Source organism: Stenotrophomonas sp. STEN009, from assembly GCF_056760395.1.
In genome coordinates this window covers 1-90,875 of sequence record NZ_JBRRES010000016.1, presented here as the reverse complement: position 1 = coordinate 90,875, position 90,875 = coordinate 1, and the positions used below count along the sequence as shown (strand labels likewise).

At 66.8% G+C, this 90,875-nt stretch carries 83 protein-coding genes and 1 tRNA gene; 46 read left to right on the top strand and 38 right to left on the bottom strand.

What is annotated here, in order from left to right; all coding sequences use genetic code 11:
- Positions 1–261: 261 nt before the first annotated feature.
- Genes kynU through ACVOMM_RS09680 form a run of 6 tightly spaced genes read left to right on the top strand, consistent with a single transcriptional unit; the run spans position 262 to position 6,630 of the window.
- Positions 262–1,536 carry a kynureninase gene (kynU, locus tag ACVOMM_RS09705; protein ID WP_053515435.1) on the top strand — a complete coding sequence of 425 codons (1,275 nt, stop codon included), beginning with the start codon at positions 262–264 and terminating at the stop codon, positions 1,534–1,536.
- Between the two features lie 31 nt (positions 1,537–1,567).
- Positions 1,568–2,935 carry an FAD-dependent oxidoreductase gene (locus tag ACVOMM_RS09700; RefSeq protein WP_481526166.1) on the top strand — a complete coding sequence of 456 codons (1,368 nt, stop codon included), beginning with the start codon at positions 1,568–1,570 and terminating at the stop codon, positions 2,933–2,935.
- The gene (gene sbcB / locus ACVOMM_RS09695; protein WP_065176050.1) at positions 2,935–4,374 is read left to right on the top strand and encodes an exodeoxyribonuclease I; all 1,440 of its coding nucleotides are present in this window, start codon (positions 2,935–2,937) and stop codon (positions 4,372–4,374) included. The genes ACVOMM_RS09700 and sbcB overlap by 1 nt, the downstream gene beginning before the upstream one ends.
- On the top strand, positions 4,371–5,057 hold the full coding sequence (locus tag ACVOMM_RS09690; protein WP_053515430.1) for a DUF2461 domain-containing protein: 687 nt from the start codon (positions 4,371–4,373) through the stop codon (positions 5,055–5,057). Before sbcB ends, ACVOMM_RS09690 begins: the two co-directional genes overlap by 4 nt.
- Positions 5,057–6,037: an aldo/keto reductase gene (locus ACVOMM_RS09685; protein WP_481526165.1), complete on the top strand. Its 981-nt coding sequence runs from the start codon at positions 5,057–5,059 to the stop codon at positions 6,035–6,037. The genes ACVOMM_RS09690 and ACVOMM_RS09685 overlap by 1 nt, the downstream gene beginning before the upstream one ends.
- 41 nt (positions 6,038–6,078) lie before the next feature.
- A complete protein-coding gene (locus tag ACVOMM_RS09680; RefSeq protein ID WP_263174999.1) occupies positions 6,079–6,630 on the top strand; it encodes a DUF2939 domain-containing protein in 552 nt (183 codons plus the stop codon).
- Between the two features lie 34 nt (positions 6,631–6,664).
- Here ACVOMM_RS09680 and ACVOMM_RS09675 read toward each other — a convergent pair whose 3' ends face one another.
- The 3 genes from ACVOMM_RS09675 to ACVOMM_RS09665 all read right to left on the bottom strand — a co-directional run bounded on the left by ACVOMM_RS09675 (position 6,665) and on the right by ACVOMM_RS09665 (position 13,720).
- Positions 6,665–7,609 (bottom strand): 5'-nucleotidase, encoded by a 945-nt coding sequence (locus ACVOMM_RS09675; RefSeq protein WP_053515425.1) that lies wholly within the window; start codon positions 7,607–7,609, stop codon positions 6,665–6,667.
- Between the two features lie 47 nt (positions 7,610–7,656).
- The gene (locus ACVOMM_RS09670) at positions 7,657–8,430 is read right to left on the bottom strand and encodes an NAD kinase (RefSeq protein ID WP_053515423.1); all 774 of its coding nucleotides are present in this window, start codon (positions 8,428–8,430) and stop codon (positions 7,657–7,659) included.
- A 313-nt stretch (positions 8,431–8,743) separates the two neighbouring features.
- Positions 8,744–13,720, bottom strand: coding sequence for an NAD-glutamate dehydrogenase (locus ACVOMM_RS09665; RefSeq protein WP_481526164.1), 4,977 nt, complete (start codon positions 13,718–13,720; stop codon positions 8,744–8,746).
- Positions 13,721–13,971: 251 nt separating this feature from the next.
- On the opposite strand from ACVOMM_RS09665, the gene ACVOMM_RS09660 reads away from it, so the two are divergent.
- The 4 genes from ACVOMM_RS09660 to ACVOMM_RS09645 all read left to right on the top strand — a co-directional run bounded on the left by ACVOMM_RS09660 (position 13,972) and on the right by ACVOMM_RS09645 (position 20,285).
- Positions 13,972–14,628 (top strand): TetR/AcrR family transcriptional regulator, encoded by a 657-nt coding sequence (locus tag ACVOMM_RS09660; RefSeq protein ID WP_053515419.1) that lies wholly within the window; start codon positions 13,972–13,974, stop codon positions 14,626–14,628.
- The gene (locus ACVOMM_RS09655; protein WP_053515418.1) at positions 14,628–15,887 is read left to right on the top strand and encodes an efflux RND transporter periplasmic adaptor subunit; all 1,260 of its coding nucleotides are present in this window, start codon (positions 14,628–14,630) and stop codon (positions 15,885–15,887) included. The genes ACVOMM_RS09660 and ACVOMM_RS09655 overlap by 1 nt, the downstream gene beginning before the upstream one ends.
- Positions 15,888–15,902: 15 nt before the next feature.
- A complete protein-coding gene (locus ACVOMM_RS09650; RefSeq protein ID WP_053515416.1) occupies positions 15,903–19,076 on the top strand; it encodes a multidrug efflux RND transporter permease subunit in 3,174 nt (1,057 codons plus the stop codon).
- 324 nt (positions 19,077–19,400) lie between these two features.
- Positions 19,401–20,285 carry a hypothetical protein gene (locus ACVOMM_RS09645; protein ID WP_481526163.1) on the top strand — a complete coding sequence of 295 codons (885 nt, stop codon included), beginning with the start codon at positions 19,401–19,403 and terminating at the stop codon, positions 20,283–20,285.
- A 149-nt stretch (positions 20,286–20,434) separates the two neighbouring features.
- Here ACVOMM_RS09645 and ACVOMM_RS09640 read toward each other — a convergent pair whose 3' ends face one another.
- On the bottom strand, positions 20,435–21,583 hold the full coding sequence (locus ACVOMM_RS09640; RefSeq protein WP_197601329.1) for an acyl-CoA dehydrogenase family protein: 1,149 nt from the start codon (positions 21,581–21,583) through the stop codon (positions 20,435–20,437).
- Positions 21,584–21,735: 152 nt separating this feature from the next.
- Here ACVOMM_RS09640 and ACVOMM_RS09635 point away from each other — a divergent pair, with 152 nt between their 5' ends.
- From ACVOMM_RS09635 to metH, 3 genes are read left to right on the top strand one after another with little or no spacing between them, the layout of a single operon-like run.
- The gene (locus tag ACVOMM_RS09635; RefSeq protein WP_053515410.1) at positions 21,736–22,665 is read left to right on the top strand and encodes an ArsR/SmtB family transcription factor; all 930 of its coding nucleotides are present in this window, start codon (positions 21,736–21,738) and stop codon (positions 22,663–22,665) included.
- Between the two features lie 13 nt (positions 22,666–22,678).
- Entirely contained in the window at positions 22,679–23,770 is a 1,092-nt protein-coding gene (locus ACVOMM_RS09630) for a homocysteine S-methyltransferase family protein (RefSeq protein WP_481526162.1), read from the top strand.
- A gap of 57 nt (positions 23,771–23,827) precedes the next feature.
- Entirely contained in the window at positions 23,828–26,512 is a 2,685-nt protein-coding gene (metH, locus tag ACVOMM_RS09625; protein ID WP_065182908.1) for a methionine synthase, read from the top strand.
- 60 nt (positions 26,513–26,572) lie between these two features.
- Here the strand turns inward: metH and ACVOMM_RS09620 are convergent, their stop codons facing one another.
- The 5 genes from ACVOMM_RS09620 to ACVOMM_RS09600 form a co-directional block, all read right to left on the bottom strand.
- Entirely contained in the window at positions 26,573–27,241 is a 669-nt protein-coding gene (locus tag ACVOMM_RS09620; protein ID WP_053515404.1) for a DUF2058 domain-containing protein, read from the bottom strand.
- A 15-nt stretch (positions 27,242–27,256) separates the two neighbouring features.
- Positions 27,257–27,496, bottom strand: coding sequence for a SlyX family protein (locus tag ACVOMM_RS09615; RefSeq protein WP_053515402.1), 240 nt, complete (start codon positions 27,494–27,496; stop codon positions 27,257–27,259).
- Positions 27,489–28,838: a UDP-glucose dehydrogenase family protein gene (locus tag ACVOMM_RS09610; RefSeq protein ID WP_065176056.1), complete on the bottom strand. Its 1,350-nt coding sequence runs from the start codon at positions 28,836–28,838 to the stop codon at positions 27,489–27,491. Before ACVOMM_RS09610 ends, ACVOMM_RS09615 begins: the two co-directional genes overlap by 8 nt.
- Positions 28,839–28,861: 23 nt before the next feature.
- Positions 28,862–29,839, bottom strand: a complete 978-nt coding sequence (locus tag ACVOMM_RS09605) for an FKBP-type peptidyl-prolyl cis-trans isomerase N-terminal domain-containing protein (RefSeq protein ID WP_065182910.1) — start codon at positions 29,837–29,839, stop codon at positions 28,862–28,864.
- 96 nt (positions 29,840–29,935) lie between these two features.
- Complete coding sequence (locus ACVOMM_RS09600) at positions 29,936–30,523, bottom strand: glutathione peroxidase (protein ID WP_481526161.1); 588 nt, start codon at positions 30,521–30,523, stop codon at positions 29,936–29,938.
- A gap of 365 nt (positions 30,524–30,888) precedes the next feature.
- Here ACVOMM_RS09600 and ACVOMM_RS09595 point away from each other — a divergent pair, with 365 nt between their 5' ends.
- From ACVOMM_RS09595 to ACVOMM_RS09565, 7 genes are all read left to right on the top strand, one after another.
- The gene (locus tag ACVOMM_RS09595; protein WP_065176058.1) at positions 30,889–31,134 is read left to right on the top strand and encodes a hypothetical protein; all 246 of its coding nucleotides are present in this window, start codon (positions 30,889–30,891) and stop codon (positions 31,132–31,134) included.
- Positions 31,135–31,136: 2 nt separating this feature from the next.
- On the top strand, positions 31,137–31,496 hold the full coding sequence (locus tag ACVOMM_RS09590) for a GntR family transcriptional regulator (RefSeq protein ID WP_053515392.1): 360 nt from the start codon (positions 31,137–31,139) through the stop codon (positions 31,494–31,496).
- Positions 31,496–32,386 carry an ABC transporter ATP-binding protein gene (locus ACVOMM_RS09585; RefSeq protein WP_065176059.1) on the top strand — a complete coding sequence of 297 codons (891 nt, stop codon included), beginning with the start codon at positions 31,496–31,498 and terminating at the stop codon, positions 32,384–32,386. Before ACVOMM_RS09590 ends, ACVOMM_RS09585 begins: the two co-directional genes overlap by 1 nt.
- Complete coding sequence (locus ACVOMM_RS09580; RefSeq protein WP_193396648.1) at positions 32,383–33,408, top strand: hypothetical protein; 1,026 nt, start codon at positions 32,383–32,385, stop codon at positions 33,406–33,408. The genes ACVOMM_RS09585 and ACVOMM_RS09580 overlap by 4 nt, the downstream gene beginning before the upstream one ends.
- A 22-nt stretch (positions 33,409–33,430) precedes the next feature.
- Positions 33,431–34,315: a DUF4097 family beta strand repeat-containing protein gene (locus ACVOMM_RS09575; protein ID WP_193396647.1), complete on the top strand. Its 885-nt coding sequence runs from the start codon at positions 33,431–33,433 to the stop codon at positions 34,313–34,315.
- Positions 34,316–34,345: 30 nt separating this feature from the next.
- A complete protein-coding gene (locus ACVOMM_RS09570; RefSeq protein WP_053515384.1) occupies positions 34,346–34,957 on the top strand; it encodes a YggN family protein in 612 nt (203 codons plus the stop codon).
- An 89-nt stretch (positions 34,958–35,046) separates the two neighbouring features.
- Positions 35,047–35,472 (top strand): hypothetical protein, encoded by a 426-nt coding sequence (locus ACVOMM_RS09565; RefSeq protein ID WP_053515382.1) that lies wholly within the window; start codon positions 35,047–35,049, stop codon positions 35,470–35,472.
- 58 nt (positions 35,473–35,530) lie between these two features.
- On the opposite strand, the gene ACVOMM_RS09560 is transcribed toward ACVOMM_RS09565, so the two are convergent.
- A complete protein-coding gene (locus tag ACVOMM_RS09560; protein ID WP_065182914.1) occupies positions 35,531–36,967 on the bottom strand; it encodes a class II fumarate hydratase in 1,437 nt (478 codons plus the stop codon).
- Between the two features lie 290 nt (positions 36,968–37,257).
- On the opposite strand from ACVOMM_RS09560, the gene purB reads away from it, so the two are divergent.
- From purB to lpdA, 6 genes are all read left to right on the top strand, one after another.
- Positions 37,258–38,625, top strand: a complete 1,368-nt coding sequence (gene purB / locus ACVOMM_RS09555; protein ID WP_128987758.1) for an adenylosuccinate lyase — start codon at positions 37,258–37,260, stop codon at positions 38,623–38,625.
- 820 nt (positions 38,626–39,445) lie between these two features.
- The gene (locus tag ACVOMM_RS09550; protein ID WP_481526160.1) at positions 39,446–40,855 is read left to right on the top strand and encodes a ribosomal protein uL16 3-hydroxylase; all 1,410 of its coding nucleotides are present in this window, start codon (positions 39,446–39,448) and stop codon (positions 40,853–40,855) included.
- 3 nt (positions 40,856–40,858) lie between these two features.
- On the top strand, positions 40,859–41,761 hold the full coding sequence (locus ACVOMM_RS09545) for a GNAT family N-acetyltransferase (protein ID WP_481526159.1): 903 nt from the start codon (positions 40,859–40,861) through the stop codon (positions 41,759–41,761).
- 186 nt (positions 41,762–41,947) lie between these two features.
- Positions 41,948–44,779 (top strand): 2-oxoglutarate dehydrogenase E1 component, encoded by a 2,832-nt coding sequence (locus tag ACVOMM_RS09540; protein WP_481526158.1) that lies wholly within the window; start codon positions 41,948–41,950, stop codon positions 44,777–44,779.
- A 43-nt stretch (positions 44,780–44,822) separates the two neighbouring features.
- Positions 44,823–46,028 carry a dihydrolipoyllysine-residue succinyltransferase gene (sucB, locus tag ACVOMM_RS09535; RefSeq protein WP_065175459.1) on the top strand — a complete coding sequence of 402 codons (1,206 nt, stop codon included), beginning with the start codon at positions 44,823–44,825 and terminating at the stop codon, positions 46,026–46,028.
- Positions 46,029–46,093: 65 nt separating this feature from the next.
- Positions 46,094–47,530 (top strand): dihydrolipoyl dehydrogenase, encoded by a 1,437-nt coding sequence (lpdA, locus tag ACVOMM_RS09530; protein ID WP_053515369.1) that lies wholly within the window; start codon positions 46,094–46,096, stop codon positions 47,528–47,530.
- Between the two features lie 87 nt (positions 47,531–47,617).
- Here lpdA and ACVOMM_RS09525 read toward each other — a convergent pair whose 3' ends face one another.
- The 11 genes from ACVOMM_RS09525 to ACVOMM_RS09475 all read right to left on the bottom strand — a co-directional run bounded on the left by ACVOMM_RS09525 (position 47,618) and on the right by ACVOMM_RS09475 (position 61,253).
- Entirely contained in the window at positions 47,618–47,875 is a 258-nt protein-coding gene (locus tag ACVOMM_RS09525; RefSeq protein WP_481526157.1) for a hypothetical protein, read from the bottom strand.
- Positions 47,875–48,093 carry a hypothetical protein gene (locus tag ACVOMM_RS09520; RefSeq protein WP_053515365.1) on the bottom strand — a complete coding sequence of 73 codons (219 nt, stop codon included), beginning with the start codon at positions 48,091–48,093 and terminating at the stop codon, positions 47,875–47,877. Before ACVOMM_RS09520 ends, ACVOMM_RS09525 begins: the two co-directional genes overlap by 1 nt.
- Before the next feature lie 118 nt (positions 48,094–48,211).
- Positions 48,212–49,801 (bottom strand): alkaline phosphatase D family protein, encoded by a 1,590-nt coding sequence (locus ACVOMM_RS09515; RefSeq protein WP_481526156.1) that lies wholly within the window; start codon positions 49,799–49,801, stop codon positions 48,212–48,214.
- Positions 49,801–52,044: a TonB-dependent receptor family protein gene (locus ACVOMM_RS09510; RefSeq protein ID WP_368865689.1), complete on the bottom strand. Its 2,244-nt coding sequence runs from the start codon at positions 52,042–52,044 to the stop codon at positions 49,801–49,803. Before ACVOMM_RS09510 ends, ACVOMM_RS09515 begins: the two co-directional genes overlap by 1 nt.
- A gap of 216 nt (positions 52,045–52,260) precedes the next feature.
- Complete coding sequence (locus ACVOMM_RS09505; RefSeq protein WP_053515359.1) at positions 52,261–53,685, bottom strand: replicative DNA helicase; 1,425 nt, start codon at positions 53,683–53,685, stop codon at positions 52,261–52,263.
- Between the two features lie 348 nt (positions 53,686–54,033).
- Positions 54,034–54,594: an NADPH-dependent FMN reductase gene (locus ACVOMM_RS09500; RefSeq protein ID WP_065175465.1), complete on the bottom strand. Its 561-nt coding sequence runs from the start codon at positions 54,592–54,594 to the stop codon at positions 54,034–54,036.
- A 65-nt stretch (positions 54,595–54,659) separates the two neighbouring features.
- Complete coding sequence (gene asnB, locus ACVOMM_RS09495) at positions 54,660–56,600, bottom strand: asparagine synthase (glutamine-hydrolyzing) (RefSeq protein WP_481526155.1); 1,941 nt, start codon at positions 56,598–56,600, stop codon at positions 54,660–54,662.
- Between the two features lie 3 nt (positions 56,601–56,603).
- A complete protein-coding gene (locus tag ACVOMM_RS09490; RefSeq protein WP_481526154.1) occupies positions 56,604–58,883 on the bottom strand; it encodes a thiamine pyrophosphate-dependent enzyme in 2,280 nt (759 codons plus the stop codon).
- 88 nt (positions 58,884–58,971) lie between these two features.
- Complete coding sequence (locus ACVOMM_RS09485; protein ID WP_053515351.1) at positions 58,972–59,631, bottom strand: glutathione S-transferase family protein; 660 nt, start codon at positions 59,629–59,631, stop codon at positions 58,972–58,974.
- Between the two features lie 127 nt (positions 59,632–59,758).
- Entirely contained in the window at positions 59,759–60,301 is a 543-nt protein-coding gene (locus ACVOMM_RS09480; RefSeq protein WP_053515349.1) for a GNAT family N-acetyltransferase, read from the bottom strand.
- Positions 60,302–60,410: 109 nt separating this feature from the next.
- Positions 60,411–61,253: a glycine zipper 2TM domain-containing protein gene (locus tag ACVOMM_RS09475; protein WP_053515348.1), complete on the bottom strand. Its 843-nt coding sequence runs from the start codon at positions 61,251–61,253 to the stop codon at positions 60,411–60,413.
- A 162-nt stretch (positions 61,254–61,415) separates the two neighbouring features.
- Between ACVOMM_RS09475 and ACVOMM_RS09470 the strand changes: the two genes are divergently transcribed.
- Positions 61,416–61,631 carry a DUF6116 family protein gene (locus ACVOMM_RS09470; RefSeq protein ID WP_053515346.1) on the top strand — a complete coding sequence of 72 codons (216 nt, stop codon included), beginning with the start codon at positions 61,416–61,418 and terminating at the stop codon, positions 61,629–61,631.
- Positions 61,628–62,401, top strand: coding sequence for a TatD family hydrolase (locus ACVOMM_RS09465; RefSeq protein WP_460256592.1), 774 nt, complete (start codon positions 61,628–61,630; stop codon positions 62,399–62,401). The genes ACVOMM_RS09470 and ACVOMM_RS09465 overlap by 4 nt, the downstream gene beginning before the upstream one ends.
- A gap of 35 nt (positions 62,402–62,436) precedes the next feature.
- On the opposite strand, the gene ACVOMM_RS09460 is transcribed toward ACVOMM_RS09465, so the two are convergent.
- Positions 62,437–63,252: a tRNA threonylcarbamoyladenosine dehydratase gene (locus tag ACVOMM_RS09460; RefSeq protein ID WP_193396159.1), complete on the bottom strand. Its 816-nt coding sequence runs from the start codon at positions 63,250–63,252 to the stop codon at positions 62,437–62,439.
- Positions 63,253–63,331: 79 nt separating this feature from the next.
- Here ACVOMM_RS09460 and ACVOMM_RS09455 point away from each other — a divergent pair, with 79 nt between their 5' ends.
- The gene (locus ACVOMM_RS09455) at positions 63,332–63,766 is read left to right on the top strand and encodes a hypothetical protein (protein WP_065175471.1); all 435 of its coding nucleotides are present in this window, start codon (positions 63,332–63,334) and stop codon (positions 63,764–63,766) included.
- Positions 63,767–63,902: 136 nt separating this feature from the next.
- The gene (locus ACVOMM_RS09450; RefSeq protein WP_053516924.1) at positions 63,903–64,397 is read left to right on the top strand and encodes a glycine zipper 2TM domain-containing protein; all 495 of its coding nucleotides are present in this window, start codon (positions 63,903–63,905) and stop codon (positions 64,395–64,397) included.
- Between the two features lie 72 nt (positions 64,398–64,469).
- Here the strand turns inward: ACVOMM_RS09450 and ACVOMM_RS09445 are convergent, their stop codons facing one another.
- Entirely contained in the window at positions 64,470–64,679 is a 210-nt protein-coding gene (locus tag ACVOMM_RS09445; protein ID WP_053516923.1) for a cold-shock protein, read from the bottom strand.
- Between the two features lie 236 nt (positions 64,680–64,915).
- Between ACVOMM_RS09445 and ACVOMM_RS09440 the strand changes: the two genes are divergently transcribed.
- The 3 genes from ACVOMM_RS09440 (at position 64,916) to arsC (ending at position 67,017) form a co-directional block, all read left to right on the top strand.
- The gene (locus ACVOMM_RS09440; RefSeq protein WP_065181965.1) at positions 64,916–65,401 is read left to right on the top strand and encodes a DUF456 domain-containing protein; all 486 of its coding nucleotides are present in this window, start codon (positions 64,916–64,918) and stop codon (positions 65,399–65,401) included.
- Between the two features lie 120 nt (positions 65,402–65,521).
- Complete coding sequence (locus ACVOMM_RS09435; protein ID WP_053516921.1) at positions 65,522–66,676, top strand: phospholipase A; 1,155 nt, start codon at positions 65,522–65,524, stop codon at positions 66,674–66,676.
- Positions 66,676–67,017: an arsenate reductase (glutaredoxin) gene (gene arsC, locus ACVOMM_RS09430; protein ID WP_053516920.1), complete on the top strand. Its 342-nt coding sequence runs from the start codon at positions 66,676–66,678 to the stop codon at positions 67,015–67,017. Before ACVOMM_RS09435 ends, arsC begins: the two co-directional genes overlap by 1 nt.
- A gap of 66 nt (positions 67,018–67,083) precedes the next feature.
- Here the strand turns inward: arsC and ACVOMM_RS09425 are convergent, their stop codons facing one another.
- The 3 genes from ACVOMM_RS09425 to ACVOMM_RS09415 form a co-directional block, all read right to left on the bottom strand.
- Positions 67,084–67,719, bottom strand: a complete 636-nt coding sequence (locus tag ACVOMM_RS09425) for a glutathione S-transferase family protein (RefSeq protein ID WP_065181963.1) — start codon at positions 67,717–67,719, stop codon at positions 67,084–67,086.
- A gap of 57 nt (positions 67,720–67,776) precedes the next feature.
- A complete protein-coding gene (locus tag ACVOMM_RS09420; RefSeq protein ID WP_065181994.1) occupies positions 67,777–68,118 on the bottom strand; it encodes a hypothetical protein in 342 nt (113 codons plus the stop codon).
- Positions 68,119–68,226: 108 nt separating this feature from the next.
- Positions 68,227–69,744 (bottom strand): fumarate hydratase, encoded by a 1,518-nt coding sequence (locus ACVOMM_RS09415; protein WP_065181962.1) that lies wholly within the window; start codon positions 69,742–69,744, stop codon positions 68,227–68,229.
- Positions 69,745–69,902: 158 nt separating this feature from the next.
- Here ACVOMM_RS09415 and ACVOMM_RS09410 point away from each other — a divergent pair, with 158 nt between their 5' ends.
- The 4 genes from ACVOMM_RS09410 (at position 69,903) to ACVOMM_RS09395 (ending at position 74,113) form a co-directional block, all read left to right on the top strand.
- Entirely contained in the window at positions 69,903–70,799 is an 897-nt protein-coding gene (locus ACVOMM_RS09410; protein ID WP_053516916.1) for an RNA polymerase sigma-70 factor, read from the top strand.
- 36 nt (positions 70,800–70,835) lie between these two features.
- The gene (locus ACVOMM_RS09405) at positions 70,836–71,285 is read left to right on the top strand and encodes a carboxymuconolactone decarboxylase family protein (protein ID WP_053516915.1); all 450 of its coding nucleotides are present in this window, start codon (positions 70,836–70,838) and stop codon (positions 71,283–71,285) included.
- Positions 71,286–71,403: 118 nt separating this feature from the next.
- A complete protein-coding gene (locus ACVOMM_RS09400) occupies positions 71,404–73,254 on the top strand; it encodes an ABC transporter ATP-binding protein (protein ID WP_481526153.1) in 1,851 nt (616 codons plus the stop codon).
- A 79-nt stretch (positions 73,255–73,333) separates the two neighbouring features.
- Positions 73,334–74,113, top strand: a complete 780-nt coding sequence (locus tag ACVOMM_RS09395) for a ferredoxin--NADP reductase (RefSeq protein ID WP_053516913.1) — start codon at positions 73,334–73,336, stop codon at positions 74,111–74,113.
- Between the two features lie 49 nt (positions 74,114–74,162).
- On the opposite strand, the gene ACVOMM_RS09390 is transcribed toward ACVOMM_RS09395, so the two are convergent.
- The gene (locus ACVOMM_RS09390) at positions 74,163–74,654 is read right to left on the bottom strand and encodes a glutathione peroxidase (protein WP_065181959.1); all 492 of its coding nucleotides are present in this window, start codon (positions 74,652–74,654) and stop codon (positions 74,163–74,165) included.
- A gap of 119 nt (positions 74,655–74,773) precedes the next feature.
- On the opposite strand from ACVOMM_RS09390, the gene ACVOMM_RS09385 reads away from it, so the two are divergent.
- The gene (locus tag ACVOMM_RS09385; protein WP_053516910.1) at positions 74,774–76,942 is read left to right on the top strand and encodes a M3 family metallopeptidase; all 2,169 of its coding nucleotides are present in this window, start codon (positions 74,774–74,776) and stop codon (positions 76,940–76,942) included.
- Between the two features lie 111 nt (positions 76,943–77,053).
- Here the strand turns inward: ACVOMM_RS09385 and cfa are convergent, their stop codons facing one another.
- From cfa to ACVOMM_RS09370, 3 genes are read right to left on the bottom strand one after another with little or no spacing between them, the layout of a single operon-like run.
- Positions 77,054–78,169, bottom strand: a complete 1,116-nt coding sequence (gene cfa / locus ACVOMM_RS09380; protein WP_065175474.1) for a cyclopropane fatty acyl phospholipid synthase — start codon at positions 78,167–78,169, stop codon at positions 77,054–77,056.
- A 19-nt stretch (positions 78,170–78,188) separates the two neighbouring features.
- A complete protein-coding gene (locus ACVOMM_RS09375) occupies positions 78,189–79,073 on the bottom strand; it encodes a DUF3298 and DUF4163 domain-containing protein (protein ID WP_053516935.1) in 885 nt (294 codons plus the stop codon).
- A gap of 36 nt (positions 79,074–79,109) precedes the next feature.
- A complete protein-coding gene (locus ACVOMM_RS09370; protein WP_053516908.1) occupies positions 79,110–79,412 on the bottom strand; it encodes a GNAT family N-acetyltransferase in 303 nt (100 codons plus the stop codon).
- A gap of 209 nt (positions 79,413–79,621) precedes the next feature.
- On the opposite strand from ACVOMM_RS09370, the gene ACVOMM_RS09365 reads away from it, so the two are divergent.
- From ACVOMM_RS09365 to queC, 4 genes are all read left to right on the top strand, one after another.
- Positions 79,622–79,783: a hypothetical protein gene (locus ACVOMM_RS09365; RefSeq protein WP_481526152.1), complete on the top strand. Its 162-nt coding sequence runs from the start codon at positions 79,622–79,624 to the stop codon at positions 79,781–79,783.
- 15 nt (positions 79,784–79,798) lie between these two features.
- The gene (ybgF, locus tag ACVOMM_RS09360; RefSeq protein WP_481526167.1) at positions 79,799–80,596 is read left to right on the top strand and encodes a tol-pal system protein YbgF; all 798 of its coding nucleotides are present in this window, start codon (positions 79,799–79,801) and stop codon (positions 80,594–80,596) included.
- A gap of 229 nt (positions 80,597–80,825) precedes the next feature.
- Positions 80,826–81,527 (top strand): 7-carboxy-7-deazaguanine synthase QueE, encoded by a 702-nt coding sequence (gene queE, locus ACVOMM_RS09355; protein WP_053520244.1) that lies wholly within the window; start codon positions 80,826–80,828, stop codon positions 81,525–81,527.
- Between the two features lie 76 nt (positions 81,528–81,603).
- On the top strand, positions 81,604–82,269 hold the full coding sequence (gene queC, locus ACVOMM_RS09350; RefSeq protein WP_180875523.1) for a 7-cyano-7-deazaguanine synthase QueC: 666 nt from the start codon (positions 81,604–81,606) through the stop codon (positions 82,267–82,269).
- Positions 82,270–82,587: 318 nt separating this feature from the next.
- Here queC and ACVOMM_RS09345 read toward each other — a convergent pair whose 3' ends face one another.
- Positions 82,588–83,544 (bottom strand): DUF2268 domain-containing putative Zn-dependent protease, encoded by a 957-nt coding sequence (locus tag ACVOMM_RS09345; RefSeq protein WP_180875524.1) that lies wholly within the window; start codon positions 83,542–83,544, stop codon positions 82,588–82,590.
- A 175-nt stretch (positions 83,545–83,719) separates the two neighbouring features.
- Here ACVOMM_RS09345 and ACVOMM_RS09340 point away from each other — a divergent pair.
- Positions 83,720–83,795: transfer RNA gene (locus tag ACVOMM_RS09340), tRNA-Lys, on the top strand.
- 178 nt (positions 83,796–83,973) lie between these two features.
- Here ACVOMM_RS09340 and ACVOMM_RS09335 read toward each other — a convergent pair.
- From ACVOMM_RS09335 to ACVOMM_RS09320, 4 genes are all read right to left on the bottom strand, one after another.
- Entirely contained in the window at positions 83,974–84,198 is a 225-nt protein-coding gene (locus tag ACVOMM_RS09335; protein ID WP_128990225.1) for a hypothetical protein, read from the bottom strand.
- Between the two features lie 363 nt (positions 84,199–84,561).
- A complete protein-coding gene (locus ACVOMM_RS09330; RefSeq protein ID WP_180875525.1) occupies positions 84,562–84,999 on the bottom strand; it encodes a hypothetical protein in 438 nt (145 codons plus the stop codon).
- A 57-nt stretch (positions 85,000–85,056) separates the two neighbouring features.
- Complete coding sequence (locus ACVOMM_RS09325; RefSeq protein ID WP_481526151.1) at positions 85,057–85,317, bottom strand: hypothetical protein; 261 nt, start codon at positions 85,315–85,317, stop codon at positions 85,057–85,059.
- 143 nt (positions 85,318–85,460) lie between these two features.
- A complete protein-coding gene (locus ACVOMM_RS09320) occupies positions 85,461–85,817 on the bottom strand; it encodes a hypothetical protein (protein ID WP_180875526.1) in 357 nt (118 codons plus the stop codon).
- Positions 85,818–86,531: 714 nt separating this feature from the next.
- On the opposite strand from ACVOMM_RS09320, the gene ACVOMM_RS09315 reads away from it, so the two are divergent.
- Together ACVOMM_RS09315 and ACVOMM_RS09310 are read left to right on the top strand one after the other, a co-directional pair.
- Positions 86,532–87,380 carry an alpha/beta hydrolase gene (locus ACVOMM_RS09315; protein WP_481526150.1) on the top strand — a complete coding sequence of 283 codons (849 nt, stop codon included), beginning with the start codon at positions 86,532–86,534 and terminating at the stop codon, positions 87,378–87,380.
- Positions 87,381–87,448: 68 nt separating this feature from the next.
- The gene (locus ACVOMM_RS09310) at positions 87,449–88,387 is read left to right on the top strand and encodes an alpha/beta hydrolase (RefSeq protein ID WP_481526149.1); all 939 of its coding nucleotides are present in this window, start codon (positions 87,449–87,451) and stop codon (positions 88,385–88,387) included.
- 37 nt (positions 88,388–88,424) lie between these two features.
- Here the strand turns inward: ACVOMM_RS09310 and ACVOMM_RS09305 are convergent, their stop codons facing one another.
- Both ACVOMM_RS09305 and ACVOMM_RS09300 read right to left on the bottom strand, forming a co-directional pair.
- Positions 88,425–88,847, bottom strand: coding sequence for a response regulator (locus tag ACVOMM_RS09305; protein WP_074899596.1), 423 nt, complete (start codon positions 88,845–88,847; stop codon positions 88,425–88,427).
- A gap of 92 nt (positions 88,848–88,939) precedes the next feature.
- On the bottom strand, positions 88,940–89,701 hold the full coding sequence (locus tag ACVOMM_RS09300; RefSeq protein ID WP_481526148.1) for a CPBP family glutamic-type intramembrane protease: 762 nt from the start codon (positions 89,699–89,701) through the stop codon (positions 88,940–88,942).
- 150 nt (positions 89,702–89,851) lie between these two features.
- Here ACVOMM_RS09300 and ACVOMM_RS09295 point away from each other — a divergent pair, with 150 nt between their 5' ends.
- Positions 89,852–90,169 (top strand): TFIIB-type zinc ribbon-containing protein, encoded by a 318-nt coding sequence (locus ACVOMM_RS09295; protein ID WP_053520162.1) that lies wholly within the window; start codon positions 89,852–89,854, stop codon positions 90,167–90,169.
- A gap of 33 nt (positions 90,170–90,202) precedes the next feature.
- Here ACVOMM_RS09295 and ACVOMM_RS09290 read toward each other — a convergent pair whose 3' ends face one another.
- Entirely contained in the window at positions 90,203–90,715 is a 513-nt protein-coding gene (locus tag ACVOMM_RS09290) for a GNAT family N-acetyltransferase (RefSeq protein ID WP_065174771.1), read from the bottom strand.
- Positions 90,716–90,875 lie beyond the last annotated feature (160 nt).

Sequence of the window (90,875 nt, the reverse complement as noted above, 5' to 3'; positions counted from 1 at the left end):
GTCCGTGGCCGGGTGGGTGGGCTGCGCCGGGGGGGGGGTGACGCCGGGGAGGGGGGGGGGGGGGGGGGCGGCGGCGCGGGGGGGCGGAGGGGGCGGGCGGGGAGGCCCGCCCCCCCCCCCCCCCCCCCGCCCCCGCCCGGGCCCGGCCGCCGCGGCCCCCCCGCGGGCCCGCCCCGCCCCCCGCCCGGCGAGCGTACTGCGCGGCATCACGCAGGCCCCAGGCGCTACACTGGCAGCCCCGTTGCAGCCTGTTGCCCGACCATGTCCGACCTGCTGAACCGCACCCATGCCATCGCTCTCGACGCCGCGGATCCGTTGCGGCCGCTGCGCAGTGAATTCCTGATTCCGCGCCACGGCGGCGGCGAGCAGACCTACTTCGTGGGCAACTCGCTGGGACTGCAGCCGCGCGGCGCACAGGCGGCGGTGCAGGAAGTGATGAAGCAATGGGCTGAACTGGCAGTGGAAGGCCACTTCACCGGCCCCACCCAATGGCTGTCCTACCACCGCCTGGTCAGCACGCAGCTGGCGCGGGTGGTCGGTGCGCTGCCCAGCGAAGTGGTGGCGATGAACACGCTGAGCGTGAACCTGCACCTGATGATGGTCAGCTTCTACCGGCCAACCCGGGAACGACCGGTGATCCTGATGGAAGCCGGCGCCTTCCCGACGGACCGTCACGCGGTGGAAGCGCAGATCCGTTTCCATGGCTTCGACCCGGCCGACTGCCTGGTGGAGGTGCAGCCGGACGAAGCCAGCGGCACGATCTCGATGACCGCGATCGAACGCGCGATCGCCACGCATGGCCCTCGCCTGGCTCTGGTGCTGTGGCCAGGCGTGCAGTACCGCACCGGCCAGGCCTTCGACCTCGATGCGATCACCCGCGCCGCACGCCTGCAGGGCGCGCGCATCGGCTTCGACCTGGCGCATTCGGTCGGCAACCTGCCCCTGCGCCTGCACGATGTGGCGCCGGACTTTGCCGTGTGGTGCCATTACAAGTACCTCAACAGCGGCCCGGGGGCCGTCGCCGGGGCGTTCGTGCACGAGCGTCACCACCGTGACAGCACCCTGCCACGCTTCGCCGGCTGGTGGGGCCATGACGAAGCCACCCGCTTCCAGATGTCCCCGCAGTTCACGCCCGCCACCGGCGCCGAAGGCTGGCAGCTGAGCAATCCGCCGATCCTCGGCCTGGCGCCGCTGCGCGCTTCACTGGACCTGTTCGAACGGGCCGGCATGGACGCCCTGCGCAGCAAGTCGCTGGCACTGACCGGCATGCTCGAAGCCCTGGTGCGCGCGCGCCTGGCCAACGTGCTCGACATCGTCACCCCGGCCGAGCCGGACCGGCGCGGCTGCCAGCTCTCGCTGCGGGTGATCGCCGGCCGCGAGCGTGGCCGCGCACTGTTCGAGCACCTGCGCTCGGTCGGCGTGCTCGGCGACTGGCGCGAGCCGGATGTGATCCGCATCTCCCCCACCCCGCTCTACAACCGCTACCTGGACGTCCACCATTTCGTCGAGGAAGTGGAAGCCTGGGCCGGCCTCTGAGCCGGCACCTCCCCTCCTGCTGGACAGTTCGTTGATCGCACATGCCTCCCGCTCGTTGAGCATCATTGGTGCCGGCCTGGCCGGATCCCTGCTCGCCATCCTGCTGTCGCGGCAGGGCTGGCGGATCACTCTGTACGAACGCCGTGGCGACCCACGCGTGGCCGACTACGAAAGCGGCCGCTCGATCAACCTGGCGCTGGCCGAGCGCGGGCGCAACGCGCTGCGGCAGGCCGGCGTGGAGGACGAGGTGATGGCCCGCGCGGTGATGATGCGTGGACGCATGGTGCATCCGCGCGAAGGCGCCGCGCAGCTGCAGCGCTATGGCCGCGACGACAGCGAAGTGATCTGGTCGATCCATCGCAGGGACCTGAACACCACGCTGCTGACACTGGCCGAGCAGGCAGGTGCCACCGTACATTTCCACCGCCGGCTGCATACCGTCGATTTCGATGCCGGCCATGCGCGCTTCATCGACGATCGCGACGACAGCCCGCACGACATCCACTTCGACAGCCTGATCGGCGCTGACGGCGCCGGCTCGGCGCTGCGCGCGGCGATGAACCGGCGCGCGCCGCTGGGCGAGGACATCGCCTTCCTCGATCACTCCTACAAGGAACTGGAGATTCCACCGGACCGTGATGGTGGCTTCCGCATCGAACGCAACGCATTGCACATCTGGCCACGGGGCCACTTCATGTGCATCGCCCTGCCCAATCACGAAGGCACGTTCACGGTCACCCTGTTCCTGCCCAACCAGGGCGAGCCCAGTTTCGCCACCGTCAATACCGGCGCCCAGGCCGAAGCCCTGTTCGCGCGCGAGTTCGCCGATGCGTTGCCGCTGATCCCCGACCTGCGCACGGACTGGGAGCAGCATCCGCCCGGCCTGCTCGGCACGCTGACGCTGGAGCGCTGGCACCAGCAGGGCCAGGCCGTGCTGATCGGTGATGCCGCGCATGCAATGGTGCCCTTCCACGGGCAGGGCATGAACTGCGCGTTCGAGGACTGCGTGGCACTGGCCCGCCAGCTGATGGAAGCCGACGACCTGCAGAGCGCGTTCGCCGCCTTCGAGAAAGAACGCAAGCCGAACGCGCATGCGATCCAGCAGATGGCCCTGGAGAACTACCTGGAGATGCGTGATCGCGTCGCCGACCCGGCCTTCCTGCTGCAGCGCGAGCTGGAGCAGGCGCTTCAGCATCGCTGGCCGACCCGCTTCGTACCGCACTACACCATGGTCACGTTCCTGCACACGCCCTACGCCGAGGCACTGCGCCGGACCGACATCCAGCGCGACATGCTGGTGGCCGCCACGATCGGCCATACGTCGCTGGAGAACATCGACTGGGCGGCTCTGGAGGCTCAGATCCATGCCCGGCTGCCGGTCCTGGAGGGCGCACACTGATGGCTGACAGCTTCCTGTTCTACGACCTGGAAACCTTCGGACAGGACCCACGGCGAACGCGCATCTCGCAGTTCGCGGCGATCCGCACCGATGCCGATCTGAACGAGATCGACACGCCGGTGAGTTTCTTCGTGCGCCCCGCCGACGATCTGCTGCCCTCGCCGATGGCCACCCTGGTCACCGGCATCACGCCGCAACGGGCACTGGCTGAAGGCATCAGCGAAGCCGAAGCGTTCGATCGCATCAACGAACAGCTGTCGCGCCCGGGTACCTGTGCCCTGGGCTACAACACCCTGCGCTTCGACGACGAATTCATCCGCTACGGTCTGTTCCGCAACTTCCATGACCCCTACGAGCGCGAGTGGCGCAACGGCAACTCGCGCTGGGACCTGCTGGACATGCTGCGGCTGATGCGCGCCCTGCGTCCCGAAGGCATCCACTGGCCACTGCGCGAGGACGGCGCCACGTCGTTCAAGCTCGAGCACCTGGCCGAAGCCAACAATGTGCGCGATGGCGATGCGCACGAGGCGCTGTCGGACGTGCGCGCCACGATCGGCATGGCCCGCCTGTTCAAGCAGTCGCAGCCGCGGTTGTGGGAGTACGCGTTGAAACTGCGCGATAAGCGTTTCGTCGGCAGCCTGCTGGACGTGGGCGCGCTGAAGCCGGTGCTGCACATTTCCATGCGATACCCGGCCAGCCGGCTGTGCGCGGCTCCGGTGCTGCCGCTGGCGGTGCACCCGACGATCAACAACCGGGTGATCGTGTTCGATCTGGAAGGTGACATCGACGACCTGCTGCAGCTGCCAGCCGAGACGATCGCCGAGCGGCTCTACCTGCGCGCCAGCGAACTGCCCGAAGGCGTCGCCCGGGTGCCGCTGAAGGAAGTACATCTGAACAAGGTCCCGGCGCTGGTCGCCTGGAACCACCTGCGGCCCGACGATCACGCCCGCCTGGGCCTGGATGTCGCCGCCATCGAAGCCAAGGTCGAGCGGCTGCGTGCATTCGCGCCGCAACTGGCCGAGAAGGCACGGCAGGTGTACAACCAACCACGGGACGCCGTCGTGGCCGACGTCGATGCTTCGCTGTACGACGGCTTCCTCGGCAATGGCGACAAGCCACTGCTGGCCCTGGCGCGGACCACGCCGCCCGCAGAGCTGGCTGCGCTGGAAGGCCGCTTCCGCGATCCGCGCCTGCCCGAACTGCTGTTCCGCTATCGCGCCCGCAACCATCCCGACACCCTGGCACCGGCCGAGCGCCAGCGCTGGCAGGACTACCGCCGCCAGCGCCTGCTCGGTGACGGCCGCCTGGGCGAACTCAACCTGCCCCAGTACCAGCAGCAGCTCGATGCACTGGCCGCCGAGGCGCCGGACGACGATCGCCGCCTGGCCCTGCTGCAATCGCTGCGCGACTGGGGCCAGCATCTGCAGGAGAGCTTGTGAGCACCTATTTCAGCGACGCCAGTTTCAGGTTCCTGCGCAGCCTTGCGCGGCACAATGAAAAGGCCTGGTTCAACGACCATCGCCAGCAGTACGAAGACCATGTACGGCAGCCGTTCCTGCGCCTGCTGGGCGACCTGCAGCCCGCGCTGGCCGAGGTCAGCGCGCATTTCCGTGCCGATACCCGTGGCGTCGGTGGTTCGCTGTTCCGCATCCATCGCGATGCGCGCTTTTCAAACGACAAATCGCCGTACAAGACCTGGCAGGGCGCACGCCTGTTCCATGAACGCCGCCGCGAAGTGGCCGCTCCGTCGTTCTACGTGCATCTGCAGCCGGGCGAGAGCTTCGTCGGTGCCGGCCTGTGGCACCCCGAACCGGACACCCAGCGCCGCGTGCGCCATTTCATCCTGGACAACCCCGGCAGCTGGAAGGCCGCAGCGCATGCACCCGCCCTGCGCCGGCGTTTCGATTTCGAGCAGAGCGAGAAGCTGGTCAGGCCGCCGCGTGGCTTCCCCGCCGATTTCGAGTTCATCGACGATCTCAAGCATCGCAACTGGGTGATGTGGCGCTCGCTGGACGATGAGACGATGACCGGGCCGCGCCTGCTGTCCACGCTCGGCAAGGACCTGGCCGCGCTCGGCCCCTTCGTCGACTATCTGTGCGCAGCACTGGATCTGGAGTTCTGATGCCACTGGCCCGGCAACGCCGCCCGCTCGGCCGCACCGGCCTGTCCGTATCGCCGGTCGGGCTGGGCTGCTCGGGCTTCTGGGGCCATCGCCGCTTTGCCGAGCATGCCGCCGCAGCGATCGTCGAGCACGCGCTGGCCCAGGGCGTGAACCTGTTCGACACCGGCCACAACTACTCCGGCTTCCACGCCGAACCGCGCCTGGGCCGCATCCTGCGACCGCTGCTGGCCCGCTACCCGCGTGAGTCACTGGTCATCTCCAGCAAGGGCGGCACACTGACCGGACAGGCCGGCATCAGTGGCGCAGAACAGCGCGATTTCTCGCCTGCGGCCATCACCGCCAGCTGCGAAGCCTCACTGCGCAACCTTGACCTGGATTACCTGGACATCTACCAGCTGCATGGCGCCACCGCGCACGACATCAACGACGATCTGCTCGATGCGCTGCAGCGCCTGCGCGAACGTGGCCTGATCCGCGCCACCGGCATCAACACCCACTCAGCCTCGACGCTGTATTGGATGCTTGCGCATCCACAGGCATTCGACGTGGTCCTGCTGGACTACAACGCGCTGCAGCAGGATCGTGCGCCGCTGATCGACCAGCTGCATGCGGCCGGAATCGGCGTACTGGCAGGCACCGTGCTCGCACAGGGCCACCTGCTGCCCAGCCAGCCTCGCCGGCCGAGATTGGCCGATGCCTGGTACCTGGCGCGCGCCTGGCTCAAGCCCAGCAGCCGCCGTCTGATGCGCAGCGCACGTGCGATGCGCCGGGCCATTGCGGCGATCGACAGCCAGCGTCCGGCCCAGACTGCGTTTGCCTACGTTCTGGGCCACCCCGGCGTGGCCGCCGGCATCCTGGGCACTACCCGCGTCGGCAGTCTGGAGGAGGTGCTGGCCACGCGACCCGAAGCACTGCGCCCCGCCGACCGGCAACGCCTGGTCGCGGCCTATGGCGACGGCAGCGGTTCGCCCAGTCATTGAGTCTTCACCCCGCCCGGCCGCACTTGCGGCAGTCTGGCGGCATGAAGAAGCTCACTGCGATCGTGGTCCTGTTGGTGATTGCACTGGCCGGCGTGTGGTTCGGCGGCCCCTACCTGACCATACAGGGTCTGTCCAAGGCCATCGAACAGCGCGATACCGCCGCACTGGAACGCTACGTCGACTTTCCGCGCGTGCGCGTCAGCCTGCGTGCGCAACTCAATGATTACCTCGTGCGCCAGGCCGGCCCCGATGTGGCCAGCAGTCCGTTCGGCGCCCTGCTCTATGGCCTGGGCGACCAGCTTGGCGGCGCAGCGGTGGACACCCTGATGACCCCGACCGGTATCGGTGCGATGCTGCAGGGCCATGTGCTGTGGAAGCGTGGGCGCAACGAGCTGCAGGGCGGAAATGCCTTCGCGGCGACCGAACCGGCACGGCCTTTGAAGAACGCCCGCCACCGTTTCGAAGCGTTCGACCGCTTCGTCGTCGACGTTGATCGCGGCCCGGGCCAACCACCGTTGAAGGTCGTGCTGGAACCGCAGGGGCTGCGCTGGAAAGTGGTTGACCTGCAGTTGGGAATGGCCGGCACCCCATGATGCAGAACGCCGGGCGTGGCCCGGCGCTACCGCGTCATCCCTCGTTGGCGACACCGTGCGGCACATGGCCCGCGGCAACGTGTTCGCGGGCGCTGTCGATGTTGTGCTGCGAATCATCGAAGAAGATGTCGGCACCGAAGGCCTGCAGGAACGGCCCCTTGTGGCGGCCGCCCAGGAACAGCGCCTCGTCCAGGCGCACGCCCCATTCGCGCAGCGTGCGGATCACCCGCTCGTGCGCGGGCGCAGAACGGGCGGTGACCAGCGCCGTGCGGATCGGCGCACTGTCACCGGCCGGGAACACCTCCTGCAGCGTGTGCAGCGCGGACAGGAAGCCGCGGAACGGGCCACCGCTGAGCGGTTCGCGCGCACGTTCGCGCTCGTGGCGGCCGAATGCCTCGACCCCCTGTTCACGCGAGATGCGCTCGCTTTCATCACCGAAGATCACCGCATCACCGTCAAAGGCAATGCGCAGCTGGCCGGACGGTCGGCCGGTGTCGATCTGGTCCGCGGCGGCCGCAGCGGTCTCGCCGGGTGGCTTGGGCAGGATCGTCGCAGCGGCGATTCCGTGGCGCAGCGCACTGCGGACCGACTCCGGATTGGCCGACAGGAACAGATCGGTGCCGAACGGTTTCACGTAGGGCCAGGTCGGCTCACCGGCGGTGAAGGTGGCACGGATGATGCCCAGGCCGTAGTGCTGGATCGAATTGAAGATGCGCAGGCCGGTATCGGCCGAATTGCGCGACAGCAGGATCACCTCGACGCGCGGGTTCTCCGGGCTGGCGCCCTGGTTCAGCGCCAACAGTTTGCGCACCACCGGGAAGGCCACGCCGGGACCGAGGATGTCGTCCTCGTGCTGGCGCTGGTACTCCGCATAGGCCGCCACGCCATCGGTCTCGAACAGCGCGTGGCTTTCCTCGAGATCGAACAGGGCGCGCGAGGTCACCGCGACGGTCAGCAAACGGGGGGAGTTGTCACCCATCGGTGGGGGTCCTTCTGGCGGTCGACGCGACCGGCAACCTATTGTCCTCAAAAAACGAACTGTTCGCTCAGGATCCGGTCTTCCAGATTGTGTTCCGGGTCGAACAGCAATGTCACCCGGCGGTCGCGCGACTCGCGGATGGTCACCTCGACCACGTCGCGCGTCTCGTGCGAATCGGCGGTCACGCTGACCGGTCGCTTGTAGGGGTCCAGCACGCGGAAGCGCACCTCCGTATCCGCCTTGAGAATGGCACCACGCCAACGTCGCGGGCGATACGGTGCCAATGGCGTCAGCGCGATGGTGTGCGAGCCCAAGGGCAGCACGGGTCCGTGGGCCGAGTAGTTGTAGGCGGTGCTGCCTGCGGGTGTGGCAACCAGCACGCCGTCGCCAATCAGTTCGGCCACCCGCTCCTGCCCATTGAGGTCGATGCCGATGTGCGCAGCCTGGCGGGTCTGCCGCAGCAGGGACACGTCGTTGTACGCCAGCGAACCGGTGCTGGTGCCCGATTCGGTCAGCGCCACCATCTCCAGCGGACGCAGGTTGGCCGGTTCCGCGCGGGCGATGCGTGCATTGACGTCGTCGTCGCCCCGGTACTGGTTCATCAGGAAACCTACGGTGCCCAGCTTCATGCCGAACACCGGTTTTCCCAGGTGGCCGTGACGATGCAGCGTCTGCAGCATGAAGCCATCACCGCCCAGCGGGCAGAGCACGTCGGCCTGCTCGGGGGCATGGTCGCCAAAGCGCGCGACCATGGCCGCGCGGGCCATCTGCGCAGCTTCGGTGGTGCTTGCCAGGAAAGCGATGCGGGGGGTGTCGCTCATCGGTGGATCCGGGGGGAAGGCGTGAGGGAGAGCATAACCGAGCGCCGCTACGCTCGCGGGGGGGGGGGGGGCGGGCGCCGCCCCGGAGACCCCCCCCCCGGCGCGCGGGGGGGGGGGCGGGGGGGGGGGGGGCCCCACACCGACCCCCCCCGCCCCCCGCCCGCCGCCCCCCCCCCCCCCCCCCCCCCCCGCCCGCCCCCGGCCCCCCGCGCCCGCGCCCCCGCGAATCCTCCGTGGCCAGAAACAGAACGGCCCCGCTTTCGCGGGGCCGCTCCGTTTCACGCAGGCCGGGCGTGGCCCGGCACTACATCAGTCACGCACCGTGTGCGGCCAGCTGGCCCAGGCGCTGGACCGCGACCGAGACGGTCGGGTAGTCCAGGGTCTTCTGCTCGGCCAGTTCCGCCAGCATTGCCAAGGTGAAGCGCAGGCTGTTGTCATCGCGGCCCATCCATGCAGCCACCTTGGCCTCGGCACTGCCGCCCTTGGTGGCGAGCACCTGACCGGCCAGGTTGCGATGGTTGGCGGCCAGCTCGTCGCGCAGCACGCCGCGTGCCACCGCATGCCAACGGCCGTTGACTTCCAGTGCATCGACCTGCTCGAACAGCCACGGCAGCTGCAGGGCATCGCCCAGGCGGAAGTGCACCTTGGACACGTCCACCGGCTTCAGCTTGCGGGTACGGGCCAGTTCGATGATGTCGAACGCCGGTTCCAGGAAGTGCAGCTCGGACAGCTGCTGTGCCAGCGCGGACGGCAGGCCCTTCTCCTTCCACTCGGCCACCAGCGCCTCGTAGGTCGGACGCTGCGAGTCCGGCAGCACACCCGACGCGACACGGATGTCGTTGAACGGGCCCTGATAGCGGTTGACCGCTTCAGTGATGCCCGGCATCGCACCCGGACGCGACAGCAGCCAGCGCACGAACGAACGCTGCAGCTTCCAGATCACCTCCAGCGCGTCGATCTGCACCGACTCCGGCACCTTGCCGTCGAGGGCGTCGATCTGCGCCCACAGCGCGCGCGCATCCAGCGTCTCGCGGCTGATGGTGTAGGCCTTGGCGACCTCGGCGATGGAACGGCCGGTGTCTTCCTGCATGCGCATCAGGAACGTTGCGCCCATGCGGTTGATGGTCTGGTTGGTCACCGCCGTGGCGATGATCTCGCGCTTCAGGCGGTGACGCTCCATCGCATCGGCGTACTTCTTCTGCAGCGGCGTGGGGAAGTAGCGCAGCAGCTCCTTGGAGAGGTACGGATCTTCCGGAATATCCGACTCCAGCAGCTGGTTGAACGCCACCAGCTTGGAGTAGGACAGCAGCACCGACAGCTCCGGACGGGTCAGGCCCTGGCCGCGCGCCTTGCGCTGGGACAGCTCGGCATCGGACGGCAGGAACTCGATCTGCCGGTCCAGCAGCCCCTGCTGTTCCAGGGTGCGGATGAAGTGCTGCTTGGAACCCAGGCGCTTGACCGCCATCCGCTCCATGAGGCTCAGCGCCTGGTTCTGGCGATAGTTGTCGTTGAGCACCAGGTCGGCGACTTCATCGGTCATCGAGGCCAGCAGCTTGTTGCGCTGGTCGACCGTCAGCTTCTTCGCCCGCACCACATCATTGAGCAGGATCTTGATGTTGACTTCATGGTCCGACGTATCCACGCCGGCCGAGTTGTCGATGAAGTCCGTGTTGAGCAGCACGCCGGCCTGCGCGGCCTCGATACGGCCCAGCTGGGTCATGCCGAGGTTGCCGCCCTCGCCCACCACCTTGCAGCGCAGCTCGCCACCGTTCACGCGCAGTGCGTTGTTGGCACGGTCGCCGACATCGCTGTGCTGCTCGCTGGCGGCCTTCACGTAGGTGCCGATGCCGCCGTTCCACAGCAGGTCCACCGGTGCCTTCAGGATCGCGCTCATCAGGTCGTTCGGCGACAGCGCCTTGACGTTCTCGTCCAGGCCCAGCGCTTCACGCACCTGGGGGGTGATCTCGATCGACTTCAGGCTGCGCGGGTACACGCCGCCGCCCTTGCTGATCAGCTTGGCGTCGTAGTCTGCCCAGCTCGAACGCGGCACGGTGAACATGCGCTCGCGCTCGACGAACGAGGTCGCCGCGTCCGGGTTCGGGTCAAGGAAGATATGGCGGTGGTCGAATGCCGCGACGAGACGGATGTGGCGCGACAGCAGCATGCCGTTGCCGAACACATCGCCGGACATGTCGCCGACGCCGACCGCGGTGAAGTCCTGGCTCTGGCTGTCACGGCCGAGCGCACGGAAGTGGCGCTTGACCGACTCCCATGCACCGCGCGCGGTGATGCCCATGCCCTTGTGGTCGTACCCCACCGAACCACCGGAGGCGAACGCATCGCCCATCCAGAAGCCGTGCGCGATGGCCAGGCCGTTGGCGATATCGGAGAAGGTCGCCGTGCCCTTGTCGGCGGCCACCACCAGGTACGGATCGTCCATGTCGTGCCGCACGACATCCACCGGCGGCACGATCTTGTTGTTGACGATGTTGTCGGTGATGTCCAGCAGGCCCTGGATGAACAGCTTGTAGCAGGCCACGCCGTTGGCGAAGATCGCGTCGCGGTCGCCGTTCACCGGCGGGGTCTTGGCGAAGAAGCCGCCCTTCGCACCGACCGGCACGATGACGGTGTTCTTGACCATCTGCGCCTTGACCAGACCCAGCACTTCGGTACGGAAGTCTTCGCGACGGTCCGACCAGCGCAGGCCGCCACGGGCCACCGCGCCGAAGCGCAGGTGGGTACCTTCCACGCGCGGACCGTAGACGAAGATCTCGCGGTACGGACGCGGCTTCGGCAGGTCCGGCACCAGCGCCGAGTCGAACTTGAAGCTGATCACATGGCCGTGCTGGCCATTGGCGTCGGTCTGGTAGTAGCTGGTACGCAGGGTGGCATCGATCACGCCCATGAACGAACGCAGGATGCGGTCTTCGTCCAGGCTCGACACGCGGTCCATCAGCTTCAGCAGCGCATCGCGCGCGGCCTGCATCTGCGCGTCGCGGTCACCCTTGCGGGCATCGACCACAGTCTTGAGCACCTTCAGGGTGGCCTCGTCGCCGGCGGCCAGCACATCGAAGTGGGCCTTCAGCTGCGCCTGGCCGGCCGCGATGTCGTCCTTGCTCTCGTGGCCAGTGGCCGGATCGAAGCGCGCTTCGAACAGTTCGACCAGCAGGCGCGCCAGCAGCGGATAGCGGGCGAACGTGCCTTCCACGTACGCCTGCGAGAACGGCACGCCGGTCTGCAGCAGATACTTGCAGTAGCCGCGCAGCATGGCGACCTGGCGCCAGTGCAGGCCGGCGGCCAGCACCAGGCGGTTGAAGCCATCGTTCTCGGCATCACCGTGCCAGACGCGGGCAAAGGTTTCGCCGAATGCTTCGTCGACGCTGGCGGCATTGATCGCACCGGCCGTCGATTCGACCTCGAAGTCCTGCACGTATACCGGAGCGTTGTCGACCGACAGGCGGTACGGGCGCTCGGCGATCACGCGCAGGCCCATGTTCTCCATCATCGGCAGCGCGTCGGACAGCGGAATGTCGTCCAGCTGGCGGTACAGCTTCAGGCGCAGGCCATCGCCGCTTTCGCGCGGCACCGCCTGCAGGCTCAGGCGCAGATCGTCCGGACCGGTCAGCGCGTCGAGCTGGCTGACGTCGTTGGCGGCAACTGCGGTGCTGTTGTCTTCGATGTAGCCGGCCGGCAGTGCCTTGCCGATGCGGGCCGCGATGCGCAGGCCTTCGCTTTCGCCATGACGGGCCACCAGCGCTTCACGCAGGTCGTCCTGCCAGTTGCGCAGCACCTGGGCGAGCTTGCGCTCCAGTTCGGCGGTATCCACGTCAAGCATCTCGCCCGGCTTCGGGCGCACGATCAGATGCACCTGCGCCAGCGGCGATTCACCCAGCACCACCGAACTGTCGACGTACTCGCCATGCAGCGCTTCCTTCAGCATCGCCTCGATGCGCAGGCGCACGTCGGTGTTGAAGCGCTCGCGCGGCAGGTAGACCAGCGCGGAGATGAATCGGCTGTACTTGTCACGGCGCAGGAACAGGCGGCTGCGCACGCGCTCCTGCAGGCCCAGCACGCCCATCGCGGTGCGGAACAGTTCGTCCTCGCTGGACTGGAACAGTTCTTCGCGCGGCAGGGTCTCCAGGATGTGGCGCAGGGCCTTGCCGCTGTGGCTGGACGCGGCCAGGCCGGACTGCTTCATCACGTACTCGTGGCGCTGGCGCACCAGCGGGATTTCCCACGGGCGGCGGTTGTAGGCACTGGAAGTGAACAGGCCGAGGAAGCGCTGCTCGCCGATGATCCTGCCCTTGGCGTCGAATTCCAGCACGCCGATGTAGTCCATGTAGCCGGCGCGGTGCACGCGGGAGCGCGCATTGGTCTTGGTCAGGATCAGCGCGTCCTTCAGCCCCGACGTGGCGTTGAGGCCCTGGGCGGCGAGCGTCTTGACCGGGCGTGCGGCGGACTTGTCCTTGCCGCGCATCAGGCCCAGGCCGGTCTCGTTCAGCGGCGCCAGCACGTCTTCCTTGCCCTGCTTCTCGACGCGGTACTCGCGGTAGCCGAAGAAGGTGAAGTGGTTGTCGGCGGCCCAGCGCAGGAACTCCTGCGCTTCGCTGCGCGAGGCATCGTCGACCGGCAGCGCACGGCTGCCCAGATCGTCGGCCAGTGCCAGTGCCTTGTCCTTCATCGGCTGCCAGTCGCGCACGATCGCCCGCACTTCGTCCAGCGCCTTGCCGATGGCCTGCTCGATGGCGGCCATGGCATCGGCCGGCTGGCGGTCGATCTCCAGCAGCATCACCGATTCGGCCTCGCCCTCGCCGACCTTGACCAGCTTGCCGGCCTTGTCGCGGGTGAAGCGCAGCACCGGGTGGCCGAGCACGTGCACGCCCACGCCCTGTTCGGCCAGTGACATGGTCACGGTGTCGACCAGGAAAGGCATGTCGTCGTTGATGATCTGCAGCACGGTGTGCGGCGATTCCCAACCGTTCGCCTTCACCGTCGGATTGAACACGCGCACGTTGGCCTTGCCGGCCTTGCGGGCACGGGCGAACTCCAGCGTCTCGGCCGCGAGCGCGGCCCACTCTTCAGCGCTGTGGTGCGGGAACTCGTCCGCCTCCATGCGCTTGTAGAAGTCAGCGGCAAACGCCACTGCTTCGGCCTGGGCGGCCGCCGGGTAACGCTTGCGCAAGGCCGTGTATACCGGCTCCAGGGAGAAACCAGCGGTCACTGCGACCTCCGACTCAGCTGGTTTGGTCTTGTTTTTCACGGTCTTGGCTGCGGTTTTTTGCGGTTTCATGGCAGAGCGATGCGCTTGCTCAGTTGGGAAAATGAAATTGTAGCCCTCCCGCGCGAAAAGGCCTTGCTGCAGGACGGAATAAGCAGATTCGGGTTTGCTGCGGTTTAGACGCCTATTCAGTTCGCCCAGGTACGGAGCGAACGGGGGGCGGCCGCCTTGCCGACAGGATCGGCAAAGCGTGTTACCGGAAGACACACGCGGGAACGTCGTTTCGATTCCACAATCCTGAACTGGACGGTATAGTCCACCGCGTGAACCCGGCCTACTTCCCCGTTGCCCTCGATGCGCGCGATGAGCGCGTGTTCGATGCCGTGCGCGAACTGCTGGCCCGGCAGGGCATGCAGATGAGCATGGATGCGGTGGCCCAGCAGGCCGGCTGCTCCAAGCAGACCCTGTACTCGCGCTATGGCAGCAAGCAGGAACTGCTGCGGCGGGTGATGCAGCGGCATGTGGGACACGCGACGGGGGCAATGCTGCGTGCACTCCGCAGTGACGACCTGCGTGCCAGCCTGTTGCAGTTCGCCATCGACTTCCTGGAGCATTTCAACCAACCGCATGTCGGCCAGGCCTGCCGGCTGATCGCTGCAGATGCCGCCCAGTTCCCCGAAGAGGCCCGGGCGCTGTACCGGCATGGTGCTGGCGCGCTGACACTTCATCTTTCTGAATGGATTGAAACCGTTTGCAGGCGTGGCCTGCTCCGGCATGACGACCCGCACTTCATGGCCGAACTGCTGCTGAGCATGATCGCCGGTCAGGATTTCGACAAACAGCGCTTCCATACCCCCCATCGTGATGACGCGCTCCTGCGTCGGCGCTGGGCAGAGTTCTCCGTCGACAGCTTCCTGCGCGCGTTTGCGCCGCAACCGTCGCCGGCCCCGTCTACAAACCAACCCCGGAGTTCCTCCTGATGACCGCCCCACTCCGCACCCTTGCCTTGACGTGCGCCGTTGCTGTCGCGCTGGCTGCCTGCAAGAAACCGGAACAGCAGACACCCCCGCCGCCGGAGGTGGGCGTGATCGATGCGAAGCCGCAGACCCTGCCGCTGCAGCGCGAGCTGGTCGGCCGCCTGTCGCCGTTCCGCAGTGCCGATGTCCGCGCACGCGTGCCGGGCGTGCTGCTCAAGCGCGTCTACCAGGAAGGCTCCCAGGTCAAGCAGGGGCAGACCCTGTTCCTGATCGACCCGGCACCGCTGCGCGCCTCGCTGAACGCGTCCGAGGCCCAGCTGGCGTCGGCGCGCGCCACCTACGCCAACGCCAAGGTGGCGGCCGATCGTGCCCGCTCGCTGGCACCGCAGCAGTTCGTCTCCAAGTCCGACCTGGACAACGCCGAATCGGCCGAGCGCACTGCGCTGGCCGCGGTCAAGCAGGCCGAAGCGGCGGTGACCTCCTCGCGGATCAACCTGGGCTACGCCGAAGTGACCGCGCCGATCAGCGGCGTGGCCAACAAGCAGCAGGTGACCGAGGGCGCACTGGTCGGCCAGGGCGACGTGACCCTGCTGACCACCGTTGACCAGCTCGATCCGCTGTACGTCAACTTCTCGCTCAGCGTGGACGAGCTGACCCAGCTGCGCGCGCAGCAGGCCAAGGGCGCCCTGGCCCTGGCCGGCGACGGCAAGGCCACCGTCAACGTGAAGCTGGCCGATGGCAGCACCTACAGCGAGCCGGGAACCCTCGACTTCTCCTCGACTACGGTCGACCCGGCCACCGGCGCGGTGTCGCTGCGTGCGCTGCTGCCCAATCCGCAGCAGATCCTGCTGCCGGGAGCCTTCGTCAGCTTCCAGGCCAACCTCGGCGAGCGCAACAATGCCTACCTGGTGCCGCAGCAGGCGCTGCTGCGCGACACCACGGGCGGCTACGTGATGGTGGTCGGTGCCGATGGCAAGGTGGCGCGCAAGAACGTCAAGACCGAAGGCGCACAGGGCGGCAACTGGCTGGTCAGCGATGGCCTGGCCGCCGGCGACAAGGTGATCGTGGCCGGCGTGCAGAAGGTCAAGGAAGGCAGCCCGGCCGTCGCCAAGCCCTGGACCCCGGGGCAGGACGCCGCCGGCAAGCCCGCGGCCGGCGGTGCCGGCCCGGCCGCACCCGCCGCTGCCGCCGACAAGGCTCCGGCCCAGACCGACGCAGCCGACAAGGCCGCGCCGGCCGCCACCGACTCGAACAAGCAGTAACGGGAACCTTCCGTCATGCCTAAATTTTTCATCGAACATCCAGTCTTCGCCTGGGTGGTAGCGATCCTGATCTCGCTCAGCGGCGTGATCGCGATCCTCAACCTGGGCGTGGAGTCCTATCCCAACATCGCTCCGCCACAGGTGACCGTCTCGGCCACCTATCCGGGCGCCAGCGCGGACACCACCGAAAAATCGGTCACCCAGGTGATCGAGCAGCAGCTGACCGGTATCGATCACCTGCTGTACTTCAGCTCTTCGTCCTCGTCCAATGGCCGCGCGCAGATCACCCTCACCTTCGAGACCGGTACCGATCCGGACATCGCCCAGGTGCAGGTGCAGAACAAGGTGTCGCTGGCGACGCCACGACTGCCGTCGGAGGTGACCCAGCAGGGCGTGGTGGTGGCCAAGGCCAATGCCGGCTTCCTGATGGTGGTGGCCCTGCAGTCGGATACGGCGGCGATCAACCGTGACGCGCTGAACGACATCGTCGGTTCGCGCGTGCTCGACCAGGTCTCGCGCATTCCCGGCGTCGGCAGCACCCAGCAGTTCGGTTCCGAGTACGCCATGAACATCTGGCTGAACCCGGAGAAGATGCAGGGTTATGGTCTCTCGGCCAGCCAGGTCCTGGCTGCCGTGCGTGCCCAGAACGTGCAGTTCGCCGCCGGTGCACTGGGCTCGGACCCGTCGCCGGAAGGCCAGCACTTCACCGCCACCGTATCGGCTGAAGGACGTTTCAGCTCGCCGCAGGAGTTCGAGAACATCATCCTGCGCGCCAATGCCGATGGCTCGCGCGTGCTGCTCAAGGACATCGCACGCGTCGCCTTCGGTGCCAACAACTACGGCTTCGACACCCAGTACAACGGCAAGCCGACCGGTGCCTTCGCCATCCAGCTGCTGCCGGGCGCCAACGCCCTGAACGTGGCCGATGCGGTGCGTGCCAAGATGGACGAACTGCAGCCCAGCTTCCCGGCCGGCGTGACCTGGTTCTCGCCGTACGACAGCACGACCTTCGTCAAGATCTCGATCCAGGAAGTGGTCAAGACGCTGTTCGAAGCGGTGCTGCTGGTGTTCCTGGTGATGCTGATCTTCCTGCAGAACTTCCGCGCCACCCTGATCCCGACCCTGGTCATCCCGGTCGCCCTGCTGGGTACCTTCCTGGGCATGTGGATGATCGGATTCACGATCAACCAGCTGACCCTGTTCGCGATGGTGCTGGCGATCGGCATCGTGGTCGACGACGCCATCGTGGTGATCGAGAACGTCGAACGCATCATGAGCGAGGAAGGCCTGGCACCGAAGCCGGCCACGCAGAAGGCGATGACCCAGATCACCGGCGCGGTGGTGGCGATCACCGTCGTGCTGGCAGCGGTGTTCATCCCGTCCGCACTGCAGGGCGGTGCCGCCGGCGAAATCTACAAGCAGTTCGCGCTGACCATCGCCATCTCGATGGCGTTCTCGGCCTTCCTGGCGCTGGGCTTCACCCCGGCGCTGTGCGCGACCTTCCTGAAGCCGACGCACAACGACAACCCGAACATCGTCTACCGCACCTTCAACAAGTACTACGACAAGATCAGCCACACCTACGTGGGCCACATCACCTCGGCGGTGCGCCATGCCCCGCGCTGGATGATCCTGTTCGTGGTACTGACCGCGCTGTGCGGCTTCCTGTTCACGCGCATGCCGGGCAGCTTCCTGCCGGAAGAAGACCAGGGCTATGCGCTGGCGATCGTGCAGCTGCCCCCGGGCTCGACCAAGGGCCAGACCAACGAGGTGTTCGCGCAGATGCGCGGCATTCTGGAAAAGCAGGATGGCTTTGAAGGCATGCTGCAGGTGGCCGGCTTCAGCTTCGTCGGTTCCGGCGAGAACGTGGGCATGGGCTTCATCCGCCTGAAGCCGTGGGAAGAACGCGAGTTCACCGCGCCGGAGTTCATCCAGAACATGAACGGCGCGTTCTACGGCATCAAGGAAGCGCAGATCTTCGTGGTCAACCTGCCGACAGTGCAGGGCCTGGGCCAGTTCGGTGGCTTCGACATGTGGCTGCAGGACCGCAGTGGTGCCGGCTACGAGCAGCTGACGCAGGCCCGCAACATCCTGCTTGGCCAGGCGGCGCAGAAGCCTGAAGCACTGGTTGGCGTGCGTCCGAACGGCCTGGAGAACGCTCCGCAGCTGCAGCTGCACGTGGATCGCGTGCAGGCGCAGTCGATGGGCATGTCGGTGTCGGACGTGTACAGCACCATCCAGCTGATGCTGGCGCCGGTGTACGTCAACGACTTCTTCTACGAAGGCCGCATCAAGCGCGTGACCATGCAGGCCGATGGCCCGTACCGCACCGGCCAGGAGTCGCTGAAGAGCTTCTACAGCCCCTCCAGCCTGACCACCAACGCCGACGGCACCAACGCGATGATCCCGCTGAGCACCGTGGTCAAGTCCGAATGGGTGTCCGCATCGCCGTCACTGAGCCGCTACAACGGCTATTCGGCGATCAACATCGTCGGCTCGCAGGCGCCGGGCACCAGCTCCGGTGAGGCGATGCAGACCATGGAGAGCATCGTCAACAACGACCTGCCGGCCGGCTTCGGCTACGACTGGTCGGGCATGTCCTACCAGGAAATCCTGGCCGGCAACGCAGCGACGCTGCTGCTGGTGCTGTCCATCGTGGTGGTGTTCCTGTGCCTGGCGGCGCTGTATGAAAGCTGGTCGATCCCGGTAGCGGTGCTGCTGGTGGTGCCACTGGGCGTGCTCGGTGCCATCGGCCTGTCGATGATGCGTGGCCTGCCGAACGACCTGTTCTTCAAGATCGGCCTCATCACCGTTATCGGCCTGGCGGCGAAGAATGCGATCCTGATCGTGGAGTTCGCGGTGGAGCAGCGTGCAGCGGGCAAGAACCTGCGCGATGCCACCATCGAGGCGGCACGCCTGCGCTTCCGCCCGATCCTGATGACGTCCTTCGCGTTCATCATGGGCGTGATCCCGATGGCGATCTCCAGCGGCGCCGGCGCCAACTCCCGTCACGCCATCGGTACCGGCGTGATCGGCGGCATGCTGTTCGCCACCCTGCTCGGCCTGCTGATGATCCCGGTCTTCTTCGTGGTCGTGCGGCGCATGCTCGGCGACAAGCTGGACGAGCCGTCGAAGGAATTCCTCAGCCGCCAGCGTGAGGGCGAAGCAGCGCATCGTCCGGATCGCTGATCCACCCTGCGCTGCAACGAAAAGGCCCCGGAGCGATCCGGGGCCTTTTTTGTTTATGGCTTTTCTGGAGAGCCGATCCCATGTCCGGCTACTCATTTCGGAGCGGAATTCGTCACCTGCGACTGTCGCCACTGACAGACAGGTGTGCGGGAGGATCTACAGATCAGGCGATGGATATCGCGATCGCACCCTGTTTTCGGGCCATATGCGTCACCAGCTGGCGCCATCAATCAGCAATTCCAATAGCGCGCAATCCGTCACAACCTCCACAGGAACAGCCCCTTAACCAAGGGTCTCTGCCGCAGAAACATCAGGGAGGTTCCCATGCCAAATTCGTTTGTTCCAAGCGCTGTACAACTTCTTGCACTGCTGGGGCTGAGCGCATTCTTCTCACCGCTGACACATGCCGCAGGCGTGCTGGTCTGTGACAACTGCACGGACCCCCGTGCGCTCGCGCTTACATCCGGCACAGGTCCCACCATCGTCGCAGATTTCAGCCAGCGCAAGCTTCAGGGCTACGAGGTGGAATACGACCGAGAGCTGCGCAGGTACCGGGCGGTCCAGATACCCGTGCCGGATCCGATTGTCGCGTCGTTCAACCGCATCATGAGGATGCTTGACCGGCGTGGCATCCGCGCCGGTCAGAGGGGAGTGCAGTTCGACATCCACCCTGACGATCCCGGCGCGGCCAATGGCATCGCCTTTCCCGATGAATTCAAGGGCCACAACGCACACGATATCGCCCAGATGGCGACCGCTCGGTTCCGACTTGAATCACAGATCGGTGAAGCCTTCAGCGGAGCCACCACCCACTCGACCGTCTGGAACAGCATGGCGACGTTTCTCTCTTCCATTGGCCTGAGCTTCGTCAGCAAGGCGCTTGGCATCGACGGAGCGATCTACGTCATCACGTGGCGGGATGGTTCCAAGACTACCCTCCTCGTCCGCGCCGACTCCGTTAACGAAGCGAAATACGTGCAAGGCGGAAGCAGGGATGCACAGGGTAACCGCATCCCCGACGGCGCCGCCAGCAATCCGGATACTGCACAAGGCTTTGCTGGTGTCTATCAGTTCAAGGACAAGGAGGCGATGCAGCGCTGGATCGATACCGCAGGCCTTTACGGCGTGACGGTCATCGAAGGCAGCGGCATCGCAGGCGGGCTGGACTGCCGCTGGGATGGACGGACGCTAACCTGCGAAGGCAATTGATCTGGAAGTACATGCCGATGAGGAGCCTCGGAGTGACCCAAGGCTTTTTGCCATGCGCTTTGAAGTGGTGCGGACCATGGTCCGCATCATCCATGCAGGGCATGGATCTACCGGCTGCGCCGCTGTTGCAGCGGCGCAGCCGTTTCGACTCAGCGCAGCCCGGTCTCGTTGCGGGCGATCACCAGGCGCTGGATCTCCGAGGTGCCCTCGTAGATCTCGGTGATCTTGGCATCGCGGAAGTAGCGCTCCAGCGGCATTTCCTTGGAGTAGCCCATGCCACCATGGATCTGCACGGCCTGGTGGGTGATCCACATCGCCGCTTCCGACGCCGTCAGCTTGGCGATGGCCGCTTCATTGCTGAAACGCTTGCCCTGGCCCTTCACCCATGCCGCGCGCAGCGTCAGCAGCAGGGCTGCGTCCAGCTTGCACTTCATGTCGGCGATCTTGGCCTGGGTCATCTGGAAAGTACCGATCGGCGCGCCAAACGCCTTGCGCTCCTTCACATACTCCAGCGTCGCTTCATAAGCGGCACGGGCGATGCCGATGGCCTGCGATGCGATGCCGATGCGCCCGGCATCGAGCACGCCCATGGCGATCTTGAAGCCCTCGCCCTCCTGGCCCAGCACCTCTTCCGGCTGGGCGACGTAATCGTTGAATTCGATCTCGCAGGTCGCCGAGGCACGGATGCCCAGCTTCGGCTCGGTCTTGCCACGGCCGAAGCCGGCCTTTTCGGTGTCGACCAGGAAAGCCGTGATGCCACGCGCGCCCTTGTCCGGCTCGCTCATCGCGAACAACACGATGTACCGGGCCACCGGGCCGGAGGTGATCCAGCTCTTCTTGCCGTTGATGACGTAGGTGCCGTCGGCCTGCTTGACCGCGCGGCAACGCATGGCGGTCGCATCCGAACCGGACTGCGGCTCGGTCAGGGCGAATGCACCGATGGCCTCGCCCTCCGCGATGGCGCGCACGTACTTCTGCTTCTGCTCCTCGCTGCCGTGGGTCAGGATGCCGTTGCAGAACAGCGAATTGTTGACCGACATGATGGTCGAATGGGCCGCGTCGCCAGCGGCGACCTCCACCATCGCCAGCACATACGCGATCGGATCCATGCCGGCGCCGCCGTATTCGGTCGGTACCTCGATGCCCATCAGGCCGTTCTCGCCCAGCAGGCGGATGTTCTCCAGCGGGAACTCGCCGGTACGGTCATGATGCTCCGCGCTCGGGGCGATCTTCTCCTGCGCGATGCGCCGCGCCACGTCCTGCAGCATCAACTGCTCTTCAGTAAAGCTGAAATCCACAACACCCTCCCGGGTACATGAGGTTATGGGCGCGCAGCGCGCGCCCAGGTGCGCCGATTGTACCGGGGCCCGGGGAGTTTCCATACGCCACCGACTTGACCACGGCGGCCGATCCAGCGAATATATCTCTATATCGCGATAGGTAGATATTCATGGATCTGGAAGACTGGTCAACCCGCCTGAAGGTGTTCGCCGATGCGACGCGGGTGCGCCTGCTGGCGCTGCTGGAGCAGGAAGAGCTGACCGTGGCCGAGCTTTCGGCGATCACCCGGCTGGCCCAGCCGCGCGTGTCCACTCACCTGGCGCGCCTGAAGGAAGCGGGCCTGGTCCGCGACCGTCGCGCCGGCGTGTCGGCCTACTACCGCTTCGACGAAGCGCAGCTGGATCCGGCGCAGCGCGCATTGTGGCATGCCTTGAGCAACGGAAGCGACGATCCACTGCTGCGACAGGACGCTGAACGGGTCGCCGCCGTGCTGGCCAGCCGCGCCGCGGACCAGAACTGGGCCGACAGCGTGGCCGGCGACATGGAACGTCACTATTCTCCGGGCCGCACCTGGGAGGCGCTGGCGCGTACCGCCCTGCCCCTGCTGGAAACCGGCGACGTGCTCGATATCGCGTCCGGCGACGGCGTGCTGGCCGAACTGGTGGCACCGCATGCCAAGCGCTACATCTGCATCGACACCAGCGCGCGCGTGGTGGCCGCTGCCAGTGAACGCCTGCGCCGCCTGCCCAATGTGGAAGTGCGCGAGGGTGACATGCATGCCCTGCCCTTCAAGGACCGCAGCTTCGACCTGGTGGTGCTGATGCACGCACTGACCTACGCCAGCAAGCCGGCGCAGGCCGTCACCGAAGCCGCGCGCGTGCTGCGCCCGGGCGGCCGCCTGCTGCTGTGCAGCCTGGCGCGCCACGAACACAAGGCAGCGGTGGAAGCCTATGGTCACGTCAACCTGGGTTTCAGCGACAAGGAACTGAAGAAGTTCGTCGACAAGGCCGGCCTGCAGGTTTCCAGCCTGGAGACGGTCACCCGCGAGAAGCGGCCGCCGCACTTCGAAGTGATCTCGCTGATCGCCAACAAGCCCTGAGTCCGGAATCATCATGCCCGTCCTGCCCTGGTTGCACCCCGAACGTGCCAATGCCCTGCTGGGCGCGCTGCGCGAGCGGATCCTGATCATCGACGGAGCGATGGGCACGATGATCCAGCGCCATGGCCTGCAGGAAGGCGACTACCGCGGTGAGCGTTTCGCCGATGGCTACGATCACCTGCACGGGCCGGGCTGCGACCACGCCGCGCCGCAGGGCCACGATCTGAAGGGCAACAACGACCTGTTGCTGCTCACCCGGCCGCAGGTCATCGCCGACATCCACACCGCCTACCTGGAAGCCGGCGCGGACCTGGTGGAAACCAATACCTTCAACGCCACCTCGGTCAGCCAGGCCGACTACCACCTCGAGCATCTGGTGTACGAACTGAACAAGGCCGGCGCCGCCGTGGCCCGCGCCTGCTGCGATGCCGTTGAAGCCACCACGCCCGGCAAGCCGCGCTTCGTGATCGGCGTGCTTGGCCCCACCAGCCGCACCGCATCGATCAGTCCCGACGTCAACGATCCGGGCTTCCGCAACACCAGTTTCGATGAGCTGCGCGACACCTACCGCGAAGCCATCGATGGCCTGATCGACGGCGGCGCGGACACCCTCATGGTCGAAACCATCTTCGACACGCTCAACGCCAAGGCGGCGCTGTATGCGGTGGAGGAAGCCTTCGATGCGCGCGGTGCGCGCCTGCCGGTGATGATCTCCGGCACGATCACCGATGCCTCCGGCCGCACCCTGTCCGGCCAGACCGCCGAAGCCTTCCACGCCTCGCTGGCACACGCGCGGCCCCTGTCGATCGGCCTGAACTGCGCGCTGGGTGCCGATGCGATGCGCCCGCATGTCGAAACGCTGTCGCAGGTTGCCGACTGCCATGTCAGCGCGCATCCCAATGCCGGCCTGCCCAATGCCTTCGGCGAGTATGACGAGACCCCCGAAGAAATGGCGGCGACCCTGCGCGGTTTCGCCCGCGATGGCCTGCTCAACCTGGTCGGCGGCTGCTGCGGGTCCACCCCCGACCACATCCGTGCCATCGCCCAGGCGGTGGCCGGCCTGCCACCGCGTGCCCTGCCGGACCGCCAGGACCAGGCGGCATGAACGTCGCCGCCACCGTTCCGCACTTCCCGCCCTGCCGTTGCTGAGCCACTGCCTGCCATGACGCCTGTCCGCCCCACCCGCCTGTCCGGCCTGGAACCGCTGGTCATCACCCCGGACCTGCTGTTCGTCAACGTCGGCGAGCGCACCAACGTCACCGGCAGCGCGCAGTTCCGCAAGCTGATCAAGGAAGGCCGCTACGAGGAGGCCGTGGACGTGGCCCGGCAACAAGTGGCCAGTGGCGCGCAGATCCTCGACGTCAACATGGACGAGGGCCTGATCGACTCCGAGGCGGCGATGACCCGCTACCTCAACCTGATCATGTCCGAGCCCGACATCGCCCGCATTCCGGTGATGGTCGACTCGTCCAAATGGAGCGTGATCGAAGCCGGCCTGAAATGCCTGCAGGGCAAGAGCGTGGTCAATTCGATCTCGCTGAAGGAAGGCGAGGCCCTGTTCCGCGAACACGCGCGCAAGGTGCTGCGTTACGGCGCGGCAGCGGTGGTGATGGCGTTCGACGAAAGCGGCCAGGCCGACACCTGTGCGCGCAAGGTCGAGATCTGTACGCGCGCCTACCGCATTCTGGTCGATGAGATCGGCTTCCCGCCACAGGACATCATCTTCGACCCGAACATCTTCGCTGTCGCCACCGGCATCGAGGAGCACGACAACTACGCGGTGGACTTCATCGAAGCCACGCGCATCATCAAGCAGACTCTGCCGCACTGCCACGTCTCCGGCGGCGTTTCCAACGTGTCGTTCTCGTTCCGTGGCAACGAAACGGTGCGCCAGGCGATCCATTCGGTCTTCCTGTACCACGCCATCGCCGCCGGCATGGACATGGGCATCGTCAACGCCGGTGCCATGCCGATCTATGACGAACTGGAGCCGGACCTGCGCGAGCGCGTGGAGGACGTGATCCTCAACCGCCGCCCCGACGCCACCGAGCGCCTGCTGGAGATTGCCGAACGCTACAAGGGCAGCAAGGGCAAGGTGAAAAGCGAAGACATGGCCTGGCGCGCCAAGCCGGTCGAGCAGCGCCTGGCCCACGCCCTGGTGCACGGGCTGGATGCGTTCGTGGAAGAGGACACCGAGCTGGCACGGCAGGCCTCCAGCCGTCCACTGGACGTGATCGAAGGGCCGTTGATGGATGGCATGAACGTCGTCGGCGACCTGTTCGGTGCCGGCAAGATGTTCCTGCCGCAGGTGGTGAAGTCGGCCCGCGTGATGAAAAAGGCGGTGGCCTACCTGCTGCCCTATATCGAGGCGGAGAAGGCCCGCAGCGGTGACACCGCCAAGAGCAACGGCCGCATCATCATGGCCACCGTGAAAGGCGATGTGCACGACATCGGCAAGAACATCGTCGGCGTGGTCCTTGCCTGCAACAACTTCGAAGTGGTCGATCTGGGCGTGATGGTGCCGGCACAGAAGATTCTCGATGCGGCCCGCGAGCACAAGGCCGATCTGATCGGCCTGTCCGGGCTGATCACGCCGTCACTGGAGGAAATGAGCCATGTCGCCCGCGAGATGCAGCGCCAGGGATTCGACCTGCCATTGCTGATCGGCGGTGCCACCACCTCGCGCGCGCACACGGCGTTGAAGATCGACCCGCACTACCATGCCCCTACGGTGTGGGTGAAGGATGCCTCGCGCGCGGTGGGCGTGGCCCAGTCGCTGATCTCGCGCGACCTGCGCGCGGGCTTCGTTGCTGCCAATGAAGCCGACTACGCCGAGATCCGCGCCCGTCACCGCAACCGTGGCGATGCCAAGCGGCTGGTCTCGCTGGAGCACGCGCGCGGCCAGAAATTCCAGGGCGGCTGGGACAGTTATGTGCCCCCGGTTCCGAACCAGCCCGGACTGCATGTGTTCGAAGACTATCCCCTGTCGGAACTGGTCGATTACATCGACTGGACGCCGTTCTTCCAGGCCTGGGAACTGGCTGGCAAGTTTCCGGCCATCCTCACTGACGAGATCGTCGGCACCCAGGCCAGCGAGCTGTACCGCGACGCCCGGGCGATGCTGGCGTGCATCGTCGCGGAGAAGTGGCTGACCGCCAAGGCGGTGTTCGGCCTGTGGCCGGCCAACAGTGTCGGTGACGATGTCCGCGTGCAGCATCCACAGGGCGAGACCACCCTGCACTTCCTTCGCCAGCAGGTCGACAAGCCGGCCGAGCGCCCCGACTTCTGCCTGGCCGATTTCATCGCACCGGCCGACAGCGGGCGACAGGACTGGATCGGTGCGTTCGCGGTCACCGCCGGTATCGGCATCGATGCCCATGTCGCGCGCTTTGAAGCCGAGCACGACGATTACAACGCGATCCTGCTCAAGGCCCTGGCCGACCGCTTCGCCGAAGCACTGGCCGAACGCCTGCACCAGCGGGTGCGCACCGAGTTCTGGGGCTATGACCGCACCGAAGCGCTGGACAACGATGCGCTGATCGACGAGAAGTATCGCGGCATCCGGCCCGCCCCCGGCTATCCAGCGTGCCCGGAGCACAGCGAGAAGCGCCGCCTGTTCGATCTGCTGCAGGCGGAAGCCAACGCGGGCATGACGCTGACCGAGAGCTTCGCGATGCTGCCCACCGCGGCCGTCTCCGGCTACTACTTCAGCCATCCACAGAGCCAGTACTTCGTGGTCGGCCGCCTCAGCCGCGAACAGGTGGGCGACTACGCGCGGCGCAAGGGCGTGGATCGCGCCCAGGCCGAGCGCTGGCTCGCATCCAACCTCGACTACGATCCCGAATAGACCGCGCAGAAACAGCAACGCCGGGCATTGCCCGGCGTTTCCGATCACTGCGGTGCAGGCTTACCAGACCAGGTCATCCGGCACCTGGTACTGCGGATCGGCGTAGGGATCGTCCTCGGCCGGGGCATCCGGATCGACCTTCAGCGCCACCGAGGCCGCGAACACGGCTTCGGCCTGGTTCAGCACCTCGGCGGTGACCAGCAGATAGCGGCCATTGAGCTGCACCACGCCCAGCTCGCCGGCATTGAGCGCGGTCAGCTGTGCCGCGGTGACATAGATCCGCTTGATCTTGCCGCCATACGGGAAGTGCCGCGCGATGTCGGCCGCCTCGTCATTCAGGCCCTTGTCCTTCAGCAGTTCTTCCAGCTTCGCCTTCGCCTCGCGGCGCTGACGCGCTTCCTCCTGCTTCAGGCGCTCGGCTTCGATGCGCTCTTCCTTCTCCTTCTGGGCACGGATGGCATAGGCCTTGGCCAGATCCATCTCCTCGGCACTGCGCGGCCTGCGCGGGCCCTGTCCACGGTGCTGCCCCGGCTTGCCCGGCGCACCACCGGGACCGCGACGCTCACCGGGCGTGTGCTCGCCCTTGCCTGCGCCCTGCGGCTTTCCATTGCCGTTGCCGCCCTTGCCCTGCGGGCGGCCATCACGGCGGGGGCCATCATTCTTGCGCTCGGGCTTGGGCGCGGGCTTGAAGCCCAGGCCCAGCAACTGGTCGCGGAGGGTATCGCTCATAGATAAGGGTATGGATCAGTAGTGCGGCGGCGGCGGTTCGCTCGCCGGATCGGAGGAATTCAGTGCGTTGCGGACCTTGCCCAGGTCTTCCAGCAGCACGCGCAGCACATCGGCGTTGCGGGTGCCCTGCATCCGGGCATCGGCCAGTGCGTCGCTCAGTTCGGCCAGCGCGTGTTCCTGGAAGGACACACGCATCTCCAGCTCGACCAGGCGCGCTTCCAGCGCCTGCTCGCGTTCGGTCGGCAGCTCAGACATGCAGTGAACGCCCCCGGCCGATGCCGTAGTACGCCAGGCCCGCCGCTTCGACCTCGGCGGGGTCGTACAGGTTGCGGCCGTCGAACACGACCGCGTCCTTCAGCCGTTCGCGCAGCATCGAAAAATCAGGGCTGCGGAACTGCTTCCATTCGGTCACCACGATCAACGCATCGGCGCCCTGCAGCGCGTCATCGGCGCTGTCACAGAACACCAGATCATCGCGCTCACCGAAGATGCGCTGCGCTTCGTGCATGGCTTCGGGGTCGAACGCACGTACGGTCGCCCCACCCTCCCACAGCTGCGCCAGCAGGCGGCGGCTGGAGGCCTCGCGCATGTCGTCGGTATTCGGCTTGAAGGCCAGCCCCCACACGGCGAACGTCCTGCCGCGCACGCCCTCGTCCTCGCCCTTGCCATAGTGGCGCTGGACCAGGGCGAACAGGTGGCCCTTCTGCGCATCGTTGACCGCTTCCACCGCGTTCAGCAGCTTCGGCTCCAGGCCGCTCTGCTGGGCGGTGCGGGCCAGCGCCTGCACATCCTTGGGGAAACACGAGCCACCGTAACCGGCGCCCGGATAGATGAAATGCCAGCCGATGCGCGGGTCCGAGCCGATCCCCTGGCGGACCTGCTCGACGTCGGCGCCGACACGCTCGGCAATGTTGGCAATCTCGTTCATGAACGAAATCTTGGTCGCCAGCATCGCGTTGGCGGCGTACTTGGTCAGCTCGGCCGAGCGTACGTCCATCTCCACCACGCGGTCGTGGTTGCGGTTGAACGGTGCATACAGGCGACGCATCACCGCCACCGACTCGTCGCTGGTGGCGCCGATGATGATGCGGTCCGGTCGCATGCAGTCGGCGACCGCGTCGCCTTCCTTCAGGAACTCCGGGTTGGAGACCACATCGAAGGCGATGTCGGCGCCGCGCGCCGCGAGTTCGTCGGTGATCGCTGCACGGACCTTGTCGGCGGTGCCGACCGGCACCGTCGACTTGTTGACCACCACGGTCGGCACGCTCATGTGCCGGCCGATGGTGCGGGCCACGGCCAGCACGTACTGCAGGTCGGCGCTGCCATCCTCGTCCGGCGGCGTGCCCACGGCGATGAACACCACCTGGCCATGCGCGATCGCCGCGGCCGCATCAGTGGTGAACGCCAGCCGCGCCGCAGCGTGGTTGGCCTTCACCATCGGCTCCAGGCCCGGCTCATAGATCGGGATGATGCCCTGGTTCAGGCCATCGACCTTGCCCTGGTCGATATCGACGCAGATCACCTGGTGGCCGACATCGGCCAGGCAGGTGCCCGTCACCAGGCCGACGTAACCGGTACCGAAAATCGCAACGCGCATGTCCGTGCAGGCTCCGTGGTGGCTTACGGCAGGACGCCCAGCAGTTCGACGTCGAAGGTCAGCGTGGCGTTCGGACCGATCGGGCCGCCCGGGGTGCCGTTCTCACCGTAGGCCAGCTCGCCCGGGATCCAGAAGCGGTACTTGGAGCCGACCGGCATCAGCGCGACGCCTTCGGTCCAGCCCTTGATCACCTGGTCCAGGCCGAACTCGGCCGGGCCACGGCTGGCGGAGCTGTCAAAGACGGTGCCGTCGAGCAGCTTGCCTTCGTAGTTCACGCGCACCTTGCTGGTCGGCAGCGGACGCTCGCCGCTGCCCGGGCGGATCACCTGGTACTGCAGCCCAGAGGCCGTGGTCACCACGCCCGGCTGGGTCTTGTTCTTGGCCAGGAATGCATTGCCTTCCTGACGGTTGGTCTGTGCAGCCTGGGCGGCCTTGGCCTGCATTTCGGCCTGCTTGGTGCCCATGAACGCCTGGATGGTGGCCGTGGCGTCAGCCTCGGTCATCTTCGGCTGGCCCTTGCTCAGACCAGTGCTGATTGCGTCAAACAGCGACGCAACGTCAATGTCGTCCTTCAGCTGTGCCAGCGACGGACCCACCGAGTAGGAACCGATCATCTGTGCGACCTTCACCCGATCGACCTTCGGCGGCTGCGAGCCCGGCGCAACGCCCGGCACCTGCTGGCCGCTGCGGGCCATCACGACCTGGCGCAGGGCGGCATCGGTGGCCTTGGCCTGCTCCTGGGTGATCTGCGGCTGCAGGCCTTCGAACGAACGCTCCACGGCCGTGCGCAGGGCAGCGACGTCGATTTCATCGGCGATCGGGGTGAACGACTTGGCGACATCCAGGCCGATGGCGTAACCGAGCTTCTGCTTGGGGGAATTCAAGGTTGCGGTCTCCTTGGCGGCTGCGGGGGCCGCCGGTTGTTGCGACAGAGCGACACCCGAAGTGCCCATCGCCAGAATCAGAACCGACGCCGCTGCGCCGCGCATTCCCATCTTCATTCGCTGCATTCCTGGAAGTGACTGGGCGCCGACGTCGGCGCGAAAAGAAGCATTGTCGCACGCATGCCGTCGATGTCGAGGCATCCGTGCCGGATATCAACGCGTGGCGGCGGGCGCGGCCAGTGCCTTGTCGATGGCCGCGATCAGCTGCGGATCATCCGGCGTGACCTTGCTGGCGAACTGGGCGATGACCCTGCCGTCGCGGCCGACCAGGTACTTGTGGAAGTTCCAGCCCGGCGCCACGCCGGTTGCCGCGGTCAGGCGCTGGTACAGCGGGGTGGCCTGCGCGCCGACCACGTGGACCTTCTCGAACATCGGGAACTTCACGCCATAGGTCAGCGTGCAGAATTCCTGGATCTGCGTTTCGTCACCGGGTTCCTGGCCCTTGAAATCGTTGGACGGGAAGCCGAGGACCGCGAACCCGCGGCGTGCATAGCGCTGCTGCAGCGCTTCCAGGCCTTCGTACTGCGGCGTGTACCCGCACTTGCTGGCGGTATTGACCACCAGCAGCACCTGGCCGTGATAGCGCTGCTGCAGGTTGACCTGCTGCTTGCCGGCCAGGGGCCGGTAGTCCACATCCAGCAGATCGGCGGCCAGGGTGAGGCCGGGAAGGGCCAGCCCAGCCAGCAGGGTCAGCAGGGAAAGACCGCGCAGGCGGCGCGGGAAGACGGTCGGCAGGGGCATCGGAGCGGTCCGCGGTGGCCATTCACAGGGCCCGGCCGGGAGCGGCCGGGAATCGGCCGAACTATAGCACCGGCCCCGGGGGCACCCCGCCGCGCGACCGCCCCGGCGCTTTGCGCGGATTGGCGGCAACGCAGCCGGAGCCAGAAGCTGGCCGGTGCTTGACATAGCATGGACGCAGCTGAATGGAAGCGACGCGACGGCCTGCGCCCACCGAGCATCATTCCGCATTCAAATCAATGGCTTGCAGAATTGCGTCTATGCCATGACACCCCCTGCCATCAGTTGGGTCATGTCGGGGGTTGCACGTCGGCGTGCCGGTGTTATAGTTGCATACAACACCAGTCACCTGAGACAGGGGGTATGCCATGAACACCCGGATGCATCGCAACGTCACCGCTCCCGCGATCACCGCCGTTTCGACCCTGCTGGTGATGGCGTGGCTGGCCTCGCCACGCGCGCCCACCGCCCCCTCTCTGTCCGATACCCCGCAGGATGCGCCCACTCCCACGGCCGGGACGCCGGAAGCTTCACCCTCCCCCCCGCGTCGGCTGCACAGCTCCCTGTCCATGCCGTATTTCTCGTTCGCACAGCCGCTGACCCCACGGAGCTGACCATGAGCGACATCCAGTGGAGCGACGGCGCTCCCATCTACCGCCAGCTGAAGGAGCGCGTGATCGCCATGATGCTCGACGGAATCCTCAAGCCGGGCGATGCCCTGCCTTCGGTGCGCCAGGTGGCCGCCGACTACCAGCTCAACCCCATCACCGTTTCGCGCGCCTACCAGGAACTGGCTGACGAAGGCCTGGTCGAGAAGCGCCGGGGCCTGGGCATGTTCATGACCGAGCAGGCGGCCACGCAGCTGCGCAGCAGCGAGCGCGAGCGCTTCCTCAATGAAGAATGGCCGGCCGTCCTGGAGCGCATCCAGCGCCTGGGGCTGAGCCTCGACGAATTGCTGACCCAGGGGAAAGTCTGATGAATGCCAGCCTCACCAGTACCGCTGCAAGCGACGCGGTCATCACCGCCCGCGGCCTGCGCAAGGCCTACAAGAGCACGGTCGCGCTCGACAATGCCAGCTTCACCATCCCGGCGGGCCGGATCATCGGCCTGATCGGACCCAACGGTGCCGGCAAGACCACCGCGTTGAAGGCCATCCTCGGCCTGACCACGGTGGAAGGCGACCTCAGCGTGCTCGGCCGCGACCCGCGCCTGCATCGGGATGAGCTGATGAAGGACATCTGCTTCATCGCCGACGTCGCGGTGCTGCCCCGCTGGCTGAAGGTGCGCGAGGCCATCGACTTCGTCGCCGGCGTGCATCCACGCTTCGATCGCGCCCGCTGCGAGCGCTTCCTGGCCAACACCAAGCTGCAGCCGAAGCAGCGCGTGCGCGAACTGTCCAAAGGCATGATCGTGCAGCTGCACCTGGCCCTGGTGATGGCCATCGACGCCCGCGTGCTGGTGCTCGACGAGCCGACCCTGGGCCTGGACATCCTGTACCGCAAGGAGTTCTACCAGCGCCTGCTGGAGGACTACTTCGACGAGCAGAAGACGATCATCGTCACCACCCACCAGGTCGAAGAGATCGAGCACATCCTCAGCGACGTCATGTTCATCCGCGACGGCCGCATCGTGCTCGACGCAGAGATGGACGATGTCGGCCAACGCTACACCGAGCTGCTGGTCAACGCCGAGCAGCTCGATACCGCGCGTGCGCTCAAGCCGATCGACGAGCGCGCCCTGGCCTTCGGCAAGACCGTGCTGCTGTATGACGGCGTGCCGCGTGACCAGCTCACCTCCCTCGGCGAGACCCGCAGCCCGGGCCTGGCTGATCTGTTCGTCGCTGTCATGAAGGGGACCTACGCATGAACGCCGTCAATCATCCCGTCGGCCCCGCCGGCACGCTGCGCTGGCTGCTCAAGCGTGAATACTGGGAGAACCGTGGCGGGTTCCTCTATGCGCCGCTGATTGCCGGCGTGGTGTCGCTGCTGATGAGCGGTGTGGGCATCGCCTTCGGCCTGTTCGCCCTGCATCGGGCTGCGCGCGACGGCAATCTGCACATCGATGGCGAGGACGTGAACATCAACGGCCTGGACCTGGCGCTGCTGACCCGCAACATCAGTGCCAAGGACATGGCCGACCTGGGCAACGGCCTCGACCTGACCCTGGTGCTGAGTTCGGCCTGGCCGTTCCTGGTGCTGGCGTTCGTGATGTTCTTCTACTGCCTTGGCGCGCTGTATGACGACCGCCGCGACCGCAGCATCCTGTTCTGGAAATCACTGCCACTGTCCGATACCCAGACCGTGCTTTCCAAGGCGATCAGCGCGCTGGTGATCGCCCCGCTGATCGCAGTGGTCGCCGGCATCCTGACCATGTTCGGCTTCCTCGCCATCATCAGCCTGGTGGCCGCGCTGCACGGTGGCAGCCCGATGAACCTGATCTGGGGACCGGCCAGCCCGCTGACCCTGGCCGCCGGCCATCTGTCCTGGATTCCGGTCTACGTCCTGTGGGCGCTGCCGACCGCCGGCTGGCTGCTGCTGTGCTCGGCCTGGGCCAAGTCCAAGCCGTTCCTGTGGGCGGTGATGCTGCCGCTGTTCGCCGGGATCATCGTCTCCACCACCAAGGTCATGACCCTGTTCGGGCTCACCAGCGGCTGGTTCTGGCAGAACGTCGTCGGTCGCCTGCTGCTCAGTGGCGTGCCCGGCATGGACCTGATCTACCGCACCGGCCTGCAGGACTCGCGTGCGGACCTGGAATCGGTCACCGCGCTGATGGGCCCGGTCGCGCAGCTGAAGTCGCTGGCGATGCCGGGACTGTGGATCGGCGCTGCGTTCGGCGCGCTTTTCATCTTCCTTGCCATCCGCCTGCGCCGCCGCGCCGGCGAAATCTGACCCCTTACCGGAGCCACCACCCATGCGTTCCCTGCTCGCCTGTACCGCGTTGTTGCTGATGCCGCTGTCGGCCCTGGCCGCCGATGCACCCAACTGCAAGTTCACCGCTGCACGCACGTTGAAGCTGGACGCGGCCGGTGCCAAGGCGGTGGTGTTCGAGGTGAACCAGTTCGATCTGAAGGTGACCGCCCGCAGTGGAGGCGGTCAGCTCGACGGCCGTGCCTGCGCGTCCAGCCAGGATCTGCTGGACCAGCTGGTGCTGGACCAGCGCCGGGAAGGCGACAAGCTGGTGGTCAGCCTGCGCCGCGCAAGCCGTGCCGGCCTGAACCTGGGCAACTTCTACGCCTGGCTGGACATCCGCGGCAGCGTGCCGGACAACCTGCCGCTGCAGTTCAAGGTCGGCTCCGGCGATGCCAGCATCGACAACGCGCAGTCACTGAGCGTGGATGTCGGCTCCGGCGACGCCGTTGCGCGCGGCACCCGCGGCACCATCCATGCCTCCGTCGGCTCCGGCGACCTGGAGATCGACGGTGGCAGCGCACTGAACCTGCTGTCGCTCGGCTCGGGTGACGTCAAGGCGCGCAACATCGGGGGCGACGCGATCGTCGGCACGGTCGGCTCCGGCGACCTCACGATCAGCGACGTGCGTGGCAACGCACGCCTGGACACGGTCGGATCGGGCGACGTCGACTTCAAGCGCGTGCAGGGCAGCGTCCAGATCGGCGTGGTGGGCTCGGGGGGCATCGACCTGGGTGACATCGGCGGCGATGTGCACGTGCGCAGCCATGGCTCCGGCGACATCGACGTCGATGGCGTGCGCGGCAACCTGACCGTCGATCACAGCGGCAGCGGCGACGTCGTGCACCGCAACGTCAGCGGCAGGGTCACCCTGCCCCGCAACAAGTAAATCCCAACCCACCGATTCGAGGGGAATGCCATGAACCTGATGCGCCTGCTGCCTGCCACCCTGCTGTGCCTGCCGCTGATCGCCTGCGGTGGCACGTCTTCCGCGCCCGACACCAGTGTCGGCAAGAGCGTCGCCGAAACCTCCAGCGGCGTTGGCAGAAAAGTCCAGGAAGCCATGGATGAGGCCCGCAGGGAGATCACTGAGGGCAACATCAAGATCTCCGCCGACAATCAGCCGCGCGCGGAGATCACGCCGGATGGACATCTGCTGATCGGCGGCAAGGATGTGCCGACCAACGACGCGCAGCGCCGCCAGCTGCTGGAGTACCGCGGTCACGTGGTCGCCATCGCGACGGACGGGATGAATGTCGGCCTGGCCGGTGCCAAGCTCGGTGCCAGCGCTGCCGGTGAAGCGCTCAAGGGTATCTTCAGCGGTGACAGCGAAGGCGTGGAGAAGCGGATCAACGCCGAGGCCGCCAAGATCGAAGCGCAGGCCAAGCGCATCTGCGACCGCCTGCCGGCGATGCTGGCCAGCCAGCAGGCGCTTGCCCGCGAACTGCCGGCCTTCAAGCCCTACGCCAGCATGGACCAGAGCGACGTCGACGACTGCGGAAAGGACAGCTCGGTCACCTTCTCCAACTGAGACACTTCAGCGCACCCGGCCGGCGGGGGGCCTCCGCTGCCGGCACCGGGCTTACAATGGCCCCCCCGGATGCCCCCGATCGAATCGTCATGAAGAAGCTGTTTCTGCTGCTGGCTGCCCTGTTCTGCCTGGGCCTGGCCGGCTGCGACCAGGATTACCGCAACCACCGCGCAGAGCGTGGCAAGCCCAAGATCTCCGTCAGCGAAGGCATGGTGACCGTGCGCCGTCCACCGGCACCGAACATCATCATCCTGGCCGACGGCACGATGAAGATGGACGAGATCCAGATTCCGCTGGACGATGCGCAGAAACAGATGCTGCAGACGATGTTCGGCAAGCTGCAGGTACTGCGCCAGAACACGCTGGTGGCCGCCCCGGCCGATCCGAACATGCAGCCGGTGAAGATCCAGCCGCCGGAGGGCATGGACGTCATTCCAGGCGACCTGATCCAGCGCATCCCCGAGTTCAAGGACTACACCGAGACCTTCGGCAACATCGTCGCCGACCGTCGCTGAACGCAAACGCCGCCCGAGGGCGGCGTTTCTCATTGGCCCGGCAAGTCTGCTCGGCAGATCAACCGCCGCCACCGCCTCCCGCATGGATGCCGCCAGCGGTCAGCGCCGTCGGATCCAGCAGGCGCCGCAGTTCCGCTTCGCCCAGGCCGCTGTCCTCCAGCGCCACCTCCAGCACCGGCCGCTGTTCCTTGTAGGCGCGCTTGGCGATTGCCGCGGCCTTCTCATAGCCGATGATCGGGTTCAGCGCAGTGACCAGGATCGGGTTGCGCGCCAGCGCCTCCGCCACGCGATCCTCGCGCACCTTCAGGCCTGCGATGGCGCTGTCGGCCAGCAGCGTCGACACGTTGGCCAGCAGGCCGATGCCTTCGAGCAGGTTCACCGCGATCAGCGGCAGGGTCACATTGAGCTGGAAATTGCCGGTCTGCCCGGCCACCGTGATCGCCGTGTGGTGACCGATCACCTGCGCGCAGGCCATCACCGTCGCCTCCGGAATCACCGGATTGACCTTGCCCGGCATGATCGAGCTGCCCGGCTGCAGGGCCGGCAGTTCGATCTCGCCCAGCCCCGCCAGCGGCCCGGCATTCATCCAGCGCAGATCGTTGGCGATCTTGATCAGCGCCACCGCCAGCGCATTGAGCTGGCCGGACAGCTCCACCGCATCGTCCTGCGCGGCCAGGCCTTCAAACTTGTTGTCGGCACTGTCGAACTTGAAACCCGAGTGCTGCTTGAGGGCCTTGGCCACCTGAGCGCCGAAACGCGGATCGGCATTGATGCCGGTACCGATGGCGGTGCCGCCCAGCGGCAGCCGGCGGACGCGCTTGAGGCTGTCCTCGATGCGCGCCTGTGCCGATGCCAGCTGTGCCGACCAGGCACCGAACTCCTGCTCGAAGGTCAGCGGCATGGCGTCCATCAGGTGGGTACGGCCGGTCTTGACCACCTTGCGCAGGCTGCGGCCCTTCCTGTCGATGGTCCTGCGCAGATGCGCCAGCGCGGGCAGCAGCTGTTCGTGCGCCGCCAGCACCGCCGAGACGCGCAGCGCGGTCGGGATCACGTCATTGGAGCTCTGCCCCTGGTTGACGTGGTCGTTGGGATGGACCGTGGTCTTGCCGGCCTTGCCGGCGCGGTTGGCCAGGGTCGCGATGACCTCGTTGGCATTCATGTTCGAGGACGTACCCGAACCGGTCTGGTAGACATCGATGGGGAAATGCGCGTCCCAGTCGCCCGCCGCCACTTCCGCTGCGGCGGCCTGGATCGCCTTGGCCACGTTCCTGGGCAGGTGGCCCAGTTCGGCGTTGACGCCGGCAGCGGCGCCCTTGACCAGACCCAGCGCACGGATGAACCCGCGCGGCATGCGCTGGCCGGACACCGGGAAATTCTGCACGGCGCGCTGGGTCTGCGCGCCCCACAGGGCATCGGCAGGCACCTGCAGCTCGCCCATGCTGTCGTGTTCGATCCGGAACGCCCGGGAGGCACCCTTGCTTGCAGCTTTGCTCATTGCATCGACTCCGCACTACTTCAGTTGGGGAAAGGGAAGCGGCGGCTGGCAGGGTGTCGCTTCCCGGGCTGGCGGCGGCAATCACGATACTCTCTTGCCCGTTGCATGGCATGACGGAAGCGGGCCGGATCGTTTCGTCTGCGGCACCGTTGCCCATCGGGAGCGGCGGGCCCGGCCGGGCGAGGACAGCGCGCAGCCTCCCTGCGCCCGGCGTGGCCCGGTGCTGCCAAGCATGCGAAGGCCACGCGTCGTAGAATATCGGCCCCGCCGCTCGCTCCCGCCCTGCCGACATGTCCGATTCCGCCCTGCTCGCCCTGTCCCCGCTCGATGGCCGCTACGCCGGCAAGGTCGATGCCCTGCGCCCGATCTTCTCCGAGTACGGCCTGATCAAGGCCCGCGTCACGGTCGAGGTGGAGTGGCTGCTGGCGCTGGCCGCCGAGCCGGGCATCGTCGAGCTTGCAGCGTTCTCCGAAGCCGCCACCGCCCGTCTGCGCGCGCTGGCCAGCGGTTTCAGCCCCGCCCATGCCGCCCGGGTGAAGGAGATCGAGCGCACCACCAACCATGACGTCAAGGCGGTGGAGTACTTCATCAAGGAGCAGCTGAAGGACGACGCCGAGCTGGCGCCGGCACTGGAGTTCGTGCATTTCGCCTGCACCAGCGAGGACATCAACAACCTCAGCTACGGCCTGATGCTCGAGCAGGCGCGCCGCGAGGTGCTGCTGCCGACGCTCGACGGCATCGCCGCCACCCTGCGTGGCCTGGCCCACGCCCAGGCCGCGCAGCCGATGCTGTCGCGTACGCACGGCCAGACCGCTTCGCCGACCACCCTGGGCAAGGAGCTGGCGAACGTGGTGGCGCGCCTGGAGCGTCAGCGCCGCCAGATCGCCGCGGTCGAGCTGACCGGCAAGATCAACGGTGCGGTCGGCAACTACAACGCGCACGTCGCCAGCTACCCGGACGTGGACTGGCCGGCCTTCGCCGAACGCTTCGTGACCGGGCTGGGCCTGGTGTTCAACCCGTACACCACGCAGATCGAGCCGCACGACAACGTCGCCGAAATCGGCGATGCCGCCCGCCGCGCCAACATCATCCTGATCGACCTGGCCCGCGACATCTGGGGCTACATCTCGCTGGGCTACTTCAAGCAGCGCCTGAAGGAAGGCGAAGTCGGCTCGTCGACCATGCCGCACAAGGTCAACCCGATCGATTTCGAAAATGCCGAAGGCAACTTCGGCATCGCCAACGCGCTGTTCGAGCATTTCAGCGCGAAGCTGCCGATCAGCCGCTGGCAGCGCGACCTGACCGACTCCACCGTGCTGCGGGCGCTGGGTACCGCCTTCGGCCACAGCCAGGTGGCGCTGGACTCGCTGGCCAAGGGACTGGGCAAGCTGGAGGTGAATCCGCAGCGCCTGGATGCCGACCTGGATGCGGCGTGGGAAGTGCTGGCCGAAGCGGTGCAGACGGTGATGCGCCGCCACGGCCTGCCGAACCCGTACGAGCAGCTGAAGGCCCTGACCCGCGGCCAGGGCATCACCGCCGAGTCGATGCGGGCGTTCGTACAGGGGCTGGAGCTGCCGGCGGATGCGAAGCAGCGGCTGCTGGAGATGACCCCGGGCAGCTATACCGGTCTGGCCGAGGCGCTGGCGAAGAAGATTTAAGGGGTTTCCTTTGCGGCGGCGGCCGCGGGCGCTGCCTGCGGCAGGCAACGGCAACAGCAACGGCAACGTCAAAGGCGGCTCTGGGTTTCTGCCGTGTTTGGCGGGGGGTGGGGGGGGGGGGTGGGGGGGGGGGGGGGGGCGCTCTTCACCCCGGGGGGGGGGGGGGGGGGCGCCCCCCCGCGGGCCCCCCCCCCCCCCCCCCCCCCCCCCCCCCCACCTCTGACAGCATCCCGGTGACGGATCGAAGAGCATTTGTTGTCGGGACGGAATGTGAAGGAGGGACGCGGCTTTGCCGCGTCCCTCTTTGGTTTTTTGGATTCTGCAGGGCCGGGCAAGCGCAGCGCGCGAGCCGCTGTTGCCTTTGATTTTCTTCTTCCATTCCGTGGCGGACCCCGCAGGAAACTGTCAGGGGCCGGGGGGGGGGGGGGGGGGGGGGGGGGGGGGGGGGGGGGGGGGGGGGGGGGGGCGCGGGCCGGGGGGGGCGGGGGGGGAGAGGCGGCCCCCCGCCCCCCCCCCCCCCCCCCCCCCCCGGGGGGGGGGGGGGGGCCCCGGGGCGGGGGGGGGGGGCCGCCCGGCGGCGCCGCCCCCCCCCCCCCCCCCCCCCCCCCCCCCCCCCCCCCCCCCCCCCCCCCCCCCCCCCCCCGGCCAGGCACGGCTTTTTGCCTTCACGCGACCAAGCACCCGCCACGAGGGGCTCCGCCGTTGGCCGGACACCCCGCGACAAACCACCGCACGTGCGCAATCCCAACGAACGTCGGACAATGGACGCCTTGGCGGCACGCCGCGCCGCCCTCCCGCTTTCCGCTGCAAGGATTCCCCCATGGCCGCCCGCAAGTCCTCCGCCCCGCTCATCGAAGTCACCGCCCGTCCCGGCCAGCCGCTGGGCATGTCCCCGGCCGTGTTCCTGCGCGATTTCTGGCAGAAGCGTCCGCTGCTGATCCGCAACGCCTTCGCTGATTTCCAGTCTCCGGTGCAGCCGGAAGACCTGGCCGGGCTGGCCTGCGAAGAAGGCGTGCTGGCACGCCTGATCGAGCACGACAAGCGCCAGGACGGCTGGCGCGTACGTACCGGCCCGTTCCAGGAAGACGTATTCCCCGCCCTGCCCGACCGCGACTGGACCCTGCTGGTGCAGGACGTGGACAAGTGGGACCCGGACGTGCGCGCGCTGATCGAGCACTTCCGCTTCCTCCCGCGCTGGCGCATGGACGACGTCATGATCAGCTTCGCCGCCACCGGCGGCTCGGTCGGTGCCCACGTCGACCAGTACGACGTGTTCCTGCTGCAGGCCCAGGGCCATCGTCGCTGGCAGATCGACGCCAGCGAGTCGATCAAGGGCCGGCGCCCGCCGCTGGGGTTCCGTCCGGACGTGGAACTGAAGCTGCTGGAGGTGTTCAAGCCCACCCACGACTGGGTGCTGGCGCCGGGCGACATGCTGTACCTGCCGCCGAACGTGCCGCACCATGGCGTCGCCGAAGACCCCTGCCTGACGTTCTCCTTCGGCATGCGCGCGCCGTCCTCGGCCGAACTCATCAGTGACTACCTGGACACCCTGATCGCCGATGCCGACGAGAACATCCGCTACCAGGACCCCGACCTGAAGCTGCCGGCCGATCCGAACGAGATCGACACGGTGGCGATGGCACGGGTGATCACCGCCCTCAATGCCATCCGCATGAACGACCCGGACAAGCTGGGCGACTGGTTCGGCCGCTTCATCACCACCTACCGCGCCGCCGGCGAAGTGATGGCCCACCAGGCCGCGCCGGAACAGGAAGAGGTGGTCGCCGCCCTGCAGTCCGGCCTTCTGCTGCAACGCCACCCCTGGGCCCGCCTGGCCTGGCGCCGGGCCAAGCGGGGCGCCAGCCTGTACGTCAGCGGCCAGGACTTCGCGCTGCCGGTGAAGGATGCGCAGCGCCTGGCCGGTGCCGAGCAGCTCGACGCGGCCGCCTATCGCGGACTGTCGGACAAGGGCCGCGCGGTGGTCCAGCAGCTGCTGGTCGGCGGCGTGTTCCAGCTGATCGACCCCAGCGAGCTGTATGGCGCCGACGACGAGGGCGAGGATGAAGGCGTCCTCGGTGAGGTGGTCGAAGGCCGCGACCAGGTGGAGGTGATCGATGACGACGCCGTGTCCGATGATGTCCACGTGGTGACCGTGCATGACGATGGCATCGAGGTCATCGTCAACTTCGAAGACGACGAAGAAGACGACAGCGACGCCGGTCGCGCCTGAGTCATGCCCTCGATCCGCGTCCATCAGGTAGGTCATGCCGATGCGCATGGCGCCATCCACGCTGTGCGCCAGCAGGTGTTCGTGCAGGAACAGGGCATTGCCAGCGAACTGGAGCGCGACGCGATGGACCCGGTCAGCGCCCATGTACTGGCGCTGGATGCCAACGGCACGCCGGTCGGCACTGGCCGGCTCACACCTGATGGCCGCGTCGGCCGCATGGCGGTGCTGGCGAGCCACCGCAGCCAGGGCATCGGTGAAGCCCTGCTCGAGGCCCTGGTCGAGGCCGGCCTTGGCCTCGGCCTGGCCGAGCTGCATCTGCACGCACAGCTGCCCGCCCGCGACTTCTACGCGCGGCAGGGCTTCCTGCCTGAGGGCGAGGTCTTCGAGGAGGCCGGCCTGGGGCACCAGCAGATGCGCCGCCGGCTGGACGCGGCCAGCGCGATCAACAGCCACGCCGAGGCCGTGGCCGCCACCACCGCCCTCCTCCACCGTGCCCGTCGCCAGGTATGGCTGCACAGCCACCTGCTGGACCCGGGCCTGCTCGATGCCGGCCCGGTACAGGCCGCCCTGCGCCGCTTCGCCAGTGCCCGCCACGACAAGCAGCTGCGGGTGATCGTGCATGACGCGGCAGCCATTGGCCGTGCCGGCGCGCCGCTGCTGGCGATGGCACAGCGGCTGCCCAGCGTGATCCTGTTCCGCGAGGTGGCCGATCCGGTCGACCGGGCACTGGCGTCCGCCTGCCTGATCAATGACAGGGGCGACTTCTACTTTCGTCTGATCGGCCATCGCCTCGACGGCGAGGCCGGCACCGCGCTGCCGGCACGTTCGCGGCAGTTCGAGCAGCAATTGCAGCGCGTCTGGGACCGTTCGCGCGATTGCAGCGAACTCCGCGCGCTTGGCCTCTGAGCGCGACGGTCGGGTTCAACCTGTCTGGAAGCGGCACCGGGGGACGCACGATGGCCTCCGCGATGCCCCTTCGTGTCCGGATGGGGGTACAATTTGGCTGTTTGAACGCGCCTGCGCAGGGCTATTCATCTTCCTGCCGGGTCCTTCTTAAGCCATACCCCACAAAGCGAATCAACACCCTCCATCGTGGACAATCTACTGAAGCAGTTTGCGCAATCTTCGCAACTCGCCGGCGGCAACGCCTCCTATGTCGAGGACCTGTACGAGCAGTACCTCGTCTCCCCGGACAGTGTCGATCCCAAATGGAAGACCTACTTCGACGGCTTCAAGGGCCGCGAAGCAGGTGACATTCCGCACTCGGCCGTCATTTCCCACATCGCGGACGCGGCCAAGGATGCGCTGAAGGCCGGCACCGGCGCAGGTGCGGGCGACGAGCGTGAGCGCAATGTCGGTCGTCTGATCACCGCCTACCGTTCGCGCGGCCACCTGGACGCCCGCCTGGACCCGCTGGGCCTGGCTGCGCCGGTCAATACGCCGGACCTGGGCCTGCCGTTCCACAGCCTGTCCGATGCCGACCTCAACAGCGAGTTCAGCACCGGTGGCGTCGGCGGCCAGCCGCGCATGAAGCTGCGCGATCTGCTGGCGCGCCTTAAGGCGACCTACACCGGTTCGATCGGTGCGGAGTTCATGCACATCGCCGAGGTCGAGCAGCGCCAGTGGATCTACAGGAAGCTGGAACTGGCCGGCGGCAACTACCAGCTGGACGCTGACACCCAGCGCCGCACCCTGGAGCGCCTGACCGCGTCCGAAGGCCTGGAGCGCTACCTGCACACCAAGTACGTCGGCCAGAAGCGCTTCTCGCTGGAAGGCGGCGATGCGCTGATCCCGATGATGGACACCATCATCCGCAGCGCCGGCAAGGACGGCGTCAAGGACGTGGTGATCGGCATGGCCCACCGCGGCCGCCTGAACGTGCTGGTCAACACCCTGGGCAAGAACCCGCGCAAGCTGTTCGACGAGTTCGAAGGCAAGTTCGAGCACGACGAGCACGCCTCGGCCGGCGACGTGAAGTACCACATGGGCTTCTCCGCCGACGTGGCCACCGAGGGTGGCCCGGTCCACCTGGCGCTGGCGTTCAACCCGTCGCACCTTGAAATCGCCGACCCGGTCGTGGCCGGTTCCGTGCGTTCGCGCCAGGAGCGCCGCAAGGACACCGCCCGCAAGCAGGTCATGCCGATCCTGATCCACGGCGACGCGGCCTTCTCCGGCCAGGGCGTGGTCATGGAACTGTTCCAGATGTCGCAGGCCCGCGGCTTCGCCGTCGGCGGCACCGTGCACATCGTGGTCAACAACCAGGTCGGCTTCACCACCTCCAATCCGCTGGATACGCGCTCCACGCGCTATGCCACCGACGTGGCGAAGATGATTGCCGCACCGGTGCTGCACGTGAACGGAGATGACCCGGAAGCGGTGGTGTTCGCCGCGCAGCTGGCGTTCGAGTTCCGCCAGAAGTTTGCCAAGGACGTGGTCATCGACCTGATGTGCTACCGCCGTTGGGGCCACAACGAGGCCGACGAGCCGGCGATCACCCAGCCGCTGATGTACCAGGTGATCCGCAAGCACCCGACCACCCGCGAGATGTATGCCGAGCAGCTGGAAAAGGCGGGCGTGATCGCCGCCGGCGCCGGCAAGGCGATGGTCGATGCCTACCGCGAGAAGCTGGACGCCGGCGAAGTGACCACCGAACTGGCCAAGGTCGAGAAGACTCCGCCGAGCAGCCCGCTGTTCGTTGATTGGCCGAAGCTGCTGGAAGGCAAGCTGTCCGACCCGGTCTCGACCAAGGTCGAGAAGAACAAGCTGGTCGAGCTGGCCAAGCTGATCAACACCATCCCGGACGAAGTGCAGCTGCACTCGCGCGTGGCCAAGGTCTACGACGACCGCCGCAAGATGGCCGCTGGCGAGATTCCGGGCGACTGGGGCTTTGCCGAAAACCTGGCCTACGCCACCCTGCTGGACGAAGGCCATGCACTGCGCCTGGTCGGCCAGGACGTCGGCCGCGGTACGTTCACGCACCGCCACGCGATCCTGCACGACCAGAAGACCGACAACTACTACATGCCGCTGCGGCAGCTGGTGGATTCGCCGGAGAAGGCCACCGTCATCGATTCGCTGCTGAGCGAAGAAGCGGTGATGGCCTACGAGTACGGCTTCTCCACCACCGATCCGAACACGCTGTGCATCTGGGAAGGCCAGTTCGGCGACTTCGCCAACGGCGCCCAGGTGGTGATCGATCAGTTCATCGCCGCCGGTGAAGCCAAGTGGGGCCGCATTTCCGGCCTGACCCTGCTGCTGCCGCATGGCTATGAAGGGCAAGGCCCGGAACACAGCTCGGCGCGCCTGGAGCGCTTCCTGCAGCTGTGCGCGCTGGAGAACATGCTGGTGGTCGTGCCGTCGACCCCGGCCCAGGCCTTCCACATGCTGCGTCGCCAGCTGCACATGACCACCCGCAAGCCGCTGGTGGTGATGTCGCCGAAGTCGCTGCTGCGCCACAAGCTGGCGGTGTCGAGCCTGGACGAGCTGGCCAACGGCGAGTTCCAGCACCTGATCGGCGATGCCAATGCCGACGCCAAGAAGGTCAAGCGCGTGGTGCTGTGCTCGGGCAAGGTCTACTACGACCTGCTGGAAGACCAGACCAAGCGTGGCCAGGACGACGTGGCGATCATCCGCGTGGAGCAGCTGTATCCGTTCCCGCGTGCGCTGCTGGCTGCCGAACTGAAGAAGTATGGCAAGGCCACCGACGTGGTGTGGACGCAGGAAGAACCGCAGAACCAGGGCGCGTGGTACCAGATCCGCCACCACCTGCAGTTCTGCTTGGCCGAGGGCCAGAACCTGCATTACGCCGGTCGCGCACGTTCGGCGTCGCCGGCTGCCGGTCACATGGCTGACCATGTCCGCGAGCAGCAGCAGCTGATTGCCGACGCACTGGTCAACCCGTTCAACGACCAGGTCGCTGAATAACTCTCCTCCCCCTTATTTAGAAGACAAACCAGGAAGCTCCCGCATGGCCACCGAAGTCAAAGCCCCGGTACTGCCCGAATCCGTCGCCGACGGCACCATCGCCACCTGGCACAAGAAGGTGGGCGACGCCGTCAAGCGCGACGAAAACCTGCTTGACCTGGAAACCGACAAGGTCGTCCTGGAAGTGCCGTCGCCGGTCGATGGCGTGCTGAAGGAGATCAAGTTCGACGTGGGCGCCACCGTGACCTCCAGCCAGGTCGTGGCGATCATCGAGGAAGGCGCCGTGGCGGCTGCCCCGGCTCCGGCCGCTGAAGAGAAGAAGGCCGATGCCCCGGCTCCGGCCGCAGCCGCTGCTCCGGCTCCCGCCGCGGCTCCGGCCCCGGCAGCCAAGTCGGCCGCCGATGCGCTGCCGCCGGGTGCCCGCTTCACCGCCATCACCGAGGGCGTGAACCCGGCCGACGTGGACGGCACCGGCCGTCGCGGCGCGGTGACCAAGGAAGACATCGTCAACTTCGCCCGCAACGGCGGCGCCGGCAAGGCCGGTGGCGCACGTCCGGAAGAACGCGTGCCGATGACCCGCATCCGCAAGCGCATCGCCGAACGCCTGATGGAGTCCAAGAACTCCACCGCCATGCTGACCACCTTCAACGAAGTCGACCTGTCCAAGGTGTCGGCCGCGCGCAAGGAACTGCAGGACGAGTTCGTCAAGGCCCACGGCATCAAGCTGGGCTTCATGAGCTTCTTCGTGAAGGCCGCCGCCAACGCGCTGCAGCGCTTCCCGCTGGTCAACGCGTCGATCGATGGTGACGACATCATCTACCACGGCTACTCGGACATCTCCATCGCCGTGTCGACCGAGAAGGGCCTGGTGACCCCGGTGCTGCGCAACGTCGAGCGCATGTCGTTCGCCGACATCGAGAAGACCATCGCCGACTACGCCAAGAAGGCCCGTGACGGCAAGCTGAGCCTGGAAGAACTGCAGGGCGGCACCTTCACCGTGACCAACGGCGGCACCTTCGGCTCGCTGTTGTCCACGCCGATCATCAACCCGCCGCAGAGCGCCATCCTGGGCATGCACGCCATCAAGGAGCGTCCGATCGCCCAGAACGGCCAGGTCGTGATCGCGCCGATGATGTACCTGGCGCTGTCCTACGACCACCGCATCATCGACGGCAAGGACTCGGTGCAGTTCCTGGTGGACATCAAGAACCAGCTGGAAAACCCCGGCCGCATGCTGTTCGGCCTGTAAGACCTCCCGCCCCCTTCCGCGCCCGCGCGGAAGGGGGTTCCGGTAAAGCATCAAGGACTAATTCAATGGCTGAACAATTCGACGTCGTCGTCATCGGTGCGGGCCCGGCCGGTTACCACGCTGCCATCCGCGCGGCCCAGCTGGGCCTGAAGACCGCCTGCATCGACGCAGCGCTGGGCAAGGATGGCAAGCCGGCGCTGGGCGGCACCTGCCTGCGCGTGGGCTGCATCCCGTCCAAGGCGCTGCTGGATTCCTCGCGCCAGTTCTGGAACATGAGCCACATCTTTGGCGACCACGGCATCAGCTTCAAGGACGCCAAGATGGACGTCGAGGCGATGGTTGGCCGCAAGGACAAGATCGTCAAGCAGTTCACCGGCGGCATCGCCATGCTGTTCAAGGCCAACAAGGTCGCCACCTACTACGGCTTCGGCGAACTGCAGCCGGGCAACGTGGTCAAGGTGAAGCAGCACGACGGCTCGGAAGTCGAGCTGAAGGGCACCAACGTCATCATCGCCGCCGGTTCGGATTCGATCGAACTGCCGTTCGCCAAGTTCGACGGCGAGACCATCGTCGACAACGTCGGCGGCCTGGACTTCACCGAAGTGCCGAACCGCCTGGCGGTGATCGGCGCCGGCGTGATCGGTCTGGAGCTGGGCAGCGTGTGGAAGCGCCTGGGCGCCGAAGTCACCATCCTTGAGGCGCTGCCGGAGTTCCTGGCCGTCGCCGACGCCGAAGTCGCCAAGACCGCGGCCAAGGAATTCAAGAAGCAGGGCCTGGACATCCGCCTGGGCGCCAAGGTCTCCAAGACCGAGATCACCGGCAAGGGCAAGAAGAAGGAAGTCGTTGTCACCTACACCGACAGCGAAGGCGAGAAGACCCTGACCGTGGACAAGCTGCTGGTGGCCGTCGGCCGTCGCGCTGCCACCAAGGGCCTGCTGGCCGAAGGCACCGGCGTGAAGGTCAACGAGCGTGGCCAGATCGAAGTCGATGCGCATTGCCACACCGGCGTCGATGGCGTCTGGGCGGTGGGCGACTGCGTGCGCGGCCCGATGCTGGCGCACAAGGGCTTCGAGGAAGGCATCGCCGTGGCCGAACTGATCGCCGGCCTGCCGGGTCACGTCAACTTCGACACGATTCCGTGGGTCATCTACACCGAGCCGGAACTGGCCTGGGTGGGCAAGACCGAAGCACAGCTGAAGGCCGAAGGCATCCCGTACAAGGCCGGCAGCTTCCCGTTCGCCGCCAACGGCCGTGCCGTGGCAATGATCGAGCCGGCAGGTTTCGTGAAGATCCTGGCCCATGCCGAGACCGATCGCATCCTCGGCATGCACCTGGTCGGCGCCAACGTGTCCGAGCTGGTGCATGAAGGCGTGCTGACCATGGAGTTCAGCGGTTCGGCCGATGATCTGGCCCGTATCTGCCACGCCCACCCGTCGCTGTCGGAAGTGGTCCACGACGCGGCGATGGCGGTCAGCAAGCGCGCCATCCACAAGGCCAATTGATCGGCCCGGTGGCACGACAGGAAAACCCCGCCTCGGCGGGGTTTTTTTGTTTGGCCTTCTGATGTTGAGCCGAGCATGGGCCCGGCGCTACACCTTTCCAGCAGGCGGCTCCGGTGCATCGTCACAGATGCGATGCTGCACCACGGTTTCACCCACCTTCCATTCCTTCACCACCCTGCAGCGTTCCTTGAGCCTGTCAGGCTTGGCGAGCTTGGCCGCCGCAGCATCCGCTTCGTCGGCAGCGGCGGTCTGCTGGCGTTCCAGCCAGGCGGACGGTGGTGTCGCGGGCGTGGCAGGGGCCGGCGCCGCGAGCGCCAATACCAGTACCGCGATGGCCGGCGTCATCACGCAGCCACCGGACCGCGGCCGCCACCCAGCAGGCGTGCCGGCAGCATGAACAGCGCGCGCAGGAACGCGAACAGCGCCGAGAACGTGATGCCGACCAGGCGGAACGGCAGGCTCAGCAGCCACACGAACGGCCAGGCGATCAGGGCAAGGATCGCCAACGGCCAGCACAGCACGAACAGCAGGCACCACACGCCCAGCGCGAACAGGGTCTTCATCACGGTCTCCTTGCAGCGGCCCCTTGCCGCCTGCGACCACAGTGCCGCCCTGCCCCGGAGGGAGCAAACGGTTTGCGACGAAACCCGGCAGAGCGCGATGAAACCCGGAACGCAGCCGCTATACCTGCACCGCCCCCGGGCGGCCGTGGGCGACCTGGAAACGCGCGGCGGTCCGCACCGCGGCATCGGTACGCAGCACGCTGTCGGCCAAGCGCAGTTCCGCATCCACGGCCTGCCGGTTGAGCTGCAGCCTCCACCAGCCACGGCGGTCGCCGTCGAAATAGCGGATGTGCGGATTCAGGGGAATCGACGGTCCGTAGTAAGGGCCATACGGTGTGTCGTCTCCGCCACTGCTGATGGCGGGGGCGATGAACTCGGTGGCCACCACGGGAGCATCGGCCGCATCGAAGTCCAGCTTCAGATCGTTGACGAACGTGGAATGCCAGTCGCCTCCCAGCACGATCGCATTGCCCTGCCCGCCCGCCTGCAGCGCCTGCAGCAACCGGTTGCGCGCGGCAGGATACCCATCCCAGGCATCGTTCCAGAACCGCTCGCGCGGGGTGCCGCCGTCCAGCCGCAGCTGCGCCATCAGCAGCTGCTGCACCACCACGTTCCAGCGCGTGCCCCGTGCGGCCGCCATCGACTGCGCGAACCACGCCTCCTGGCCGGACCCGAGCATGCTCATGCGCGGGTCCAGTGCCGCCTCGCAGCGCGGTGACTCGCCCACGCCGCAGGGGTTGGCCGGACGGAACTGGCGGCAATCGAGCAGACTCAGCTGCGCGAGGTCGCCGTAGCGCAGGCGCCGGTGCACCCGCAGGCCACCATTGCCGGCCGGAGCGCTGCGCATGGGCAGGTGCTCGTAGAAGGCGCGATAGGCAGCGGCCCGCCGGACGATGAAGTCCTCCACCGGCACGCTGTCCTTTTCAGGATGGACGCCGGAATAGTCGTTCTGCACCTCATGGTCATCCCAGATCACCGCAAAGGCGTGCGCGGCGTGCGCTGCCTGCAGGTCCGGATCGAGCTTGTACAGCGCGTACTGGTCGCGATAACGCTGCAGACTGACGGTCTCGCCGCTGAATCGCTCCGCATCCAGTGTGCGGCCGCGTGCGTTCTGCAGTGGACTGTACTCGTACAGATAGTCGCCGGCATGCAGCACCAGGTCGACATCGCTCCGCGCGATATCACGCAGTACCGGGTAGTAGCCGCTGTTCCAGGCCTGGCAGGTGCACAGGGCCAGGCGCAGCTGCTGCAGCTGCGCGTCCGGCAGCGGCGCGGTGCGGAAGTGGCCGACCGTGCTTTCCTCATCACCGTCGCAGGCAAAACGGTAGTAATAGTCACGGCCGGGACGAAGGCCATTGATCTCCACGTGCACCGAATGCGCCAGCTCGGGCACCGCTGCGGCGACGCCACGCTGCACCGGACGGCGCATGCCGGGATCTTCGGCCACGAACCAGCGCACCGGCACCGCCCGCGGCGGCATGCCACCGCCGTTGAGCGGATCGGGGGCGAGCCGTGTCCACAGCACCGCCCCCTGCGGATCCGGATCGCCGGCGGCGACGCCGAGGGTGAACGGATCGCGGCCCAGACGTGGCCGTGGGCCTGCCGTGGCCAGCCCCGGCATCGCCGCCAGTGCGATCGCCGCCCCCGTACCCTGCCACGCCATGCGCAGCAGGCGACGACGGTGCTCCGGATCCATGGGCCGCTGCATCAGAAGCGCACGGTCGCCGTCGCCATCACCTGCCGCGGCGCACCCACCTGCATGGTCGCCAGGCTGCGCGTGGGATCTGCGGCATAGGTGCCGTTGGTGTTGATCGAAGACAGGTAACGCTTGTCCGCCAGGTTGGTCAGGTTCACTGCCACTGTCAGGTTCTGCGCGGGCCCCAGGGAGCCGAAATCGTAAGCCACCGAGGCGTTGACCAGCCAGTAACTGGGAACCGACAGGTCATTGGTATAGGTCACGTAACGCTTGCCGACATGGTTGGCGGACAGGCGCAGGTCCCACGGGCCCGGCGTCCAGGCCAGGGTGCTGGCGAACATCCATTCCGGCGTATCCACGGTCTTCCTGCCGCGGGTCGGTACCACCCCGTTGTTGACGTAGTCGTCGTCGTAGGTGCTGTCGTTCCACGACAGCGCGTTGGACCAGGTCACGTTCTGCACCGGCTTCAGCTGCAGGGTCGCCTCGGCACCGCGGCTGGTCACCGAACCGACGTTGGAGAACAACGCAGGGCAGCCGAGGATGCCCACGCACTGGGCGATGGCAAGCAGGCGGTTGTCGAACTTCACGTCGTACACCGCGACCGACGCCTCATACCCCTGCCCGTAGCCGCGCCAGCCCAGTTCGATCGTGCGCGACTGCTCCGGCTTGAGGTTGCGTGCACTGGCATCGAAGGCCTGCTGCGGCACGTTGAACGGACTGCCCACGCCCAGCGCATAGGCGGCGATGTTCCTGGCGAACGAACCGAAGATTTCATTGCCTTCGTTGAGCTTGAAGTTGAAGCCGGCCTGCGGCAGCAGTCCCTTGCTGGAGGTCAGGCTGCTGTTGTTGGCATAGCTGCCCAGCGGCGTGCGGACGCGGGTGCGGGTGTGCGGCGACTTCGCGCCGATATCCACCGTCAGGCGGTCGTCGAACAGGCGGAAGCGGTCCTGCACATAGAACTGGCGGGTGATGGTGGTGTAGAGCTGGCGCCACACGCGCTGGTCCGGATTGCGCAGGAAGAAGTCGTCGGTGATCGGGCCATCGATGTAGTAGAAGTTGCGCTGCACGCTGTGCCCGTTGTCCTCGTACCACAGGCCGGCTTCCAGCTCGTGCCCGCCGACGTTCCAGGTGAACGCGGAGGTCACGCCTGTACGGTCGATCGCGTACTCGGTGGTGCGGATCGAGATCGGGATCTCGCGCGCGGTGCCCGGATTGGAAGGATTGGACGGACTGAACCAGTGGCCCTGCCCGCGATTGCTGTGATTGTAGACATTGACCTTCAGGCGCATCGCTTCGTTGAGGCCGAAGTCGCCGGCGACGCTGGAGATATCGTCGTTGCGCAGGCCATGACCGGAGTAGTACGCATCCCAGGGGCTGTTGACGCCGCCACTGAACTGCCCGCGTGCCGCGGCCAGCGCGCGGTCCCAGTCCGGCGCGTAGTTGTCCCAGTTCCAGCCCAGGCGGTCGATCATCTCCAGCGACAGATCCTGGTAGTCCGCCTCGACGCGGCGTGATGCGTTGAACAGCGCGGTGATCCTGCTGTCCACGCCGAAGTTGTAAACCGCCTTGCCGTTGAACTGCTTGAGCTCCTGCGAGCCCTTCCCCTTCCACTTGTCGCCTTCGGAGTACACGCCGGACAGGTACGCGGCGAACCCTTGGTGCTCGCCGGTCTCCAGGCGCGCATAGCTGCGCCGCGCGTTGTCGCTGCCGAAGCCCTGCGCCAGCACCACGCCGTACTCGGTGGAAGGATCGATCGAATAGAACTGGAACACGCCCCCCAGGTTGCTGGTGGACGGCGTCCCCAGCGCGCCGATGCCGGTGGAGACTTCCGCACCGCCCAGGTTCTCGCTGATGACCGCGCGGCTGACATGAAGGCCGTTGCTGTTGCCGTAGCTCATGTTGCCCAGCGGAATGCCGTCCAGCGTGTAGCCAAGCCGGTTCTGGTTGAAGCCGCGCAGGCTGATGCTGGTCGACCACTCGTAGGCACCGGTGGCGTCACCCGACTCGAAATGCACGCCCGGCTTGCTGGCCAGCAGCTTGAGCGGATTCGCGCCCGGCGGCAGCACCTTCATGTCCTCGGCGGTGACACGCTGCACCTGGCGCGCTTCGCCGCGGCCGATCACCGAGATCGAATCGAGGGTGGTCGCCGACGGTGCATCGGAGGTGGGGGCGGTTTCAGCGGCCGCCAGCGACGGCAGCGAGGCACAGACCAGCAGAGCCAGCAGATTGCGGCGGAGCGGAGCATGGGACGGCATGGGAGGCGGATTCCTTGGACGCGCTGGACGCCAGCGACGGGCGTCGGAAGTGGGAGGACAGCGGCGGCATGGTAGGAAGGCCCAGTTACATGTCAGTTACACGTCATGTGACCATCGCCCGGCAAGGTACGCGCCTTGCGCTCGCACCAACGCAAAGAGCCGGGCACGGGCCCGGCTCTTGCAGCACAGAAGATCGCCGGCCCGCGGCCGGCAGCCCTACTCGAACGAACCGACCGAATCGTGGGCCAGATTGTCGAAACGCGTGTACTCGCCGAAGAACTTCAGTTTGCACGAACCGGTCGGGCCGCCACGGTGCTTGCCGATGATGATTTCGGCCAGGCCCTTGTCCGGTGAGTTTTCCTTGTTGTAGTAGTCGTCGCGGTAGATGAACACGATCATGTCCGCGTCCTGCTCGATGGCGCCCGATTCGCGCAGGTCAGCCATCACCGGGCGCTTGTCGGTACGCGTTTCCAGCGAGCGGTTGAGCTGGGAAAGTGCGATCACCGGCACGTTCAGCTCCTTGGCCAGGCCCTTCAGCGAACGCGAGATCTCCGAGATTTCTGTCGCGCGGTTCTCGCTGTTGCCGGGCACGCTCATCAGCTGCAGGTAATCGATCACGATCAGGCCCAGGTCGTGCTCGCGCTTGAGGCGGCGGCACTTGGAGCGCAGCACTTCCGGCGATACGCCCGGCGTGTCGTCGATGAAGATCTTGGTTTCCTTCAGCATCTTGATCGCGCTGGTGACGCGGCTCCAGTCCTCGTCTTCCAGCTGGCCGGTACGCAGGCGCTGCGCGTTGATCCGGCCATTGGAGGAGATCAGTCGCATCGCCAGCTGTGATGCGGACATTTCCATCGAGAACACCGCCACGCCCTTCTTCGACTTGATCGCCGCATACTCGGCGATGTTCAGCGCGAAGGTGGTCTTGCCCATCGCCGGGCGCGCGGCCAGGATGATCAGGTCGGTCGGCTGCAGGCCGGCCGTCATCGCGTCGAAATCGTTGTAGCCGGTTGGCAGGCCGGTGATGTTGCCGCCGTTCTCGAAGCGGTTGCGCAGTTCCTCGAAGGCATCCTTCAGCGCGCCGGGCATGGCGACGAAATCCGTACGCCCGCGTGCGCCCTGCTCGGCAATGGCGAACACGCTCTTTTCCGCCGACGCCAGCAGCTCGCTGCTGTCGCGGCCTTCCGGCTGGAAACCATCGTTGACGATGTCGGTACCGACCTGGATCAGCTGCCGCAGCACCGCCTTGTCACGTACGATCTCGGCGTAGGCCGCGATGTTCGCCGCCGACGGCGTGGTGCTGGCCAGTTCGATCAGATAAGCGCCATCCCCTACCAGCTCCAGCTTGCCCTGCGATTCGAACCATTCGCCCAGCGTCACCGCATCGAAGGGTCGGTCACGCTCGGACAGCTCTCGGATCGCGCGGTAGATCATCTGATGATCGCGGCGATAGAAGTCGGTCTCGGTCAGCTGGTCGTTGACCCGGTCGAACGCTTCGGGTGCCAGCATCAGGCCACCCAGCACCGCCTGCTCGGCCTCCACCGAATGCGGTGGCACCCGCAGCTGGTCGATGCGCGAATCATCGCGTTCGAAGCCATCACCGCGGTCTCTGCGGTTGGAACGGAAGCCGGGACGGGCGGACATGCGGCGGTGTTTCCTGCAAAAGTGGGGCCAGACGAGTGTAGGCATGCGCCGACCCTGGCGGCCATGGACAAGCCTGTGGATAAGCCGTGGAAGAACGGGGGATATCCGCCGGAGCCTGGCCAGAATGGCGCGGAGGCGTCGCACTGCCTGCGACGGGCGCCCGTGCGACGCCCGAGTGCGTCATTATCGCAGATCAGCCGGCCAGGGTCGGATTCCGTGCAGCGTACGGGCTCTGGCCCGCTCAGCTGCAAGTGGGGTCAGAGCCCGCCGCTGCGCGCCGGGATCCGACCCCGGATGTGGCTGGGGTCGGATCCCTCTGCAACGCAGAGGGCTCTGACCCCATACGTCTCAATCGCCCTTCACGTGCACCGCGATCAGCGCCAGGAACCGGTCCACATACCCCTGCAGGAATTCCCGCGTGGCATCGTTGTGGATCGTACCGTCGGCGTCGATCAGGCCGTCCTTGAAATGAATGAACGCCTCCGGCTGGCCGAGCACATGCATGTCGAGGAAGGCCAGGCTGTTGCGCAGGTGCTGCTGGGCCACCGCGGTGCCGATCTGGCCGATGGACGCACCGATCACCGCAGCCGGCTTGCCTGCGAATGCGCTGTCGCCATAGGGGCGCGAGCCGATGTCGATGGCGTTCTTCAGCACGCCCGGCACCGAACGGTTGTATTCGGGCGTCACGAACAGCACGGCGTCGGCGGCACGCACCTGCTCCTTCAGGCGGACACACGATGGCGGGTAATCGGCGTCGAAATCCTGGTCATACAGGGGAAGATCGCGGATCTGCACGTACTGGAACCGGGCCCGGTCGCCGGCAAGCTTTTCCAGCGCATGGGCCAGCCGGCGGTTGCAGGACTCCCGGCGCAGGCTTCCAACGAACACGGCGATGGCGGGAACGGACATCGGACGGACTCCTCTTGGTGCGGGAAACCCAGCCTATTCGCCGCACCCTTTCCAGGCAGTGAAGGTCAGCCGCCGACGCTGGCCCGGACCTGGCGCCAGTGGGCCTGCCATGCCTGGAACATCAGCACGTTCCACAGATGCGTGTGCCACTTGCGCTGGCCGCCAAGGAACTGCTGCCACAGCGGCTGCACCGCGGCCGCCGACAGCACGCCTTCGCGTTCCAGCCGCGAAGGCTGCAGCAGATCGTCGGCCCACGGCCGCAGGTCACCCTTCAGCCAGTCGCTGACAGGCGCACCGAAACCACGCTTGGGCCGGTGCACCATCGCCTGCGGGACGTATCGGCCCAGCACGCGCTTGAGCAGGACCTTGCTGGTCGTTTCACTGCGCTTGAAGCCCAGCGGCAGCGACCAGGCGAACTCGGCCACCCGCCAGTCCAGCAACGGCGCACGCGCCTCCAGGCTGACCGCCATCGAAGTACGGTCGACCTTGCACAGCAGGTCATCAGGCAGGTAGGTCACGAAATCGGCCAGCATCATCGCGTCTGCCGGCGTGCCCGCACCGTGCAGCGGATCGGCCAGGTCATAGAAGCTGCCAGCCGGCTGCGCACCGGGCACCACCGCCGCCGGGTCACGCCAGCGCGAAATGCGGTTGCGGTACACATCGCCGATGCCGCGGGCGCCGGTTTCGGCCAGCAGCGCCGCCAGGCCTCCCGTGCGCGATGCCTCGCCCTGCTGCTGCGCGCGGGCACCCATCCAGCGCCGCAGCGGGCCCGGCACGCGACCCAGCATCTGCCAGTTGCGCAGCGCGCGCACGTAGCGGGTGTAGCCGAAGAACAGCTCATCGCCACCATCGCCGGACAAGGCCACGGTCACCCCCTGCCTTGCCAGCCGGGCCACCAGCGCGGTCGGCACCTGCGAGGCATCGGCAAAAGGCTCGTCGAACATCGTCGGCAACTGCGGCACCACCGCCAGTGCGTCGGCCCCGCTGACGTAGAGCTCGGTGTGGTCGCAGCCCAGATGCGCGGCCAGTTCCCTGGCCAGCGGTGCCTCATCGTGGCTTGAATCCTGGAAGCCGATGCTGAAGCTGTGCACCGGCTGCCTGCTCTGCGCCTGCATCAGCGCCGCCACCAGCGACGAATCGGTCCCCCCGGACAGGAACACGCCGACGGGCACGTCCGCGACCATGCGCAACGCCACGGCGTCGCGCAGCAGGGCATCAAGCTGCTCCTCGGCCTCCTCGATGCGGCCCTGGAAGGGTGCGGCCAGTGCGGCCTGCATGCGCGCACGCGCGTCCCAGTACGGACGCTGCGCCTGCTCCGGCCGGTGCGCGCCGGCTCCGGCGGCAACCATCGCCGCATCCACCCGCAGCACCCGGCCGGGCATCAGCTTGTAGCAGCGCTGATGGATGCTGTGCGGCGCCGGGATGTAATCCAGCCGCAACAGCAGCGTCAACGCATCCCGATCGATATCGTTGTCGAACGCTGGATGCTGCCACAGTGCCTTCAGCTCGGAACCGAACACCAGCGCGTCACCGGCCCAGCCGTAGTACAGCGGCTTCTTGCCGACCCGGTCGCGGGCCAGCCAGAGGCACTGCTCGCTGCGGTCCCACAGAGCGATGGCGAACATGCCGTTGCAGCGCTGCAGGGTGTCTTCCAGGCCCCACTGCAGGATCGCAGCCAGCAGCACCTCGGTATCGGAGTGGCCACGGAACGCATGGCCCAGCGGCTCCAGTTCGGCGCGCAGGGCCGCGAAGTTGTAGACCTCGCCGTTGTAGGCCATCACATAGCGGCCGTCGGACGATGCCATCGGCTGGTGGCCCAGCGGGGACAGATCGAGGATGCTCAGCCGGCGGTGCGCCAGTGCGATCCCGGCAGCGGCATCGACCCAGGTGCCACCATCATCCGGCCCGCGATGGTGCAGCGCCTGGCCCATGGCCAGGGCCTGTGCCTGCAGTTCCTCGGCCGGCACCATCGGTGCCGGCAACAGCATTCCCGCCAATCCACACATGCATCAGGGTTCCTGCGCCAGGTCGAGGGCGGCGCCAATCACCGCATTGTCGCTTGGAAGGCCGAACATTGCTGCCCCCGCCAGCGGCGTATAGGTATCGGCGCCGCAGACCCGGCGCAGCGGCAGGTGACCGAAGCCGGCCTCGACCAGGTCCGTGACCACCCCCTCGCCCACGCCACCGCTGTGACGCCCCTCGTCCAGCACCAGCACGCGCCGCGCCGTGGCCGCCTGGGTGGCAATGAATCCGCCGTCCAGCGGCACCAGCCAGCGCAGATCAACCACCCTCACCTGCCACCCGAGCTGCTGGTCGATCACCCGCGCGGCACGCAGCGCCATCGGCACGCCATTGCCATAGGTGTAGATCACCAGATCCTGCGCCTCGGGGGCATACACCCGGCCCTCCCCCGGCAGCAGCGCCTGGCCCTGTTGCGGGTAGTCGAACAGCCACTGGCCGTCACCCGGCTCGTGCAGGTCCTTGCTCATGTACAGCGCGATCGGCTCCAGAAACACCGCCACGCGGCCATCCACCCGGGCCAGCGCCGCCAACGTGCGCAGCATCATCACGGCATCGTCGCCACGCGAGGGACAGCCCACCACCAGGCCGGGAATGTCGCGCAGGGCGGTGATCGAATTGTCGTTGTGGAAATGGCCACCGAATCCCTTCTGGTAGCCCAGCCCTGCCACCCGCACCAGCATCGGGTTGCGGAACTGGTCATTGGAGAAGAACTGCAGCGAACACGCCTCGCCACGTATCTGGTCGATGGCATTGTGCAGGTAGGCCAGGTACTGGATCTCGGGGATCGGCAGCATGCCCATGTTGGCCAGCCCCTGCGCCATGCCCAGGATCATGGTCTCGTCCAGCAGCGTGTTGAACACCCGACGCGGGCCGAAACGACGCAGCAGGTCGCGGGTCAAGGTGTACACGCCTCCCTTCTGCGCCACATCCTCGCCGAACAACAGGCTTTGCGGATACTTGCACAGCAGTTCCTGCAGTCCGTGATTGATCTGGATGGCCAGATGACGCGGCGGTTGTCGCTCCGGCAATGCGTCGGCGTCGCCATACAGCGACAGTCGCGCCTCGTCCGCGACCGCGCGCCGGGCCTCGGCGTGCACCGCTGCAGGTGTATAGGGCGCCAGCGGTGCCATCACCTGCTCAAGGGACTGCAGCTTCGGTTGGCGCTCGGCATCGGCGGCGGCCGCCATGCAGCGCACACGCATCGCTTCATAGGCCGCCTCGACGGCCGCGGCATCCATCCAGCCCGACTCCATCGCGATCTGCGCCGAGCGCAGCAGCGGATCCTGCGCCTCCGCCGCACACAGCTCCGGCAACGCGCGCCACTCCACCTCGAAATCGGTACCGGCATGCCCCATCAGCCGCGTGGTACGCAGGTGCAGGAAGGTCGGCCTGCGGGTTGCCCGGCAATGCTCGACCGCGGCCTGCACCTGCGCATGGCCGCTGGCCAGATCCAGCCCATCAGCGAAGAAGTAGTCCAGTCCCGGCTGGCCGCCAAAGCGCTCGGCGATCCATCCCTCCGGTGTTTTCACCGAAATGCCCAGGCCATTGTCCTCGCAGACGAACAGGATGGGCGCCGGCAGTTTCTGGTAGGCCGACCACATGGCGGTGTTGAACGCCGTCTGTGCGGTGGCGTGATTGGCCGAGGCGTCGCCGAAGGAACAGACCACGATGCTGTCGGCCGGAATCGGCAACGGCCGGCCCAGGCGCTTGCCGCTCTCGATGGCCAACGCAGTGCCCAGCGCCTTGGGCAGGTGCGAGGCGATCGTCGAGGTCTGTGGCAACACCCACAGCGGCCGGCTGCCCCACACCTTGTGCCGGCCCCCGCTGGCAGGATCGTCGGCGCTGGCGGCGAACGACAGTGCCGCGTCGCGCACTGGATCCATGCCCGGCACCTGCCGCGCGCGCTCGGCCATGAAGGCGCCGGAGCGGTAGTGCAGGAACGCAGGATCGGTGTGCCGGCAGGCCCGCGCCAACAGCGCATTGCCCTCGTGTCCGGACGAGCCGATGGTGTAGAAGACCTTGTTCTGCACGCGCAGCACGCGTGCCATCAGGTCCAGCTGGCGGCTGGCCAGCTGCGAATCGAACAGGTCGGCAAAGGCCGCCGCGCTGAGCGTGCTGCCTGGCAGGATCGGCGCGTGCGGCGCGGGCCGTGGCCGTGGCGTGCCCCGCCAGCCGCGCACCGCCTCCAGGAAATTGACGTCGCACACTTCGGCGCGGTTGAGCCCGCGCATGCGCGCGGGAATGGGATCTGGAACCACAGCGAACATCGAACACCCTCCGTGTCGTTGTTGCGTAGCGTGGCGCGGGCCCGCCCGGCGTCCCCCGCAGTCGGCCTGCCCGACGCTCCCCTTGGAATCAGGCCACCGCGTTGAATCGCGCCAGCACCTCCGCGCCCACGGCCGGCATCGGCACGAACCGCGGCTGCGCCCGGACCCGCTGCAGCCAGGCCTGCACCTGCGGGAACGGATCAAGGCGGATGCCACCATCGCTGGCAACGTCGGTGTAGGCAAACAGCGCGATATCGGCGATGCCATAACTGCGGCCGGTGAACCAGGGCGACTGCCGCAGGTGCTGTTCCATCACCGCCAGTGCGGTGCTGGCGCGCTCCTGCAGGCGCGGCAGTTCGGCGCGCCGCGGGGAGTCGGCCGGCGTCCAGCCACGGATGAAACGGGCCACCGCCACGCAGGGTTCATGCGTGTACTGCTCGAAGAACATCCAGCTCAACGCCTGCGCCCGCTCCCAGCCATCGCCGGGCAGGTAGGGCGTGCCCTCGGCCAGCCAGAACAGGATCGCGTTCGATTCGGTCAACACGCGGCCGTCCTCGCGCACGATCAACGGCACCTTCGCATTGGGATTCAATGCCAGGAACTCCGGCGTGTGGGTCTGGCCATGGGCGCTGTCCACCTCCACCCAGCGATAGCGGCTGCCGAGGTGTTCCAGCAGCATGCGCACCTTGTGGCAATTGCCTGAAACGGACATGCCATGCACCGTCAACGGAACGCGTTCTTCCACCATTGCCTGCTCCAGGAGACCCGGCCAACGACCGGTTGCGCGCAGTCTGGCAAGCGCGCCCGCCGATGCCAAGCGCGGGTGCAGCATGCCCACCGCGCAGCCCGCCGCTGGATGCAGCCCGTCGGGCCCCTCAGCGCACGCGCTGCTGCCACTGCTGGCGCGACTGCCCCCAGATCTGCATCGGTTTGCCCTGGTACGGCGGCGGCAGCTCGCCCATGCGCAGCAGCGTACTGCCCAGCTTGCGGGCCACGACACGGGAATTCTCGTTGTCCTCGGCAATGGTATGGATCACCTCCTCCCACCCGAGTGCGTTGAATGCCCAGTCGATCGCAGCGGTCGCCGCCTCCGGCGCGTAGCCCTTGCCCCAGCTGGCACGCCGGATGCTCCAGCCGACCTCGGTGCCCGGCCAGTCCTGTGGCTGCCAGGGCCCCATGCGACCGACCCACTCACCACTGGATTTCTCGATCACGCTGAACATCGAAAAGCCGAACAACTGCCACGCGCCAGCCAGGCTGCAGAATCCGCGCCATGCCACTGACGGTGGCTGTACTCCGCCCAGCGTGCGCATCACCTCTTCATCCGCGCAGAACGCCAGATAGGGCTCGAAATCCTCGCGATGCGGTGGGCGCAGGATCAGGCGCTCGGTTTCCAGGCGCAGGTCGAAGATGCTCATGCCGACTCCAGGGCGATGACGGAGCGCCATCATCGCAAATGTCACCCGGCCACAAAAACAGACAGGCCGGCAGAAGCCGGCCTGTCGCCTGTCCGCTGCAGCGGCGGGATTACTGGCGGGTCGGTGCCGTGGCGCCGGCTGCCGCTGTCTGCGTGACCAGCTGGCCATCGACCACCGGCAGGCGATCGCTGGCTGGCTTGTTGTCCATGCGCACGGTCTTCTCGGCACCATCATAGCGGTAGGTCACGTTGTAACCCTTGACCACGTCGTTGGTGCCCATGGCGATGCGGTTGCCGGGCTTGCTGGCCATGCGCATGGTGCCGGTGGTGCCGTCCTCGTTGCGATAGGTGACGTTGTAGCCGGTGACACGGCTCGACTCGGAGGTGGCGGTCTCGGTGTGGCACTGGCGCTCGGTGCGGTTGACCACACGGCCACCGACGTGGCGCTTGTCCACCTGGTTGCCGATCAGGCCGCCGGCCACGGCACCGGCTGCGGTCGCCGCCTTCCTGCCATTGCCGCCGCCAACCTGATTACCCAGCAGGCCACCGATCACCGCGCCGGCGACGGTGCCACCGACGTTGCCATCACGCTCGGGCAGGCGCTCCTGCACGACCACATCCTGGCAGACCTCGTGCGGCGTCTGTGTGGTGGAGGTCTCGCGCACCGCGTCGGTGCCGATGACGGTGGCGTACGCCTTCTGCTTTTCGGTGATCGGGTCGACCTTCAGCACATCGGCATACTCCAGGCCGCGCGGCGCGGTGGCATCGAGCTGGTTGCCACGCGCACCATCGTCGGTGCCGCTGCCATCGGCCAGGCGCGATTCGCCGTTGGGGGCGCCGGCGCTGATGGAATCCGGCGACGGGTTGCCGCTCTTCATGAAGGCGGCCGTGGCGATACCACCCACCAGCAGCGCGCCCGCTGCGACCAGGACAGTTGTAGTTGTGCTTTTCATGACCTGCTCCTTGCGGACCGTCCGCAACGTTCTCGGCACAGATTGCAGCACGGCCTCCCTGAACGGAATCTCCACATTTCCTGCTCGTCGCCGTAACCCATTCAGCATCGGGAAATGCTGGGCCCGTGGTAGCGTTTGCATATTCACCAGGAGGATCCCGCCATGGCCAACCCGATGCTGCTGCCGGTACTGCAATGGGCGCGCCGGCTGCGCTACCCCACGCTGTTCAAGCTCACGGCAGGGCTGTTCGCGCTGACCCTGTTCATTCCCGATCCGCTTCCCTTCGTCGATGAGCTGGTGCTGGGCCTGGGCACACTGCTGCTGGCCAACTGGAAGAGCCGCGGCACCCGCACGCCGCCACCGCTGGAGCAGCGCTGAGCGTGCTGGTCGACAGCCATTGCCATCTCGATGCAGGCGAGTTCGACCCCGACCGTGCCGCCGTGATCGAGCGCGCGCGCGCGGCCGGGGTGCAGTTCCAGGTCGTGCCGGCCGTCACCGCCGCCAGCTGGCCGAAGCTGCGCGAGGTCTGCCAGCAGGCACCCGGCCTGTACCCCGCGTACGGGCTGCATCCGATGTTTCTTGCCGAGCATCGCGCCGGGCACCTTCCGCTGCTGCGGGAATGGATCGAGCGTGAGCGTCCGCGGGCGATCGGCGAATGCGGCCTGGATTTTTTCGTGGAAGGCCTGGATGCGGAGGCGCAGAAGACCTATTTCACCGGCCAGCTGCGCTTGGCGCGCGACTTCGACCTGCCGGTGATCGTGCATGCGCGTCGGGCCGTGGATGCGGTGATCGCAGCGATCCGCCGCATCGGTGGCCTGCGCGGCGTGGTGCACAGTTTCTCCGGCAGCCCGGAGCAGGCGGCACAGCTGCATCGGCAGGGCTTCCTGCTGGGTCTGGGCGGCCCCCTGACCTACGAACGGGCACAGCGCCTGCAACGGCTGGTCCGGGAGATGCCGCTGGAGCAGCTGCTGCTGGAAACGGACGCGCCCGATCAGCCCGACGCGGCCATCCGTGGGCAGCGCAATGAGCCGGCACGCCTCTCGATCATCGCGCGCCACGTCGCGGCGTTGCGGCAGACCGACCTGGAGACGGTAGCGAGGACCACGACCGACAACGCGCGGCGGCTGTTCGCGCTGCCGGCCGCCTGATCGCCGTTTCGCCGGGCATGGCCCGGCGCTACCGGTCAAGCCTCAACGGATTCGGACTTGACCCTCTTCGGCTCCAGCAGCATTTCCAGCGCCTTGCCGACGGCGGCAAAGGCGAAGGCACCGGTGATATGGGTGGCTGCCCCCAGCCCTGCGCCGCAATCAAGCTTGAGCGCAGCGTCCGCCCCCAGGTTGGGACGGAGGCCGCAGACACTGCCATCGGCCTGCGGATACTTCACGTTCTCCAGCGAGTACACCGCCGGCACGCCGAAGTAACGCTTGGCGTTCTTGGGGAAGTTGAACTCGCTGCGCAGCTTCTTGCGGATCAGCGCCAGCATCGCGTCGTGCTCGGTGCGCGAGACATCGCGGATGCGTACCAGGGTCGGATCGGTGCGGCCACCCGCGGCGCCGACCGTCAGCAGTGGCAGCTTGCGGCGGCGGCACCAGGCGATGGTCTCCACCTTGACCCGGAAGCTGTCGCAGGCATCGATCACCAGATCGAAGCGACGATCAAGCAGTTCCGCCATGTTGGCGGTGGTCAGGAACGCCTGCACCGCGTCGACATCGAGTTCCGGGTTGATCGCCCGGCAGCGCTCGGCCATGGCTTCGGCCTTGTTGCGCCCGTAATTGCCCTCCAGCGCCGGCAGCTGCCGGTTGGTGTTGGACACGCAGATGTCGTCCGCATCGATCAGGGTGAGATGGCCGACCGCCGAGCGCGCCAGCGCCTCGACCACCCACGAGCCGACCCCGCCCATGCCGACCACCGCTACGCGGCTGCCCTGCAGGCGCTCGAGCGCACCCACGCCATACAGCCGTTCGATGCCGGCGAAGCGTTGTTTGACCTGTTCGTTCATCGGTCTATTTTAACGTGCAGCGGCCGGCGTCCACAGCACGCCGGGTCGAACCTACCGTTGCACACCCGGAGAGCCCGCCATGAACGCCAGCCCCCCTCGCCCGCCGTCTTCCGCCTATCGCTACCTGTTCGTGCTCGCGCTGGGTCTGCTGATCGGCCTGATCGCCACGGTGATGGTCGGCCGCGCCCTGCAGGCCCGCCGTGACCCCTTCCCGGACAGCCTGATGCAGGTGATGCAGCGGCAATCCCAGTTGCTGCAGCAGGCTCAACAGCAGAACCGCTGCAGCCTGGCCGACAGCGTGCCGCGCCTGCAGACGCTGCGCCTGCTCTCCAACGACCTGGACCTGGCCTTCCCCGGCCTGAAGGACAGCGCGCAGTTCCAGCAGCATGCCAGCCAGTACCGCGCCGGCCTCAATGCCGCCCTGGCGACGCCACCGGCAGACTGCACCGCGCTGGCCCAGGTGGTGCAGACGCTGCAGGCGGACTGCCGCGCCTGCCATCAGGATTTCCGTTGAACAGCGTTCATCCCGCAGCCGGTCATGGCGGCGTTGATTGGCGTCTTGTTCACGTTGGAAAGGAGACGATTCGCGCACCCTGCTGCATGACGCAGTACCACCCAACACATCCGCCTTCACGGCCAGGAGACGCCCCATGAAGATCCAGCTCATCGCCGCCAGTGCCATCGCCACCCTCGCCCTGGCCGGCTGCGCCACCTCGCCGGGTTACGGCGGCGGCGGCTACAACAATGGGTACAACAACGGCGGCTACGGCAACAACTCCGGCTACAACCAGGGCCGTTGCGCCGACTGCGGCATCGTCACCCGCATCAACACCGTGCAGTCCGGCCGCACTGCGCCCAGCGCGACCGGCGCGATCCTCGGCGGCATCGTGGGTGCGGTTGCCGGCCATGAGATCTCCGACCACACCGGCGGCAGCCGCGGCAACAAGAACATCGCCGCAGCGGCGGGTGCCGTGGGTGGCGCGCTGGCCGGCAACCAGATCCAGAAGAACGTGACCAGCGATACGTATGACATCAGCGTGCGCATGGATGACGGACGCACCATCGTCGTCAACCAGCGTGATCTGGGCGGCATCCGCGAGAACACCTACGTTCGCGTGGTCAACGGCCGGGTGATCCTGCGCTGATCCGCTGCCGGTCCCGGACAAAGAAAAAGGCCCGCTTGCGCGGGCCTTTTTCATGTGACGGCTTCAGACCGGTCAGATCGGCTGCACGGCGTCGGCCTGCAGGCCCTTCTGGCCCTGCACGACGGTGAAGGTGACCTTCTGGCCTTCCTTCAGGCTCTTGAAGCCCTGGGTCTGGATGGCGCGGAAGTGCACGAACACATCTTCGCCGTTTTCACGGCTGATGAAGCCGAAGCCCTTTGCATCGTTGAACCACTTGACAGTACCGTTCTCGCGTTCGGACATCTCACTAACTCCCTGATGACTCTCTCTTGTTGTTGGAAACGCCTTGTGGGCGGCTGACAAGCAAGGGGGAAGCGAGGTGCATCGATGCAGCGGATCGGGAAGATCTTGCTTCATCAGGCCACGATCCACGGTGACCTTGCCAAGCTCAGCGACTGCAACTTAACCCGGCCAAAACGAAAAAGCAACTGGCAAAATCTTTCACTGTCAACCCCAAAAAGACAACCATACGGGACAGCATGGGCCTCTCATTCATCTTGTATCTGCTAGCGGTCATTTTTGTCCTCGTTGGTATTGCCGGCATCGTCCTGCCGGCACTTCCAGGCGTCCCGCTGGTGTTCGTCGGCCTGCTGCTGGCGGCGTGGGCCGACGGCTTCACCCATGTCGGCTGGCCGACCCTGCTGGTACTGGGCGTGCTGACCCTGCTTTCACTGCTGGCCGATGTGCTGGCCACGGTGGTCGGGGCCCAGCGTGTCGGGGCCAGCCGCAAGGCGCTGTGGGGCACCTTCATCGGCAGCATCGCCGGTCTGTTCTTCATGCCCATCGGCCTGTTCGCCGGCCCGCTGGTCGGCGCTCTGCTGGGCGAGTACTGGCACACGCGCGAGCTGGGCCGCTCGACCAAGGTTGGCCTCGCCACCTGGCTGGGTATCCTGCTGGGCCTGGCGCTGAAACTGGCGATGGTCATCGCGATGCTGGGCCTGTTCGCGTTCGCCTGGTTCCTGTAACGCACGATCTTCACGCCACGCGCACACCTGCGCCGGGCATAACTCCATGGGGCTGGCCGTTGCTGCGGGCAGCCGCCACACTGTGCGTCTTCCCGTAGTCATCCCGAAGGGCCTGCTGCAATGACCCTCCCGCCGTTGCTCCCCCGTCTGGCGCCGTTGGCGCTTGCCCTGGCCAGCGCGCCGCTGGCCGCGCAGGAAATCGCGCCTGCCACGACCACCACGCCGGCCGGTTGCGCGGCCATTGAAACCGACGCCGCCCGACTGTCGTGCTACGACCGCCTGTTCGGCCGTACCGCACCGGCCACCGCCGAGGCCGATGCCGCCGCGCAGCAGGCCGCGCAGGCGCTGCGCGAACAGCGTCGCGCCGCCCGCCTGAGCCAGGGCGAAGAGAACCTGCGGGCGCGGGTCGGCGATGTGCTGCGCCCCGCCCCCGACGACAGCGCCCTGGCCAATGCAGGCCGCGGTTCCCTGCTGGACAGCCGCTGGGAACTGGCGGAAGACTCGAAGCTGGGACCGTTCCAGCTGCGGGCCTACAAGCCGGTGTACCTGCTGCCGGCGTTCTGGACCAGCGACAAGAACCAGATGCCGCAGTCGCCGAATCCGGCCAACAGCGTGACCGAGCCGCAGGCGCTGGACAGTGCCGAGCTGAAGTTCCAGATCAGCTTCAAGACCAAGATCGCCGAGAATCTGTTCGGCGACAACGGCGACATCTGGGCCGGCTATACCCAGAGCTCGCGCTGGCAGGCCTACAACGCCGAGAATTCGCGCCCGTTCCGCGAGACCAATTACGAGCCGGAAGTGATGATGGTGTTCCGCAACGGCTACTCCATTGGTGGCTGGCGCGGACGCATGACCGGCATCAGCCTCAACCATCAGTCCAACGGCCGCGCCGATCCCCTTTCGCGCAGCTGGAACCGGGTGATGCTCAACGTCGGGCTGGACCGCGAGAACTGGGCGCTGGTGCTGCGGCCGTGGTACCGCATTCCCGAAACGCGCAGCGATGACAACAACCCGGACATCGAGGATTACATGGGCCGCGGCGACGCGACCCTGATCTGGAACCGCAACGGCCACGAAGTGTCCCTGATGGCGCGCCATTCGCTGCGTACCGGCGACCGTTCGCATGGCGCCCTGCAGCTCGACTACGGTTTCCCGATCAGCAACCTGCTGCGCGGCCACATCCAGGTCTTCGACGGATACGGCGAAAGCCTGATCGACTACAACCACAAGGCCACCTACGTGGGCGTGGGCGTGTCGCTGCTGGAATGGTTCTGATGGGCGTGACGATCTGGCACAACCCGGCGTGCAGCAATTCGCGCGGCGCACTGAAGCTCATCCGCGACGCCGGCATCGAGCCGGAGGTGATCGAGTACCTGCAGGTACCGCCCGACGTGTCGACCCTGCGCCAGCTGCTTGCCGAATCCGGGCTGGCCGCCGCCGACCTGGTGCGCAGCAAGGAACCGGAGTTTGCCGGTCTGGCGCTGGCCGGGGCCGATGAGGCGACCCTGCTGGCGGCGATGGCGACGCACCCGCGCCTGATCAACCGGCCCGTGGTGCGGACGGCCAAGGGCACGCGCCTGTGCCGCCCGCCGGAAACGGTGCTGGAGATCCTGTAGCCCGGACGCACCACCCGGCAGCGCCGGGCCATGCCCGGCGGCACGCACTCGGCCCAACGCCGACGATCACCGCCAGTCGCTGATGCCTTCGCGTCGATAGACTTCCGCGAAGGCGGGGCGCGCCTTCAGCGCGGTTGCGTGCGCCTTCAGCACCGGCCAGGTGTCAGTGGGCCGGGGCATGTTGCGCGACCAGCGCATCAGCATCACCAGCATGAAATCGACCACGCTGGGCGCGTCGCCCAGCAGGTAAGGCCCGTGCGCCTGCAGGTGCGCCGCCACGTGCTGCCAGGCCGCCTCCAGCTGCTGCCGGGCCATCGCACGCGTTGCCTCCACGCAGGCCTCGCCCGCCGCTTCGTGCGGATAGAACCATGCACGATAGGCAGGCTGCAGGGTGTTGGCGCACCAGAACATCCAGCGATAGGCCTCGCCCCGCGCGGGCGTGCCCACGGCCGGCAGCAACCCCGCTTCGGGATGGCGGTCGGCCAGGTACAGTGCGATGGCCGCCGCCTCGGTCAACAGCAGGCCATCGATCCTCAGGGTCGGCACCCTCCCGGCCGGATTCAACGCCAGGTAGTCCGCCGCCTTGTGCTCGCGCCTGTCGAAATCCAGCAGCACCAGTTCGTGCTCGATGCCCAGTTCGATCAGCAGCCAGTGCACGACCAGCGAAGCGGTACTCGACGAACCATACAGGGTGGTGCTCATGCGCGGGATCCGTTGCGGGTGGAGCCAGCGATTATGCGCCCGCCCGGCGGCCACTGCTCAACCGCAGCTGCTCATGCAGGTGTCGCGACGTTCGCCGCAGCTCATCATCGGCTGCCGCAGCGTGCAGTCATGCGCCTTCAGTTCGCACGAGCGGCGCAGATCGGCATTGGCGATGTCCTTGCAGCGCTTGTCGGCAGCCGGAGCCATCTGCTGTTCGCAGCTGCTCTGCCGACTGCCCAGGCTGTCCGCCTGCGCCATGCAGCTGCGATGGCTGGCCTGGCACTGCATGCGGCATTGCGCCGATGCGCTGAAATCCGCTCCTTCATACGAGGAGGAGGTGCTGCTGCAGCCGACCAGTGCGAACAGCCCGGCAAGCGCGAAGTTCCGTAACAGCGGCATGAACGTTCCCGGTTCGAGTCGCATGGAAACTAGCAGATGTTCCGTGCCGGCTCGTTAAACGACAAACGGCGCCAACAGGCGCCGTTTGCCACCAAGCGTGTGCCGCGCTTACTCCACCACCACCGGAATCTTGCCGATGCGGGCCTGCCATTCGCGCGGGCCGGTCTTGTGCACCGATTCACCGGTGGAGTCGACCGCCACCGTCACCGGCATGTCCTGCACGGTGAACTCGTAGATCGCTTCCATGCCGAGATCGGCGAACCCGACCACCTTGGCCGCCTTGATCGCCTTGGACACCAGGTAGGCCGAGCCACCGACCGCCATCAGGTACGCCGACTTGTTGTCACGGATCGCCTCGATCGCAGCCGGGCCGCGCTCGGCCTTGCCGACCATGCCCAGCAGACCGGTCTGTTCCAGCACCTGGCGGGTGAACTTGTCCATGCGCGTTGCCGTGGTCGGCCCGGCCGGACCGACCACTTCATCGCGCACCGGATCGACCGGGCCGACGTAGTAGATGAAGCGTCCCTTCAGATCGACCGGCAGTTCCTCGCCCTTGTTGAGCATGTCAACCATGCGCTTGTGCGCGGCGTCGCGGCCGGTCAGCAGCTTGCCGTTGAGCAGAAGCGTCTGGCCCGGCTTCCAGCTGGCCACCTCCTCCGGGGTGATCGTATCCAGGTCCACCCGGGTGCCCTTGGAGGCGTCGTAGGTCAGCTTCGGCCAGTCCTCCAGCGACGGCGGATCCAGCATCACCGGACCGCTGCCATCCAGGGTGAAGTGCGCGTGGCGGGTCGCGGCGCAGTTCGGGATCATCGCCACCGGCAGGTTGGCCGCGTGGGTCGGGTAATCGTTGATCTTGATGTCCAGCACCGTGGTCAGGCCACCCAGGCCCTGGGCGCCGATGCCCAGCGCATTGACCTTCTCGTACAGCTCCAGGCGCAGCTCTTCGATCCGGTTGGACGCTCCACGGGCCTGCAGCTCGGTGATGTCGATCGGCTCCATCAGCGCTTCCTTGGCCAGCAGCATGGCCTTCTCCGCAGTGCCGCCGATGCCGATGCCCAGCATGCCCGGCGGGCACCAGCCGGCCCCCATCGTCGGCACGGTCTTGAGCACCCAGTCGACGATGGAGTCGGACGGATTGAGCATGGCGAACTTGGTCTTGGCTTCCGAGCCGCCGCCCTTTGCGGCCACGATCACATCCACCTTGTTGCCCGGCACGACCTTGACGTTGACCACGCCCGGGGTGTTGTCCTTCGTGTTGATGCGCTTGCCGGCCGGATCCGCCAGCACCGAAGCACGCAGCTTGTTGTCCGGATGCAGATAGGCGCGGCGCACGCCTTCATTGGCCATGTCTTCCACGCCCATGGTGGCGTCGTCCCAGCGCACATCCATGCCGATTTCCAGGAACACGGTGACGATGCCGGTGTCCTGGCAGATCGGACGATGGCCTTCGGCGCACATCCGCGAATTGATCAGGATCTGGGCCATCGCCTCCTTCGCGGCCGGCGACTCCTCGCGCTCGTAGGCAGCGGCGAGATTCTTGATGTAGTCGACCGGGTGGTAGTACGAGATGTACTGCAGCGCGTCGGCGATGGACTGGATGAGGTCTTCCTGCTTGATCGATGTCACGGCTTGCTCGCTTGCTCGAGGCTGGCGGGGGTAATCCGCCCATTTTACCCCCTCCCCGGCTGCGGGTAGAGTCTGTGGGGTCACAACCCTTTCCCGGGGAAAGGGATCTGACCCCAAGCCCTTGTCACGCCCCCGCCCGCTGCGGCGTCCTTGCCCGCATGAACGCCGAAACCGCCTTCCAGACCCACCGTCCGCGCCTGATGGCCCTCGCCTACCGCCTGCTGGGCAGCCGCGCCGACGCCGAGGACGTCGTCCAGGACGCCTGGCTGCGCTGGTCCGGCGCCGACCCGGCCAGCGTCCGCGATGCCGAGGCATGGCTGGTCACCACCACCACGCGCCTGGGACTGGACCGTCTGCGTGCGGCCAAGCGCGAGCGCGCGCATTACGTGGGCCCGTGGCTGGCTGAACCGATGGCGGTCACCCTGGAGCCCGACCCCGCGCCCGGCCCGGCCCAGTTGCATGCCCTGGCTGATGATGTATCGGTGGCTTTCCTGACCCTGCTTGAACAGCTCGGCCCGGAGGAACGCGCCGCGTTCCTGCTGAAGGAAGCGTTCGACCACGACTATCGCGAGATCGCCGACCTGATCGGCCACAGCGAGGCCAACTGCCGGCAACTGGTGCACCGGGCCCGGCAGCGGCTGCAAGCCGGCCGGCCGCGCTTCAATGCCGACGCCGGCCAGCACCGGCAGTTGCTGGCACGCTTCATGGATGCGTCGCAGCGTGGCGACAGCGAGGCGATCCAGGCCCTGCTGCATGCCAACGCGCTGATGGTCTCCGATGGAGGCGGCGTGGTCACCGCAGCGGTGCGCCCGCTGCGGGGTGCCGAACGCATCGGCCGCCTGTTCTGGGCCATTGCCCGCCGCGGCGGCACGCACCCGGCCCGGCTGGGCTACGTCAACGGCGAGCCGGCGATCCTGGGCTTCGACGGCGATCGCCTGCATTCGGTCACCACCATCGAGGTGATCGATGGCCGCATCGCGCGCCTCTACAGCGTGCTCAATCCGGAAAAACTGCCCGCGGTTGTCACGCACGCAGACGCGGCGGCGTCCTGGTAAGGGAAGGCGGCCATCGGGGCCGCCGTGGAGCCCACGATGTCCAACCCCGCCTCACCCCGCGTTCCCTATACCCGCTTGGCCGCCAAGGCTTTCAAGGGCCTGCTCGATACCAGCCAGGCAGTGCATGACAGTTCGATCGATCCGACCCTGATGGAACTGGTGTTCCTGCGCGTGTCGCAGCTCAACGGCTGCGGCTACTGCATGGACATGCACGGGACGGCGCTGCGCAAGAGTGGCATCGAGCCGCGCAAGCTGGACACCCTGCCCGCCTGGCACGAAAGCCGCTTCTTCGATGCGCGTGAGCGCGCTGCGCTGGGCTGGGCCGAGGCCCTGACCCGGCTCATCGACGCCGCGCCATCGCAGGCAGCGTTCGATGCGCTGGCACCGCACTTCGATGAGAAGGGCATCAGCGACCTGAGCATGGGCATCGCGGTGATCAACGCCTGGAACCGCCTCGGCGCCGGCCTGCTGCCGCCGCTGCCCTGATCCACAAGAATGCGGGGCCTCGCCCAGCGCGGCTCCGCACCGGTGGCGCGCTGACGCGCGCTCCCTGCGGGCGTCGCATTCATGCCTTCGCCACGGCTCCGGCGCGCACAATGGCGACATGCCTTCAGCCGAAAAGAAACCCAGCCTGCGCCAGCGCTTCAATGCGATGCGCAACGTGCCACCGTTCCTGCGGCTGGTGTGGAAGACCAGCCCCGCACTGACCCTGGTCAGCCTGGGGCTGCGCCTGATCCGTGCCCTGCTGCCGGTCGCCATGCTGTATGTGGGCAAGCTGATCATCGACAGCGCGCTGCAGCTGAGCCGGCACGACGCCGGCTTTCCGCCGTTGGGCGAGGCCCTGGCCAGCGGCCTGCTCAATCCGCTGCTCGGGTTGCTGGTCCTGGAGCTGGGCCTGGCCATCGTCTCCGACCTGCTGGGCCGGATGGTGGCCTACGCCGATGCCCTGCTGTCGGAGCTGTTCGCCAACGCCACCAGCATCCGGCTGATGGAGCACGCCGCAACGCTGGATCTGGAGGACTTCGAGGATCCGGACCTGCAGGACAAGCTGGACCGCGCACGACGCCAGACGATGGGCCGGATGAACCTGATGAGCCAGCTGTTCGGCCAGGTGCAGGACGCCATCACGGTGGTCAGCCTGGCGGTGGGCCTGCTGGTCTACGCGCCGTGGCTGATCCTGCTGCTGGCGCTGGCCCTGGTGCCTGCCTTCATCGGCGAATCGCACTTCAACGCCGCCGGCTACAGCCTGAATTTCCAATGGACGCCCGAGCGCCGCCAGCTCGACTACCTGCGCCAGCTCGGCGCCAGCGTGGAGACGGCCAAGGAAGTGAAGATCTACAACCTGCACCGCTTCCTGGTGGAGCGTTACAGGAGCCTGTCGGTAGCGCTGTTCAAGGCCAACCGCGCGCTGGCCCGGCGCCGTGCCGTGTGGGGCACCCTGCTGGCCGCGCTGGGCACGCTGGGTTATTACACCGCCTACGCCTACATCGCCTGGCGCACGGTGCGCGGCGATTTCTCGATCGGCGACCTGACCTTCCTCGCTGGCAGCTTCCTGCGCCTGCGCCAGCTGCTGGAGGGCCTGCTGATCGGCTTCTCGCAGGTGGCCAGCCAGGCCCTGTACCTGGACGATCTGTTCTCGTTTTTCCAGATCCAGCCGGAGATCCATTCGCGCGAGGGCGCCGCAGCCGTGCCGCAGCCCATCCGCCAGGGCTTCGTGTTCGAGAACGTCGGCTTCCGCTATCCCGATGCCGAGCAATGGGCCGTCCGCCACCTCGATTTCCAGCTGCATGCCGGCGAAGTGCTGGCACTGGTCGGCGAGAACGGTGCCGGCAAGACCACGCTGGTCAAACTGCTGGCACGGCTGTACGAGCCCGACGAGGGGCGCATCCTGCTCGACGGCCGGGACCTGCGCGACTATGACCTGGATGACCTGCGCGCCAATCTCGGGGTGATCTTCCAGGACTTCGTGCGCTACAACCTGAGCGCCGGGGAGAACATCGGCGTTGGCCAGGTCGAGGCGATGGCGGACCGGGGACGGGTTGCCGATGCCGCGCGCCGGGGCATGGCCCAGGAAGTGATCGAGTCGCTGCCACGCGGCTACGACCAGCTGATCGGGCGTCGCTTCAAGGAGGGCGTGGACCTCTCCGGCGGGCAGTGGCAGAAGATCGCCATCGCCCGCGCGTGGATGCGCAATGCGCAGGTGATGATCCTGGACGAGCCGACCGCAGCGCTGGATGCGCGCAGCGAGTTCGAGGTATTCCAGCGGTTCAGGGAACTGGCGGACAATCGCACTGCCGTACTCATCTCCCATCGCTTCTCGTCGGTGCGCATGGCCGACCGCATCCTGGTGCTGGCCGATGGCCGGATCGAGGCCAGCGGCACCCACGAGCAGCTGATGGCCCAGGGCGGCCGCTACGCCGAGCTGTTCGAGCTGCAGGCCGCCGGCTACCGCTGAGAACGCCTCTCGTTCCGCCTAATGAGAACCTGTCTCATTTGAGATAGAATTACCCCGACGACTTCCAACAGATACGCCCATGTCTTCCGCTTTCGGCGCCGAAACGGTGCTTGAGGTCCGCCACTGGACCGATGCCTACTTCAGCTTCACCCTCACCCGCGACAGCGGTTTCCGCTTCGAGAACGGCCAGTTCGTGATGATCGGCCTGGAAACCGACGCCCGGCCGCTGCTGCGCGCCTACTCCATCGCCAGCGCGAACTGGGAAGAGCAGCTGGAGTTCTTCAGCATCAAGGTGCAGGACGGCCCCCTGACCTCGCGCCTGCAGCACATCAAGCCCGGCGACAAGGTTCTGGTAGGCAAGAAGCCCACCGGCACCCTGCTGATCAGCGATCTGCATCCCGGCAGGAACCTGTACCTGCTGGGCACGGGCACCGGCCTGGCGCCCTGGCTGTCGATCATCAAGGACCCGGAGACCTACGAGCGTTTCGAGAAGGTGATCCTGTGCCACGGCGTGCGCTACGAGAAGGACCTGGCGTACCGCGACTATTTCGAGAAGGACCTGCGTGAGCACGAGTTCCTCGGCGAGATGATCGGCGACAAGCTGTTGTACTACCCGGCCGTCACCCGCGAACCGTTCGCCAACCAGGGGCGCCTGACCTCGCTGATGGAAAGCGGGGAAATGCAGCGCACCCTGGGCCTGCCGGAACTGAGCCCGGAGAATGACCGCGCGATGATCTGCGGCAGCCCGCAGATGCTGGCCGACCTGCGCACGGTGCTCGACGCCCGTGGCTTCCAGGTCTCCCCGCGCATCGGCCAGCCGGGTCACTACGTGTTCGAGCGCGCCTTCGTCGAGAAGTGACCCGTAGCGCCGGGCCTGCGTCCGGCGCTGCCGCGGGAAGCGGCAGCCCTTACTGCCGGGACTGCAACGCTTTCTCGATGTCCCCGCGAAGGCTTTCCGGCTTGTCGGTCGGCGCGTAGCGTTTCAGCACCTGCCCGTCGCGTCCGACCAGGAACTTGCTGAAGTTCCATTTGATCGCGCTCAGCCCCAGCAGGCCGGTCTTCTCGGACTTCAGCCACTTCCACAGCGGGTGTGCACCGTCGCCGTTGACCTGGATCTTCTCCGACAGCGGGAAGTCCACTGCATAGGTCAGCGCACAGAAGCTGCGGATCTCCTCGGCATTGCCCGGTTCCTGGTGGCCGAACTGGTCGCAGGGGAAGCCGATCACCACCAGGCCCTTCGGGCCGTACTCGCGCCACAGCGCCTCCAGTCCCTCGTACTGCGGGGTGAAACCGCACTTGCTGGCCACGTTGACCAGCAGCAGCGCCTTGCCGCGGTACTGCTCCAGGGCCTGCGGCTGGCCGTCCAGGTCGGTGAAACCGAAATCGAACGCAGTGGTCATGGCAGATCTCCGCAATGGGGGGGTTCCGATGGTATCCCCGCCCATGCCTTTCGACACAAGCCCGATCCCATTACCCCGGGTTAACCTCGGGCACTTGTCTGCCTTACCGGAGTACCGCCTTGACCACCCGCCTTGCCCTTGCCGTGGCCATGACCCTCGGCCTTGCCCTGCCCGCCTATTCCGCCGGCGCCGCCACCCCGGCTGCCAGCACCACCGCACAGCAGGCCAACCCGTTCTTCGCCGAAAGCCCGCTGGCACTGCACTATCCGCAGTTCGACAAGATCAAGGACAGCGACTTCGCTCCGGCCTTCGATGCCGGCATGGCGCAGCAGCTGAAGGAAATCGAGGCCATCGCCAACAACAAGGCCAAGCCGACCTTCGACAACACCATCATCGCCCTGGAAAAGAGCGGTGACATCCTTGACCGCGCGACCACCGTGTTCTTCGCCCTGGTCGGCGCGGACACCAACGACACCCGCAAGAAGCTGCAGGCCGACTACTCGGCCAGGTTCGCCGCGCACAGCGATGCGATCGCCCTGAACAGCAAGCTGTTCGCGCGCATCCAGGCGCTGTATGACACCCGCACGCAGCTGGGTCTGGACGCCGAAGGCGTGCGCCTGGTCGAGAAGTACTATGACAACTACGTGCGCGCCGGCGCCAAGCTGTCTGACGCGGACAAGGCGAAGCTGAAGGAAATGAACGCCGAGCTGGCCAACCTCGGTACCCGCTTCAGCCAGAACGTGCAGTCGGAAGTGAACGCTTCGGCGATCACCGTTGATGACGTGAAGGAACTGGATGGTCTGTCCAGGGAGCAGATCGCCGCCGCCGCCGAAGCCGCCAAGGCCCGTGGCCTGGATGGCAAGTATGTGATCACCCTGCTCAACACCACCGGCCAGCCGCCCCTGACCAACCTGGCCAACCGCGCCCTGCGCCAGAAGATCTACGAAGCATCGGTCAGCCGTGGCAGCCGCGGCGGCGAGTTCGACAACACCGCCATCGTCTCGCGCATCATGCAGCTGCGTGCCGACAAGGCCAAGCTGATGGGTTTTGCCAACTTCGCCGCGTACAACCTGACCAACCAGACCGCCAAGACCCCTGAGGCGGTCAACGCAATGCTGGGCAAGCTGGCCCCGGCCGCAGTGGCCAACGCCAAGCGCGAAGCGGCCGACCTGCAGGCAATGATCGACCAGGAGCAGAAGGCCGCGGGCAAGCCGACGTTCGCGCTGGAGCCGTGGGACTGGGCCTTCTACAGCGAGAAGGTGCGCCAGGCCAAGTACAACTTCGACGAGTCGCAGCTGAAGCCGTACTTCGAACTGAAGAACGTGCTGGAGAACGGCGTGTTCTTCGCCGCCAACCAGGAATTCGGCCTGACCTTCAAGCAGCGCACCGACCTGCCGGTCTATCACGATGATGTCACCGTCTACGACGTGTTCGACGCCGACGGCAGCCAGCTGGCGATTTTCCTGTTCGACCCGTACGCCCGTGCCTCCAAGCGCGGCGGCGCATGGATGAACTCGTATGTCTCGCAGTCGAAGCTGACCGGCTTCAAGCCGGTGGTGGCCAACCACCTCAACATCCCCAAGCCGCCGGCCGGCCAGCCGACCCTGCTGACCTGGGATGAGGTGACGACCACCTTCCACGAATTCGGCCACGCCCTGCACGGCATGTTCTCGAACGTGAAGTACCCGTACTTCTCGGGCACCTCGGTGCCGCGTGACTTCGTCGAGTTCCCCTCGCAGGTCAACGAGATGTGGGCCGATGACAGCGCCATCCTGAAGAACTACGCCAAGCACTACCAGAACGGCACGGCGATGCCGCAGGCACTGCTGGACAAGGTGATCGCCGCGGCCAAGTTCAACCAGGGCTTTGCCACCACCGAGTACCTGGGTGCGGCCATGCTGGACCAGCGCTGGCACCAGATCGGCCCGGACCAGGTGCCGGCCGCCAAGGACGTGATGGCCTTCGAGCGCGCCGCGCTGGAGAAGGACGGCATCTACTACGCACCGGTTCCGCCGCGTTACAAGACCCCGTACTTCAGCCACATCATGGGCGGCTACTCGGCCGGCTACTACGCCTACATCTGGTCGGAAGTGCTGGACGCCAACACCCAGAAGTGGTTCCGCGAGAACGGTGGCCTGAGCCGCAAGAACGGCGACCACTTCCGCGCCACCTTGCTGTCGCGTGGCGGCAGCGTCGACGCGATGCAGCTGTTCCGCGATTTCGCCGGCCACGAGCCGCAGATCGAACCGCTGCTGGAGAAGCGTGGCCTGACCGGCACCGGCAACTGATCGCCGGTGCGATAGCGTGAAACGAAAACCGCCCGGGAGACCGGGCGGTTTTTTCGTTGTGATTGGGGTCAGAGCCCTTTTCTGCGAAAGGGATCTGCCCCCGCTCTGGCTTCATCGCGGCGCCACATAGCCTCCCGGCACGCCTTCCGGCGAAAGCACCAGCTGCCACAACTGCGCGTGCCGGCAACGGAAGGTCGCCATCGAACCGGCCAGATAGAAGCGCCACATCCGCCGGAAATGCTCGTCATAGCGCGCATCCAGCCGCGGCCAGGCCGCCTCCACGTTGCGCCGCCACGCCTGCAGTGTCAGGTCGTAGTCGGTGCCGAAATTGTGCCAGTCCTCCAGCACGAACCGCCCCTCGAATGCCCTGCTGATCTGCGCCGCCGAGGGCAGCATCGAGTTGGGAAAGATGTAGCGCGCGATCCACGGATCGGTACGATGCCGCGACACGTTGGTCCCGATGCTGTGCAGCAGCAGCAGGCCACGTGGCGACAGGCAGCGCCGCGCCACCTCGAAGAAACTGCGGTAGTTCTTGTCACCGACGTGCTCGAACATGCCGATCGAGAAGATCGCATCGAAGGGTTCGTCCAGCGCGCGGTAGTCCTGCAGGCGGATCTCGATCGGCAGACCGGCGCACAGCTCGCGCGCGAATTCCGCCTGCTCCTGCGAGATCGTTACACCGACCCCGCTGACTCCATAGCGTTCGGCAGCGAACTTCAGGGCCTCACCCCAACCGCAGCCGATATCCAGCACCCGCTGGCCCGGGCGCAATCCCAGCTTGCGGCAGACCAGGTCCAGCTTGGCTTCCTGTGCGGCGTCCAGATCATCGGCCTGCCGCCAGTAGCCACAGCTGTACACCAGGCGCCGGCCCAGCATCGCCTGGTACAGATCGTTGCCCAGATCGTAGTGGCGACGGCCGACTTCGTAGCTTCCCTGCCCGGCCTGCAGGTTGAACAGGCGCGCCTTCAGCGCGTCGGCCACTTCCCGCCAGCCGTGCACCCGTTCGTCCAGATGCGCCTGCATGAGGTGGACCAGGAATTCGTCCAGGACGTTGGCGTCCCACCAACCATCCATGTAGCTCTCGCCCAGGCCGAGCGAACCGTGCGCCATGACCCGTGCGAAGAACCTCGGATCATGTACCTGGATGTCCTGTGGCCGGGAGCCGCCAATGCGGACCCCGGCTTCGTGGAGCAGGCCGCTGACCCGCTCCTGCAACCCTGTATCCACGCCCCCTCCTCGTCTGCGCTCAACCGCGTGCGAACAGCTCCACGTAATCCTTGGCCACGTGCGGCAACAGCACCGCCGCCGGCACATCGGCGGTCTGCGTTCCATCCGAGTATGGACCCACCTGGTAGGGCGGGAAAACAAAGCGCAGCGCGGTGATCTGCCCCTTGTCGTCGGTCAGCGGCTGGAACTGGCTGAAATTGTCGGGCTGCGGGCCGGTGCCATCGGCGATCATGCGCGATGCATTGCGCAGCGACTCCTGCAGCTCGGCCGGCTCCATGTCCTCGCCGCTGAGGCGTGTCGCCACGCGCTCGCGCAGCTGGTCCGCGACGAAATCGCTGATCGCCTTCCAGCCCTTGCTGTCGGTCACCAGCTTGTCGGCGCTGAGCATCTGCTGTTGCTCTGGCAGCCAGACGAAACGTGCCACCAGGGGTTCGCCGTGGGCGCCGCCGGTGTAACGGCTGCCATCGGCACTCACCACCACCAGCTGCGGCGTCTCCAGCACCTTCTCGAAGCTCAGCGAGAGTTCGTAGGGCATGGTCGGCTTGTCGTTGCCCAGCCCATCGAGCGCCTGCTGCAGCTCGCTGCGGGCCGTGGTGGCGTAGTCCTGGAGCGCACGCGCCAGGCCCGGATAGCGGTCGATGCCTGCCGGATAGCTGATGCCCACCACCTCGCGTTCGTTGTTCTCGATCACGTCGCGCAGGTCGAGCGGTGCTTCCGCAGCGGGCGCCTCGCCCGTGGCGGAGGCATCGGCGGCCGGCGCCGCGTCGGCCACCGGTGCCGGGGTTTCGGCTTCACGCTGGCAGCCCGCCAGCAACAGCACGCCTGCCACACCGGCCAGCACGCTTCCGCGCAGCAGCCGGTTGTTTCCAATCTTCATCGGGATCCCCTGTTCATGTTCATCCATCATCGCCCGCCCTGGCTTAAGCGTAGCCCGCTGGCGTCATCCCGCCAGAAGGTCGTGATACTCCTCATGCCGCTGCAGGAATGCCTCGGCGTAGGCACACGCCGGCACGACCTTGTACTTCTGCTCCCGCGCGAACCGCAGCGCCACGCGGGTCAACTCGCCGGCGATGCCCCGGCCGGCGATCGGCTCGGGCACCTCGGTGTGGGTGATGACCATGCGTCTGCGCTTGATCTGGTAATCGAGCACCGCCACCTGTCCACGCACACGGGCAGTGAAGCGATGGTTGGCCTGGTCGTGATCGACCTCGTAGGCCAGACCGGGGGGCGTGACCGAAGCCATGGGACTGTCTCCTGCGGCGACTGCGTGGATGGTGCGCAGCCGGGCGCCATGATCGCGTGAAGCCTGAACAGGGGCAAGTCCAGGCCCTCCACGTCAGTTTGCGACCCTAAAGCTGGAGCGCCCGCGGCCGCTATCGCCTGCGGAGGGGTCCGGCCACGCTGGCACGGCCCTTGCGACCGTAGACCGTGCGACTGCCGTGGAGGCCCCCGATGCACCCCAGCCATTCCCATTCCGATACCGACCGCGCCCTGCTGGAGGGCCTGCTCCAGCTCGCCGTGGAAGGCCAGACCGACGAGCAGGCCTTCCAGCGTATCGGCGAGGAAGTCTTCGCCCGCCTGCTGGACACCTACGGCCAGCAGACCCGGGCCTGACCACGAGCGGGGGCCCTGCCCCGGGGGGGGGGGGCCGCCGGGGGGCCCCCCCCACCGGCGCATGCACAGCGACAGAGTCTGGCCGATCGTGTCGGCGCGCTCGAGCAGCAGATGTACAACAACAGTGCCAACCAGGACCTGTTGAACCAGATCAACCAGCTGCGGCAGCAGGTGACCAGCCTGCAGGCCTCGATCGAGCAGTTGCAGCACGACAACGCCCAGCTCAAGCAGTCCGCCCAGGATCAGTACCTGGACCTGGACAGCCGCCTGAACCGGTTGGAAGGGGGCAATGCCCCGGTCCTGCCCCCCGTTCCGGCGAACGCGCCGCAGGCCGCACCGGCCCCGGCCAAACCGGCAGCGGCGGCCACTTCCGAGCGGCCGCCGTCCATCCATGGCGATCCCGGCAGTCTGGCCGCCACGGGTGATGAGCGCACCGCCTACAACGTCGCCTTCGATTCGCTCAAGGCCGGCAAGTACGATGATTCGGCGCAGCTGTTCCTGAGCTTCCTGCAGTTGTATCCGAACGGCGTGTACGCGCCGAATGCACTGTACTGGCTGGGCGAGAGCTACTACGCCACCCGCAATTTCCCGATGGCCGAGACCCAGTTCCGCGAGCTGCTCTCACGCTATCCGACCCATGACAAGGCCGCGGGCGGCCTGCTCAAGGTCGGCCTCTCGCAGTATGGCGAGGGCAAGGTCGATCAGGCCCAGCAGACGCTGGAGACCGTCGTGGCGCAGTACCCCGGCTCGGACGCCGCGCGCACCGCGCAGGACCGCCTGCAGTCGATCCGCCTGGGCCAGCAGATCCGCTGACCGGGCGTACAATACGTGTCCCGTAGCGCCGAGCTCATGCTCGGCTGCTTTCGTTTCCGGATCGGCCAACCCGCCCGGATCCGGTAGCGCCGGGCCATGCCCGGCGGCTCGCATCACCGGCTGGGCCATGCCCGTCCGGTTGCTGTTGTAGAGCCGAGCCATGCTCTGCTGCTTTCGTTACCGGCCACGGTAGCCCACCCGCCACGTGTCCCACAAAGAAGTTCCCGCCATGACCGCCGTTACCCCGTCCAACGCCGTCGCCACCCCCAGCGACATCGTGCAGTCGCCCCTGCCGCGCCTGAAGATCACCGAGATCTTCACGTCGCTGCAGGGCGAAGCCGATACCGCCGGCTGGCCGACCGTGTTCGTGCGCCTGACCGGCTGCCCGCTGCGCTGCCAGTACTGCGACACCGCGTACGCCTTCCACGGCGGCACCTGGTGGGATATCGACGACATCGTGGCCGAAGTGCTGGCCCAGGGCGTGCGTCACGTCTGCGTGACCGGCGGCGAGCCGCTGGCGCAGAAGCGCTGCCTGGTGCTGCTGCAGAAGCTGTGTGACGCCGGCCTGGACGTCTCGCTGGAAACGTCCGGTGCGCTGGACGTCAGCGCGGTGGACCCGCGCGTATCACGCGTGGTCGACATCAAGACCCCGGGTTCGGCCGAGGTGGCGCGCAACCGCTGGGAGAACCTGCCGCTGCTGACCGCACGCGACCAGATCAAGTTCGTCATCTGCAGCCGCGAGGACTACGACTGGGCCAAGGCCCTGCTGGCCGAGCACGAGCTGGTGAAGCGTTGCACGGTGTTCTTCTCGCCCAGCAAGGGGGAGATCACCGCGCGCCAGCTGGCCGACTGGATTGTTGAAGACCGGCTTCCGGTACGCTTCCAGATGCAGCTGCACAAGATTCTGTGGAACGATGAGCCGGGCCGCTGAGGCCACCCTTGTTTCCTGATGCAACTCCGGCGCGGGACAGCGTGCTGGCTTTCCTCCCCCAACCGGAAGATTTTCCATGAAGAAGGCAGTCGTGCTTCTCTCCGGCGGCATGGATTCAGCCGCCGTCATCGCCATGGCCCAGGAACAGGGCTTTGCCGTGCATGCCCTGAGCGTACGCTATGGCCAGCGCCACACCTCCGAACTGGACGCCGCCGCACGCGTGGCCAAGGCCCAGGGCGTGGTCGCGCACAAGATCGTGGATGTGGACCTGCGCAGCATCGGCGGCTCGGCACTGACCGATGACATCGACGTGCCCGAGGCCGGCGGTGCCGGCATTCCGGTCACCTACGTGCCGGCACGCAACACCATCATGCTGTCGCTGGCCCTGGGCTGGGCCGAAGTGCTGGGCGCCAACGACATCTTCTGTGGCGTCAATGCCGTGGATTACTCCGGCTACCCGGACTGCCGCCCCGAATTCATCGCCGCCTTCCAGACCCTGGCCAACCTGGCGACGAAGTCCGGCGTGGAAGGCGCGGGCATCAAGGTGCACGCGCCGCTGCAGTTCCTGAGCAAGGGCCAGATCGTCAGCGAGGGCGTGCGCCTGGGCGTGGACTTCGGCCTGACCGTGTCCTGCTACAACGCCGATGCCAACGGTGCCGCGTGCGGCCACTGCGATGCCTGCCGCCTGCGTGCACAGGGCTTCGCCGACGCCGGCGTGGCCGACCCGACGCTGTACGCCTGAGGTGATGGGGGCTGATGCCCCAATGGTGGGTGCCAACCTTGGTTGGCACTGAGCGCCGGGCAGGCCTGACGCTGGTGGGTGCCAACCTTGGTTGGCACTGAGCGCCGGGCATGGCCTGACTCTGGTGGGTGCCAACCTTGGTTGGCACTGTGCGCCGGGCAGGTCTGACACTGGTGGGTGCCAACCTTGGTTGGCACTGTGCGCCGGGCAGGCCTGACTCTGGTGGGTGCCAACCTTGGTTGGCACTGTGCGCCGGGCAGGCCTGACGCTGGTGGGTGCCAACCTTGGTTGGCACTGTGCGCCGTGCATGGCCCGGCGCTACCGCTGCTGCAACCAACCCGAAGCTTCGATGAAGGCCCGCACCGCCTTGGGATCGGCGTAGTCCAGCTCGATCATCCGCGCGATCCCCGCCTTCTCATCGGCCTGCCTGCGCATGTACTCCTGCGCGATGCGATAACCGGCGTAGTAGCCCACGTCGCTCACGCCGAACGGATTGCGGGCACTGTTGTACAGCCAGTTGTCCAGGTCATCGCCGTCCATCTCGGCGATGAACCGGGTACGTATCTCCGCCTCGTGCAGCGGGCCGTAGTCATAGAGCGGCAGGGCAGGGCGCCTGCCGCTGATGCGCTCGGCGATGTACTCGGCCACACCCTCGCGTACCGCGTACTGCGCCAGATTGCCGGTGGTCTCGCGTTGCTGGGTGTGCACATACTCATGCAGGTTGTTCTGCGCGTTGTTCGCGCCGGGGCGGCTGTCATAGAAGATGCGCAGGCGGCTGCGCATCGGCTCCGGCAGTTCGCTGACATCCACGCGCTCGTCGCCCAGTGCCATCTCCGCACCGATCAGCACCTGGTCGCCCAGCGTGGTGCCGCCGGTACGCAGCACGCCCACCGCATAGGTGATCGTGGCCGGGCGCAGGGAGGGGTAGAGCGTGCGGAAGGCCATGAGATCCTGTTCCAGCGTCGCGCTGGCACTGCGGGCGTTGGTTGTCAGTGGCCTTACCGAGTTCCAGAACCGCGGCCACGCGCGCATGGCATCGGCATACTCGCGCGCGGTGTAATTGCGGACCTGCATCAGCGCATGCAGGCCGGGACTGCCCGGGTCGACGTAGTGCTGCTGCACGAGCGCCACCCGGCGCTCGGCATCGGGTTCGGCGCGCACCGCATCGTAGGTGGCCCAGAAGCGGGCGATGTCGCCGCTACGCACCGGGGACGCCGCTGCCAGCGCGGCGCCGGGCAACAGCAGTGCGGCGATCAGGGGCAGGCAGCGGCGCATCCTGGCTCTCCAGTGGGGATCAGGGATGGGATGCGCGGTGTGGGCGGAAGGTTTAAGCCGGTTCAAGCCGGCTGCCCGGGCGCTTGATTGGCCGGACTGCGGGCATGGGGTTTCGCGTCGCGTGGCAAAGTAGGGTAGAATGCCCACCCCCGCCACGCGGCTGGGGCAGTGCACCGGGCCGTTAGCTCAGTCGGTAGAGCAGAAGACTTTTAATCTTTTGGTCGTAGGTTCGAATCCTACACGGCCCACCATGTGCACCAAGGGTTTCAGCCCTTCCCCCGCGCTCCGCAAAATATCCACCGCTCCGCGCGGTGCTTGGCTGCGGCCGCCTGATCGACTATCTCTGCTTTCAAATCGAGCGATCGCAATTGCCAATTGGGGTAAGGCGCAAAGACCTGAGCCTTTGCGCCGATGTTCATGTGGGGAACGTTACTCGAAGATCACTTGATCGCCTTGGAAGAACTGGCTCCAAGTATTCACAACCACGCAGCCATCGTTGTTGCAGTACTTTTCCGTACATTGGTACCAGCCACCCCCGAGAGGGCTGCAGGTTGTTTGAAAGCCGGCGGCCTTCGCTTCAGGCACCACACCAATTGTAGACATCGCACCGATCGTGACAGCAATGAAACCGAACAGGATGTTATGGGTCTTCATAATCACTCCTCTAGGTCTTGGCTAGCTCGACATCTACGAGCGGTTCAGAGTCTTTCAGCTCTCCGATTTCCGTGCTATAGGGAAATTCCTACATTGTGGTTTCCCGAACTCGCCTCGCGCGTGTCCACAGAACGCAGGTGATGGTGGCAACAACCATTACGCCGGCCCAACGCCAGCTGCGGCCAGACCAGTACCCAGTTTCATTGCTCCCAGATCACGGCCAGTGGCCGGCCAGACGCGTGGGCCGTTCCGTCCAGATTGCCGCCGCTGCCAGAGGCCGGTTGCGCCAGAGCCAAGTTGAAAAGCGGTGCCGGCTTGCGCGAGGCGCGTTTGGTCCAGCAGCAGCCCAGGAGCGTAGCTCGATTACTTGATGCTCTCGGGGCTGAAGCCGCGCTTGAAGTGATACTCAACCAGCATCCACCCGCTGTCGATCCCTGTATGGGCCCAGGTTTCGATGGAGCCATCTGCCTGGCGATTCGTGATCGTGATCGCCTCGCCCTGCCGCCCTGAGGCGGGCAGCTCCACAGTTGAGCCGCTGGATGTTCGAGTCAGCGGCTGCGGCTCAATCTGCCTGCGGACAATAGAAATCTCTCCCCCAGAGGTGATGGGCGCATGGCCGGGAGACCGTGCCTTGACCCACGCCAGAATGGACGCGGCCTCGACGGAGCCTGCCGGCCAGGTCGTCCGCGATTCCACGGTGGTGCGCGCCTTTACGGGGGCGGCTTGTGCACCGGCCAGTGCCGGGCCGACAGACACACTCGTCAACAGCGCGATGCCGAAAGCAAGCGACTTCGTCTGCATGGGAGTTCCATTCCTTGGACAACAATCAGCGGACGCGTTCTGCGCGTCCTGTGGAGGCTACTTCGCCGTCGCAGCCTTGGCCTCTGCTGCCTCGCGTTCCGCCGCCACGGTGGCAGCCACATTCGCAGCGCGGGCGGCGGCGTTCGCGGCCTGCTCCGCTGCGGCACGATCAGCACTGAACTGCGCCTGCCGTTGGATGCTGTATCTGCGCTCCAGTTCCACTGATGCAGCGAAGCTGTCGGGATGCTTCGCGGCGCAGGCCTGCTGCACCAGTTGCACCGCACGGTCGGACAGCCCGGGCTGGAGGTTAGCGAGCAAGCAGTCGCCATACGGAGCGGATGCGGTTGGGCCTGCGGCCAGTGCGACGACGATCATTGCATTCAACATGCGTACCTCCTTGTAGGTTTGAACATGACGATGGACCGGTCCGGCCCGAGTATGGACCGCTTTGCGGCAGCGGGCTACTCGGCCCGCACATCCCGGCACACCAGCTCGGCCAAACTGCGGCAGGCGAAGAACAGCCCTTCCACTACCCCGGCGTCCAGATGCCGGTCCGGCGTGGCCATTTCCCGGCAGCGGTCGGCGGCGTGCAGCATTTCCGCCACGGTGAGCATGCCGATGGCCGCCCGCTCCACCCGCGACAGGGCAACCCCACGCCCCGGGGAAACGTCGGCCTCAGGCCAGGGCAGACCATCGGCACCTTCACCCGCGCGGATGCGTTTCAGGCAGCCCAGGAAGGTGCTCAGTTCGGGCGATGGGTTGTCGTCGTCATCATCGATGCTGGCGGCGTGTGAAGCATAGTGCGGACGTTCGGTCATCTCGGCTTCCTCGGCTCTTGCGTGGACGTGCCACCGCGCAGAGCGGGTGGCGGGCGATGCGTGGCTGCAAGCCGGGATGACATCAAGCAATTGACCGGCGGGTCCAGAGACCCCCACGCACCGCCCGCCATGAAGGCCGATGGATCACCCGCCGGCACCATCCAGTGATGATGCCGACGGGGGAGCGCAAACAACATGCTTGAAAGTAATCACGGGCTTGCAGGCCCGGTGCCACTTGTTGTCGGTGGCGCTGCATGGTGATTACGCACGCGCTTGGATTTCAATGAGGATTCTCCGAAGAGAAATGTGGAACCAAGGCGCGCGACGATGGTGGCGCAGGTGCATCTGATGCGGCAAGCGACAGCACGCGACGTGTTGATGCTTACGCCCGGTTTATCGCGTTGGAAGTTGTCGAGAACAGCGGGTGGCGGCGACCGTGCCGTGATGTGTCGCGTGGAAAATGGGCGTGACTTTCGCCTGCAGCGGTGGCAAGGCCTGCGAGTCGTACCCTCGAAAATCGGTGCATTTGCGACGACCGAGATGTTGGCGTCCGCGCCAGAGCGAGGTGTTGTAGAGCCGAGCCATGCTCGGCTGCAGTTCGCGTCAGGGCCAAGCCGAGCGTGGGCTCGGCTCTACAGTGATCCATCCACGCTTGGCGTGGATCTACAGCGACCTCGCGCTATGCTCGGCCTCTTTCCCAGGACGGGTTCCCCCATGCGCCCCATCGTGCTGTCGCTGTTGTTGTCCGCCGTCTCCCCCGCGCCACTGATGGCCGCCGAACCCGCGCCGTCCGCGCAGACAACGCCGGCCGCGCCGCTCGTCATCGGCGAGACCTTCACCGTGCAATCGAAGGCGCTGGGCGAGACCCGCCGCATCAATGTCTACCGCCCGCAGCCGTGGGGCCTGGATCCGAAGGCACCGCTGCCGGTGCTCTACATGCCCGACGGCGGCATCGGCGAGGACTTCCTGCATGTGGCGGGGCTGGTGCAGGTGCTGACCGGTAACGGCAGCATGCGCCCGTTCCTGCTGGTCGGCATCGAGAACACCGAGCGCCGCCGCGACATGACCGGCCCCAGCAAGGACCCGCAGGACCAGAAGATCGCGCCGCGCATCGGCGGTTCGGCGGCCTACCGCGCCTTCCTGCGCGATGAACTGATGCCGCAGGTGCGCCAGCGCTACCCGACCACCGACGAGCGTGCGTTGATCGGCGAATCGTTGGCCGGCCTGTTTGTGGTTGAAACACTGCTGCAGGAACCGACCCTGTTCAACAGCTACATCGCGCTCGATCCCAGCCTGTGGTGGAACCGTGGCACCTTGCTGGCCGGCGCAGCCACGCAGCTGCCGGCGGTGACGCAGGCAAAGCCACGCGTATTCCTGGCCAGCAGTGGGCAACCGGAACTGGCCAGTTCCGCGGCGCAGCTGGCTACGTTGCTGCAACAGGCGTCGCCGTCGCCGCTGGTGAAGTACCTGCCGCTGCCAGAGGAAACCCACGCCACGATCTATCACCCGGCCGCATTGCAGGCGCTGCGCACGCTGTTCCCCGCGCCGCCAGCTTCGCCCTGACCGCACTGGCACCGGCGTGCACCGCATGCAAGAATGCGGCAGCGGCGCCCGTAACGGGAGTGTGTATGATGAAGCGTGTGCGTGGATGGAGTGTGGCGGCCTGTCTGGCCGTAAGTGGCTGTGCGATGTCGGTGGCGCCACCGGCGGCGCAGAGTGAGGCAAAGCAAAGCGCGTCTACCGTCGCGCCGGGTGTGGTGCTGCCGGATACCGAGGCGCTGCGCGTGCACGATCCGGTCGGCCGCGATTACCCGGTGTGGGTGGCGTTGCCGGCCGACTACGCCGCACATCCGGAAAAGCGCTATCCGGTGCTGTACGTGACCGACGCGCTGTACAGCTTCCCGCTGGTGCGCAGCGTGCGACACATGGTGGGGCAGCAGGGCGTCAACATCGAAAACTTCATCCTGGTCGGGCTGCCGCCGCAGGAGGGGCTGACCTCCAGGCAGAGCCGCTCGCGCGACTACACGCCCAGCGACCCGGTACGTACCAATCCGCGGGAATACAGTGATAAGGTCAGCTACGGCGGTGCCGCGCACTATCGCGACTTTCTTGCCGAGCAGGTGCTGCCGATGATCGATGCGCGCTACCGCACCGATCCGGCGCGGCGCGCCTATGCAGGCCATTCCTATGGTGGCCTGTTCGGTGCCTATGTGCTGACCACGCGCCCGGACATGTTCCGTAGCTACATCCTGTCCAGTCCGTCGCTGTGGTTCGATGATCATCGCGTGCCGCGCATGCAGGCGGAGGCCAAGGCGCCGACGCAGCCGACCACGGTGGTGCTGTCGGTAGGCAGCTTTGAAACGGTCAAGCCCGAGCCGCGTTACTTCACCCGCAACGACATGCTGCGCGACAACGCCGAGTTCGCCGAGCAGCTGCGCAGCAGCGGACGTTCGTTGAAGGTGGAGAACATGGTGATCGATGACGAGGACCACTTCACGGTCTACCCGGACGTCATCACGCGCGCGCTGCTGAGGGTATTCCCGGGCACCGGGCCGTACAGCAGCGGTTGACGGCGGAGGTCATCCACGCAGGGCGTGGATGGATGCTTCACGCCGCCTGTGCATCCGGCCCGGTCAATACGCCCACATCCGCGTGGCGGAAGCACAGGCGGATGGCATCGAGCAGCTCGCTCATGTTGTACGGCTTGGGCAGGAAATGGATGCCGTCGCGCAGCTGCGGCAGGACGGCGTGCTGGTCCATGCCCGATGTCACCAGGATCGGCAGCTGGGGATGCAGGCCACGGACCCGGTTGGCGGCTTCAATGCCGCTGATCAGGCCCAGATTGACATCGGTGAACAGCAGGTCGAACCGCTCGCCGGCGGCCAGCAGGCCCAGTGCCGCTTCGGCAGAGCTCACCCCCACCACGTGGCAGGCCTGGCTTTCCAGCGCCATGCGGCTCAGTTCGCGGGTCTCCTCCGCGTCCTCGATCAGCAGGACGCGCGGTTCAACGTGGCGCTTGGACAGCAACATGACGCGACAACTCCGGACAGCGACGGTGAAAAGGCGCGCAAGTATGCGCAATCCGGTAGTGATCCCGGCGTGCACGGCAAGCCACGTGGGTGTTACAGGCGGCGGCGCCGGCGCAGGCCCCAGGCCAGGACCGCGACCGCCAGCAGAGCCGTGCCGATGCGCAGGCTGGTGGCCTGCCAACCGAGCGCCACGGCGTCGTCCAGGCTGAACACGTTCCAGGCCAGGTTCATCGACACGTGCAGCGCCAGGCCGCACCACAGGGTGTTGCCATCCAGGCGGTCCAGCCAGGCGAAGACGAAGCCGCCCAAGGCGATCACTGCGCCGACGAACAGCGCCACCCCACCGCCATCGAAACCGCCGAATCCAAGCCAGTGCACCATGCCGAACAACAGGGCCTGCGGCAGTGCGAGCAAGGGCCACGGGCCGCGCACGATCTTCACCAGCAGAATGAAGCCCAGGCCGCGGAACAGAATCTCTTCGGCCAGCGGAAACAGAACGGCCAGCATCGTCGCATCGAGGGCGGTCAGCGCCGTGTTGGGTCGGCCGAGCACGGCCAGACCCACCCAGCAGGGCAGGCTGGCCAGCAGCACCCATAGTGGTCCGCGCATCCCGTTGCCGCGCAGGCCGAGGCTTTCGGCCAACCCCATGTGGCGCGGACGCAGCAGCAGGGCCAGCAGCACGGCCACCAGCACCGCCAGGGCGTTGTCGAGCAGGCTGCCGCCATAGGGGATCGGCAGGCCGGGGATGGGCCGCCCCAGCGCCGCCGCGATGTCACGTACGTTCAGCCCCAGGCCCGTTCCCAGCAGGACCAGCAGGATCCGGGCGGCAGTCGGCAGGTGGGACAGGACACTCATCAGCGCATTCCATGCGGGACCAGACCGCAGTGTGCGATGCGGCGCGATGCAGGGCACGCGCCGGAAGTCCCCCTGCCATCGGTCATGCGTTGCCGGACAGTCATCGCAGAGCAGGTAGAGTCCAGATCAGACCTGACAGGAGCGATGCCGATGCTGTGCCCCGTGTGCAAGACCCAGACCCTGCAGATGGCCGAGCGCCACGGCATCGAGATCGACTACTGCCCGAATTGCCGCGGCGTGTGGCTGGATCGTGGCGAACTGGACAAGATCATCGAGCGCGCCAATGCCGGTGCGGCGGTGCCGCCACCGCCGCCAGCACAGGCACAACCGGCGGCAGTGCCACCGCCGGTGATGCACCGCGATACCCGCCACCTTGGCCAGCGTCACGACGAAAACCGTGGCCAGCACGGTTACGGCTACAAGAAAAAGAAGAAGGAAAGCTTCCTGTCCGACCTGTTCGATTTCTGACAGGCCCACGGGGCAGCGGCGATCCCGGGGGCGTCAGGCCCGGCGCAGGATGAACTCGCGATCGCGGCTGTCGCCGACGATGAAGTCGTATTCGCCGGCCTTGCTGCAACCGTAGCGCGCGTAGAAGCGCTGTGCGCCGAGGTTCTCCTCCCAGACGCCGACCCACAGGGTGCGGCGCTGCGGCGTATCCAGCCAATGCAGGAACGCCTCCATCAGGCGCGCCCCGTGGCCGCCGTTCTGGTACGCCGCCAGCACATACAGGCGCTTGAGTTCGATGTCGCCGTCGCGGGCGTCGACATGCGGCAGGGTGTTGGCTCCTGCGGCCAGATAGCCAACCACCGTATCGCCATCGAGCAGCAGCCAGACCGCGCTGCGTGGATCGGACAGCTCGATGCGCTGCGGCTGCGTGCTGTAGTGCGCGTGCAGGAACGCATGCAGATCCTGCGGCGGATAGGAGTCGCCCCAGGTTTCGGTGTACGTGGCGATGGCGATCGCTGAGAGCGCTTCAGCGTCGGCGAAGGTGGCGCGGCGGATCTGCAAGGCCATGATGCAAGCTGCGAAAGAACGTGCCGCAGTGTAGCCGGGCCCCGGGGGGACCCGGGGCGGCGGGGGGCCGCCATTTGGCGGCGAGAAACCCCAGCGCCCCCCCCCGACCCCCCCCGGGGGGCGCGCGGGGGGGGCGGGCTAGTAGGGGGGTTGGGCCGAA

Coding starts and splice junctions, on each gene's coding strand:
- ACVOMM_RS09525 (WP_481526157.1), bottom strand. CDS start 47,875: ATGACGCCGGCCATCGCGGTACTGGTATTGGCGCTCGCGGCGCCGGCC.
- ACVOMM_RS09575 (WP_193396647.1), top strand. CDS start 33,431: ATGCGTTCCCTGCTCGCCTGTACCGCGTTGTTGCTGATGCCGCTGTCG.
- ACVOMM_RS09560 (WP_065182914.1), bottom strand. CDS start 36,967: ATGAGCAAAGCTGCAAGCAAGGGTGCCTCCCGGGCGTTCCGGATCGAA.
- ACVOMM_RS09685 (WP_481526165.1), top strand. CDS start 5,057: ATGCCACTGGCCCGGCAACGCCGCCCGCTCGGCCGCACCGGCCTGTCC.
- ACVOMM_RS09480 (WP_053515349.1), bottom strand. CDS start 60,301: ATGAGCATCTTCGACCTGCGCCTGGAAACCGAGCGCCTGATCCTGCGC.
- ACVOMM_RS09460 (WP_193396159.1), bottom strand. CDS start 63,252: ATGAACGAACAGGTCAAACAACGCTTCGCCGGCATCGAACGGCTGTAT.
- sucB (WP_065175459.1), top strand. CDS start 44,823: ATGGCCACCGAAGTCAAAGCCCCGGTACTGCCCGAATCCGTCGCCGAC.
- purB (WP_128987758.1), top strand. CDS start 37,258: ATGTCCGATTCCGCCCTGCTCGCCCTGTCCCCGCTCGATGGCCGCTAC.
- ACVOMM_RS09335 (WP_128990225.1), bottom strand. CDS start 84,198: ATGAAGACCCATAACATCCTGTTCGGTTTCATTGCTGTCACGATCGGT.
- ACVOMM_RS09600 (WP_481526161.1), bottom strand. CDS start 30,523: ATGCCCCTGCCGACCGTCTTCCCGCGCCGCCTGCGCGGTCTTTCCCTG.
- ACVOMM_RS09545 (WP_481526159.1), top strand. CDS start 40,859: ATGCCCTCGATCCGCGTCCATCAGGTAGGTCATGCCGATGCGCATGGC.
- ACVOMM_RS09455 (WP_065175471.1), top strand. CDS start 63,332: ATGAACGCCAGCCCCCCTCGCCCGCCGTCTTCCGCCTATCGCTACCTG.
- ACVOMM_RS09635 (WP_053515410.1), top strand. CDS start 21,736: ATGGATCTGGAAGACTGGTCAACCCGCCTGAAGGTGTTCGCCGATGCG.
- ACVOMM_RS09410 (WP_053516916.1), top strand. CDS start 69,903: ATGAACGCCGAAACCGCCTTCCAGACCCACCGTCCGCGCCTGATGGCC.
- ACVOMM_RS09565 (WP_053515382.1), top strand. CDS start 35,047: ATGAAGAAGCTGTTTCTGCTGCTGGCTGCCCTGTTCTGCCTGGGCCTG.
- ACVOMM_RS09310 (WP_481526149.1), top strand. CDS start 87,449: ATGAAGCGTGTGCGTGGATGGAGTGTGGCGGCCTGTCTGGCCGTAAGT.
- ACVOMM_RS09675 (WP_053515425.1), bottom strand. CDS start 7,609: ATGGGTGACAACTCCCCCCGTTTGCTGACCGTCGCGGTGACCTCGCGC.
- metH (WP_065182908.1), top strand. CDS start 23,828: ATGACGCCTGTCCGCCCCACCCGCCTGTCCGGCCTGGAACCGCTGGTC.
- ACVOMM_RS09345 (WP_180875524.1), bottom strand. CDS start 83,544: ATGCGCCGCTGCCTGCCCCTGATCGCCGCACTGCTGTTGCCCGGCGCC.
- ACVOMM_RS09550 (WP_481526160.1), top strand. CDS start 39,446: ATGGCCGCCCGCAAGTCCTCCGCCCCGCTCATCGAAGTCACCGCCCGT.
- ACVOMM_RS09320 (WP_180875526.1), bottom strand. CDS start 85,817: ATGACCGAACGTCCGCACTATGCTTCACACGCCGCCAGCATCGATGAT.
- arsC (WP_053516920.1), top strand. CDS start 66,676: ATGGGCGTGACGATCTGGCACAACCCGGCGTGCAGCAATTCGCGCGGC.
- queC (WP_180875523.1), top strand. CDS start 81,604: ATGAAGAAGGCAGTCGTGCTTCTCTCCGGCGGCATGGATTCAGCCGCC.
- ACVOMM_RS09500 (WP_065175465.1), bottom strand. CDS start 54,594: ATGTCCGTTCCCGCCATCGCCGTGTTCGTTGGAAGCCTGCGCCGGGAG.
- ACVOMM_RS09620 (WP_053515404.1), bottom strand. CDS start 27,241: ATGAGCGATACCCTCCGCGACCAGTTGCTGGGCCTGGGCTTCAAGCCC.
- ACVOMM_RS09435 (WP_053516921.1), top strand. CDS start 65,522: ATGACCCTCCCGCCGTTGCTCCCCCGTCTGGCGCCGTTGGCGCTTGCC.
- ACVOMM_RS09490 (WP_481526154.1), bottom strand. CDS start 58,883: ATGTTCGCTGTGGTTCCAGATCCCATTCCCGCGCGCATGCGCGGGCTC.
- ACVOMM_RS09450 (WP_053516924.1), top strand. CDS start 63,903: ATGAAGATCCAGCTCATCGCCGCCAGTGCCATCGCCACCCTCGCCCTG.
- ACVOMM_RS09520 (WP_053515365.1), bottom strand. CDS start 48,093: ATGAAGACCCTGTTCGCGCTGGGCGTGTGGTGCCTGCTGTTCGTGCTG.
- ACVOMM_RS09305 (WP_074899596.1), bottom strand. CDS start 88,847: ATGTTGCTGTCCAAGCGCCACGTTGAACCGCGCGTCCTGCTGATCGAG.
- ACVOMM_RS09390 (WP_065181959.1), bottom strand. CDS start 74,654: ATGACCACTGCGTTCGATTTCGGTTTCACCGACCTGGACGGCCAGCCG.
- ACVOMM_RS09630 (WP_481526162.1), top strand. CDS start 22,679: ATGCCCGTCCTGCCCTGGTTGCACCCCGAACGTGCCAATGCCCTGCTG.
- ACVOMM_RS09315 (WP_481526150.1), top strand. CDS start 86,532: ATGCGCCCCATCGTGCTGTCGCTGTTGTTGTCCGCCGTCTCCCCCGCG.
- ACVOMM_RS09400 (WP_481526153.1), top strand. CDS start 71,404: ATGCCTTCAGCCGAAAAGAAACCCAGCCTGCGCCAGCGCTTCAATGCG.
- ACVOMM_RS09440 (WP_065181965.1), top strand. CDS start 64,916: ATGGGCCTCTCATTCATCTTGTATCTGCTAGCGGTCATTTTTGTCCTC.
- ACVOMM_RS09445 (WP_053516923.1), bottom strand. CDS start 64,679: ATGTCCGAACGCGAGAACGGTACTGTCAAGTGGTTCAACGATGCAAAG.
- lpdA (WP_053515369.1), top strand. CDS start 46,094: ATGGCTGAACAATTCGACGTCGTCGTCATCGGTGCGGGCCCGGCCGGT.
- ACVOMM_RS09475 (WP_053515348.1), bottom strand. CDS start 61,253: ATGAAAAGCACAACTACAACTGTCCTGGTCGCAGCGGGCGCGCTGCTG.
- ACVOMM_RS09645 (WP_481526163.1), top strand. CDS start 19,401: ATGCCAAATTCGTTTGTTCCAAGCGCTGTACAACTTCTTGCACTGCTG.
- ACVOMM_RS09680 (WP_263174999.1), top strand. CDS start 6,079: ATGAAGAAGCTCACTGCGATCGTGGTCCTGTTGGTGATTGCACTGGCC.
- ACVOMM_RS09470 (WP_053515346.1), top strand. CDS start 61,416: ATGGCCAACCCGATGCTGCTGCCGGTACTGCAATGGGCGCGCCGGCTG.
- queE (WP_053520244.1), top strand. CDS start 80,826: ATGACCGCCGTTACCCCGTCCAACGCCGTCGCCACCCCCAGCGACATC.
- ACVOMM_RS09395 (WP_053516913.1), top strand. CDS start 73,334: ATGTCTTCCGCTTTCGGCGCCGAAACGGTGCTTGAGGTCCGCCACTGG.
- ACVOMM_RS09570 (WP_053515384.1), top strand. CDS start 34,346: ATGAACCTGATGCGCCTGCTGCCTGCCACCCTGCTGTGCCTGCCGCTG.
- ACVOMM_RS09365 (WP_481526152.1), top strand. CDS start 79,622: ATGCACCCCAGCCATTCCCATTCCGATACCGACCGCGCCCTGCTGGAG.
- ACVOMM_RS09585 (WP_065176059.1), top strand. CDS start 31,496: ATGAATGCCAGCCTCACCAGTACCGCTGCAAGCGACGCGGTCATCACC.
- ACVOMM_RS09290 (WP_065174771.1), bottom strand. CDS start 90,715: ATGGCCTTGCAGATCCGCCGCGCCACCTTCGCCGACGCTGAAGCGCTC.
- ACVOMM_RS09505 (WP_053515359.1), bottom strand. CDS start 53,685: ATGTCCGCCCGTCCCGGCTTCCGTTCCAACCGCAGAGACCGCGGTGAT.
- asnB (WP_481526155.1), bottom strand. CDS start 56,600: ATGTGTGGATTGGCGGGAATGCTGTTGCCGGCACCGATGGTGCCGGCC.
- ACVOMM_RS09655 (WP_053515418.1), top strand. CDS start 14,628: ATGACCGCCCCACTCCGCACCCTTGCCTTGACGTGCGCCGTTGCTGTC.
- ACVOMM_RS09670 (WP_053515423.1), bottom strand. CDS start 8,430: ATGAGCGACACCCCCCGCATCGCTTTCCTGGCAAGCACCACCGAAGCT.
- ACVOMM_RS09665 (WP_481526164.1), bottom strand. CDS start 13,720: ATGAAACCGCAAAAAACCGCAGCCAAGACCGTGAAAAACAAGACCAAA.
- ACVOMM_RS09405 (WP_053516915.1), top strand. CDS start 70,836: ATGTCCAACCCCGCCTCACCCCGCGTTCCCTATACCCGCTTGGCCGCC.
- sbcB (WP_065176050.1), top strand. CDS start 2,935: ATGGCTGACAGCTTCCTGTTCTACGACCTGGAAACCTTCGGACAGGAC.
- ACVOMM_RS09330 (WP_180875525.1), bottom strand. CDS start 84,999: ATGCAGACGAAGTCGCTTGCTTTCGGCATCGCGCTGTTGACGAGTGTG.
- ACVOMM_RS09375 (WP_053516935.1), bottom strand. CDS start 79,073: ATGGATGAACATGAACAGGGGATCCCGATGAAGATTGGAAACAACCGG.
- ACVOMM_RS09300 (WP_481526148.1), bottom strand. CDS start 89,701: ATGAGTGTCCTGTCCCACCTGCCGACTGCCGCCCGGATCCTGCTGGTC.
- ACVOMM_RS09650 (WP_053515416.1), top strand. CDS start 15,903: ATGCCTAAATTTTTCATCGAACATCCAGTCTTCGCCTGGGTGGTAGCG.
- ACVOMM_RS09515 (WP_481526156.1), bottom strand. CDS start 49,801: ATGCAGCGGCCCATGGATCCGGAGCACCGTCGTCGCCTGCTGCGCATG.
- ACVOMM_RS09615 (WP_053515402.1), bottom strand. CDS start 27,496: ATGTCTGAGCTGCCGACCGAACGCGAGCAGGCGCTGGAAGCGCGCCTG.
- ACVOMM_RS09295 (WP_053520162.1), top strand. CDS start 89,852: ATGCTGTGCCCCGTGTGCAAGACCCAGACCCTGCAGATGGCCGAGCGC.
- ACVOMM_RS09425 (WP_065181963.1), bottom strand. CDS start 67,719: ATGAGCACCACCCTGTATGGTTCGTCGAGTACCGCTTCGCTGGTCGTG.
- ACVOMM_RS09590 (WP_053515392.1), top strand. CDS start 31,137: ATGAGCGACATCCAGTGGAGCGACGGCGCTCCCATCTACCGCCAGCTG.
- ACVOMM_RS09595 (WP_065176058.1), top strand. CDS start 30,889: ATGAACACCCGGATGCATCGCAACGTCACCGCTCCCGCGATCACCGCC.
- ACVOMM_RS09420 (WP_065181994.1), bottom strand. CDS start 68,118: ATGCCGCTGTTACGGAACTTCGCGCTTGCCGGGCTGTTCGCACTGGTC.
- ACVOMM_RS09485 (WP_053515351.1), bottom strand. CDS start 59,631: ATGGTGGAAGAACGCGTTCCGTTGACGGTGCATGGCATGTCCGTTTCA.
- kynU (WP_053515435.1), top strand. CDS start 262: ATGTCCGACCTGCTGAACCGCACCCATGCCATCGCTCTCGACGCCGCG.
- ACVOMM_RS09605 (WP_065182910.1), bottom strand. CDS start 29,839: ATGAAGATGGGAATGCGCGGCGCAGCGGCGTCGGTTCTGATTCTGGCG.
- ACVOMM_RS09370 (WP_053516908.1), bottom strand. CDS start 79,412: ATGGCTTCGGTCACGCCCCCCGGTCTGGCCTACGAGGTCGATCACGAC.
- ACVOMM_RS09610 (WP_065176056.1), bottom strand. CDS start 28,838: ATGCGCGTTGCGATTTTCGGTACCGGTTACGTCGGCCTGGTGACGGGC.
- ACVOMM_RS09580 (WP_193396648.1), top strand. CDS start 32,383: ATGAACGCCGTCAATCATCCCGTCGGCCCCGCCGGCACGCTGCGCTGG.
- ACVOMM_RS09510 (WP_368865689.1), bottom strand. CDS start 52,044: ATGCCGTCCCATGCTCCGCTCCGCCGCAATCTGCTGGCTCTGCTGGTC.